Here is a 112378-nt window from a genome sequence, read left to right on the forward strand (position 1 = left end):
CTGCTTGGCTTCATCGGGGCCCCAGCTCATGACGGTCGGGATGCACATGCCGAGACCGATGGCGAAGATGCCGCCGGGCACCGCATATTTCGATTCCTCCTGGCCGTAGATCACATTGTTGATGGTGGTGCCGCCGCCGCCGCCCCATTCCTTCGGCCAGGTGATGCAGGCGTAGCCGGCATCGGCCTTTTTCGCCTGCCAGGCTTTCGACTGGGCGATCATTTCCTTCAGGTCTTTCGGCGGCGCGATGTCCCTGGCGTTTTCCTTGCGGGTGGCGTTTTTATCCAGCCAGGCGCGCACTTGCGCGCGGTAGGCGGCTTCTTCGGTTGTGTCGTTGAAATCCATCTTGGTTCTCCCGAATTGCTGTTTGCGTTTCACGTTCCGGCGGACGCGGGCTCAGGCCGCGTTCTTCGCCTCAAGGCGCGAAACGAGTTTTTCCTTCCACTGGATGGCGGCGCCGACGGCGAGTGCCAGCAGCTTGGCGCGGCGGTAGTGGAACTGGCAGTCGGATTCCCATGTGTAGCCGATGCCGCCATGGGTCTGGACGTTTTCCTGGGCGGCGAAGACATAGGCGTCGGTGCCGGCGATGCGCGAGGCGGCGGCGGCTTCGGTCAGCTCCGCGCCCTCGTCGTTCAGCATCATGGCGCCGAAATAGGCGTTGGATTTCGCCAGTTCCTTTTTGACATAGATGTCGGCCAGCTTGTGCTTGATCGCCTGGTAGGAGCCGATCTGGCGGCCGAAGGCGTAGCGCTCCAGCGCATAGCCGCGCGCCATTTCGAGCGCGGCTTCGGTGCCGCCGACCTGTTCGAAGGCAAAGAGCACGGCGGCGCCGTCGAGCACGCGCGACAGTTGCGACCAGCCCTCGCCGGCCTTGTCGCCGAGAATCTCCGCCGGTGCATCCTTGAAGCTCAGCGTCACATGCTGGCGCGAGGGGTCGAGCGTGCGGACGGGCTCGGCCGAGACGCCGGCCGCTTTCAGATCGACGATGGCGAGCGAGACGGCCTGTTCGCCCTCCTTTGATTTATTTGGGCCGCCGGTATTGACCGCGACGATGGCGACCGAGGCAGCGCCGCCATCGGCGACCGGCTGCTTGACGCCATTGAGCTTGCCGCCGGCGAGCTTGACCGCGATGTTGCGCGGATGGGCGGCATGGGTGCCTTCGGAGACGGCCAGCGTGCCGATGATCTCTCCGCTCGCCAGTTTCGGCAGCCAGGTTTCCTTCTGCTTCTTGGTGCCGAAAAGCTTGATCGCTTCGGCGGCGAGATAGATCGACGAAGAGAAGGGCACCGGTGCGGCGGCGCGGCCGAGTTCCTCGGCGATGACGCAGAGCTCAAGGGCGCCGAGGCCGAGGCCACCGAATTCTTCCGGGATCGCGGTGCCGGTCAGGCCCATCTCCACGAGGCCCTTCCAGACTTCGGCCGCATAGGGCTCTTCCTTTTCGAGGACGCGGCGCGTCACCGTCATCGGGCATTTGTCGGCGAGGAACTTGCGGACCTGCTCCTTCAGCAATTTCTGGTCGTCGGAAAAATCGAAATTCATGACGTCTCCCTTTTCGTCCTGGCCGCGTCTCGGCGGGCCGGCCGGTCTCTCATGACCGAAATCGGTTGAAATCCGCCGCCGGCAAGGGCGGCGGGCGTTCAATTGGGGCGCATTGTTCCTGCAATCGGGGCGGCTGAAAAGGGCCATGCATTTGACGCCGCGTCCGCTTGGGGCGGGCGGGCGCTTCAGTGGCGGCGGCGGGCGCGGCGGGCGCGAATGAGGCCGAAAGCGGCCAGAAAAAGGATGACGGCCCAGCCCGCCAGCAACGCGCGCAGCATGGCCGGTATCCGGCCGTCGATCTCGCGCACATCGACCTCGCCGGCATGCCAGTAGACCCATTCGCCGCCCAGCTGGGCTGGCAGGCCCGGATTGCCGGTCGCCAGCACGATGATGCCGTCGCCGGTTGCCGGGTCGAGGCGGGCGGTGGTTTCGATGGCGGGGAAGTTCATGCCCTCATGGCCGATGATGTAGCCGCCGGGCCTCCCGGTACCCGGCGCCTCGGCATAGAGAATGACGCCGAGGCCCCAGATCGGGACGCCATATTGCGTCGCATGGGGCGCCGACATGGCGGCGGCAAGAGCGGGCGGCAGCGCGGGATCGCGCGCGCCCTCCATCTGCGCTTCGAGGAAGCGGGCGAGATCGGCGGCACTTGCATGAAGTGCGGCGGCGGCGGGCGCGGCAAAGCTGTTGTAGGCGCAAGGCGCGCCGTCGGCGTCGAAACAGGGGGCCAGCCCCGCTTCCTCCGCCGCCGCCAGATCGAAGGTCGCCTGCGACATGCCGAGCGGAGCGAAGACCGCGCGCTTCATATAAGCGGCGAAGGGCTCGCCCGAAATTTCCTCGATCAGAAGCTGCAACAAGGCATAGCCGCCGCCCGAATAGCTCCAGCTGCTGCCTGGCGCTTGGCCGATACGGGTGCGGCCATCGGCGCCGGGCATCGGGTCGGCGGCTTGCGTCAACGATGCCTCGAGCGTCTGGACGGGCGTGCCCGGCGCGAAGCCCATGTAGCCGAGGCCGTCCGTCAGGCCGCCCATGTGCGAAAGGAGGCGCCGCGCGGTGACGCCGTCGGTGCCGAATTCGCTTTCAGGAAGCTGCCAGCGGGTCAGATAGCGCGACACCGGCGCATCGAGATCGAGCTTGCCATCGGCGGCGAGTTTCAGCACGCCGAGTGCGGTTGCCCATTTGCTCAGCGAGGCAAGCTGGAACAGCGTGTCGCGCGACACCCGCGCGCCGGCCGAAACATAATGTTCGCCGAAGACCTCGCCCTTTTCGATCAGCACGAAGGCGACGGCGCCCTGCTCCGCCGCGTCGATCGCCGCGACGGAGGTTTCGAAAAAGGCCCGCGCATCGCCCGATGGCGCGGCCGCCTGGCGCCCCCAGCCTTCCAGCGTCGCGACCAGCACCAGCAGCGCCCAAAGCGCCATCGCCAGCAGAGCGGCAAGAATCAAGAGGAAGAGGTTGCGCATGGATTATGGTCATCGACCTGCGGAGGGCAGTCAAGTCTCAGCGTGTGGCGGGGCGGCGGCGAATCCGGAGCCGACTCTCATGCAAGCGGTTGACTCGCCGGGACCGCCCGCACTCCGACATATCTCCGCTCTTCCCCGGTACCTTCTCCAAAGATGCGGAGCCAGCGGTCATCGGCGGCGTCGACCCATCTGACGATGACCGGGTCAAAGTGCCCGGTTGAAAACCAACCCTCTTTCAACGGCTCCCGCTTCCCGGTCTGCAAATCGTAGTAGTGCAGTTCATAGTCCAAGAAGCATTCGTAGATCGCCTTGTCGATTTCGATGGCCTTCTGCCACCTGGCTGCATCCTCCGTCGGGAACGAAGTGCTGACATTGAGGCTGGTCGTCAGGCAATCTTCGTCTTGACCCACCACGCGAAGCGCCCTCCCGAGATGCTTCTCCGCCATTTCAAAATCCTTGCCATACGGGCGCATGTGCGGAAAGCCATCCGCGGTCACGGTATAGACAAGCACGTCCGGACAGATATCCTCCAGCCAGCATTCATTGGAGAGCGTCGCGAGTTCGCTTTTTGGCGGGCGTTCGCCGACAACAACGAAAGAGCGGAAATATGTGATGTCGTCCGGCGTATCGAGAAGGACACCACCCGCCATCCGGTGCCGGTCGTCGATCACGGGCTGGACGATGCTGGAGAGAGGTGCCAAGCGGCAGATTTCCGCCACGACACGACAGACCGTTTCCCGGGTGCATCTGTTGCCACCGCCGTAAAATGTGGTCGCTCCGTTCAGATCACAAAAATGCTCACGTCGCATTTCCGCGCGATCGGGAAGCGGCGGACACTCTCCGTTGATGGTGATACCCGCGCGCCGGCAAAGCTGGCCCAGCGACAAGCCGCCATGGAAATCTGGTCCGACATTTTCGAGGAACACGCGGAAGTCTTCGTCATAGGCCTCTTTTCCCGGCGCGTCGGCAACGAATACCTGTAACCAGCCGCCGCGATAGCGGCAATAAACCTTCCGGCCGTCATGGGTTTCGCCTTCAAATTCCGCGGGCGCCCAACCGCCCCCGCCAAGCGAGGCAAGATCGAGGTTCAACGGCTCAAGAGGAGGAGGCGTAAGAAACCGGTTGTTCGGGAAACGCGGCAAATCTCTTCTCCCCAAAATGCGCGCCGAAAGCACCCGCAGCATAGCTTCCTACCCAACTGTCGCCACGAGAAGTGCCCCAGCGCCATGGGCCCCGGCTTGCGGTGGGGTGACACAGCAGATGCGTTCAAGCAATGCGCCCGCGGCGGCGCTCAGGCTTCAGGTTCCTCGGCTTCCTGCAGATTGGATTTGATGCGCTCGAGAAAGTCCATCAGCTGCGCATATTCGGCCGGGGTGAAGCCCTTGACCGCGGTGTCGAACATGCCGAAGGCGGCCTGCCAGAGATCGCCGGTCAGTTCCTCGATGCGCGGCGTGACGTGGACGCGGCGGACGCGGCGGTCGGCCGGGTCGTTGCGGCGTTCGACCAGGCGCTGCGCCTCCAGCGCGTCGAGCAGACGGCCCAAGGGCGCCTTTTCCATTTCGACGGCTTCGGCCAGTTCGGTCTGGGTCAGGCCGTCGCGGCGGCGCAGTTCGGCCAGGATGCGCGATTTTGCCGGATTGATGCCGGTGCCCGAGGCCTGCAGGCGGCGCGCCCAGGCCTTGCGGAAGAGGCGATAGACATCGTGATGCAGCCAGCCGAAGGCCTCGTCCGGACGGACGCCCTGCTGGCTTGCCTGCGATCCGGTCCTGCCGGCCATCGGCGCGGGTTCCCCTGCGATTTCGCTTTGCGGGTATCGTAACCAAAGATACGATAACCTTCTATACGTTTTTTGCGAGGGCCCCCCGATGTTCGTCCGGTTCGAGTTTTCCCGTTATGCGCGGCCGCTGGCGGCCGGACTGATGGCGCTGGCGCTGACGGCCTGCGGCGAAAACGCGGATGAAGAGGCGGCCGATCCGGATGCCGGCGCCATCGCCGTTTTCGCCGGCACGGTGACGACGCGGGAACTGGCCGAGCCGATCACCGGCACCGGCACCATCGCCGCACACAAGACGACGACGCTGGGGCCGCGGGTCGACGGCATCATCGAGGAGATCATGGTGCGCGTCGGCGACCGGGTCAGCGAGGGCCAGCCGCTCTTCCGCACCCGCGATGTCGAGCTCAAGCTCAAGGTCACCGAACTCGAAAACCAGGTGCGGCTGGCCAAGGCCGATCTGCGCAATACCAGCCTCGCCTTTTCGCGCGCCAGCGAGCTGCATGCCAAGGGCTTCGTCGCCGATGGCCGGCTCGACGATGCGCGGGCCGCGCGCGACGCCTCGCAGGCACGGCTCGGCATTGCCGAGGCGCAGCTTGCCGGCGCCAACCAGATGCTGACCGATTGCGTGGTGACCGCGCCCTTTGGCGGCGTCATCACGCGGCGCGATGTCGACGAAGGCAAGTTCATGGCGACGCGGATGGGCGGCATGGGCGGCATGGGCGATGCCGGCGGCGGCGGCGTGCTGCAGATCATGAAGATCGACATTGTGGCGGCGATCGTGACCGTGCCCGAAATGCAGCTGTCGAAAATCGCCGTCGGCACCAAGGGCCGCGTCTTTATCGACGGCATCGACCGCAGCTTCGACAGCTATGTGGCGATCCTCAACGACTATGTCGATCCGGTGACGCGCTCGGTCGAACTCCGGCTGCCGATCCTCAACGAGGACTATGCGGTCAAGCCGGGGCTCTTTGCCCGGGCCGAACTCTATCCCGAACCGCGCCGCGTTCTGTCGCTCGACCGGCGGATGCTGCAGGGCGGCGAGACTGACCGGCATGTCTTTCTCGCCGAAAATGGCGTGGCGCGGCGCGTCAGCGTGACGGTGCGCCAGATCGATGCGCAATCGGTGGAAGTGCTTTCCGGGCTCAAGGCCGGCGACACGGTGCTGGGCGGGCCCAATGCGCCGCTGCTGGCCGACGGCGTGCGGGTGCGGATCGAGGTGGAGCCCGGCCAGATCGCGGCCGGCGCCAGCGACAGCGTCGCCCAATAACACCAGCGGGAGGGGAAGCGCATGTGGATTTCAGACGTTTCGATTCGCCGTCCGGTTTTCGCGGTGATGGTGATCGGCGCGCTGGTGGTGCTGGGCTGGATTTCGCTCGGCCGCGTCGGCGTCGATCTTTTCCCCAAGGTCGAATTTCCGATCGTCTCTGTGACGACGGTTCTGGAAGGCGCCTCGCCCGAAGGCATCGAAAGCGACGTGACCGACCCGATCGAGGAACAGGTCAACACGATTTCGGGCATCGAGACGCTGTCCTCGACCAGCGCCGAGGGCTTGAGCCAAGTCGTCGTCGCCTTTGACCTCAACGAGAATGTCGACGTCAAGGCGCAGGATGTGCGCGACAAGGTTTCGCTGGCGCGCGCCAACATTCCGCCGGAAGCCGAACAGTCGATCGTGCAGAAGATCGACCCGGATGCGCAGGCGATCATGTCGATCATGATCGCCGGCGACATGCCGATCCGGGCGCTGACGCATTTTGCCGACAAGGTGGTCAAGGAACAGCTGCAGCGGATTTCCGGTGTCGGTTCGATCACGCTGGTCGGCGGGCGCGACCGCGAGGTGCGAATCTGGCTCGACGCGGTCAAGATGCGCGCCTATGGCGTGACGGCCGAGGACGTGACCGGGGCGCTTCGGCGCGAGCATGCGGAAATCCCTGGCGGGCGGCTCGAGACGCCGGGGATGGGCGCCGAATTCCCGGTCAAGACCAAGGGCGAGGTTACCAGCGTTCCCGAATTCAACAGCATCGTCGTCGCCTTCCGGCGCGACGGCGCGCCGACGACCATCGGCGATGTGGCGCGCGTCGAGGACGGGATGGCCGACGAGCGTTCCTATGCCGAGCTCAACGGCAAGCGCGGCGTCTCGCTCGACGTGCGCAAGCAGTCGGGACGCAACACGGTGGAGGTGGCGCGCGCCGTGCGCGAGGCGGTGGCCGAGATCGAGAAGTCGGCGCCGGCCGGCCTCGACATGCGGATCGCGCGCGACACAGCCGTCTTCATCGAGGGTTCGGCCGCCGACGTCTTCGTCGATATCCAGCTCGGCATCGTGCTGGTGGTGCTGGTGACGCTGGCCTTCCTGCTGTCGGTGCGCGCGACCGCAATCGTCGCCATCGCCATGCCGACGGCGCTGGTCTCGACCTTCTTCGCCTTCTACGTGATGGATTTCACCATCAACATGATGACGCTGATGGCGCTGTCGCTGGCGGTGGGGCTGCTGGTCGACGACGCGATCGTGGTGCTGGAAAGCATCTATCGCAAGCTCGAAAGCGGCTTGCCGCCGATGCAGGCGGCGGCCGAGGGCACGAAAGAAGTCGGGCTGGCGGTGCTGGCCGCGACCTTCTCGATCGTCGCCGTCTTCGTTCCCATCGCCTTCATGAGCGGCGTCGTCGGGCGCTTCTTCTTTCAGTACGGGCTGGCCATCACCTTTTCGGTGCTGGTGTCGCTGCTGGTTTCGCTGACGCTGACGCCGATGCTCAGTTCGCGGGTGCTGAAGCGCGAGGACACCGATCCGGCGACCTATGGCCGCGTGGCTCGCTTTTTCGACAATGGCTATGCGGGCCTCGACCGTTTTTACGGACGGCTGCTCGACCGGGCGTTCGGGGCGCGCTGGGTGGTGATGCTGGCCGCGGTATTTGCGGTCATTGCCGGGGTGATGGTGGCGCGGACGCTGCCGATGGCCTTCGACTCGCGCGCCGACCGCGCCGAGTTCCTCGCGACCGTCGAACTGCCCTTCGGCGCCGGTCTTGAAGAGACACGCGGGGCGGCCGCGCGCGTCGCCGCCGCGGTGCGCGGCGTCGACCAGGTCGAGAACGTCTTCTTCACCATTGGCTCCGATCCGCAGAAGAGCGTCAACAAGGCCTTTTTCCATGTCGGGCTGACGGCCAAGGATGCGCGGAACGAAAGCTTCATTCCGATCATGGATCGGGCACGCCTGGCGATGCTGGCCGCCGCGCCCGACGCCAAGCATATTTCGCTGTCCGACGTGCCGTGGATTTCGGGCGGCGGCTTTTCGGAATTCGCGATGATGTATGTGCTGCAGGGACCCGATCTCGCGGTGCTGGAGGCAAAGGCCAATGAAGTGGCCGCACGGATGCGGGCCAGTCCGCTCTTTGCCGACGTCAAGACCAGCTACGATTCCGGCAAGCCCGAAGTGCAAGTCGAGATCGACCGGCGGCGCGCCGCCGATCTCGGGGTTTCGGTGCGCACACTGGCCGAAACGCTCCGGGCGACGGTGGGTGGCGTCAAGGCCGGCTCGTTCGAGGAGTTCGGCCAGCGCTACGATGTGCGGGTGCGGCTGGCGGAAGAGCAGCGCGACGATATTTCAAAGCTTTCGATGATCCAGGTGCGCGCGACCAACGGGCAGCTGATCGACATGCCCAATGTGGCGCGTTTCAATATCGACACCGGACCGGCGCAGATCGAGCGGCAGAACCGGGCGCGGCGCATCGCACTGCTGGCCAACAATCCGGAAGGCGCGGCGCTGGGACCGGCCTCGGCCGAGATCGAGCGCTATCTCGACGAGCTGAAACTGCCGCAGGGCTACAGCTGGAGCGCCGAGGGGCGTTCGAAGCGGATGAAGGAGACGGGGGCGGCGATCGGCTTTGCGTTCATGCTGGCGCTGATCGCGCTCTACATGATCCTCGCCTCGCAGTTCAACAGCTTCGCGCAGCCGGCGATCATCATGCTGTCGGCGCCGCTGTCCTTTGTCGGCGCCTTCGTGGCGCTGAAAATTTCCGGCCAGGAAATGACCATGTTCAGCCAGATCAGCCTGCTGGCACTGATGGGGCTGGTGATGAAGAACGGCATTCTGCTGGTCGACTACACCAACCAGTTGCGGGCGGCCGGTGCCACGGCCTTCGAGGCAGCGCGCAAGGCCGGGCCGGTGCGGCTGCGGCCGGTGTTGATGACGCAGATCGCGACCATTTGCGGGCTCATTCCGGTGGCGCTGTCGACCAGCCAAGGAGCCGAATTCCGCAATGCGATGGGCATTCTGGTGATTGGCGGGCTGATTTCCTCGACGGCGCTGACGCTGGTCGTGGTGCCGGTCGCCTATACGTTGATGGAAGATGCGCGGGCCGGAATCGGCGGGCTTGGCGGCCGTTTCCGGCGGATGGCGGGCCGCATTCGGCCCGGCGGCGCGCCGGCGGAGTGAAATCCGCGGCATTTCCTTAATCGGACGCTAACCGGCGGCGGCGGATACTGGCGGCTCCCTATCAGCCAGAGGATCCTCGTCAGATGGCGAAAGCGCAGTTCCACAAAAACCAGCGGGTCTATGTGCGCCCGGTCGGCACATGGGCCGTGATCGAGCGGATCGTGCCGCAATGGGTCAAGGACATGGATGAGCCGCTGCGCATCCATTACGACGTCGGGCTCGGGCGCGATTTTGCCGCGAAGGAGCTCGAAACCGAGGAGGTTTCGGCGCTCTCTCATCTCGATCCCGAGATGGAGGATTGGCAGGTGGTGCGGGTGCCCAACAAGTGGCGCTCGGCCGAGGAATGCGCCGGCCACCCGGTGCCCGGCACACATCCCGTGGTCGTCACCGGCAGCCATGATGGCGGCGGCTGGCGCGTGCCCGGCGTCGAATACGATCTGACGCCCGACCGTGTCGAGCTGCAGGCGAAGGTGATCGCGGCGGCGCCCAAGTTCATGGTGCTGCTGCAGCGGCTCGCCAATTATGCGCGCAGCAATGGCGAGAACCTGCCCGACGATGTGATGGCGGTCGCCAGCGATGCCGACATGCTGATTTCCAGCATCATGGGACCGCAGGCCTAGAGCGCGATCCCGAACCAGATCGTCTGCCGCGGCGGCCTGGCGCTTTCCAGTTCCCGAAATCCATATGCCCGATAGAAGGCGATGCCGCGCGCATTGGCGGCGCCGACGCCGAGATGGGCGCCGGGCGCGCCACGCTCGCGCATGCGCGCAAGCCAGCGGTCGATCAACCGGCGACCGAGGCCCCTGCCCTGCAGGCGCGGCAGCAGATTGATGTGGAGATGCGCGGGGTATGGATCGACGATGCGGGCGGGCGCGCGGCCCGGATTGTGGATCGACCAGCTGCGCAACTCGTCGGCAGTCCATGTTTCGGGCGGCGTGACAGGCGCCGTGTAACGGGCGCGCAGGTCCGGCCACCATTCGGCCTCGAGCCGGGCCTCGAAGGCGCGCGTGTCGGCCGTGCCAACGATGTAACCGCCGACGCCTTCGCCATCCTCGACCACAAAGGCGCTTTCCGGTTCCAGCCACGCATAGGGTGCGGCGAAGATATGGCCGATCAGCTTCGGGTCGCGGTGAAGCGCGGTCGCGTCGGTCCCGTTGGCGCCGGTCTTCAGCGCGACATGATAGATGGCGTCAAGATCGGCGGGACGGACCGGCCGGATCGCCGCATCGTTCCGATCATTCATGCCATCCCCCATAATCGCGCTTGCCCCGATGCCCTATTTCCGCCATTCCCGTCGCGAATGCTAGAGTGACATTCGCGGCCCACACGCTTTTCGAGTGCCCCCATGCGAACCGAAGACCCCCGCCCGATCCGACTGAACGACTATACGCCGCCGGCCTTCAAGGTCGACACCGTCCGACTCGAGATCGAACTCGATCCGGCCGACACACGGGTGCGGTCGGCGCTGCGGATGCAGCGGAATTCCGGCACCGGGCCGCTGGTGCTCGACGGTGAAAAGCTGACGCTGCATGAAGTCAAGATCGACGGCGTCAAGCTCGGGCCCAATGCCTATCAGGTCGATGACGAACATCTGACGATCCTCGACGTGCCGGCGGGGCCGTTCACGCTGGAGACGCTGACATCCTGCGCGCCGGAAGAGAATACGGCGCTGACCGGGCTCTATCTTTCGGGTGGCATCTATTGCACGCAATGCGAGGCCGAAGGCTTTCGCCGCATCGCCTATTCGCTCGACCGGCCGGACGCGATGGCGGTGTTCACGACGCGGATCGTCGCCGACCGGAAGGCCCTGCCCGTGCTGCTGTCGAACGGCAATCCGGTGGCGCAAGGCAAGCTCGCCGACGGGCGGCATTTTGCCGAATGGCACGATCCCCATCCGAAGCCGACCTATCTCTTCGCGCTGGTGGCGGGCGATCTCGCTCATGTCGAAGACACGTTCGTCACCATGTCGGGCCGGAAAGTGACGCTGCGGATTTTCGTCGAGCGCGGCAATGAAGATCGCTGCGCCTATGCGATGGAAGCCCTCAAGCGATCGATGAAGTGGGACGAGGACGCCTTCGGGCGCGAATACGACCTCGACATTTTCATGATCGTGGCGGTCAGCGCCTTCAACATGGGGGCGATGGAGAACAAGGGGCTCAATGTCTTCAACGACAAATATATTCTGGCGCGGCCCGACACGGCGACCGATGCCGACTACGCCGCCATCGAGGCGATCATCGCGCATGAATATTTCCACAACTGGACCGGCAACCGCATCACCTGTCGCGACTGGTTCCAGCTCTGCCTGAAAGAAGGCCTGACGGTTTTCCGCGATCAGGAATTCACCAGCGATATGCGTTCGCGCCCCGTCAAACGGATTTCGGATGTGCGGCTGTTGCGCGCGCATCAATTTACCGAGGATGGCGGGCCGCTGGCGCATCCGGTGCGCCCCGACAGCTATATCGAGATCAACAATTTCTATACGGCGACCGTTTACGAAAAGGGCGCCGAGCTGTGCCGGATGATCCATACGCTGGCGGGACCGAAGCGGTTTCGCAAGGGCATGGATCTCTATTTCGAGCGGCATGACGGCGAAGCGGCGACGGTCGAAAACTTTCTCGACGCGCTGGCCGATGGCGCCGGGCTCGACCTGACGCAATTCAAACGCTGGTACAATCAGGCCGGCACACCGGAAGTTCTGGCGTCCGGACGCTACGATGCGGCGCGGCAGATCTATACGCTGAAGCTCAGCCAGATCTGCGCGCCGACGCCGGGACAGCCGCACAAGGCGCCTTATCATATTCCGATCGCCGTCGGTCTTGTCGGTCCGGACGGCAAGGACATCAAGCTACAGCTTGAGGGCGAGGACAAACCCGGCGCGAAGACGCGCGTGCTGAGCCTGACGGAACGCGAGGCGACCTGGCGCTTCCGCAACATCGCCGAACGGCCGGTGCCGTCGCTGCTGCGCGGTTTCACCGCGCCCGTCAAACTCAACGCCAATCTCAAGGAACGCGATCTTGTGTTCCTGATGGCGCATGACAGCGACAGCTTCAATCGCTGGGAAGCCGCGCAACGCTATGCGATGGGCCTGATGACGGCGACCGTCGAGGCGCGGAAGACCGGCGGCGGCGCGCGCAAGGGCACTGCATTCGCCGAGACGATCCGGCAATTGCTGGCCTCAAAGAAGACCGATCCCGACTTCGTGGCGCAAATGATCATGCTGCCGAGCGAACAAACGCTGGCGCAGGCGATCGGCAAGGATGTCGATGTCGATGCGATCCATGCGGCGCGGGAGGGCTTGCGCACCTCGATTGCAACGCAGCTCAAGGACGTGCTTGTCGGCGCATATCAGGCGTTGAAGATCGAAGGACCCTACAGCCCCGACGCCGCCCATGCCGGAAGGCGGGCGCTGCGCAATGCCTGTCTTGGCTATCTCGCGGCCGCGCCCGGCCGTGACGGCATCGATCTCGCGGCGGTGCAATTTGCCGAAGCCGACAACATGACCGACCAGATCGCGGCGCTCTCGGTGCTGGCCAATATCGATTGTCCGGAACGCGTGGCGGCGCTCGAAGCTTTCCGGGCGCGGTGGAAGGACGATCATCTCGTGATGGACAAATGGCTGTCGATCCAAGCGATGTCGGCGCTACCCGATACGCTGGACGAGGTGAAGTGGCTGACCACGCATCCCGTTTTCACCATGCGCAATCCCAACAAGGTGCGGGCATTGATCACCAGCTTTGCGACCATGAACCAGCTTCGCTTCCACAGCGCGAACGGCGCCGGCTATGCCTTCGTCGCCGACAAGGTTCTGGAACTCGACGCGCTCAACCCGCAAGTGGCGGCGCGACTGCTCGGCGCCTTCAAGAGCTGGCGGCAATTCGAGCCGAAGCGACGCAACCTGATGGCCAAGCAACTGAAACGGATCGCGGCCGGCGAAAGACTGTCGCGCGACGTCTATGAAATCGCCAACAAGACGCTCGCCTGAAGCGTAAATCGCGGCGGCCTCAGCGATAGCGGCCCGAAGCGGCACACCGATCCGGTTGGCATTTAACCCGGCATTAACCTCATTTGCCCATGAGTCGGGTGAGTCCTATTTGCATCGGTTAACAAAAAGTAAACGCCGCCTATGGACATCCAGACTCGCAAGCCGAATCATCGTCTCAAGCCGTTTGATTCGGACGGGAAGAAAAGCTCTGCCGATGCTAAGTTGAGTTCGGCCTCCAGACGTTTCATCGGGGCGAAGCGACGCATGTCCGACGCGACCACCACACGATCCGAAGCCCTGAAATGGGAAGACGCGGCACCGCCGCGCCGCCGCGTGCTGCCGGCCGGGCTGCTGCCGCGCATCGCGCTCGGCATTTCGGGCGTGGCGCTGGCCGGGCTCAATGGGGCGCTCTATTTCCAGGACGGTCCGTCGCGCGCATTGATCTTCTCGGCGCTGCTGTCGGGCGGCTACATGGCGCTCGCCTACATGCTGGTGCGGCTGCGCGAGAGCAAGATCGAGGCGGATGCGGCGCTGGTCGAAAACCAGCATCGCTTCGACATGGCCTTTGCCGGCGCGCGCTGCGGCATCTGGGACTGGGATCTGACCACCAATCGCATCTACTGGTCATCGGCGATGTTCGACATGGTGGGTCTGAAGCAGCCGTCGAAGCGCCTGACGCCGAACGAGGTCAAGGCGCTGACGCATCCCGACGATATCGACGCCATCGACGACATCATGGATGCGGCGGCGCGCCCCTCGCGCTCCTACGACACGACGTTCCGTCTGCGCCATGCCGAAGGCGGCTGGGTGTGGATGCATGCCAAGGGGCAGGTCTGGGGCGGCGGGCGCACGGGCAGCGAGCGTCTCGTCGGCATCACGGTCGATATCACCGATCAGAAAATCGCCGAAGCGCGCGTTTCGGAAGCGAATGAACGGCTGCGCGACGCGATCGAAAGCGTCGGCGAGGCTTTCGTGTTGTGGGACGCCAATAACAGGCTGGTGACGGCCAACAGCAAGTTTGCCGAATTCCTCAATCTCGACGATGCGAACCTGCGCGCCGGCGCTTCGCGCGCCGAGGTGATGGCGCGGGCCGGCCTTGCCGATGCCTGGCCGAGCGCCGGTGCGGCCGCCGACAGCGTCAGCGAAATCCGCCTGCCGACCGGGCGCTGGCTGCAGATGAGCGAGCGGCGCACCAAGAATGGCGGGCATGTGAACGTCGGCACCGACATCACGGCGATCAAAGGCCAGGAAGCGGCTCTGACCGACAACCAGCTGGCGCTCGAAAAAACCGTGCGCGACCTCGAGGCCTCACGGCGCAAGCTGCAGGAACAGGCGCGACAGCTGATCGATCTTGCCGAGAAATATGCGGCCGAGAAGACGCGGGCCGAAACGGCCAACCGGTCGAAGTCGGAATTCCTCGCCAATATGAGCCACGAGCTCAGGACGCCGCTCAACGCCATTATCGGTTTTTCGGAGATCATGGAGACGGGTCTTTTCGGCGAACTCGGCTCGCCGAAGTACAAGGAATACGCCACCGACATTCGCGCGAGCGGCGGGCATCTGCTGGAACTCATCAACGACATTCTGGATATGTCGAAGATCGAGGCCGGCCGCATGACGCTTGAAACGCAACGCCTGCCGCTCGACGAAGTGGCGACGGAATCGCTGCGGCTGGTGTCGGGCCGGGCGGAAGTCGCCAGCGTCAAGATCATCGACACGCTCAGGGACGACCTGCCGCCGGTCGAGGCCGACAAGCGCGCCGTCAAGCAGGTGCTGTTGAATCTGCTGTCCAATGCGATCAAGTTCACGCCGGCCGGCGGTTCGATCTATCTGCGCGCCAGCGCCGCCGACGGCATGGCGACCGTGACGGTGGAGGATACCGGCATCGGCATTCCGGCCAGCGCCTTGCCGAAGATCGGCCGCCCCTTCGAGCAGGTCGAGAGCCATCACGCCAAATCGCACAAGGGCACGGGACTGGGGCTTGCCCTGTCGCGTTCGCTGGTCGAAATGCATGGCGGGACGCTGACGATCGAGAGCACCGAAGGCGTCGGCACCAAGGTCAGCTTCACGCTGCCGCTGGCGCAGATTTAATCCGCTTACAGATCAATAAAGGGTCCGCCGGGGCCTTTTCGACAGCGAAAAAGGGTCAAAAACACCCCCTCTGTCACAAATCTGTCGTAAAACTGTCACAAATCGACTTATCCCCGGGGGATAAGTGCACTTATCCCCGGCCGACAGGCCGCGTTATCCCCGGTTGCGGGCGCATGCCGGCGCGGGCGGGACGACCGCGACCGTCGCCTACAGATACCAATCGTATTCCAGCGGCGAGATGGCGCGCTGGAATTTGTCGTATTCGAGCATCTTGGTTTCGGCATAGACATCGACATAGCGGTCGCCGAGATAGTTGCGCATCACCTGCGAATTGCGCAGGCGCTTCAGGGCGCTTGGCAGGAAGAAGGGGATGCCCTCATCCATGATCTCGCAGGCATTGCCCTCGGCCGGTTCGCCGGGTTCGATCTTGTTGACGATGCCGTGGTGGATGCCGGCGAGGATCGCGGCCAGCACCAGATAGGGGTTGGCGTCGGCGCCGGAGACACGGTGTTCGACGCGGCGCGATTCCGGCGAACCGTTGGGCACGCGGAAAGCGACCGAGCGGTTGTTGTAGCCCCAGGTGCGGTTGACCGGCACGAAGAGATTGGGGCCGAAACGCCGATAGGAATTGAGGTTCGGCGCGAAGAAGGCCATGGCATCGCCCAGCGTGTCCTGCAAGCCGCCGATCGCATGGCGCAGCATCGGCGAGCCGTCTTCGGTGCCGTCGTCGAATATGTTCTTGCCCTGCCTGTCAACGACCGAGCAATGCACATGCAGACCGTTGCCGGTCTGATCGACAAAGGGCTTGGCCATGAAGCTCGAGGTGAAGTTGTGGCGGCGCGCGATGGCGCCGACCAGATGCCGCAGCATGATGGCGTGATCGCCGGCGCGCAGAACGTCGTCCTCATGCTTGAGGTTGATCTCGTACTGACCGGGCGCAAATTCGGCAGTGGCACCGGAGGCCGGTACGCCCTGCGCGGCGGCGGCTTCGTCGATGTCTTTCAGCAGGCCCATGAAACCGTCGAGTTCGGTGATGCCGTAAACCTCGTTGGCGGTTTCGCGGTAGCCGGTGGCCGGATTGATCGGCGCCTGCGGGCGGCCCTTGCGATCGAGATCCTTGTCGAGAATGTAGAATTCGAATTCGCAGGCCGCGATGGCGCGCAGGCCGATTTCGTCGAGCTTCTTGACGACATTGGCGAGCACGTTGCGCGGCTCGAGCAGCAGCGGCGCGCCGTCCTCATCGACCATGGTCATCAACACCTGGGCCTGCTTCATCGAGGCCCAGGGCACCGGCACGATCGAGCCGGCGACGGGATGCGACTGGGCGTCCGGATCGCCGTCCGAGAAGCCCATGCCGAGCACGTCTTCGTTGACGCCCGTCACATCGAAGAAATAAAGCGATTGCGGCATCTGGACGCCATCGGTGAAGACCTTGTCCGCCTCTTCGGAGGGGAAGCGCTTGCCGCGCACGGTACCGCACATGTCGACGAAAATGGCGTCGAGATAGTCGATCTCGCCATATTCCGCGAGGAAGGTGTTGAATTCGCCCAAGGTCGCCCGCCCCAAGGGAGCGGGGTTTTGCCGGTCACTCATGATTTTCCAAGCTTATTTATCCTGGAGGCGATAGTAGCCGAGAGCACCCCGAAGATACCAGCGCCGCAGCGCCGGCACGGGAATGGGCGGCGGCGCGCCCCGCATCGGCGCCGGAATATCGGACAATTCCGCTTTGCCGCCAATGAGTTGCGCCAGAAGGCGGCCGCTCCAGGGGGCCGCCGAAACGCCGTCGCCATGATAAGCCAGCGCAAACCAGATGCTCCCGTCATCGTCCATGCGGCCGATCGACGGGGTCAGCCGGCGCGTCATGCAGACGAAGCCACGCCAGTTATGCGTGGTTTCGACGTGGCGCCAGCCCGGAAAGACCTCGCCGAGGCGGCGCTCCATGAAGCGGCGCATCTTTGCGCCGTCTTCGGGCCTGCCGGTCAGATCGCCGCGGGCGCCGAAGAGGAAGCGGTTGCCGGGGAGCATGCGGTAGTAAAAGAGAAGGCGGCGCGTGTTGGCGCAAGGGCGTTCGGTACGCCAGTTCTGCGCCGCCAGCTCGGCTTCGGTCAGCGGCCGGGTGACGACGATGTTGGACATGACCGGCATCAGGGAGCGCGCCAGACCAGGGTGAACATCGTCGCGGGTGAAGCCGTTGGTGGCGATGACGATGCGGCGGGCGCGCAGCGTGCCCGACGGCGTCGCCAGAAGATGCCAGCCATCCACTTTTTCGCGATGGGTAACGGGCGAAGACCCATGCAGTTTCGCGCCGGCACGGGCGGCGGCGGCGGCGAGGCCGCGGGCGAAACGCAGCGGCTGCAGGCCGAAGCCGACCGGGTTCAGCAGCGCGCCGAATTGTTCGGTTGAATCATACTCGGCTTCGGCGATCTCCGCGCGCGACATCAGGCGGGCCGGAATGCCGAACATGCCGTTCAGCAAATCGCGTTCATGTTCGAGCGCAGCGAACATCGCCGGGTGATGCGCGACATGCAGCGTGCCGTCGCCTTGCGGTTGCAGGTCGATATTTTCATCGCGCGCCAGATTGCGCACCAGATCGACGGCTTCGACCTGCGAGGCAATGAAGCGCTTCGTCTCGGCCTCGCCGTAGCGGGCGATCAGTTCGCCGGGGCCGAGACCCGACGGCGGATAGGTGCAGAAGCCGCCATTGCGGCCCGAGGCGCCCCAGCCAAGCGGACCGGCTTCGAGCAGGCGGACATCAATGTCGAAATCGCGCGCCAGATGCAGCGCGCAGGAAAGACCGGTATAGCCGCCGCCGATAATGGCGACATCGCAGGTGTCGTCGCCGACGGGCCCGAGATCGATGCCGGCGCCAAGCGGCGGCGCTTCGTCGTCCCAGAAACAACCGACGTCACGCGCCGGATCGTACATGCCCGGATGATACCAGCTCATTTCCGCCCTGCCCGTTCCGGAAGCCGGAACGGCCAGCCGGTTTTTCTCAATCCGCCGCTTCTTCGCGACGGTCGCGAAGACGCATCTTGTAGCGGCTGCCCTCGTCGCGCATCGCCTGCGCCACGCGCTGACGCTGTTCCGGCGTCAGTTTCGCAAACCCGGCCAGCATAGCGTCGCGGCCGATGGCCGTCATCTCGCGCATCGCCGCGTCCATGCCGTCGAAGGCGGCGCGGGCCGCCGTTTCGTCATAGGGATCGGCGGCCAGCGCCTCGGCAAGCACCGCACGCGCCGCGCCCATGTCGCGCAGATGTGGACGGATTGCCGGGAAGTGACCGCGCATCGTATCGCGGATCGCCTGGCGGTCTTCGCGCGGCAGTTCCTTGAGGCTGTGATACATGCCCGGCATTCCCAGATGGTGGCCGCGCCCTGCGCCGTCGGGCGGGCCGATGACGAAAGGCACCGCAATCAGCGCGAGCAGAAAAAGGTTCAGCGCCACGGAGGCCAGCAATGCCGGGCCAAGCCAAGGGCGGTGGCTTTTCGCGGCGGGCGTTTCAGGGCTTTCGCTCATTGCATCCACTCCTCGGGCCAATCGATGTCGGCCATTGCCAAGGCGATTATCTGATCATCCGCCGTTGCTTCCGACGCCATGATCGTCGTTTCGGCAAGCGGCGAGAAATCGCCGGCGCTGCCGACCAGTATGCCCAGCATGATGGAGGCCGCCAGCGTTCCGGCCGGAATGGCGGGCGAGCCATAGGGCCAGACGGCTTCAAGCAGGCCACGCCAGCGGTTGCGGGTTTCGGGCGCGCGTTGCGGCGCGGCGACGGGGCGCGGCCGGGCGGCCATCAATCGCGCCATCAGCGCGTCCGACGGCGCTTCAACCGGCGCGGCATCGAGCAGCAGATCGAGACGCAAGGCCTCGTCGACCAGCCGGCGCGCCTCGGCAGAGGCTGCGACCAGCGCCTCGGCGGCGGATCGCTCAGCCTCCGGCCAGCGGGACGGCGATGCGCCCCAGGCGTCGACGATCTCCTGCAGACGCCCGATCGAGATTTCGTTCTTCATCATTCCGGTTCCGTGTACCCCAAAGCGCCTCAGGCGCCCGTTCTGTTTATACGCAGGACCTCGTCCCTTTCCGTCGCCAGCGTTTCACGAAGCTGACGCCGGGCGCGGCCCAGTAGCGATTCCACCGCCTCGACGCTGACTTCGAGAATTTCGGCCGCCTCGATGTTCGAAAGACCCTGAAAGTGCGAAAGCACGATCGCCAGGCGCTGACGTTCGGGGAGCGCCTGCAGGGCCGCTTCCACCCGTTCGGCCAGTTCGCGGCGCTCCAGATTTTCGTCCGGACGCGGATCGCCGCTCACGGGCTCAGGGATATCGTCGATGTTTTCGGGCCGGCGCTTGCGCAGGCGGTCGAGACAGAGATTGGTGGCCACGCGGTGGAGCCAGGTGCCGAATTGCGCCCTGCCCGGCTGCCAGCGTTCGGCATGGGTCCAGACGCGCAGAAAGACTTCCTGCGCCACATCCTCGGCATCGGCCCGATTGCCCAGCATGCGACGGGCCAGCGCGACCATGCGCGGCAAGTGCCGCTCCATCAGCAGACGGCAAGCCTGCTCGTCGCCTCTGGCGACGGCAGCTACCAGATCATCGTCCGATGGCGCATCCAACCGGCACATTCCCCTCGATCGTCCGGCGGCATTGCCCGCCAAACAGGCGTGAAAGGATGCCGGTTTTCACCGGCATCCCTCGCCACTCCCAGTCCGGTTCCAAGCTTACTCGGATTTGGACTTCATGCCATGACCGCCGCGAATCTCGTCGCGCTCGATCTTGCCGTCGCTGTTCTTGTCCATGCGGGCGAACATCTTGTCGCTCGCGGCCAGGAATTCGGCTTTCGAAATCCGGCCATCGCTATCGGTGTCGAGACGGGCGAAGCGGTCGCCGCGATCCTTGCCGTCGTGCTTGCCGCCGGCTCGTTCGCCGTGCATCGGCCGATCCTTGGCCGCCGCCTGCATTTCGGCGAGCGTCACGGCGCCGTCACCATCGGCGTCCATCGCCTTGAAACGGCTTTCCAGACGTTCGGCATGGCGTTCGCCGTGCTTTTCCGCGCCGTCCTTCTTGCGGTCGGCCATGCGCTTTGCCATGGCATCCTTCATTTCCTGAAGCGTCAGCTTGCCGTCGCCGTCGGCGTCGGCGGCCGCGAAGCGCTCTTCGGCCGTGCCGGCGCGGTGGGACTGCCACTTTGCACGCATTGCTTCGTGCGCGGCAGTCATTTCCTCTTTCGTGAGGTGGCCGTCGCTATCGGCATCCATCTTCGCAAAGCGCGCCTCGGCGGCTGTGCGGAACTCGGCGGCGGTGACGGCACCGTCCTTGTCGGCGTCCAGCATCTCGAACATCTTGCCACCGTGATGGTCCTTGCCGCCCCAGGCGGAAGCGGTCATCGGCAGGGCGACGGCCATGGCAATGGCGGCGGCGCCGGCGAGAAGTCCATATTTCAACTTGCGCATCTCGTATTCCTTGTTCTGTCCAGGTTTGTACCCCTGGGTTTTCCGGGTTCCCGGCGCCGCATGAGGACGCCGGGAACCCGAGCGGCCGAGCGGGCTGCGCCGTTCGGGGGGACGACAAGGCGGGAAAGCCTGCCGGCCGCTCGTTCTTCCATTAACGGGCGGGGTGGCGCATTCCGTCGGTCGCAGAAGCGGGATTTTCAGGCGGTCAGCGGGGCCGGCACCGCATGGCGGCGGGCGGGCGCCCAGAACGGCTCGTCCACCAGACGGGCCGGCAGCACGACACGGCGGACCGCCAGTTCGTCGCGGATTTCGGCATCGACCGTCAGGCGGGCCGTCAGCGCGCCGGTGTCGAGCGTTGCCAGCGCCAGGTTGCAGCCCAGCGCCGGCGAGAAGCCCGTGGTCGTGACAATGCCGACCGGACGGCCGTCCGCCAGAACCGAGACGAAACGCGCCGGCTCCAGCCCGTCGACCACCAGGCGGGCCAGACGGCGCGGCGGCGCGGCGGCGGCAAGGCGGACGAGCGCGGCGCGGCCATTGAAATGCGGTTTGACGAGCGCGACCTGCCGTTCGGCGCCGAGTTCGAAGGGCGTGCGCGCATGGACGGGGTCGATGGCGGCGAAGGCACCGAGATAGTCCCGCCCGGCACGCGGCAGGCCGGCCTCGAGCCGCGCCAACTCGCGCAACCCGACGCCTGACGGGTACAGGCCGAAGCCCGCGCCTGCCTGCATCAGATGACGCCAGACATACAGCGCTTCCTCCGGATCGACCCAGATTTCATAGCCGAGATCGCCGCTCATGCCGGTGCGACTGACATAGACCGGTATGCCGGCCAGCGCCGCCCAGCAGCCGGCCATCGGCTGCAGGCGTTCGATACCGGCAAGACCGGCCCTGGAAAGATGGAAGGCCGCCAGCGGGCCTTGCAGGCTCATCGCCGCCAGCGTATCGCCGACATCCTCAACGCGGACACGGAAACCGATGGCGCTGTCCATCAACCATGCCAGATGCGTTTCCTCCGTAACGAGACGATATTCCTCGTCGCCGAGCCGGAACAGCAGGCCATCGCCCAGCACCAGCCCCTGTTCCTCGCAAAAGAGCACATGCATGGCGCGGTCGACGGCGAGCGGCGCCACTTCGCCGGTGACCAGCCGGTCGAGAAAGGCCAGCGCATCGCGCCCGGCGATCCGGTATTTGATCAGCGGCGAAATGTCGGCGAGCGTCGCCGCGCCGCGCAACGCCCGATATTCGTCACCCAGATCGGTCAGCCATGCTGCGACCGTGAAGCCGTTCCAGCGCGTCCAGCGATTGACCCGGCTCTCGGCGGCGACGGCGGCATGCAGCGATGTCGTCAGCACCGTGCGCTCAAAGGGCGGCGCACCGGCCGGCGGTTCGAACAGCGACGGATCGACGGCGGCCCGTTCGTCCTGCGGATCGATTTCCGGCCGGAGCGGACTTTCGGCGTCCTGTTCGCCCAATGGCGGCGGCAAGGTGTCCGGTGTCATCGGGCCCTCCTTTCCGCAACGATCGCCGCGGCGGCGCTGCAGCCGGCCAGACCGGTGGCGCCGTCGCCCGGATGGCTGCCGGGACCGCAGAGCCAGAGGCCGGGTACCGGTGTGGCCTGCCGCGCCGCGCCGGCATGGAGGCAGGGCCGCTCCGCCGGGCCGAGACCGCCGCCCGGAATGCCGGATTTGGCTTCGATGTCGGGCGGCGTCAGAAGATCGCCGGCGATCACGCGGTCGGCGAAATCAGGCGCATATTGCGCGATCGTCCGGATGACGGATTGCAGCACCGCCTCGCTGCGCGCCGGCCAGCCGCCCTCGATGTCGTGCGGCATAAAGGGCAGCAGCACCGACATCACATGATGTCCGGCCGGCGCCAGCGCCGGATCGGCGATGCTCGGGATGGTGATTTCCATTACCGGTTCGGCAGCGATGTCGCGTTGCGCGCAGAGTGTCGCCGCACGATCGACATCGTCGAGCGAGGGTGCGATCAGCAAGCGCGCGCCGCACAGGACCGACGACAGACCCCGAAAGTCCGGAAGACCGTCGAGCGCCAGATTGACCTTCGCGACGCTGCCGGCGGGTGCGGTCGCGGGCAGACGGCGCACTTGCGCGGTCTCGATATGCGCGGCACCCAGAAGATCGAGCATGGTGGCGCGCCGGCCGAGGCTCGACACGACCAGCGGCGCGATGATCGCGGTGCCGTCGGCGGTTTCAACGCCAGCAATGGCGCCGCCTTCGACCAGCAGGCGCGAGACGCGCGCGCCGGTGCGGATTTCGCCGCGTTGCGCGGCGACGGCGGCGGCCAGTGCATCGGTGACCGCGCCCAGACCGCCGGCGGGAATCGAATAACCCCGACCGAGGCCGCGCAAGGCCAAGCGGTGAAGATAACGCAGCATGGTTCCCGGTGCATAAGGCCCGTCGACACTGCCCAGAACCGCATCGAGCGCGAGCGCGCCCTTCAGCAGCGGATATTCGAATTCGGCGTCCAGCAAATCGCCGATGCTCTGAGGCAACAGATGCAGCAGATCGGCCAGCGTTCCGGCCGCGCGCCATTCGGCGCGCCAGACCAGCCGCCGCAGGGCCGGCTGGATCGATGCCGTGTCGTCGAACAGCAGCGGCGCGATCAGGGCGACATGCGCCTTCATGCGGGCGTCGAAGACACGCCAGGCGGCGGCGTCCGCCGGGCGGGTGCCGGCCAGCGCCGCGACGTCCTTGCGGTTGCGCGGCAGGACGAGATGCCCGCCGTCACGGTCGAGCGCAACCGTCGGCAGGTCGCGCGCCGCATGTCGTAGCCCGTGCTTCGACAGTTTCAGGTGCCGCTCGATGCGACGCGGCAAGGCCTCGACCAGGTGCGCCATGGTCGACGCTTCGTATTCCGGCAGGATTTCGGCGGTGACGGCCGCGCCGCCCAGCCTGTCGCCGGCCTCCAGCAGAAGCACACGCAGGCTTGCCCGCCCCAGACAGGCGGCGGCGGCAAGACCGTTATGATCCCCGCCGATCACGATCGCATCGAATTTGCGTCCGCCCCATGCCATGCGACTAGCCTCGCTTCCGGTGAAGCGCCAGAACGCGCGCGGCGGCGTTGGCACCGGCCTGACCGGGCATCAAGGGGCCCGGATGGGCGCTCGGCGAGCAGACGTAGAAATTCCGGACCGGGGTGTCGTAGCCGCCGGTTCCGGGCAAGGGGCGGTTGACGAACATCTGGTCGAGCGTCGCCTCGCCATGGGCAATGTCACCGGCGGTCAGACCGATCTCGTTTTCGAGATCGGCGGCGAGAACAACGTCCCGCGCCACAATGCGACCGGCGAGGCCGGGGCTTGCCGCCTCAAGCCGCGCGACCACGAGATCGCCCAGCGCATCGCGCCGCTCCGCGGTCCAGGCGCCGTCGTGCAATGTTTGCGGCACATATTGCACCAGTGCCGAGAGCACATGGCAGCCGGCCGGCGCGATGGTCGCATCGGACAAGGAGGGAATAAGGACTTCGATCAGCGGATCGCGCGGCGGCATATGCGCGCGCCAGTCGTCGAAGGCACGCTGCATGCCGTCCATCGAACCCGCCAGACGCAAACCGCCCGCGAGCGCCGGGCAGCCTTCCGGCAATGCCGGAAATTCGGGGGTGCCGTCGAGTGCGAGGTTGATCTTGGCCGTCGCGCCCTTCATCCGGAAACGGCCGACGCGGCCCACCAGACCTTGCGGCAAATCCTTCCATTGAAAGAGGCTGAGGAAGCTGCGCTTCAGATCGAGACCGGAGAGAACGGCACCGGCGGCGATTTCCTCGCCATTGGCCAATATCACGCCACGCGCCTTGCGATCCTTCATCGCCACGTCGGTGACTTCGGCTTCCATGCGCAGGCGGCCGCCATGCGCTTCGATGACGGCAACGAGTGTCGCTGTCAGCGCCGCCGAACCGCCATGGGGGAGCAGAATGTCGGGCGCGCCGCCAGCGGCATCGCCGCCGGTCGCGAGCCATGGCGTCAGCAGCCGGCCGGCGCTGCCGGGCGAGAGCGGACCCAGGGTGCCACCCATCATCGCGGCGGCGGCCAGATGCACTTTCACAATGTCGGATTCAAAATAGGTGTCGAGAAATTCGGCGGCCGACAGCGTCCACAAATCGAGCGTATCGCGCAGCCGGCCGGCCTCCATCGCGGCCAGCCCATCGGCCAGACCAAGCCGTGCCTTCAATGCCTTGAAACCGCGGGTCACCGGGAGTTCGGCCGCCGTTTCGAGGCGCGGCCTCAGCAGGCGGGCGGCGCGCAACATGTCGCGGCGATAGCGTGTCCAGGCATCGGCATCGCGGCGCGAGAAGCGCGCGATCTCGCGGCGATGAACGGCGCCGTCGCGATAGCCGGCGTGGTGGCGGCCATCGGGAAAAAGCGTGACGCCGCCTTCGGCGCGAACAAAGCGCAGGCCATGGCGCGCCAGATCGAGATCGGCGACAAGACGCGCCGGCAGACCGCCGGCGCCGAGCAGATAGCGCGGCAGACGGAAACCCGGTGCGATCTCATGCGATGCCGACAAGCCGCCCGGCGCCGCATTGCGATCGAGCACAAGAACGCCGAGACCGGCGCGGGCCAGAGTGGCCGCGGCGGTCAGACCGTTAAGGCCCGCGCCTATGACGATCGCATCGTGACGCTCCATGCGTCATTACTCCACACACGCTCCGTTCGCCTCAGGTTCTACCTACCCGAAACGTGCCGGATTGACACGCTCCCGAGACGAATGCTTCCCGGCGATCCGCTGCATCGCCGTGCGATTTACCATGCATGTCCGGGATTTCCTTGCCTTCAGCGCGCAAACACAAAGCATGGTTAACGCGCCGTTCGTCCCGGCCAGCATGTCCGCGCTGCAAATTGTCAGCCAGCCGGCGTGCCTGCGGCCGCAACGACGATAGCATCGAACGCCGCGCGCACATGAGCCTGACTTTCGAGCAGTTCGGCTTCGAGCGCGGCGAAGTCGGGCGCGTTGCCGGCGCGCGCCAGCAGCGCCTTCAGGCCGATCGTCGCTTCGGCCGGATTGAAGACGCCTTCGACGCAGATGCGGATGACCTGCGTCAGATTGTGATTGAGCTCGATGGCGGCGACCAGCATGTCGGCGGTATCGGGCGGCAGCAGACCGGCGGCGGCGATGCGCGACAGCGCGGTGCGCGTGTGCGGGTGCAGGATTTCGGGATGGCCGCTGCCGTGGATCAGTTGCAGGTACTGGCAGATGAATTCGATATCGACCAGTCCGCCGCGCACATGCTTCAACTCCCAGGGATCGGCGCTGACGCGCTCCCTGGCGATGCGGGCGCGCATGTCGGCGACATCGGCGGCGATTTGCGCCGTGTCGCGGGTGGCGCGCAAGGTTTTGCCGATCGCGCCGGCGACACGCGCGCGCAGATCTTCGGGGCCGGCAATCGGGCGCGCCCGCGTCAGCGCCATGTGTTCCCAGGTCCAGGCTTCGGTCTGCTGATAGGCGACGAAACTTTCGAAAGCGGTCGCGATGGGCCCGGCATTGCCGGAGGGGCGCAGACGCATGTCGACTTCGTAGAGCTTGCCTTCAGCGGTCGGCGCGGTCAGCGCACCGATCAATTGCTGGCAGACGCGCGCATAATATTGCGCGGCATAGAGCGGGCGTTCGCCATCCGACATCGCGTCGGGATCGTCGAGATCGTAGATCACAATCAGATCGAGATCGGAACTTGCGCTCATTTCCTCGCTGCCGAGCTTGCCCATGGCAACAACGCAGAAGCGGCCGCCGGGCATGCGTCCATGCTTCTCGGCCACGCGCGTTTCGGCGACGGGGGCAAGGACCGCCACGAGCTCGGCCGCGAGCGCCGCATAGGCCGGGCCCGCCTCCTCGGCATCGGCGCTGCCGGTCAACACACGCACGCCAAGACGGAAGCGGTATTCGCGCGCCCAGACGCGCACGAAATCGAGCGTGTCCTGATAGTCGCTGGCGTGAGCCAGCATATCGGCGAGGCTTCGATGCAGCTCGACCGGATCGGGCAAGCCCTTGAAGAAGTCGGGATCGACGACCGCTTCCAGCACACGCGGGTTCTGACTGAGGTAGCGCGCCAGACGCGGCGCGGTGCCGCAAATGCCGGCCAGCAGATCGAGCAGGCTCGGATTGGAATAGAGCATCGAGAAAAGCTGCACGCCCGCCGGCAGGCCGGTGAGGAATTTATCGAAACGGGAAAAGGCGGTGTCGGGGCTTGAGGTGCGCGAGAGCGCGCGCAGAAGCGCCGGCATCAGGCTGGTCAGCAATTCGCGCGAGCGGGGCGTGCGTGTGGCGGCGAAGCGGCCCGTGTGCCAACCGCGAATGGCCTCCGACATTTCCGAGACTTTCTCGAAACCGAGACCGCGCAGCGTGTCGAGCGTTTCGGGATCGTCCTCGGTGCCGGTGAAGACCAGACTGCCGCCGTCCTCGCCGAGCGGCGGCGCCGTCTCGAACAGCTTGGCGTAGTGACCCTGCACGCATTGCAGCCGCTTCGTCAGTTCTTCCGAAAACGACGCGCGGTTGTCGAAACCCATGAAGCAGGCGACGTGATCGAGCCCCTCGTCTGTCTTCGGCAGCGTGTGGGTCTGCTCGTCGTCGATCATCTGCAAGCGATGCTCGAGCTTGCGGAGAAAGCGATAGGCTTCCTTCAGTTCCGCCGCCGCTTCGGGCGCGATCCATTGCTTGCGCGCCAGCTCGTCGAGCATCGCGCAGGTTTGCTTGCCGCGCAGTTCATGATCGCGGCCGCCGGCGATCAATTGCTGCGTCTGAACGAAAAACTCGATCTCGCGGATGCCGCCGCGTCCGAGCTTGATGTTGTGACCGGCGACGGCGACGACGCCGTGGCCGCCGACGGCGTGGATCTGGCGCTTCATCGAATGAATGTCGTCGATGGCGGCGTAGTCGAGATTCTTGCGCCAGATATAGGGCGTCAGGATTTTCAGGAAGCGCTCGCCGGCCGCGATGTCGCCGGCGACGGCGCGGGCCTTGATGAAGGCCGCGCGCTCCCAGTTCTGGCCGCGGCTTTCGTAATAGCTTTCGGCCGCCGGCAGCGATACCGCGACCGGCGTGCCGCCCGGATCGGGGCGCAGGCGCAGATCGGTGCGGAAGACATAGCCGTCGCCGGTCCGTTCCTGCAGCAGCTTGACGAGGTCCTTGGTCAGGCGGACGAAAAAATCGCCGTCGTCGAGACCCTGTTTCAACGGCAGCTGGCCGGGCTCGTAGAAGACGACGAGATCGATGTCGCTCGAATAGTTCAGCTCCCGGGCGCCGTATTTGCCCATGCCGAGAATGGCCAGACCCGAGCCGCGCGCCGAAACCTCTTCCGGTGCGCGGGCGATCTGGCCGCGTCTGGCCGCATCGACGAGGAGCCAGTCGATGCCGGCACCGACCGCCGCATCGGCGAAGGCGCTCAATGCGCCGGTGACCGCTTCCAGGTCCCAGGCGCCGCAGATGTCCGCCATGGCGATCAGCAGCGCCGCTTCGGACTTGGCCATGCGCAGGGCGGCCATGATGTCGGCCTGCGTCGCGCAGGCGGCGGCCCCGTGCACGCGGCCGATCAGATCGTCCAGCGCCGTTTCAGGCGTGTGCAGGAGAAGGCGCGGCAGCCATTCCGGATGGCGGCGCAGGATGCGCGTCAGAAAGGGGGAGTTGCCCTGGATCGAGGCCAGAAGATGACGAACGGCCGCGTCGTCGAGCAGCGCGGCCAGCGCGTGGGCCGGTTCGTCCGTCGAGGCGGCGCGCGCTGCCTCGATATCGCCGGTCTCGCGCGCCACGCGCGCCTGATCGTAAGGTTGCGGCGCCAGGGACGCCCATTCGCGCAGCGTCTTCGCGCCGCTTACCCTTGTCACGTGCCTCGTCCTTCGTCCTTTGCGCGCCGGTCCGGCGCACAGGCTAGCAGATTCCCGTTCAGCGGCCGGCGATCGGAAGGTGCAGGCTGACCTTGAGTCCGGGATGATTGTCGTCCAGCCGGATCTTGCCGCCATGCAGCCGGGTCACGGCGGCAACGAGGCTGAGACCGAGACCACTGCCCGGCGTGTTGCGGCTCGCCTCCAGCCGCACGAAGCGCTCGAGAACATGTTGCCGCTCGTCCGCCGGGATGCCGACGCCGTGATCGGCAACGGCGAGGATGACGCCGCGGCCGGGCTGCTCCGGATCGGCCATGGCCGAGACCGTGATGCTGCGCTCGACATCGGGCGCCGGCGGCAGTCCGTGTTTGACCGCATTGTCGAGAAGATTGGCCGTCGCCTGAGAGAGCAGCTCGCGATTGCCGCGGATCTGCAGGCCCTCCTGCACATCGACATGCAATGTCATGCCGCTTTGTTCGGCAACGGGCTCGTAGAGCTCGGCAGCGTCGTTGACGATCACCGCGAGATCGACCCAGGTCATCGATTCGCGCAGCGAGCCCGCTTCGGCGCGCGCGATCATCAGCAGCGCGTTGAAGGTGCCCAGCAGGTTGTCGGCCTCGGCGATGGTGCGTTCGAGCGCGTGACGGTAGTCGGCCGGCGAGGCTTCCTGCATCAATGTGACTTCGAGGCGGTTGCGCAGGCGGTTGAGCGGGCTGCGCAGATCATGCGCGATATTGTCGGTGACCTGCCGCATGCCGGTCATCAGCGCCTCGATCTGGTCGAGCATGGCGTTGAGGTTGCGGCCCAGCTGATCGAGTTCGTCACCCGTGCCGGCAATGGGCAGGCGCTGCGAAAGATCGCCCTCCATGATGTCGCGGCTCGACTTGTTGATGTCGTCGACGCGCGCCAGCATGTTGCGGCTCATGAAGAGACCACCGGCCAGACCGAGCGCCACCGTCATGGCGATCGCCCAGATCAGCGCGTTGGTGATCAGGCTTTCGATCTCGCGCCGTTCCTGCACGTCGCGACCGACCAGCAGGAAATAGCCTTCCTGCAGGAAAAAGGCGCGGGCGCGGGCCGCCTTCACTTCCGTGCCGTCGAGCGTCTTGCGGTTGTAGTCGAAATCGAACCAGCCGTCGGGACCGACTGTCACCGAGGGACGCGCGTCCAGCGTGCCCGCCAGAACGCGGCCGGCAGGGTCGAGCACGAGATAGAGGCTCTGGCCGGGATCGCGCGAGCGCTGGATGACGGTGTGGACCAGAAGCGGCAGTCCGCCTTGCCGGTATTGCTCGGCAAGGCCGGCAATTTCGGCCTCCACCGCTTCGTCGGTCTGGCGGGCCAGAAAACCGGCGGTATTCCAATAGACATAGGCCAGAAGCGTGATCGCCGAAGCGGCAAACAACGCCAGATAGATGACCGCGAGCCGAAAGGTCGAGGTCTTGAGGAGATTAGTCAGCGGCACGTAGCGAGTATCCGGCTCCCCGAACGGTATGCAAGAGCGGCTGCTGGAAATTCTTGTCGATCTTGGCTCGCAGCCGCGAGATATGCACATCGATCACATTTGTCTGCGGGTCGAAATGATACTCCCAGACGTTCTCCAGCAACATGGTCCGTGTGACGACCTGGCCCGCATGCTTCATCAGATATTCGAGCAGCCGGAATTCGCGCGGCTGGAGGTCGATTTCCTGGCCTTCGCGGACGACTTTCCGAGCCAGCAGGTCGATTTCAAGATTGCCGACCTGAAGCCGGGTGCGGACCTGGTCGGGATTGGAGCGGCGCACCAGCACTTCGATTCGGGCCAGCAATTCGGCGAAGGCATATGGTTTGGTCAGATAATCGTCGCCGCCAGCCTTCAGGCCCTTGATGCGGTCGTCCACTTCGCCGAGGGCGGAGAGAAACAGCACCGGCGTCCTGACGGCCTCTTCCCGCAAGGTCTCGACGACGCTCAGGCCGTCGCGCTTCGGCAGCATCCGGTCGACGATCATCACGTCGAAGGTGCTGGAGAAAGCCAGCGTCAGGCCTTCCTCGCCATCTGCCGCGTGATCGACGATATGGCCACTTTCGCGCAGGCCCTTCACGACATAGGCGGCGGCTTCCAGGTCGTCCTCGATCACCAGAATGCGCATGTTCCAATCAAACTCCCAGCTCTCGATGGCGCCTGCGACGGCAGGCAAACGGGCGAACCGCGCCGCCGATGCTGCGGGGGGGTGGCATCGGACGGCGCGGTCCTGCAGCCCAAATCCGGTGGGGTCCGGGCTGCATCGTTACCATGCGTCCGCCCCTTCCGTTCCCCGGGGGGCGTGAGGCGCTTACGATTTGTTCAACGACAGCGCCACGAAGCGCTGCTGTTCTTCACTGCGCAAAAGCAGAAGCACCGAGCTCTTGTCGGCCTTGCTTGCCGCTTCCACGCCGGCCACGACGTCGCCGGGCTTCTTCACGTCCTTGCCGGAAACCTTCACGATCACATCGCCGGGACGCACACCCTTTTCGGCTGCGTCGCTGGCCGGATCGACACTCTGCACGACCACGCCATCGGGCGTTTCGGTCAACGCAAGCCCAAGGCTCATCGTTGCACCGGCAGCCGGCGTCTCGCTCGGTGTTGCGGCGGCCACATCGATCGTGTCGGGGAAGGTGCCGATATTGGCGGTCAGCGTGCGGCGCTTGCCGTCGCGCCAGACGACGATCTTCGAGCGTGTGTCGGGTTTGAGTTCGGCGACAGTGCGGCTGACCGCGCGGACATCTTCCATGTCCTTGCCATCGACATTGAGAATGACGTCGCCGGTCAGGACGCCGGCCTTCTTTGCCGGGCTGTCCTCGGCCACCTGCGCCACAAGTGCACCTTGCGGTTTGTCGAGCGCCAGCGAGGTTGCCATTTCCGGGTCGACCTGCTGGATCGTGACGCCGAGCCAGCCGCGCGTGACCCGGCCGCTTTCCTTGAGATCAGCGATCACCTTCGAGGCGATCGAAGACGGAATGGCAAAGCCGATGCCGACGCTGCCGCCGGTCGGCGAAAAGATCGCCGTATTGACGCCGATCACATTGCCATGCACGTCGAAGGTCGGACCGCCGGAATTGCCGCGATTGATCGAGGCGTCGATCTGAATGAAATCGTCATAAGGGCCGGCGCCGATTTCACGGCCGCGCGCCGATACGATGCCCGTCGTGACCGTGCCGCCGAGACCGAAAGGATTGCCGACCGCCAGCACCCAGTCGCCGACGCGAACCGTGTCGGAATTGCCGAAGGCCACATAGGGAAGATCGGTCTTGCTCTCGATCTTGACCAGCGCCAGATCGGTCTTCGGATCGCGGCCGATCAGCTTTGCGGCCATCTCGGTGCCGTCATTGCGGACGACGGTGATGTCCTTGCCCTCGCCGACGACATGGTTGTTGGTGACGACATACCCATCGGCCGAGATAATGAAGCCCGAGCCCAACGCCATCGCCTGACGTCCGCGCGGTGCACTACCCGGATCCTGCGGCTGCAGGTCGCGGAAGAAACGTTCGAACGGGCTGCCGGGCGGAAACGGCAGATCGGGAACGCCCGCCGGCGCGCGAACGGCACGTTCCTCGGCGACGCGAATGCTGACCACGGCGGGACTGACTTTTTCCACAAGGTCGGCAAAGCTCGGCAGGCGCTCAAGGGCACTGGCAGCGGGCGCGGCCGACCTGGTGTCGAGTGGCTGGGCCTGCACACCGGAGGCTGCGAGCGCCAAAGCCAGAGCGCCGAACGCCATGGAAACGACGTAGTTCTTTCCGCCCATCTTCATTGCAGTGATCTCCTGTCGATGCGGTCCAACCGCACTGCACACGTTACTTTGGGGATCAGCATCATGTCCTGATCCTTACCAATTCATGTCTGGAATATTACAAATCCGTAAGGCCAAAATATGGCGGTGCTTATTCGGATTTGTCCGCCGTTTCGGCGTTTGCCAGCGCCGCCAGACGCGCCTCTTCATCGGCGGTCAGCCGCTGGCCCTCATCTCCGGTCCGGGCCCGGCGCAGTATCAGCAGCGCAATGCCGCCGCCGACCACGAGCACGAGACCCGGCGCCAGCCAGAGCAGCCATGTCGCGGGCGTGAAAGGCGGCGTCATCAGAACGAAGTCGCCGTATCGCGCAACGACAAAGGCAAACACCTCGGCGTCGGTGTCACCAGCGCGGATGCGGTCGCGAACAAGGGCGCGAAGATCGTGCGCGAGTTCGGCATCGGAATCGTCGATCGACTGGTTCTGACAAACGAGGCAGCGCAGTTCCTTCGAAATTGCACGGGCGCGCGCTTCGGCGGCGGGTTCGTCGAGCATCTCCGATGGATTGAGCGCGGCGAAACCGGGTCCGACGAGCGCCAGAAGAAGCAGAATGGCTGCCAGCGCCGCGCGCATGGGGCTACTCCGCGGCTACGGGCCTTGCGCCCGCATGAGTCTTTGCGCTGACCGGCGCACCGACGCGCAAACGCCGGTCGGTCAGCGATATGGCGCCGCCGATTGCCATGATCATGCCGCCGATCCATATCCATGGCGCCAGCGCATTGCGATAGGCCCGCACGACCCATTTGCCCTCGCCGGCCACATCGCCCAATACGACATAGATGTCGCTCAACCAGTTGGTATGGATGCCGGCTTCGGTTTTTTCCTGCCGCTCAGCCGGAAAGCGCCGCTTCTCGGGCATCAAACGGGCGACAAAGCGGTCGCCGCGATCAATACGGACGACGCCGGTCGTTGCCTCGAAGTTCGGGCCATCGCGCATGCCGACCGCCTCGAGCGTCAGCGTGTATCCAGCCAGCTGCGTACTTTCGCCCGGTGCGAGCGCAACGATGGTCTCGGCGCGCCATGCCGTGACGCCGACAATGCCGGCCACCGCGATGCCGAGACCGCCATGCGCCAGCGCCATGCCCCAGGCAGCGCGCGGCGAACGGCGCGCACGGGCCATGCTCTCCGTGAGCGGAACCGAAAAGAGCTTGATGCGCCAGGCGATTTCCGATGCCGCGCCGGCAACCAGCCAGACCGCCAGCGCCATGCCGAGCGGTGCAAGCCATGGGCCCTCCCACATGAAGGCATAGGCCAGCAGCATCGCGACGAAAGCGAGACCGGCGGCCACCATCAGCCGTTCGGCGGCGCCCTGAATGTCAGCCCGCTTCCAGCCAAGAAAGGGGCCGAACGGCACCAGCAGCAACAGCACAACGAAAATCGGCACGAAAGTCAGATTGAAGAATGTCGGTCCCACCGTGATCTTGGGTCCGTTCACGGCATCAAGCAGCAATGGATAGAGCGTACCGAAAAACACCGCAGCGGTGGCCGCCGCCAGCAGCAGATTGTTGACCAGCAGCGCGCCTTCGCGGCTGGCCGGCGCAAAGATGCCGCCGGTCTTCAGCAAGGGCGCGCGCCACGCGTAAAGCGCAAGCGATCCGCCGACAAAGAAAATCAGTATGCCGAGAATGAAAATGCCGCGCTCGGGGTCGACCGCAAATGCGTGAACCGACGTCAGCACACCGGAGCGCACGAGAAAGGTTCCCAGCAGCGACAGTGAGAAAGCGATGATGGCAAGCAGCAACGTCCAGCTTTTCAGCGCACCGCGCTTCTCGGCGACAATCGCAGAATGCAAAAGTGCCGTGCCAACGATCCACGGCATCAGCGACGCATTTTCAACCGGATCCCAGAACCAGAAGCCGCCCCAACCCAGCGTGTAATAGGCCCACCACGAGCCCATGGCGATGCCGATGGTCAGCGACAGCCATGCGGCCAGCGCCCAGGGACGAACCCAACGCGCCCAGCTCGCGTCGACACGGCCTTCGATCAACGCGGCGACAGCAAATGAGAAGGTCATCGAGTAGCCGACATAGCCGGCATAGAGCCATGGCGGATGGAAAGCGAGTGCCCGATCCTGCAGCAGCGGGTTAAGGCCGGTTCCTTCGAACGGCGCCGGATCGAGCCGAATGAACGGATTGGAGGTCAAAACGATGAAGAGCAGGAAGGCAACCGCAATCGACGCCTGTACCGACAACACACGCGCGCGCAATGTGTCGGGCAGGTTGCGGCCGAAGAGTGCCACCATCGCACCGAACAGCGCGAGGATCAGCACCCAGAGAACCATCGAACCCTCGTGGTTGCCCCAAACGCCGGAAATCTTGAAGATCAGTGGCTTCGCCGAATGCGAATTGTCGTAGGCGAGCTTCAGCGAGAAATCGGAGACCAGGAAAGCCCAGGTCAGCGCGGCGAAGGCGAGCGACACCAGCGCGAGCTGCAATAACGCCGCCGGACCGGCAATCGCCATGAGCGCCGCATCGCGGCGATAGGCACCCAGCATCGGCACAGCCGTCTGCGCGATCGCAACGGCCAGCGCCAGCACCAGCGCGAAATGGCCAATCTCGACAATCATGACTCGACAATCATGGGTAACTGCCCTGCCCGTAAGTCTCGGCATGGGAGGCTTCGGCGCCTTCACCCTGCCAGTTGCCGCCGCGCTTCAGCGCGTCGACGACTTCGGGCGGCATGTAGGTTTCGTCATGCTTGGCGAGCACCGTGTCGGCGGCGAATGTTCCGTCTTCGAGCAACATGCCCTCGGCGATGACGCCCTGGTTCTCGCGGAAGAGATCGGGAAGGATGCCGCGGTAGGAAACGGTGATCGTCTCGACCATATCGGTGACGTTAAAGCGCGCGGCGCCGTCGGAGAGCGTTTCGACCGACCCGGTTTCCACGAGACCGCCGAGGCGAATGCGCTGACCCGGCGCCACCTCGCGTTCGACAACGTCGCTGGGGCTGTAGAAAAAGACGATGCTGTCGCGCATCGCATAAAGCACCAGCCCGACGGCCAGCGCCAGAATGGCAAGGCCGACGGCGATGAAGGCGGCGCGGCGCTGCTTGCGCGTCATGACTGTTCCTTTGTCCCTGTCACAAGGCTCCGGGATGGCAAGATATAGCGGGGGCCGCCGGGCCGATCAAACCGCTAAATGGTCGCGGCAAAAGGGGTTTTTGTTCCAAAATGAGGGTTAAAGCCCCAATATCATCCTTGTCGCCGGGCCCGCGATGCCATCGGCAACGAGGCCGTATTCCTTCTGGAAGGATTTCAGCGCGCCTTCGAGACCCGCATCGAACACACCATCGACATTGATCGCGTAGCCCTCCTTCACCAGCGCCTCTTCCAGGGCGCGAACATCGGCGCCGGTCATGCAGGGCGTCGTCAGACGCAGATTGCGCGTCGCGGCGTCGACGGCCGAGACGGGCACGGGCGGGCGATAGTCGAAAACGGTCTGGTCGATCCGGACGCCGCGCACCGTCATCGGCAGCGCGAGTTGCCAGTTCTTCGTCCCGATCAATGTCTCGAAGGTATCCATGCGGTAGACGGTTTTTCCGAGCAGCGTATTCGGATGGGTGGCGAGCCAGTTCCGCCGCTCCTTCACGTAAGCCGCAACCCAGGCGCGCTCGCCGGCTGCTGACGGCTGGCCCATTTTCGCCAGTGTCCGGTCGCGCATGGCACCCCATGAGCCATGGATCGTGCTGTCATAGACGACCGCAACGGAGAGCGGCTCGACGAGACCGAGCTTTGCGGCGGCTTCGGCCGATGGCCGCCAGAACACACGATCGAAGAAATTGTCCTGCGTTTCCCGCATGACAGGATCGGCGCCGGCGTCCTTCAAAAGGCCGCGAAACGTCATGTCATTGTCGAGGCGCAGATCGATATCGGCGAGACGCTGCAGATAGGGTTTCAGCGCGCCGGCATAGGCCGCGCCTTGTGCCGCGCAATAGGCCTTGATCAACAGGTAGAGATTGCCGCTGCCGAGCGTCGTCTGCGCCATGCCGTAGGTCAGGTGCCCGCTATCGCCGACCAGCAATGTCACGCGGCCATAGTCGCCCTGCGCGCGGCCGGTCTCGAAAATATTGACGACGGCCTTGGCCGTCTGCTTCTGAAGTTCAGTCAGCATGCTGCTCCTCCGCCCGAACGCGCCACCGGCGCGAGTCGGCGACCATGCTAACCCAGCGCACCCGATACCGGGGATTACTCTTTGGCCGTTTCGGCCTCAATGCCGGTAATCCGGGCCTGAACGGCGGGCGCCCAGAGGGCGTCGTCCGGCGCATCGGCCAGCATCGCTTTCCAGCGGGCGAGCGCGGCATCCCGGCGGCCGTCGTCGTAATCGGCGACCCCAAGAAAATACTGCGCACGCGGTTCGGATGGATCGAGCGCGGCGGCTTTCTCGAAGTCGGCCTTCGCGCCAGACGTCACACGGCCCTCCGCAGCAAACACGCGCGCCTCGCCGCGCGCCGCCAGCCGATCCGCCGTTGCGCCGTCGAGAATGATCGCCCGCGTCCACGCACCGGCCGCGTCGTCGTAGCGGCCGAGGCGCAGATAGGTCGGCGCAATCAGTTCCCATCCTTGCAGGTCGTCCGGTTCCGCCTTCAGACGCCGCTCGATGCGAACCACCAGTGCCTCGACGGGCAGACTGTCGGCCGAAACCGCCAGTCGCGGCGCGAGCGGGCGATCCGGCAGCCCGGGCGAGCCGGCCTGTAAATAGATGGCAAGCGCCAGGAACGGCACGCCCAGGGCGAGCGCGGCCGCCATGCCCTTGCGCCAACGCGGATTGGCAATCGTGGAGGTTCGCGCCAGCTTTTGCCGCGCCTCGTCGGCGGCCAACAGGCGGCGTGAAACTTCGACACGTGCCGCATCCGCCTCGGCCGCGCCGATCACGCCCCGATCCAGATCCCGGCCGATTTCGGCAAGCTGGTCGCGATAAAGTGCGACCTCGCTGTCGCCGGCACCAGCGCGCGCGCGGTCTGTCGTCCACAGGGGACGCAGCAGCAGCGTCACGACCACGCCGGCCATAAAGGCGAGCGCAACGAAAAGCGGAATGTCGCCAAAAAATGCCAAGGACGCGCCTTTCGCATGGGCTGTTGCGGGACGCCCCTTGTATAGAGGCTGACGGCGCGGCGCAAAAGCGGCGCAGGGACGCAGGCGGCAGACGCTGACGGCTTTGCGGATTGCAGCCCGGCGGCTAGTCTCCGGCGCAACGTGGAAATCAGGAGGTGCCGGTGCTGCGGATCGTCAAGACGGGTGGATTGGGTCTCATCGGCTGCGCGCTGGCGGTGCTGGCCATCATTCTGGTGCGGGGCGCCATCGAAGCCCCTGCCCCGCTCGACCCGGCAGCGCTGATCAAGCGCGCCACCGACTACGATGTGGTCATTCGCCGCGATGAGTGGGGCGTTCCGCATGTTCTCGGCAAGACGGATGCCGATGCCGCTTTCGGCGTCGGCTTTGCGCATGCAGAGGACGACTATGCGACGATCGAGGAGGTCGCCATCGCGACGCGCGGCCAGCTTGCCTCGATCAAGGGACAGCAGGCGGCCGTCAACGACTATCTCGTTCATCTGATGCGCGTGTGGGAAACCGTCGAGGCGCGTTACGACAGCGATCTCAGCCCGGAGGTCCGGCGTGTCATTGAGGCCTATGCGGACGGCGTCAACTACCATGCGGCCCTCCATCCGGATCGGGTGGTGCCGGGCTTCCTGCCCCTGACCGGCAAGGATGTCGCCGCCGGCTTCATGTTCAAGACGCCGTTCTTCTACGGCCTCGACAAAACGCTGACGGCAATTTTCGAAGGACGGATCGGCACGGCCGGCGGTCTTTCCAAGGAGGGGGTCGACGCTTTCCTTCCGACACAAGCGCCTCTGCCGGTCGGTTCCAATGCCGTCGCCCTGAGCCCGGTGCGCTCGGCCGACGGCACGACCCGGCTGCTCGTCAACTCGCACCAGCCTTTTACCGGTCCGGTTGCCTGGTGGGAAGCGGTTGTGCGCAGCGAGGAGGGCTGGCACGTGGCCGGCGGATTTTTTCCCGGCACGCCTTTCATGCTGCACGGACACAACCGGCATCTTGGATGGGCCAATACGGTCAACGAGCCGGATCTCATCGACGTCTATGCGCTGACCGTCAATCCCGACAATGCGGATCAGTATTGGCTCGACAATGAGTGGCGCAACTTCGAAAAACAGGTGGCGACAATTCGCGTCGATCTCTGGGGTCCGTTCTGGTGGACGGCCAAACGCGACGTTCTGTTTTCCGCACATGGGCCGGTGCTGAAAACCGAGGCCGGCGCCTATGCCGTCCGTTATGCGGGGATGGGTGAAATCCGCCAGGTCGAGCAATATTACGCGCTCAACAAGGCCACACAGCTCGGCGAATGGATCGAAGCCATGAAGCTGCAGGCGCTGCCCAGCATCAACTACATCTATGCCGACCGGCAGGGCAACATCGCCTATGTCTACAATGCGCAATTTCCGGCGCGCGCCGACGGACCCGATTGGTCGGGCGTCCTGCCCGGCGACGATTCAAGCCTGATCTGGCAGGGCTATCTGCCCTTCGATGCGGTGCCGAAGCTCTTCAATCCCAATTCAGGCTTTCTCTACAACGCCAACAACACGCCGTTCCGCGCGACGGCCGCGAACGACAATCTGAGGCCGGAAGATTTTCCGGCGACGATGGGTATCCAGACCGACATGACCAACCGGGCGTTGCGCGCCGAGGAGACATGGGGCGCCGACCGGTCGATCACGGCCGAGAAATTCCGTATCTACAAGTACGATCTCCAATACAGCGACAGCTCGCATATGGCGAAACTGATCGACCAGATATTGCAGGCCGACGCCGGTGACGATGCCGATTTGGCGGAGGCACAGCGCATTCTCGCCGGTTGGGACCGCGTGGCGAACCAAGAGAGCCGGGGCGCGGCTCTCGGCGTCTTGATGGCCGAACCGGTGGTCCGTGCCGGTCTTGCCGGCCGGCCGGCGCCCGCCGCGCTCGACACGCTGCGCGATGCGATCGGAACGCTCAAGACCCATCACGGCCGGCTCGATCCGGCATGGGGCGAGGTCAACCGGCTGAGACGCGGCAGCGTCGACCTGCCGGTGGACGGCGGGCCCGATACTTTGCGTGCGATCTACGGTGCGCTGCAGGACGACGGCACATTGACAGCGCGGGGCGGCGACACGTTGATCATGTTTGTGGAGTGGGACCGAGCCGGACGGCTGAGGTCGGAAAGCGTTCACCAATTCGGCACCGCGACGCGTGACGAAAGCTCGCCCCACTATGCCGATCAAGCGCCGCTTTTTGCGGCGATGCAGACAAAGCCCGTATATTTCGAGGAAGAAGACCTGACGGGCCACGTCGTGGAGAGCTACCGGCCCGGCGCGCGATGAGCTAGATCGCCGCTGTTTCTTTCGACGACGCGTCACGACCAACAATGCGTGAGAGCGGCAGATTGACAATGACGGTTGTGCCGACGCCCACCGCGCTTTCGATGGTGAGCGTGCCGCCATGCAGCTCTGTCAGGTGCTTGGCGAGCGGCAGTCCGAGCCCGGTGCCTTCATGCGCCCGCGACAACGAGCCGTCGACCTGGGTGAAAGGTGTCAAGGCCTTCGGAATGTCGTTCTCGGCGATGCCGATTCCCTTGTCGATAATGGCAATGCGCAGGCTTTCGGCACAAACCTGAGTCTCGATTCTGACGGCGCTCCCTTCGGGACTGAACTTCACCGCATTCGAAACCAGATTGATCAGCACCTGCTTCAGCGCCCGCTCGTCCGCGACGAGGAAGAGAGGGGGCGCGGGCAGATCGCATTCGATGGCGATGTTCGATTGCTGGGCGCGGTGACGAACGATGCGGGTTGCCGCCTGGACGAGGCGATCGAGTTCGGTTTCGTCTTCATGCAATTTGAAATGGCCGGCTTCGATCTTCGACAGATCGAGAATGTCGTTGATGAGACTCAGCAGATGAACGCCGCTGTCATGAATGTCCTCGGCATATTCGCGATACCGCGGATTTCCGACCGGACCGAAAAGCTCGCGCTCGAGCGCTTCCGAAAAGCCAATAATGGCGTTGAGCGGCGTTCGCAGTTCATGGCTCATATTGGCCAGGAATTCCGATTTCGAGCGGCTCGCCGCTGTCGCCAGGTCGCGCGCTTCGCGCAACGTCTCGGCCTCCTTGTGGCGCGCGGTCACGTCCTGAATGCCGATCAACAGTACCGTTCGGCCGCGAAACTGCACCGTCGCGGCCGACACCAGCGCCCAGATCAGCGAACCGTCGCGACGCTTCAACCGGAACTCGACTGGTACACCGGCGCGGCCGCTGACCAGCAGACGATCGAGACGTGCATCGAGATCTTCCTCGGCAAAGAAAGCCCGGACATCGAAGCCAATGGCGTCTTCTCCGGAAATGCCGAAGAGCTTCAGCGCGGCAATATTGGCCTGAACCAACCGATAGTCCGCCGGGTCGATCAGCGAGATGGGCAAGGGCGCGGCATAAAAGAGGCTCTGGAAACTCTCTTCGGTCGAACGCACGGCCTGCTCGGCCTCGCGCCGCACCTCGACTTCACGCTTCAGCTGATCATAGAGTTCCTGCTGGCGCATCAGCGTCAGAAAGCCGGTGCGTCGCAGGCGGTTTGCGGTTCGCACCAATTCAACACCAATGGCGTTGACGACAGCAAAAAGCGCTCCGATCTGCCCGAGTGCCGCCAGCGGCACATCCGCCAGCCACGGGCAGATCACCACAAAGGTAAAGCTCAAGGCTGCCGATATGGCCAGCGTCGACGCCAATCCGGTCGGCAGCGAGATATAGAACGCGAAGAGCACCACCACAATCGCAAGGAGGCTGGCGGAAAAATCCACATTGCCAAGCACCAGCGAGAGCGGCGCGACGATCGCGACAAGCGCTTGCGTCGCCATAGCGCAAAACATGAACTTCCTGTGATCGTCGTACCTGGCGAAACGCTTGAGTGCGATGAGAATGGCCGCGAGCGTCGCCAGACGACCCGCCGTCAGCGCGGCAAATGCCCAACCGGGCCCAATCAGCAGAAAATCGAAAACAGCCCAGCCGACATAGATGTAGACGGCGATCAGCACGACATGCAGCCGCGCGCGTGTCTCGGTCCAGCTCGCGCGCGCGTAAGCGTCCTCAAGCGACGGATCGGCGAACTCGCCGGTCCAGCGGAAGGCACGCTCGACCTCCGGCGCGTCCGCACCGGATTCGGGCAAAGCTTCTCCAGCCGTGTCCTCGGACCCCCTCACGCGGCTCCCTTTCCCACAAATATCGCTTTTCGACGCGTCTCCCCACCCGTCGCGTCCGGCTACAATACGGACCAAAGGCTAAATAAAACGCAAAATTTTCCCAGGCGGTCTTCCGCAAAACCGACGCGCCGCCTATCGTTTCCGCGTCTGTCCGGTGTACCAAAACGAGACAGGGCGAACGTTCAGGGAGAGGCAAACGATATGGCGGAACGGGACGGTGATGACAATTCGGCGCGCGGCATTCTGGCAGGCGTCCGCGTGCTTGATTTCGGTCGCTATATCGCTGGCCCTTATTGCGCCGCGCTTCTGGGCGATATTGGCGCCGAGGTCATCCGCATTGAAAAGCGCGAAGGCAGCGAGGATCGTTTCGTGCAGCCGATCGTACCGGGTGCCGGCCCCGGTGAAGGCGGCGAAGGCGCAATGTTCCTGCAAATGAACCGGAACAAGAGGGGCCTGACGCTCGATCCGATGACAGAAACCGGACGTGGCATTGTCCGCCGGCTGGTCGCGACGGCCGATGTCGTGGTCGCAAACCTGCCGCCCTCGACCCTGAAAGCAATGGGGCTCGACTATGAAAGCCTCACCGCGGTGAAGCCCGACATCATTCTGACCACCGTATCGGCATTCGGTCATGGCGGTCCCTATAGCGAGCGAACCGGCTTCGACGGCGTCGCGCAGTCGATGGTCGGCGCTGCCTATCTGACGGGCTACCCGGACGAGCCGGTCAAGAGTTATGCGCCCTGGGTCGATTTCGGTACCGCCTCGCTCTCCGCTTTCGGCACGATGGCGGCGCTGATGGAGCGGCAGAAATCCGGCCGGGGCCAGATCGTCGAAGGCGCGCTGCTATCGACGGCGCTGGCCTATTTCAACTTTCATCTGATCGAGCAGCAACTGCGTCATACCGATCGCGTTGCCATCGGCAATCGCTCCCCCTATGCGGGGCCGGCCGACATCGTGCGCACGAAAGACGGATGGATTCTGGTGCAGGCGATTGGTGCGCCACTGTTCAAACGCTGGGCGCGACTGATGGGCGAGGAGCACTGGCTCACCGATCCGCGCTTCAAGGATGATCTGTCGCGCGGCGACAATGGCAAGGTTCTGTCGGAGCGCACCGCGCGCTGGGCCGAAACGCGCACGACCGAGGAAGCGCTGGCCGAACTCGAAAAGGCACGCCTTCCCGCCGGGCCGGTCTATACGCCGCAGCAAGCACTCGACGACCGGCACATCCGCGAAATGAGCTATCTGAAACCGCTCGACTTTCCGGGTCTGCCGGCTCCCGCCCCGGTCATGGAAACGCCGATCCGGCTCTCCCGCACACCGGCGGCAATCCGGGAGCGCGCGCCGGTTCTCGGCGAGCATACCGACGTCATTCTGGGCGAGCTCGGCTATTCGGCCAGCGAGATCGCCGCGTTCCGTGCCGAAGGGGTTATTTGACCGTGGCGGACCCACTCGCCCGCTTTTCCCGCTTTCCGCTCGCTCATCTGCCAACGCCACTCACCGAAATGGCGCGCCTGCGGACGGCGCTGGCACAACGCATGAACACGATGCCGCCGCGCCTGTTCATCAAGCGCGACGATTGCACGGGGCTGGCTGGCGGCGGCAACAAGACACGCAAGCTCGAATTTCTGATCGGCGATGCGCTGGAGAAAGGTTGCGATACGATCGTGACGGCAGGGGCGCTGCAATCCAACCATGCGCGGCAGACGGCGGCGGCGGCAGCAGCGGCGGGACTTCGATGTGTGCTGGTCCTCTTCGACAGCGTGCCCTATGACGAGCACGCCTATCGCCGGTCGGGCAACTTGCTGCTTGACCGCATTCTTGGCGCAGACGTTCGCGTTGAGCCCGCCGATGCCGACGCGGGGGCTGTCTTTCGACGCATCATGGCCGAGATCGAAGCCGGCAGTGGCAAACCATATCTGGTGCCGGTCGGCGGTTCGAACGCCGTCGGGTCGCTTGGCTATGTCGCCGCCTATCTCGAAATCGCCGACGAAATCGCCGCGTGTGGCTTCGACGCGTCGCGGATCGTCCATGCTTCATCGAGTGGTGGCACACAGGCAGGTCTCGTCGCGGGCCGCATGTTGCGCGGCGCCGGTCCGTCGATCATGGGCATCAATGTCTATCGTTCCGACAACGGCGCAATGACCGACGACATTCAGGCGCTGGCCGCAAAGACGACGACACTGCTGGGGCTTTCCTCGCCCAATTCTGATGCAGTGGTGCTGGACGGTGCTCATCTTGGCACGCGATACGGCATGCCGACGCCGGAAATGATAGCGGCGGTCGAATGCGTTGCACGCGAGGAAGGTGTGTTGCTCGACCCTGTCTACACCGGCAAGGGCATGGCCGGCTTCATCGCGCAAATTGTGGCGGGCCGTCATGCCGATATCGAGGCGCTGGTGTTTCTGCACACCGGCGGCATGCCGGGTCTCTTTGCCTATGAGGCGGAGTTCTAGCTCGCTGCCTGCAGCGCCACACCGGCGCGGCGTCGCAACACATCGGCAAGTCGATCCTCGCCGAGTGCTTCGCGAAATCCGGCGGCGATCTCGATGAATGCTTCGGCATTCATGCGTGCCGATCCGCTTGCGGTCCTCATTTCGTCCAGCAACCGGTCTTCGTAGATGTTGAGATAGGTTGTGATCTGTCCGCGGATGCTGTTGCAGTGACTTTGCGCGCCAACTGCATCGCATATTGGCGCCAGCCCTCGAATGAAACGCAGGCAGGTGCCCATGCGGGCGGTGCGCGCCGGGTCGGGCGCGTTCGAAAGATCGGGACGCAGCGGGCCACCCCGTCCATATTGTCCAATCTGATGCAGCGGCAGGGCGCGTGGCAGGTCGGTTTCGAAGCGTGCCATTTCCTGCGAGAGCGCCGCCGAGAGGCGCGCACGGGCGCCGAGCAGGCGTTGCCCCCACTCGCCATGACGTCGCAAATCGATTTCAGCGGTGAATCCCTTCGACATACGCGCAAAACGCCGCACGTCTTCAAGCAGCTTGTCGAGGTCGGCATGTCCCGGTCGCTTGCCTTCAGCGCTGCGGGCGATCCGGTCCAGATCGGCGAGCAGCAATTCGCCAAGGACCGCGAGTTCGCTACGGCTGATCAGCATGTCGTTGCGATAGTGGGCGACCTTGCGCGCAAGCCGAAGGATCTGCCAGGACTCGGCAAGGCGCGCCATGGCGACAAAAGGTACATAGAGCGCCGCTTCGACCGAGCTCTCGCGGGCATCTTCGTAGAGCTCCTTGACGAGATTGACTTGCCCCTCATCGAAATCGGCAACGGCTTTCGGCAAGATCGACTGCAGCTTCAGCATGGCGGGTGCGATCGACAGCACAGCCGCAATGGCGCGCGCATCCTCGATGCCCGTTTCACCACCAAGCTGCGCTTCGATCTCCCGGCGTCGGGTTGCGTCACGGCGCGCTTCGTCGAGCGCCGCTTCGATGGCCCCGGCGGCTGAGGCATGCAAGACCGACACCGCCGCATCGAGCGCGATGCGGTCGTTTTTCAACGTGTGGTCGATGATACGCCCGGCCAGGTCGGGCAGCGCATCCGGCAGCAGTTCGGTTTCGAGCCACATCCACATCGGCTCGATAACGCGACGCGCGATCCGGCCCCGCTGGCGGTCGATGGTCTGTTCGTCGGAAAGGAGATCCTCGAATGGCTGACAGAAGCGGCGCACCGGATCGGCCATGCCCGGCCGCACGCCCCGAAAGGCGGCCAACAGAGGACGCAGGCCCGAAAGGATCGTTGCATAGGGCAGACCGGCCGTGCCGCGCAGCTTTTCGCGCTCGAGCCCCGATGCAAGCTTCACCACGGCAGGCGGCGGCAATTGCGCCAGGTAGGCAGCCAGGCGCTCTGACAGCGATGCGTTCGGTTCGTTGGCCATGACGTCCCGGCTGAACTCGGCGTGCCCCATGCCGCCCTTGGGCTCAAACCTAGGCACCCGTGCTTAAAATTTGGTTCCGTATCGACACAAATGACCGAAATTCGCCATTTCTGCCGATGAATTGGGAGAGGGCCGGCTCCGGCATTCGCCCTTTCCAGCAGCGGATTTTCGTTGGCCGGAGCCAATTTTCGATGGTAGCGTTTTTGGCTGGATGCCGTCTTTTACAGCGGTATCCGTTCGTTCTATCTCTTTACGAGGCATTCAACGCACAATGGCTAGCGGAGTCGTGAAGTGGTTTAACACCACGAAGGGTTACGGATTCATCGCACCTGCCGACGGGAGCAAGGACGTTTTCGTCCATATCTCGGCCGTCGAGCAGGCTGGTCAGAAGACCCTGCAGGAAGGACAGCAAGTCCAGTACGAACTGGTCGAGGGGCGCAACGGCCGCTCCTCTGCCGAAAATCTGGTACTCGGCTGATCGACACAGCATCGGCGCGGGCGACCTCGCCCGCCCCTGAAAAAGCCAAGGCCCTCCCCTCATGGCGGAGGGCCTTTCGATTGTCGGACGCCACGTCTACCATGGCGCCATGTTCGGCTCCGCTTCGCTCATCGAGCGCCTCCACGACCTCATCTGGGATCAGTCTCTCGACGACCAGAGTTTCTGGCGGCGCACCACGCTTCTGACCGCGCGGATCGGCTGGGCGGTCGTCCGCGAGCTTGTGGGCGGCGCGCTGAGCCTGCGGGCGATGAGCCTTGTCTACACGACACTGCTGGCACTGGTGCCGGCGCTCGCCATCGCCTTCGCCATCTTCCGTGCCTTTGGCTTCGACAGCTATATCGAAACCATCATGGCCGACTTTCTGTCGCCGCTTGGCGATCAGGGCGAGGAGATTACCGCGCGCATGATGGAGTTCGTGCAGCGCGTCAATGTCAATGTTCTCGGTACGGTGGGTTTTGCATTTCTGCTCTACACCGTCATTTCGCTGATCAACAAGGTCGAGTCGGCGTTCAACAGCATCTGGCATGTCGAGGCCAGCCGCTCCTTTGCGCGACAGTTCACCGAAATCGTCAGCATGGGCATTCTCGGGCCGCTGATCGTCTTGACGGTCATCGGTATCATGGCCGGTGCGATTTCCAACAGTTTCATCGGCGACATCGCCGAGTATTGGCTTGTCGTTTATCTGGTCGAGCAGTCGAGCAAGCTCTTGCCCTTCGCGGTGCTGATCGCTGCTTTCACCTTCATCTACATGATGATCCCCAACACGCGGGTCAGGTTCGATGCGGCGCTTGTCGGCGCTGTTGTGGCGGGTATCACCTGGGGCGCGGCCGGCTGGACGTTCGCCACCTTCGTCGTCAAGTCGGCACAATATGTTGCGATCTATTCGGCCTTTGCCAGTCTGGTCTTCTTCATGATCTGGCTTTATGCCGCCTGGCTGATCCTGCTCGGCGGTTGCGCGATCGCCTTCTACTACCAGAACCGCACCTACCTCTCGGCGCAATCGGGCATCAACCCGCTGACACTACGTCAACTCGACCGCATGGCGGTGCAGGCGCTCCTGTTGATCCATGATGCTTTCGACCGGGCATCGACGCCGTGGACGGAGGAGGCGCTGGCGCGGCGGCTGCATGTACCGATGGAAGCGATGGGCGAAATTGCCGGTGCCTTGTGCAATGCCGGGCTCGTGACCTTTTCATCCAGCAATCCGAGCCGCTTTGTGCCAACCCGTCCGGCCGACAAGACCCGCATCGCCGATGTCATGGCCGCCGTGCGGGCCCAACGCTACAAGCGCCAGATCGATGATGCGACGCTCGCGCACGAGCCGCGCGTGGACGCATTTTTCGGCACGCTGGCAGCGCGGGAGTCGGAACTGGCCGGGCCGACGACCATCGCGTCTCTGCTGGCTGCCGAGGAACCCGCTCCGGCCGCCGACGCCGCCGCAACACCCGGCCATTAACTTTTTGATTCGTTGTCGAAAATGTTCCGACTCCGCGACAGGCGGCCGTTCGAACGTTGTGACACGCACCGCTTCCGGCATCGGAAATGCCAGCAATGACGGCCATCCTGCACACTCGATCGTGTGTGTGCCAATTCTTCACACACATTCACTTGACGAGCGCGGCCGGGAGATTCAGGCTCTCACTACTGGGTTCAACAATTGAAAGGAGGTGATCCGATGTCTAACGGTCTGGTGACACCGTTTGCCATCGCCAAGTTTTCGATCTCGACAGAGGGTCGTATGGCGAGGCAGGTAAGGTCGGCAACTTCCGGGGGCCTTTCTGCCTGAGCCTTTATCCTTTATCGCCGTACCGGTGTCTGGCACGGCGACTCTGCAATCGAAATAGATGGACGCAAACGGGGCGGTCCAGAGAGAAGACAAACGGACTGCGTCGCTGCCGTTTCCGAACTGGCCGCCGCCTCCCTCAGGGAGAGCGGCGGCCTTTTCACATCCCGCATCATTCGAAGTCGATGTCTCACGAAGGCGGGAAGGTGGCGTCAGTTCACGATCTGCCAACTGCCGTCCGGCTGACGGCACGCCGTGCCGTAAGCCTGCTCGGCGCGGCCGCCGATATAGACGGTCTGGCTGTATTCGCGGCAATAGCCTGAATTCGACTGGTAGGAACGGCGCGGCTCGACATAACCGTAATTGCCGCTGTCCGGATTGCGCCACTGCGTCGGCTGACCGGTCTGGAACGCGTTGTAGGACGCATTCTGGAGATACGCCTGATCGGCGCGGTCGAGACTGCGGCCGATATTGTTGCCAACCAGCGCGCCCACCAAAACGCCGGCGCCGGTGGCCCAGAGCCGGCCCGAACCGCCGCCGATCTGCGAACCGGCAAGGCCGCCCGCGACGGCGCCGGCCAGTGTCCCGAAGCCTTCCTTCGGGCCCGTGCCGCCATATCCATAACCGGGGCCGCCCGTCTGGCAGCCCGCCAGGGCCAAGGCCAGAGTGCCCATGAGCAGAGTGCTTTTGATCGTCATAGCTGTACCCCATGTCCTGATTGGGTGATCCAACAGTCACGAGGATAGGAAACCGCCGTTGAGCGGACGCTGAATGCGCCGTTCATCCGGCATTCAGCTTGGCGCGGCCGTTTCAGTCGGCTGAAGCCGGCAGATAGAGTTCGGCTCGCAATCCGCCCATTTTCGACGTTTCGAGGCGCAATTCGCCGCCATAGAGTTCCGCGATCTCGGTCACGATAGAGAGGCCGAGGCCCGATCCCGGCTTGGTTTCATCGAGCCGTGCACCGCGTTTCAATACGGTCTTGCGCGCTTCTTCCGGCAAACCCGGCCCATCATCCTCCACCGCCAGCATGAAGAAGGCGCGGCCGTTTCGGGCCTCGCCGGCTGTCACCGTCAACACGACGCGCGAGGCGGCCCATTTGCAGGCATTGTCGACGAGGTTGCCGGCGACCTCCTCCAGATCCTGCGCCTCGCCGCGAAAGCCGGTCGTCTCGGGGCAATCGACGGAGAGAGCGAGCCCGCGATCGGCATGGATACGTTCAAGCGCGCGGCAGATTCGCGTCAGCACCGGGGCGACCGGCGTGTTGACGCCGAGCACATTGGCCGACGCCGCCATGCGCGCACGCGCCAGATGATGATCGATCTGCTCGCGCATTTGCCCCGCTACCCGGTCCACCGTTTCGCCGAACGGGTCGTCATGCGCGCGCGCTTCATTGGTCAGCACGCTCAAGGGCGTTTTCAGCGCATGCGCCAGATTTCCGACATGGGTGCGCGCCCGCTCCAGCACTTCGCGATTGCCGTCGAGCAGCCGGTTGAGTTCGTCGGCCAGCGGCTCGATTTCGGAGGGAAATTCGCCTTCAAGCTTCGTCGTCTGTCCCGAACGAATTTGCGCCAACGCCAGACGCACCCGTTCGAGCGGCCGCAGCCCGAAACGCACCTGGATCAGCAGCGCGACGATGAGACCTGCCCCCATGGCGGCCATGGCAGCAAAAAGCCAGGTATTGAAGCCTTGTATCTCGGCATCGATCTCGCTGCGGTCGCCGGCCACCGCGAAGGAAACCCGCACGTCGTAATCCGGAAGCGTAACGCGCCGCTCGGCGACGCGCAGCCGTTGATCTTCGGGGCCCAGAACGTCGAAGACCTTGAGGCCGAAATCGTTGCGGCCGGCGCCGCGCCCCGGCGCCAGATCGAGCGACTGGTCGAAGAGCGACCGCGAACGCAACGCCGGACGCGCGGTCAGTGGCGACACCTGCCAGTACCAGCCCGAATAGGCGAGATCGAAGCGCGTTTCGGAAAGTTCGCGGGCACGGACAAGCTGGCCGGCCGCGTCGACTTCAGTGGTCGCGATCAGGCTGTCGAGCAGCACGTCGAGCCGTCCGTCGAAGCTGCGCTCGACCGAATTGCGAAAAATGGCCGAGAGGATCAGGCCGCCGACAACGAGCGCGACGACGCTCCAAAGCGCGGCCCCCGCAACGAGGCGAAATGCGAGACTGTCAGACCGCATCTTCCGGCGCCGTCAGCCTGTAGCCGAGCCCGCGCACGGTCTCGATCACATCCTTGCCGAGCTTGCGGCGCAAGCGTCCCACAAACACTTCGATGGTGTTGGAGTCGCGATCGAAATCCTGGTCGTAAAGATGCTCGACGAGTTCGGTGCGCGAGATGACGCGGTCGCGATGATGCATCATATAGGCGAGCAACCGGTATTCGAGCGAGGTCAGTTTGATTGATCTTCCGTCGACCGTCACGCGGGAGCTGCGTGTGTCGACGCGGACCGATCCGCATTCGAGTTCGCTGGTCGCGTGACCCGTCGCGCGGCGCAGCAGCGCGCGCAAGCGCGCCAGCACTTCCTCCATGAAAAAGGGTTTGGCCACATAGTCGTCGGCGCCGGCGTCGAAACCGGCGACCTTGTCCGACCAGCGGTCGCGCGCGGTCAGGATCAGCACCGGCATGATCTTGCCGTCACGGCGCCACTTTTCCAGCACCGTCACACCGTCCATTTCCGGCAGGCCGAGATCCAGCACCACCGCATCATAGGGTTCGGTGTCGCCGAGGAAATGCCCTTCCTCGCCGTCGCGGGCGCTGTCCACCACATAGCCCGCTTCCTCCAGCGCGCCGACAAGCTGGCGGTTGAGGTCGGGATCGTCTTCGACAACCAGTAGCCGCATATCCCTTGCCTCCGCTCTCTGCCCGTTAACGGGCGCCCTCGACCCGGCCCGAAGAGGCGTCGACCGACACCACGACGACCCGGTTGTCCGGCGTTCTGATCTTCACATAGTAGGTCTGGCCCGCAAGGCTCATGTCGAGATAGCGGCCCGGATAACTCGACAGGGCCGCCTGTTTGGCCTGTCCCGGCGAGATCACCCGGCCCTGGCGCACGGCGTCGCGCGCATTGTCGTCGCGGTCCCAGTACTGGGCCTCGACCAGCAGCGCCGCCGCCGGTGCCTGCCCGATCACCTGATCGGCGCGCGCCGGCCCCGACCCCATCAGAAAGAGGGCCAAAGCGGCGGTCGTCAGGGCGACCCATGTGAATTTCTGTCCCATGCCCCCGGTCTTAAGCCATCCCGACTGAACCCGCGATGAACGGGCGTTGCGGCTTCCTGTCAGAATTCGCCGCTCAGAAACCGCTGAACGTCACGAATTCCTCGAGCGGTGCGCGATCCGTGCGCAATTGGTTAATGGGGGCTGCCTCATCCATGTAGCCGAGCCCCATGCCACAGAACAGCATAAGCTCTTCCGGTATCCCGACAAACTCGCCGACCGTCTTGTACCAGATCGCCCAGGCTTCCTGCGGCGCGGTGTGCAGCCCGTGCTCGCGGGCGGCCAGCATCACCGACTGGATGAACATGCCGAGATCGGACCACTGGCCGAGGCCCATCTGCCGGTCGATGGCGAAAAACAGCGCCACCGGCGCGTCGAAGAAACGGAAATTGCGGGCGAACTGCGCCTGCCGCCCGGCCTTGTCCTCGCGCGTCACGCCGATGGTCGCATACATGTCCTCGCCGCATTTGAAGCGCCGGCCCTTGTAGGGCTCGGTCAGGCCCTTCGGATAGATGTCGTATTCGAGACCATCGCCGAACGGCGTGTCTTTCTGCTTCTCGGCCACGATGGCCAGAAATTCCTTCAGCCGGTCGCCGGCCACCACATAAACATGCCAGGGCTGCAGATTGCCGCCCGAGGGCGCGTATTTCGCTTCTTCGAGAATCTGGCGCACGGTCGCCTCGGGCACCGGCTTGTCGAGAAAGGCGCGGCAGGTGATGCGGCTCTTCAAGGCTTCGGAGACTTTCATCGGCGGGGCTCTCTCTTCGGTTGCAAATTCTATCGCGCCGTCACATAGGGCCAGAGCGCGTCGGCGCCGCGCGCGATCGTCTCGCGGCCGAGGCTTTCGGCCCATTCGGCGCCGGCGCCGAACTCGGCGCGCCACGACCAGAGGCGGCGCGTCGCGAAGTGGAGGCCATGCTCATAGGTGAAACCGATCGCGCCATGCACCTGATGGGCAATCGAGGTTGCGATGCTCGAGGCATCGTCGGCGCGGATCTTGGCGACGGCAATCTCGAATGCCGCGTCATTCTTGCGCCGCGCGGCCTGCGCGCAGGCATGGTCGGCGGCAATGCCTGTCGCGGCGGCCTGCGTCGCCAGAACGGCGAGTTGCTGCTGGATCGCCTGAAACTTGCCGATGGGCTTGCCGAACTGCGTCCGTTCATTGGCATAGGCGACCGTCTGCGCCGCCAGATAGTCGAGCGCACCGGCCATCTGGCAGGCCCGCACCAGCGCGCCGTAAAGCCGCAACGCGTTCTCCGGCAGCGCGACGGGCGCGGATTGCGCCGCTACGGCTTTCAGCGTCAGCGTGTCGCGCGGCTCGCGCGCCACATTGATGTCGGGCGCGACCGATGCGCCGTCGAGCGACGCCAGTACCAGATTGCCGCCGACCAGCGCAACGCCATGCGCCGCCTGACGGCCCCAGGGCACGCGGCGCGCCGTGCCCGAAAGCCTGCCGGCCGAAAGCGTGAAATCGCCTTCCATCACCGTCAGCACGCCGTCGGGCGCCGCAATACCGGCTTCGGCCAGCAGCCAATGCGCGAGCACGGCTTCGGCGAGCGGCAGCGGCGCGACATGGCGGCCCGCCGCCTTCAACACGATGGCCGCGTCGGCCCATGTGCCGCCCGCGCCGCCTTGCGCCTCCGGCGCCAGCACGCGGGTCAGCCCGTTGGCTTCGAGTTCGCTCCACAAGGCTTCGGGCCAGACGCCGTCCTCGGCGCTCTGGATCAGGTTCTTCGTCACGCGCTCGGCCAGCAAGCCGTTGACGCTGTCGGCGAGGATCGTCTGCAATTCGTTCATGTTCCGCTCCTCACCGCAGCCCGAGCCCGCGGGCGATGATGCCACGCAGGATTTCGCGCGTGCCGCCGCGCAACGAGAAGGACGGCGTCGTCTGCGTCAGATAACCCAGCACCTGTTCATAGTCGCTGCCCGCGCCGACCGTCGGCTCGATGCCCAGCAATTCATGCGCGCGCACCGGCATGTCCTGCTCGAAGATCGCGCCGAGGTCTTTCACCACCGAGGCCTCGAGCGCCGGGTTCTCGCCCTTGTCGAGCATGCCGGCGACCGAGAGCGACATCTGCCGGAGCGTCACCAGATGCGCGACGAGACGGCCGATCTCGCGCGCGCCTTCCGCGCCGCCGCGCTTTTCGAGTTCGCGGATCATTTCGACCATCAGGATGAAGCTCGAGAGATAGCGTTCGGGGCCGGAGCGTTCGAAGGCGAGTTCCGCCGTCACCTGGTTCCAGCCGCCGCCTTCGGTGCCGACCAGCATGTCGTCGGGCACGAAAGCATCCTGAAACACCACCTCGTTGAAATGCGCCTTGCCAGCCAGATCCCGGATCGGGCGGATCGTGATGCCCCCGGTCGTTTTCAGATCGACCAGAAATTGCGTCAGCCCCGCATGTTTGTTCTGCGGATCGAGATGGGTGCGGAACAACCCGATCATGTAATGCGCGGTATGGGCGCCCGAGGTCCAGAGCTTGGTGCCGTTGACCTTGTAGCCGCCGTCGACCTTGTCGGCGCGGGTGCGCGTCGCGGCAAGGTCGGAGCCTGAATCCGGCTCCGACATGCCGATGCAGAAATAACATTCGCCTTTCGCAACGCGTGGCAGGATTTTCTGGCGCTGCTCCTCGGTACCGAAGCGCATCAAGAGCGGACCCGACTGCCGGTCGCCGATCCAGTGCGCGCCCACCGGCGCGCCGGCGGCCAGCAGTTCCTCCAGCACCACATAGCGGTCGAAGGCGCTCTTCTCATGGCCGCCATATTTCTTCGGCCAGGTCATTGCGATCCAGCCCTTCGCACCCATCTTGCGGCTGAATTCGGGATCCGATCCCGACCAGGTCTGCGCCCGCGTCACCGCCGGCACCTTTGCGAGCTCCTCGGCGAGGAAGGCGCGCACGTCGGCGCGCAGGCCTCTGGTTTCGTCCGGCAATTCGCAAAGATCGAAGCGGAAGGCCTGCATCATTCTGTCCTCACGTCACCAGGGCGGTCGTACCGCCGTCGATCCGGATATTCAGCGCGTTGATCGCGCCCGCGCGCGGACTGGCGACGAAAGCCACCAGATCGGCGATTTCCTCAGGCAGCGGAATCTTTCCCGTCAGATTGCCCATGAAATTCTTCAGCACATGCGGCTCGACCTCGTCCCATGTCGTGCCCCAGCCGCGCTCGCGGCCTTGCGCCAGAAACCGTTCTTCGACTTCCTTGGTGCGGATCAGGCCCGGTGAAACGAGATTGACGGTGATGCCGCTGCCCTTGAGTTCCTTCGCTAGCGAAATCGTCATCGTCGCCAGTGCGCCCTTCGACGCATAATATTGCGGCATGCGCGCGGCGGGCTCGGTCGAGCCGATGGTGCCGAGCATCACGATGCGGCCCCAGCCCTTGCGCTGCATCGCGCCCATGAAGGCGCGCGTCAGGCGCATCGCCGACAGCACGTTCTTTTCATAGGCCTCGATCCAGTCCGGCGTTTCGGACTTCGTCCACGAGCCTGCATCGGCCGTGCCGTAATTGTTGATCAGAATGTCGACATCGCCCGCAGCGGCGGCGACTTCGGCCGCACCGGCATCGTTCAGAATGTCGCCCGCGATACCGCGCGCCGAAAATCCGAGGCCGCGAATTTCGGCGGCGACCGCGTCGGCAGCATCTTGCGCAAAGCCATGCACCAGCACATCGGCGCCCTCGCGCGCCAACGCATGCGCGATGGCGCGACCGGTGCCGCGATGCGCGCCCGAGACGAGCGCCGTCTTGCCGGTGAGATGAAAATCCATAAACGCCGTTCCTGCCCGTCGCCCCTTATCGTTCGGAGGCGTTTCTAGCAGGATATGGTTCGCCTGTCCGCGTGGGAACAGGGGCGTTTCGGATTTGGAAGGAGATCGTGGGGGAAGAGCGCCGCGAAGGCTGGTGGCGGATCAGAATTCCGCTGCGGCAAGCGTCACCGGCGCAACATCGACGGCGACCTGCGCCGTGACCGGAAGTGACGCGACACTGAACAAGGCGGGATAGTTCTTGCCGGTATAGACGCCCGCCGAAAAGAGCATCGCGGCGCAGGCGCAAATGCCTGCCACCGCGGCCATGCGGCGGCGTGAGCGGCGATTGTAGAAGATCTTTCGGGCCATCGGAGTTGTCCCCCTGACGTCTCAAGTCCGTTCGGTTCGGGGTACGCTACAATGACGATTTTATGGTGAAATATTTAAGAGATTTCTAATCGAACCCGTCTGTTTCGATGCAATATTGAGCGAATATTTGTACCCCCGGCGCGGTTTTCCGGCGCCGGGGGTGGTTTTTCTCAGAAATACCGGCGATCGGCCTCTTCCTTGGCGTGCCCGATATTCAGTGCCACACAGTCAAGCACCCGGTAGAGCTTGCCGATCAGCGTGTCGTCCTTCGGCGTCGGCGTTGCGGCGGCAATGGCCGAGGCAGCGCCGACAATTGCCAGCGCGGCCTCGAGCCACACCAGCCAGCCGCCAGGCAATATCGATGCAAGAAATTCCAGCATGTTTCGGTCCTCCGGTTGAGCCCTTGGGGCGGGCGAAAGGTACAAAACGGTCAGACGGTCAAGGTCGCGCGTCGGCCCGCGCCGCGGCCGAAGCTGGCGCTCAATTGACAGACGGTGACCTCGAGCGCCGGAAATCCGGAGCTGCCGAAATCGGCAATCTGGTCGGCTGCGCTGTAGACCGCGCGCGGCTCTGTTGCCGCGATAACGCGCTTGACCGCCTCACCGTCGTGGATGTCGATTTCGTAAGCTTCGCTTTCCTCGCCGAGCGGCACGTCGAGACCGGTCCAGCTGTCGCCGCCAATGCGGGTGCGGCGGATCCAGCCGAGTTCAATATCGCCGCCTTCGCCGCGCCGCACGCGCAGATGCACCGGGCTCAGCGGACGCAGGCCGATACCGTCAAAAATGCGCTCGATGCTGACATAGGTTTCATCGTCGAGCGGCAGCGGCGCCGGCCCATAGGCCCAGAGCCGTGCGAGGCCGCGTTCGGTATCGCTCATGCCGAGTTCGCTCACCGCCTCGTCGAGCAGCACAAAGCGCGCACCGGGCGCGAGCGGCGCGCGCATGGCGCCCTCGCTTCCGCCCTGCCCGCGCAGCAAGCCGGACAGCAACACCTCATTGGGCGCGACCAGCAGTGCCGCGCGAAACTGGATGATCTCCCAGTCGCCTTCCGGCGTTTCAAGAGCGGCGGCATTGGCGCCTGCCAGCACTGACAGCATGTCGGCGCTGGCCAGCTCGCCGCTTGAAAGCGCGATCGTCAGCTCGTTCGCCTCGTCCCAGCGGCCAACCGGCCCCGGCATCAGCGGCGTCAGTGTGAAGCCGAGCGTCGCCGGCCGCGTGACCACGCGGTCAAAGGCGAAGCCCGCGCCGGCGCTTTTGAAAACGGCGATGCCGCCCGGCCATGGATCGGCGGCCACGGCAATACGCGGCGCATGCGGCGTCTCTTCGCCGGTCAGCAGCGGCAAATCCATGAAGACGGCGAGCGGCGTTCCATAGCTCGGTGCCGCCGCCGGCGAACTTGAGCGGACGGGTGCCGTGACCGGCCCGTAAAGGCTCTCTTCCGTCCCGACGCCACGGCAGCTCCGCATATGCGTGTCGGCGATCTCGGTCAGGCGAAAGCGTGCTTCACGATGCGGCAATTCGAGCGTCACCACATCGCCGGCATCGAGCGCGAGACGGCTCGGCGGCAATGCGAGTGCGGCACGCTCGCGTTCGCTCCAGGCTTTCTGCATCCAGATATCGGCAATCGCTTGCGCGGCCGGTTGCGTCAGCACCATCGGCAGCGTCGCCGTCGCCACGCGCGCGCTGCGGCCCGCCAGCCGCCGCGCCTCGACCGCCGCCTGCCGGTATTCGCCGCCGCCATCGATATAGACGATCTTCGCCGCATTCGGCAGTTCGGTCTCCTGCCCGCGCGTCAAGGCATAACCGGGTGCGGCGCTGTTGTCGTCAACCGCCAGTTCATCGGGCGTCAGGCGCGCGACCGGCACGTCGCCAAAATGACGGAAGCGAATGACACCCTGCGTTTCGGCGGCATCGAAGAAATGCGCCAGCATCAGCGGCTCCAGCGCCGCGCGCGGCGAGATGATCCGGTCGATGACGAAACCTTCGACCGTGCCGCCCAATTCGCCGACATCGAATTCCGCAAAGCCGGCCTCGCGCATGATCGCCGCGGCAAGGTCGGCAAGCGGCGCGGCGCCCATGCGGCCGTTGAGCCAGTGGCCGCGCTGCCAGTTCTCACCATCGGTCCAGATGTCGATCCGTTCCGGAAAGGTCGGGAAGGGGCGTGCGTCCCAGGTCCAGAGGAAGATCCGCGCCGGATCGACCATCGGCCCGCCATAAACCGCCGACACCGGATTGGCGCCGGCGACATGATCGGCATGCGCCGGGTTCCAGTAGCTCATCTGCGCTTCGATGAAACGGCGCTGGATGAAATCGTCGCGGGTGCCGCGCGAGAAATGCGGCAGCGCGCTTTCGGCCGATTTCGGATCGACGAAAACATTCGGCTGGTTGGTGCCCTTGTCGATGGCCGGGCAGCCGAGTTCGGTGAACCAGATGGGCTTCGATTGCGGCAGCCAGGCCGTCGGCGCTTCGGCCTCGATGCCGCCCGGCCGGTTGTGGTGAGCGTTCGACCACCAGGACTTGATGTCCTTGGCGCTCCAGACCCAGGGTTTGCCATAGGCGCCGTCGGCGATCGGCGTGCGCAGCTGGCTCGCGCGGTCAGCTTCGCTCGCATAATACCAGTCGAAATCCTCGCCGCCGGCGATGCGGCTGTGCAGGTAGTCGAGATCGTTGATCGAGCGCCAGCCTTCTTCGGCGTCGAGATGGATCTGTCCGTCGCGCCAGTCGCTCAGCGGTGCGTAATTGTCGATGCCGATGAAATCCACATTGGCGTCGGCCCAGAGCGGATCGAGATGAAAATGGAGATCGCCTGTACCGTCGTCCGGGGCGTGACCGGCATATTCCGACCAGTCGGCGGCATAGGAGACCTTCGTTCCGGGTCCGAGGATCGTCTTCACATCGGCGGCAAGCGACTGCAATGCCACAACGGCCGGATAGGCATCGGCGCCGCTCCGCACCTGTGTCAGTGCCTTCAGTTCCGAGCCGATCAGGAAAGCATCGACCCCGCCCGCCTGCACGCAGAGATCGGCATAGTGCAGCACCATGCGGCGATAGGACCATTCGCCGGCGCCGGGTGCGGCGCTACCGAAAAAGCTTTCGACCTGCGTCGCCGCGGCGCTCGTCTTGTCGGGCGTGCCGTCGCGGCCGGGCGCCGGATCGCAGGTGATCCGGCCGCGCCAGGGAAAGGACGGTTGGCTTGTCCCGCCCCAGGGATCGGGCTTGGTATTACCTGCCGGCACATCCATCAGCACGAAGGGATAGAAGACGGCGCTCATTCCGCGCGCCTTGATATCCTGCAACGCACGCACCACCGAGGCGTCCGAAGGCGTGCCGCCAAAGGCCGGGCGCCCCTCGATCTGGCTGACGGTCTGCGCGGCCGTGCGGCCGATCCCCGCCACGCTCCAGCTTCCGGGTTGCGTGATCTTGTGACCGATCTCGACCTTGGGACGCACCGTGCAATGGCCGCAGCGCAGATCGTCGCCGAACCAGGCGACGACCAGCGACACGGCACGCGCATTCGGGCAGGTCGCCTCCAGTTCGTCGAGCGCCACATGCCAGTCGGCGCGGCCGTCCGAGCTGTGCCGATTGAGCGCCCGGCTCGATGTCTCGCTGAGGATCTCGCGTTGCGGCTGCGTGTCATAGACGAACTCCCCGGCGCCGGGAATCATCGTCACCGCGCGCACAAGGCCCTCGATCTCGCTCAGCGAGCGGAAGACCTCGAAGCTCAATTGCGGGATGCGGTTGCCGAAAGGCGTTACATCCATGTTCTCGAAGACGATATAGGCCGTGCCACGATAGGTCGGCGCGGCATCCGCGCCTTCAACCGCCTCGATCAACGGATCGCGCTGCTGCGCCGCGTCGCCCTTGTGCAACCGCCATGTCAGGCCCGAAAGCGAGAGCGGCTTGCCGTCGGCCCAGATACGGCCGATGCGCGTCACCGCGCCCTCGCAAAGCGCCACCGCGAAGGAAACGCTGTAGCTGTATTCGGTGACCGTAACGCTCGACCCGCCGCCGCCCTTGCCGCCGCCGGAGGAGCGCTTGCGCACATGCTCCTTGTAGTGGGTGGCCCAGATCACCTGTCCGGCGAGCCGCGCCCGCCCGTAGAGACGCGGGATCGGCGCGCCCTCGGTCGAGGCCATCACATGCAGTTCGTTGAGACGCGGTCCCTGCGCGCTGGCCGATGAACCGAAAAGCTGTGCATCGACATAGGCGCCGAGCCCGGTGCCGATCGCGCTGCCCAGCGCCGCGCCGCTGATGCTCGCGCCGAAAAAGCTCAGGCCCGACGGCAGGAGCGTGTTGCCGAGCGCCGAGCCGACCGAGGAAAGAACCAGCGTTGCCATGCGTCAGTCGTCCGTTCCGGGAAAGCGAAAGGCAAAGGCCGCCCGTGCGCGCCACCAGCGGCCCATGCTGGTTTCGACAACGGCGCGGCCCGACCAGGCATGAATCATCCGCTCCGGCGCGCTCAGGATCGCGGCATGTTTGGCCGGGCCGCCGGGGCGCATGCGGAACAGCATCACCTCGCCGGCCTGCGCGTCGGCAACCGCGATTTCCGTCATGTGCCGCCGCGCGGCGTCCGCCATCGTCTCCTCGGTCGCGCTGCCCGGCGCCTCGGCCCAGTCGGGCGTATAGGGCGGCGGCGCTTCGGGCTCGGCGCCGATTGTCTCGCGCCAGACGCCGCGCACCAGACCGAGACAATCGGTGCCGGCGCCTTTCAGGCTCGCCTGATGGCGATAGGGCGTGCCGATCCAGCCGCGCGCGGCGGCGACGATGTCCGCGCGTGTCGTCATCTCAGGCCCGCCGGCTGCCGTCGTTCGGGCCATCGCCCGCGCGCGCCAGCACGAAATCGTTACCCGGCATATGCGGGAAGCCGCGAAAATTGACGCCGTTCGAAAATTTGGCGCGACAGGTCGCGAACTGCTTGTCGCAACCGGCCGTCACGACGAATGTGTCGTCGGGCGCAACGCCGCGCGCCATCGCCCGCCAGAGTTCGAGCCGTGTGCCTTCGGGCGTCAGGGCATGTGCCTTCACTTCCATCGCCGCACCGTCATTCGCGCCGCCGCTGAAGACAATCCTGCCGCGCTCGAACCAACCTTCGGCGAAAGCCTCGAGCCCGCTCGCCACGATGATGCGGTCGCCCTCGGCGCTGACGACGGTGCCCGCGCCGCGAAATTGATCCGCATCGAGCGCAATGCCGCAACGCGCGTCGCCGAGATCGGCGTCGCAGCCATACTGGAAGATGCGCCCCACCGGCTGATTGAGGCGATGGGCAAGGCCGCGCAGTTCGGCGCTGAAGGCCACACCCGACCGCGTCACCTCGCCGAGATTGCCCTTGCGCAGCAACATGCGCTCTTCCACCGCCTGCCAGTTGACGCGCCAGATTTCGAATTCGGCATCGTCATAGAGTCCGGCGGCGAGATCGCCCTCCTCGATCCGCGCCGATGAAAGCGCGCCGGCGACATCGAGATTGTCGACGGCGAGCCCCGAGGAATGCTCGAGCGCCGTTGCCGTGAAACCGCCCGCGGCTTCGTAGGTCAGGCCGTCGAAGCCGAGATCGCGGTCGTGATCGGTAAAGCCCATCGCCGTGCCATCGGCGCGGGTCAGCTTCCAGCAGGTCGCCAGCGTCGTTGCGCCGGACGCCAGATGCGCGGCAAGCGCGGGGGGCAGGGTTTTCATCGGTTCAGATCCGGATTTCGATGATCGGCACGTCGGGGACGCTGCCGGCGTCGAAGGCGCCGAGGTTGATGTCGAGAAAATCGGTGTCGAAGCGCACCGGCACGTCGAATTCGAAGCCCGCCGTAACCATTGCGCCCGCCTCGGGTGCGGCCGTGAAAGCGACAAGGCCGGCTGTCGGGTCGGCCGTGAAATCGGTACCCGCCGCCATCTCGATGCCGCCGACCGCGACGCGCACGCTGTCCGCCACCGGCTTGGCGATTGCGCGCGTGTAGCTCGCGCCGCCTGAACTGTAATGCTTGACCAGCGGGAAACTCAGCCGCGCGCCGTCGCCCGTGCCCAGCAGCTGGTCGGCTGGCGCGACGCTCGCGCCCGGCGCGCAACTCTTGCCGTCGACGCGGTCGTGCCAGCGGAAGCCGTGCAGCCGCCCGTGACGCGCCTCGAAAAATTCGATCAGCGTGTGAATGTCGTCGAGCGCGCGCAGGCCGAGGCCGGCATTCCAGCGCCGCCGCGACAGCGCCCAGGGGCTGTTGCGCTCCTCATGGCCCGAGCCCAGTGTCACGATCTCGGTGCGCCGCTCCGGCCCGCCCGAGGCGCCGAAGCCGATCGCCAGCGGAAAGCGGATTTCATGAAAGGCCATGTCAGAGGTTCCGGGCGCCGCGCGCCGCCGCGCGGGCCAGCATCGCGGCGATCTGGGATTCGGAACGGCGGAAGCTCTCGGCGTCGGTGGCGGTCACATTGAAGGTGACGTTGATGACGCCCGCGCCGGCTTCCGCCGCCACGCCGAGGCGGCCGTCGCGGCTGCGCTTCAGCGGTAAGATCGCTTCGGGCCCGGCCTCGCCGGCAAGCCCGGTTCCGCCGCGCAATGGAAACAGCAGCGGACTGTTGACGACGCCGCCTTTGGCGAAGGGCAGCACACGGCCATCGGCAAAGGTATTGCCCCGGGCGCTGCCGACCAGCGCACCGAACATGCCGCCGATCCCGCCCGCCACGGCGCCCGAGATCGAGCGCGTCAGGCTTTCCAGCGCCAGGCGCGAAATGTCGAGCGCCAGTTTGCGCAGCACATCGGAGAGCGAACGGCCCTTCAGCGCGACGCCTTCGAAGGCGGATGTCAGCGCGCGGCCGAAATCGCGCCCGCCCGCGCCGGCGCGGCGATAATCCTCAGTGACGCCGCGCAAGGTGCGTTGCGTTTCGAGGCCGAAGGCGCGCGTTGCCGCGGCCGCCGCCTCCATGGCGCGCGTCAGCGCCGCCGGATCGGTGTCGGGGGTCATGATGGTCCTGAAATGGCTTGGAGGTCGCGGTCTATCTGGCGTTCTGGATCGGCGTTGCCGACACGTCGATCGTGCCGCCATGCGAATAGGTCATCTGCGTCGTCGATTCCGAGCCGGTATAGACGGCGAACATCGCCGTGCCGGTCGAGATCATCTGCTGATGGGTCCGGCCGCTCAGCCGCGCGATGTCCTGGCCCACCAGCTGCGGATCGGAGGCGATGACCAGATAGCGTTCCTCGTCGCGGATGCGCAGCACCGCCGACAGGGCCTGACCGCGGAACAGCAGTGCTTCGCGGTCGATGCGGCGCGTCTCGGCGCCTTCTGCATCGAGCAGCGCCAGCTGCGGCGCGAAAATGCTGTTCTGCCCGGGCAGGCTGCGCAGCGTCACCATGTAGGGCTCGCCGGGCGCCGGCAGCGCCAGGATACGGTAGAGGCTTTTGGCGCCGTCCCGTTCGATGCAGGGACTGCCGGCGTCGATGGTCACGCGTTCGGGCTTCTTCTTGTCCTCGGCGTCGAAGGGCAGCGACTGCGCCCGCGCGAGGCTGGGGCTTTCGCTGCAGTTCGACGGTGCGATCTGCACGATCGGCGGCGGGCCGGGCTGCGTCGTCTCGCAACCTGCCAGCGCCAGCGCCGCCAGCGCCGGCAGTGCCTTCGACAAGGCTGTTCTCATCGCCGCACCCCTCCCCTTCCGCGTGTCAGCGCATCAGTGCCGCGATGGCTTCGGTCGATTTGACGAAAGCCGTGTCGAGGCCCGCTACGGCGTGTTCCGGACTGCCCGTCAGGGTGTCGAAGGAACCGAAGGAATATTCCGCATCCGGCGCAATGGTCACATGCCGGGCCTGGTCATAGGTGCCGATCGGGTTGTAATAGATGCTGTCCTCCATCAGCACGCTCGAATTGCGCGCGCTGACGAGACGCACGGTCGCCGCCAGTGTCGGGCGATAGGGCGTGCCCGCCGTGATGCCGGCAGCGATATAGCCATAGTGATTGAGCACGACATCGAGATAGGCATCGACTTTCGGCTCGCCGCTCGCGGGCGGATAGGTTTCGAGAAAGGCGGTGGTGCTGGTCCGTGTCGTCGGCACCGAGACCACCGTATAGCCTTGTGCCTCCAGCGAGGCCTTGATGCCGTCGGTCAGCCGATCGCGTGCGGAGAAATTTTGGCCACTCAGCAGCGACGACAGCTTGCTCTCACGATTGGCCTGGATGCCGGCATCGATCAGCGCGCCCACCAGGCCGAAACTCTGGCCAACGGTACTGGCCAGCACCGCGGAGGGCCCACTGGGCGTTGCCGGGCTCACCAGCCCGATGGTCTTCATCTCGCCCGAGGAACTGCGATCGAACGGCACGACAGGTTTTGTTGCACAAGCGGCCAGAAACGACAGCGCGGCGAATGCCAGCGCGACGCGAGTGAAAGCGATCATCGGTATGCCCCCGGAATTATGTCCCCCATGCAGGACCGGCAGCTTGTGCAGCGGCCCCGACACTAAAACGCTACTTTCGGAATGCGGCTTGCGCAATCGTCAAATGCCGGACGGGGCGATGTATATCGGCAACAGGCCCTCGATTTTTGTCAACATTTCGCGCGGAGCGCGCCTTTTCCGTCATCAGTCTGCGGATGAAGCGGGCGGTGCATCCGGAAACCGCGTCATCAATGCCGCAAGCTCGCCGCGCGCCATCGGTGCATCGGTCGCCGGCTGAAGCGCCCGCGCGGCGGCGGCGAGTTCGGGCAGGGTCAGCCGCCAGAAGCGATCGGGCGCGAGGCGCAGCCGCCCGAGGCCCAGCGTCATCGCTTCCGCCCAGGGAAAGCGCGGTGGGCTCACGATGCCGCCGCGCCGCCGAATGTCGCCGCCAGCAGATCGGCGACGATGGCGATGTAGCCCGCGGCACCGCCATCGGCCGTCAGCCGCGCCACTTCGGCGTCCGAAATCTCGGCGCCGGCACCACGCAACCCCGCGCCGATCACGCACACGGCGTCCATCGCCGAAATGCGTCCGGTCTCGAAGCGTGCGGCCAGCGCCAGCATGTCCTCGCCGCCAAAGGCCTGTTCGAGTTCGGCCAGCGCGCCCAGCGTCAGCACCAGCAGGCGCCGCTCGCCGCCCAGCATGGCCTCGATTTCGCCTCTGTGCCGGTTGGCCATGCTCACGCGCCGGCAAAGGAAATCTGGCCGGCGCTTTCCAGCGCCAGGTCGAATGTCACCTCGCCGTCATGTTCGCCGGAAAATTCCAGCGCCACGATCTGGAACGGGCCCTCGACGGTGCCGAAATCGGGGATCACCACCTGCCAGTCGCGGATCGCGCCGTCGAAGAAGATCTGCCGCACGCTCGCATCCGAGCCCGCATCCTTGAAGATGCCGCGCCCCGTGATCGCCGCCGTGCGGACGCCGGCGCCTTCCAGCAGCTCGCGCCAGCGCCCGGCCGATTCCGCATGGGTGATATCGACGGGCCGTGCATTGAAGGCCAGCGCGCGGGTGCGCAGTCCGGCCACGGTGGCGAAGCTGCCGCTGCCGGTCTCGTCGAGCTTCACCAGCAGGTCCTTGCCTTTCTGGGCGGTCATCTGTCGCTCCTTCCTGTCATGCTTCCTCGGTCACGGCGCGGAAGCGGATGGTGCCGCGCCAGGTCGTGCCGTCGGCCTCGCGCCGCGTCTCGCTGTCGCGCAGCCGCAGATTGACCAGCGCATGACCTTCCAGAGTCAGCGCCGCGTCATGCAGCCGGGCGCCGACCGCGGCGAGGATCTCTTTCGCTTCCGCCCGGCCGCCGCGCCGCGAAAAAGCGTGCAACGACAGAAGATGTTCGGCGCCGCGGCTCTCGCCGGTGCTCCAGTCGCGTGTCTCGCTTTCGCCCAGCGTCAGGTAGGGCAGCCCCACATCGTCGGGCGGATTGTCGTAAATGCGCGCGGCCACCAGCGCCGCCAGCGCGGCGTCGGCGGCGAGCGCCGCATAGACGGCCTTCTGCAACGCCAGATCCGCGCTCATGTGCCGCCCTCCTCGCAATCGATCAGCAGCGTGTGGCGCTTGCCGTCGATATCGCTGACGCTGCGAATGTCGAGCGCCCGCCCTTGCCACAAGAGCCGCATGTCGGCGCTCACGCCGCTGCGATAGCGGATCATCACCTGCAAGGCGCGCCGCGCCTCCATGCGCTCGCCGGCCGGACGCTCGCCGCCGCCCCGCGTCATCACATGCGCCCAGACGGTCGCGACATCGCTCCAGGTCACGACGGCACCGCCGGCGCCATCGGACGTCCGCAGCGGTGCCTGCAGCGTCACGCGTTCGCGCATCGCGCCCGCGCTCACAGCCGCAGCCGCCGGTAAGGCGCGACCAGCGCCGTGATCATGCGCGGCAGCTCGGTCCCGGCGCCGACCGGCTCGCGATGCTCGAACCAGTGCGCGACCAGCAGCAGCAACGCCTGTTTCAAGGGCGGCGGCACGTCGGCGGCGGCGCCATAGCCGGCGGTGAAATCGATCTCGATGCCGGCCAGCCTTGTTGCCGGTTGCGGCCAGGCCTTAGTCGGCGCGAGGCGCGGCGCGTCGCCGGCCAGCGCCGTTTCATAAAGCGCCGCATCGAGGGCCGCCATCGCGCCCGCCGCGTCCGCAACCGCCACCGACGTCACATCCTGCACCGGCGCCAGCGGCAACATCACCGCGCCATGCGGCCAGGCATCGAGCGTCAGCCGCCAGCTCTGCGTCACGAAGGCCCGCCGCGTCTCGGCCTCGAGCGCGGTGCGCGCCGCCGCGATCAGCGCCTCGACCAGCGGGTTCTCCTCCGTCCCGTCGAGACGCAGATGCGCGCGCGCTTCCGCCAGCGTCACCGGCTCGACGGCCGGAGCGGTTAGAAGGATCAGGGCCATGGGGATGGGTTCTCTCTGGGAGGTCAAAAACCTTGGTGTCATCCCGGCGAAAGCCGGGACATGGACCGCTGCGGCCCGTGGCAAGGTGAAGATTTTGCACGCGGAGACGCGGAGACACGGAGAAGGGAAGCAAGAAAATTTCAAGCAGTGGTACAGGGAACGTTTCCTGGCGCTTCGCGCCGAAGGCGCAACAATTTTTCTTCTCTCCGCGTCTCCGCGCCTCCGCGTGAACCCTTCTTCTTCCCTTCACCTCACCCTTTGAGGGTGGAAGAAGAGAGCGCGCGCCCTCACACCGGCTTCAGATGCGCATGGGCGAGCAGCGCCAGCGCGGCAATCGGCGTGCCCTCTTCATGCGTGCCGGTCAGCACCACCGCGACGCGGCTGTAGCGCGCCGGGCCGACATAGCCGATGCGGTAGTCGCGCTGGTCGCCGGCCACATCGTCGATGGTGGCGAAGACGCCGTTTTCGTCCGGCGTCCCGCCCAGCACCTCATGCGCCGCCGTCACCGGCTGCCAGTCGCCGCCATTTTCCGAAACCTCGATCGCGCAGGCGATCGAAAGCGCCGGCGACAGCGTCTCGCCCGTCGTGCCGATACAGACGATGTGTTCGACCGCCGCAAAGCCGCGGCGGTCGACCGGCGCGCCATAGCGCGAAATCGTGGTGACGGCCGGGTCGAGCGTCTGCACCGTGGCGATATTGTTGTGAATGTCGCGCATCGTTCCCTCCTCAAGCCGCGAACTTCAACAGCTTGATCGCCTCGAAATTCTGCACCCCGCCGCCGACGCGCTTGGTGGTGTAGAACAGCACATAGGGTTTGGCGCTGTAGGGATCGCGCAACACGCGCACGCCGAGCCGGTCGACGATCAGATAGCCGCGGCGGAAATCGCCAAAGGCGATTGCCGTTTCATCGGCGCCGATCGACGGCATCTCTTCGGCTTCCGTCACCGGATAATTGAGCAGCGTCGGCGGCTGGCCGGCCGCCAGCGCCGGCTGCCAGAGATAATTGCCGTCGCCATCCTTGAACTTGCGGATCACCGCCTGGGTCGTGCGGTTCATCACGAAGCGGCCGCCGGCGCGGTAGCCCGATTTCAGCGCATAGACGAGATCGATCAGCCTGTCGGCCGGGTTGGACGCCGGAAAGGCGCCGGCGCTCCCCGTCGTAATGAAGCCGAGCTTGCCCCATTCCCAGGCGCCGTCAGCGACCTGGTCGTAATCGAGAAAGCCGCGCGGCTTTTTGACGCCGTCGCCATGGATGAAGGCCGCGCCCTCCTGTTCGACAAAGGCCGTCTGCACTTCCTCGGCCAGCCACTGGTCGATATTGACCGCCGCGTCGTCCAAGAGCGTCGGCGTCGCCGCCGGCATCGCATAAAGCTCCATCGCCGGAAACTCGATTTCGCTGAGCGTCGGCGTCGCGGTCTGCGGCCGCGCTTCGGTTTCGCCGACCCAGCCCGTCTGCGCGCCGCCGGTCGCAAAGGGCTTCTTGAAGCTCGCCGCGCCGATCTTGCGGATGCCGGCAATGGCGCGGATCGGCGAGGCCTCCGACACCAGCCGCTCGATCGCGCGCTCGGTTTCGGCCGGCACCAGATAGCCGCCATCGGGATCGGACTGCGCCGAAAGCGCCTTCGCCTCGAGCCCGCGCAGCTGATGCGCCTCGCCCTTGCGGACGTAAGTCTCGAAGGCGGCCTTGTGTTCGCGCAAAGCGGCCGGCCCGGCGCGTTCGCCGCCGAGTTCGGGGCGTTGGGCCGCCAGCGCCAGCGCCTCGACCTTCTTGGTCTGCCGGTCGAGCGCGCTGTCGAGGCGGGCGAGCTTTTCTTCGGTCAGCGGATCGGCGGCGAGCTTGCGCTCGATATCGCCCAGGCGTTCGTCATTCGCTTCCTTGAAAGCCTCGAAGGACGACATCAGCTCGTCCATCGCCTCGCGCACTTCCGTGGCGGCGGGCGCCGCCGGTGCTTCGGCGCTTTTGCTTTCGGCTTCCTTCAGCGCCGCGCCGATGCGCGGCAGATCGTCGTTCCAGTGGGACATGGATCGTCTCCGTTCGGGGGGTGAAACGTCAGCTTCGGAAAATTCGCGCCGCCGCGCGCAGGGCGCGGACCAGCGCCGCGTCGGGCGGCGGCAGGCGCTTGACGGCGCTGATCCGCGCCGCCGGCAGCATCGGAAAAGTCACGACCGAGATTTCCCAGAGGTCGAGCTCGATCAGGCGGCGCGCGCCGCGTTTGCCGTCCTTCTCGGCCCGCACCACGTGATAGCCGATCGACAAGCCGTCGACGGCGCCCGCCCGCATCAGCGCCAGCACCTCGCGGGCCCGCGTCACATCGGCCAGCAGCCGCCCGCGCACGAAAAGCCCGCGCGCGTCCTCGCGGATCTCGCTCCAGACGCCGATCACCTCGCCCGCATCATGCTGGTAAAGGAGCTTGACGCCCTTCGGCCCGCGCCGCGCCAGCGAGGCCCGGAAGGCCCCCGGCATCACGATATCGCGGCCGAGATCCTCGGCGCCGAACACGCTCGCATAGCCCTCGAAACTCCCGTCGGGCCGGACATTCTTCGCCTCGAACCGCGCCGACTTCCGCTCGGCCGCACCTATACGTTCCGCCTCGCTCACGCGCTTCCTCCGTTGTCGGATGGTTTCGGGGGTTGTCGTTCAGGCAACAAAAAAGGCGCCTCGGGGAGGCGCCTTGGTTCATTCATCACTCAAAAACGTCATGGCCCGCTTTATGCGGGCCATCCACGTCTTTCTCTCAACGGGCTAGCGAATTCGATAGGTTATTGAACTCGGTGTTGCATCTATCACTTCGATAAGCTTTCCGCTGACAACAAACTCTCTTTCCTTCGATAGATCGACCAGGAAAACGACCTCTGCTTGCGGCATGACCTGCGCCGCAGGTGGATTCGCCGGAATGACGGTCGGTGGCCCATAGGTCGTTGAAGTCGCGGCAACGGGCGTCGTCCCGATGTACCCGCTCGTTGTCGTTGTTTGCGTATTGGGAATAACGATAGGCGAACTGTTCATCGTTGTTGCGCCGGTATTGATATCCACCGCGCGACGGACAAATTTCGCGTTCGTCCCGTCAGTTCCCAGATATTGTACCGTGATCAATCCCGTTGGGGTCGTGCGTCCAAACAGGTCAGCCCGCCCAAAAGCGTTCGGCAAACTCTTTTCAGAGTTGATCGTGACTATTGCGTCGCCAATTCCGGCTCTCAGAACTTGATCGACAGGCTGCGCAATTGTGTTTTTGTGCTCGACCTGCGCGCACGCCTGAATATGAATGGCGGCCAACACGATTACCAATCCAGAGCGATTCAGCATTGCGCTTCCCCCATTGCAGCAATCAGCCCGCAGCGAGGCTCCCGCTCCGACCCTACAAAGTCAAGCAGCCAACCCCCGAAAGACGTGGATGGCCCGAATAAATCGGGCCATGACGAACTGAGGGATGTGGGTAAGGACGCAACATCATCCACCCTCTACCTCTCCAACCGCGCCTCGATCCTTGCCAGCGACGCGGTCACGCCCTTCGCGCGCTCCTCGAGCCTGGCCGTGCGCTCGACCATTTCGTCGATCCGCGCCGCGCGCGTCTCCAGCGTCGTCAGGCGCTCGGCGGCCGAGCCGGCCCAGACCAGCGCCGCCGCCGATTGCAGCAGCAGCGTCACGATCACCGCGATCGGCACCCGCCGGTCGAGATGCCAGTGTTTTTCGTCGCCGTTCATGTATGCTGCCTCCATCGCCATCCCCGCCGGAGACAGACCCCCGCATGACCCCCGATGAATGGATGATCCTCGCCATGGGCATGGCGCTTGCCTGCGCGCCGATGCTGCTGATCTGGACCGAGAAGAAATCGCGCGCCCGTGGGCTCGCCGTACCGTCGCTCTTCACCATCAAGGGCTACAGTATTTCGCCCCATGCCGGCTTCGGCGCCGCCATCGCGGTGATGCTGCTCTACGTCTCCCATGCGATGCGCGGCACCGGCATCAGCTTCGTCTTCATGGTCTTCGGCGTCGTCGCGCTGGTCGTCGTCCTCAATCACGTGCAGAAGACGAAGGCCGGTTGAGGCGGCCTGACTATCGTACGCATCGTCGTTATCGTCCGCCAGGAGCACCTATCGGCATGCCCGGTTGATTCCACCATTGAGGAAATGGGGTGTTCGATAGATCGCCCACACAGTTAGGCGCTGTATTAAAAAATTGGGTCGGATCTTTCCACTCAAGAACATCCAAATCCCGATTGACGCCGACTCCTTTTTTCCCGCCCGTCGCAATCTGAAACGTCGTTCTTGGATTAGAAATTTCGGGCATACTGCAGTTATGGCTGAACGTTCGACGACCGTCCCCTAGAGATTCATACTCCCCGCCAACATCATGACACGCGGTGCAGTAACCCCTTTGGAACGCCGATATCTCTTTCGAGCATTTCTCAATGGCCGCCGTGTCCTGCGCCCACGCGATTCGACCTGAAGCGAACAACGACACCAATGCCAAAGCCACGATCCAGAAGATTTTCATCTGTCGCCTCCTGGTCAGCGAACGACGAGCGGGTGGATTGTTGGGCTAGCGGCGTCCAGAACTGTCATTCGGGTCAATTCTACCTTCGATAAACAGTGCTTGATCGGTCTGCGACACCTCGTGATGAACAATCATGCTCGCAACGAGCAATCCGGCACCAATGACGACTATAACCAATCCGGGCGAGGCCGAAGCCAGAGCGACATTTACCCCCCTCCCTTCGACGTGAGCTCGAAAATGCGGGGCCGACACTTGACCCAAAACAAATATTGCCCCGAGCGTTACCAACACGGCGCCAAACATCGAGGTCAGAAATTTCATCCATGTCCGGCTTTGCAGCGCAACGACTGTCCGGTTGTGCCGCATTTTGATCACTTCAAGGTCGAGATATGCAAGGACGGCTGCACACTTGCCGACAGGATCCAATTTCTCAAATGTTGCTGTCTGTTCTGTACCAACCCAAAGTTTGTCCACCTTGTCTTCGATACGATGCAGTTGCGCGTAGCTTTGCCAAATGAAGACGGCGCTAAGCGTCACCACGACCAACATCAGCAATCCGCCGACCACCGGGGCCGGCACGCCCCAAATTCGCTCCGGCGTCTCAGTCACCGTCCCCTCCACTTCAAAAAGCGGCGTCTGGTCAAATACCGGCACAATCCAGGCGGCGCGACGATTATGGTTACTCTATAGTGCCGCCTTCGCCGCCGACAAGCTGACTTTCTGTCAGCTTACGGATTTTCTGTCTCCCCCATACCCCACCGCCTCGCGTTTCTCCGCATCGCTGAGGAACCCGGCGCCGCCGACCCGCGCCCACAGCGCCTCGCGTTCCGACGACAGCGCCTCGATCGCATCGGCGTCGTACCAGAGGCGCAGCTTCGCGCCGCCTTCGTAATGCGGGGCGAGCCAGCGCGTCAGCGCGCGTGCCGTGCGGCCGATGAGCGGCAGCACCGTTCCCCGCCAGAAGGCGCGGTTGGCCTCGCGGTAATTGGCATAGGTGTTGTCGCCCGGAATGCCGAGCAGCATCGGCGGCACGCCGAAGGCAAGCGCGATGTCGCGCGCGGCGGCGTTCTTCGCCGCGATGAAATCCATGTCCTTAGGGCTAAGCCCCATCGGTTTCCAGTCCAGGCCGCCTTCGAGCAGCAGCGGCCGGCCGGCATTGGCGGGGCCTGCATAATTTTCGGCCAGCTCGCGCTTCAGCCGTTCGAACTGGTCCTCGCTCAGATTGGCGCCCGCCTCGCCGCCCTTGTAAACCAGCGCGCCCGAAGGCCGCGCGGCGTTGTCGAGCAGCGCCTTGTTCCAGCCGCCGGCGGCATTGTGGATGTCGATGGCGCAGGCCGCCGCTTCGAGCGGACTGAGCCCGTAATGATCGTCAAGCGGATGGAAGAGCCGCATATGCAGCACCGGGTTTTCGCCGGCGCCCGCATCGCAGGGGATCGTCACCACCCGTCCGTTGACGGAGTACTCATAAGCCTCCGGCCAGCCCGACGCCCCCGGCACCACTTTCATGCGGTCGGGCCGCAGCACATGCAGCTCGCGGGGCGTGCCGTCCACCGCCACCTGTTCGAGATAGGCATTGCCCGAAACCTGCAGGAAGCCGAACCAGCTCTCGAAGAGGTCGGGTCCCGCCTGCGCCGCATTCGGGCGCTCCAGCAGCGTCAGCAACGGATGCGCGTCGAGCTCGCGCGCGCCCTCGTAGAGCAGCCAGGGCACACTCGCAGCCGCCTCGGCGATTGCCCGCACGCAGCGATAGGCGACCGCATTGCGCTGAAACCCCTCATCGGCCAGCGCCGCATAATCCCGCGGCGTCCAGACCGGCCGCCCCAGCGTGTGAAAGGCAATCGCCGGCGCCACGCGCGACCGCTTCGCTTCACGCGCGTCCGCGCGCGGCCGCATCAGCCGCGCAAGTTTTTGCAGCAGGTCGGCCATGAATTTGCTCCTGATGTGCCGCAACGGAAATCAAAAACTCTTCGTCATTGCGAGGTGAGGGGTGCTTTGCGCAAGCAAACGAAAAGGTCCGGTGGACCTTTTCGAACCCCGAACGCGAAGCAACCCAGAAGCGGCAAACGCGGTGCTCGTCGCTTCTGGGTTGCTTCGTCGCTTGCGCTCCTCGCAATGACGATCTTGTTGATTTAGGACGGCGAAGAAAGATTTGGCACGCAGAGGCGCAGAGGGGACGGTGTGTGCGGCCGGTTCACGTTTCCTTTCGCCTGATTTCCTTTGCCGGGCGAAGCCCGGCAAGAAAAAGCGACGGAGGCGATGATCTGATGCACAAGCGCCGCATCATGACCCCTCTGCGTCTCTGCGCCTCTGCGTGAACAATTCTTCCTTCACTTCTTCGCGTCTTCGCGCCTTCGCGTGAACTTTTCTTTCTTCCTTCTCCGCGTCTCCGCGTGAGTCCTTCTTCTTCCTTCCCTTCCACAACCGCTGAGCGCTGAGCGCTGAACGAAGGTCACGCTGGCTTTGGTCAGCGCGTGAAGCGGGTCTTTACGCCAAGTCTTCGTTCGATGCTCTCGATCATAGGGATGGTCACACGTTCATCCATAGGGATGTTCGGCAACGTGCAGTGGCCGCCGGTCGCGGGGTTCTTTACGTATCTGACTTTTATTGGACCGCGCGGCCCATACATCGCCTCGGAGAGGTCGATGATGGAACAACCCAGGGTCTCCAGCTCGTCTATGAGTTCCGCTAGCGTCGGGCGGACGCCAAATGGCTCAGCCAACGTCCCCCCTTTGACGGTGCACAGGCTTGCTCAGGCATACGCGGATACGTTGCCGTTCTCCGTCGAGTTTTCAAACAACCGAAGAACCGGAATGAATGGCCGAGCCTCTCCCTGCTGAGATAGAGGAAGACACGTCGGCTCCAGTTGCGTCGCAGTCATACTCATGGAAGCGTGCTCGAACATGCGCCGGTATTTCTCCGGGGCGGGGGCTATGTCGTCAAGCGGCGAGACGCCTTGGGCCAAGCCAATCATCGCGTTCGCACAAACGGCCTCTTCAAACGCCTGACACGCGTCTTTAATCGTGCGTCCTTGCGCGCAGATATCGTGCTCGATGCCCTGCACAACCCAATAGTCACCGTCGGGAAACACGACCGCGCTTATCGTCACAGAGAATTCGTCAGACATTTTGCTACCCTGGGAAGCATTAAAACCAAGCCCCCCAGTTCCCCATCCATAGCCTGTAGTGCAAAGATTTAGGCCGAATTCCCTGCAGATTCAATAACTTATTGATACGCGAGGAAAATCAAGCAGTTACAAGGTCAATTTTTGGTTCCGTTTCGAGTTCTGCGCGCCTCCGCGTGCCACCTTCCTCACAACCGCCGCAGCTTCGGCTCGCCGGCCTCGCCCGACAGCATCAGCTCGGTCAGCGCCCAGACCAGCGCGTCGAGGCGGTCGGGGCTCTTTGCGCCCGGCGTCCAGTCGCACATCTGGTCTTCGAGTTTCGCAAAGGCGCCGACATGATGCACCAGCCCGCGTTCATACAACGCCGCCACCGGCTCGGCGCGCAGGCGTTTGCCGCGCGTTGCATGCACAAGGCGGATCGGCGCCTCGGGCATTTCCTGGCGCATCACCTGGGCGACCATCTCGCCGCCATTATTGGCTTCGGCCACAATCCGGTCGGCCTCATGCGCGCGGAAGCACCCCGCCACGCGCTTGGCCCAGGCGAGCGGCGAGAGCCTTCCCATCGAGCGGTCGTCGATGACATAGGCCCTTCCATCGGGCCCGAGGCCGACGCAGACAATGCCGCATTCATCGGCGCCGGCGCCGCTCGAGGCCGGCGGATCGACCGCCACCACGACGCGGATGAAATCGCGCGCGCCGCGCAAGCGGCTCCGCTCGATCGTCTCGCGCGTCCACAGCGCGTCCGGATTGTCCTCGATCAGTTCGGCGTCGAGTTCCTGCCGCCCGAGCCGCGTGCCGGCATAGCGCGCCATCACATTGCGCAGGAAACCGTCGGCGAGATTGATGCCGTTCGCCGCCGTCGTGGCCCGCGTCACCGCCGTTGACGGATCGGCGATCAGGCGCTTGACCAGCGGCACCGGCCTTGGCGTCGTCGTCATCACCTGGAGCGGGCGCGCGCCGAGCCGCAGCCCGAATTGCAGCATGTCCCAGGCCGCTTCGGCGTGGCGCCATTTCGCCAGCTCGTCGCCCCATGCCGCATCGAATTGCGGCCCGCGCAGGCTTTCGGGCTCGCCGGCCGAAAACACATAAGCCACCGCGCCGTTCGGCCACAAAAGCCGCTTGCGCGACACTTCATAGCGCGGCCGCATGCCGGGCTTCGCCACCGCGCGCAGGCCGGACGGCCCGTCGATCATCACTTCGCGCACATCCGAAAGCGTCTCGCCGACCAGCGCGATGCGGCCGGCGCGGCGGCGGCGGACTTCCTCCGTCACCCATTCGGCGCCGGCCCGCGTCTTGCCGGCGCCGCGTCCGCCCAGCATCAGCCAGGTCGTCCAGTCGCCATCGGGGGCAAGCTGGTCTTCGCGGGCCCAGAAGCGCCAGAGGCTATTGAGTATCCATGTCTCCTGCTTCGCTAGCGTCCGGGCGAAGTCGCTTCTGATCCACAAAGGCGAAATAGCGAGCGAATCGAGATTGAAGCTCGGCGTAAACACGGTCTTCCTCCGCGATCTGTCTTTCTCGGTCGCTTTCAGGGTCATTCTTTTTCGCCTGCCGTGCCGCCTGTTCGATTTCATGGAGCTTGTCGGCCGAACGCACCAGCGAGGCCAGCCGCCGCGCCTGCCGCTCGCCCAGCGCCTCGTCGCGCGTCACCTTGCGCTGCGCCTCGACATCGGCGATCTCGCGCGCGATCAGCTTGATCAGCCTTCCGGCCAGCGCCTCGGCATCGACCGGCAGCGCGCCGCCCGTGCGCGGCCGGCGCTCCGTCCTCACCTCGGCCCGCTTCGGCCAGCCGTCGCGTGTCGCGCGGGTCGTGATCTTCTGCCAGTTGATGCCGTGTTCCTGCGCGATGACCTTCAACGCCTTCGCCCCGATCTCGTAATCGGCGCGGATGCGGTCCCAGTCGATGCCCGCATCGTCCGGCTTGCACAGCGGCGCCTCGGGCGCAGCCTCCTTCTTCGCCGTCTTTTTCGGCGCGGCTACCTTCTTCGCCGCGGGTTTCTTCGGCGCGGGCTTCTTCACCGCGCGCGGTTTCGCCGCCGCCGGCGCTTCCTTGCGCTTCGTCGCCATGCTCTGTCCGGATGCAATTCTGGAGATAGAACCTAAGTGGGGATCGAGCGGGCCGCTGACAACTGGGGATATCTTTTGAGACGCAATTTTTTGTCTCCCTCAAAAAAAATCGTCATGGCCCGCTTTATGCGGGCCATCCACGTCTTCGTTCCACAGGAAAAGAAAGACGTGGACGGCCCGGACAAGCCGGGCCGTGACGCAACTGGGAAGTCGGCACAAATAACGCTGCTTTCGCGCCACCCGCGGCACCTCTGCGTCTCTGCGTGCAAACCCCTTCCCTTCGAGAAACCGCCCCAACCGCCCCCGACTCGGCTATGCTCGCCCCGCCTCAACCCGGAGTTCCCATGCTGCGCCGCTATATCATCGCTCTTCGCTACACGTTGCGCCGCCACACGCGCAGCGCGCCGCAGCGCCAGGTCGGCGCGATCCCCTATGCGGTGATCGACGGCAAGGTGGCGGTGCTGCTGGTCACCTCGCGGCGCACCGGGCGCTGGATTTTTCCGAAGGGCGGTCTGATCGAGGGGCTGACGCCGGCCGAAGCCGCGGCGCGCGAGGCCTTCGAGGAAGCCGGCGTCGAGGGCGAGATATCGCCGGCGCCGCTCGGCAGCTATGGCAGCTTCAAGCGGCGCGGCTTGCGCCCGCTCCAGATCGAGGTCGACCTCTACCCCTTGCGCGTCATGCAGCAGCATGACGACTGGCCCGAAAAGCGTCAGCGCCGTCGTCACTGGGCCTCGCTGACCGAAGCGAAGAAGCTGCTCTCCGAACCGCGGCTTGCCGAGCTGGCGCTGATGCTGCGCGGGCAGCCGTAGCGGCCGCGCCTCAGGCCATCGTGAGCTTCAGCACCACATAGATACCGCCCGCGAGCAGGCCCGCCGCCGGCACGGTAATGACCCAGGCAGCGGCGATCGTCAGCACATGCCGCCGCCGCACCAGTCTTCGCGTCTCGCGTTTGATCTGCCTGCGGATCGCTTCTTCGGGCGTCTTGTTCAGCGTGTCGGGGTCGCCGGGATGCACTTTCTTCTTCGGCGCATCGGCGTTCAAACCGATATTGGCCAGGTACTCGCGCAGGAAGCCGACGCCGAAAACGCCGCCGATCGCGATATGGGTCGAGGACACCGGCAGTCCCATCGCCGAGGCGATCAGCACGGTGATGGCGGCGGCCAGCGCGACGCAGAAGGCGCGCACCGCGTCCATCTTGGTGATTTTCTCGCCCACCGTGCGGATCAGGCGCGGGCCGAACAGCGCCAGGCCGAGCGCGATGCCCATGGCACCGATCAGCAGCACCCAGAGCGGCAGCACCACCTTGTCGGGCGCGGCCGCGCCGGATTCGGCAGCCGCCACGATGGCCGCCAGCGGGCCGACGGCATTGGCCACGTCGTTGGCGCCATGCGCAAATGAAAGCAGCGCGGCGGCGAAGATCAGTGGCAGCGTGAAAAGTTTCGCCACATGCTTGCGGCGGTTTTCGATCAGCATCGCGCGGCGCGCGACCCAGGGGCGGGTCAGCCACCAGCCGGCCGCAAAACCCGCCGCACCCAGCATCCAGACCGTCAGCGCATCGGGCTTCCAGACGCGCGAGAAACCTTTCAGCGCCAGATACATCGCGAAGGTGCCGGCCATCAGACCGATCATCACCGGCACCCAGCGCTTGGCCGCCTCGATCCTGTCGTCGTCGCGAAACAGCACCGTCCATTTGATGAAGCCGAGCAGGGCCGCCGCGATGATGCCGCCCATCAGCGGCGAGATCACCCAGCTCGCCGCGATGGCGCCCATCATCGACCAGTTGATCGCCGCCATGCCGGCCGCCGCGATGCCGGCGCCGACCACGCCGCCGACGATCGAATGCGTCGTCGAGACGGGTGCGTTGAGGAAGGTCGCCAGATGCAGCCACATACCGGCGGCAAGGAGAGACGCCACCATCAGCATCACGAAGTCGAGCACATCGAGCGCTTCGGCGGGCCTGACGATATTGCGCGAGATCGTGTTGACGACATCGCCGCCCGCCAGGATCGCACCCGCCGCCTCGCAGATCGCGGCGATGACCAGCGCGGCCGCCAGAGGCAGCGCGCGGCTGCCGACCGCCGGTCCCATATTGTTGGCGACGTCGTTGGCGCCGATATTGAGCGCCATGTAGCCGGCGATGACGCCACCGGCGATCACGAAGATGCTGAGCGGTCCGACCGGCGCCAGACCGGCCATGAAAAGAAAGACCGCCAGCAGGAAAATCAGGGCAAGGCCCGGCGCCGCGATCGAGCGCGACAGCGCATAGGTCGCCTCTTCGAGGCTGACGACCTTTTTCAGGTCCTTGTCGAGTGCGCTCTTCGCCAAATCCGGCTCCCCCGATTCGCCCGCCGCATCCGGGCGGATCGGCCGGGGAGAGCCTTTAGCATTTCGGGCGATCTGCGCCTAGGGTTTGTGACAGTTTTTTGACAGTTTTGTGACAGAGGGGGGGGGTCCGCTGCCATTTCCGCTGTCACTCGGGTGGCATCAGGGGCCAGTCGACGATGCGGTCCTCGAGGTCTTCCAGGTCGACCTCGTCCTCGTAGAGGAACCGTCCGTGGACGGACATTCCGGCCAGCCGCACCGCCTCGTATTCGCCCGAAACCAGCGGGTGCCACCAGGGCAGATCCTTGCCTTCCTTCAACAGCTTGTAGGCGCAGGAAGGCGGCATCCAGTCGATATCTTCGAGGTTTTTCGGCGTCAGCGTCACACAGTCCGGCACGCGCACCGAGCGGTTCGGATAGTCCGAGCAGCGGCAGGTCTCCGCGTCGAGCAGCCGGCAGGCGATGTCGGTATATTCGATCGCGCCGGTGTCCTCGTCCTCGAGCTTGGTCAGGCAGCACTTCGCGCAACCGTCGCAAAGGCTCTCCCACTCCTCGCGGTTCATTTCGTCAAGGCGCTTCACGCGCCAGAAGGGTTCGCCGGTGCCGCTCATTCCGGGACAGAAGCGCGCGCCGCGTCCGCCGTCAAGCGGTTCCGCAAAGTCGTGGTTTTCCTGCCCTCGCATCGCCGCGATACCGCCCTATTCCCTGCACAAAGTTGATCCAGTCTCGTTTCGGTGCAGTCGGGGCTGGCACAAGGCTCGCATGAAACCCCTGTCCGGTTCACGCCGGACGTGTAGCTATCGAGGCAGTTAACCGTGTCGCAGGACGACCACGATCCCTATCCGATGCGCGCGCAGCAACAGCGCGCGCCGCTGCACGACCTGCCGGAGCCGCCGGACGGGAATGACGACGACCGCCCGCGTGCCAAACGGCGCTGGCGTCCTGGTATCCTTGCCACCTCATCCTTCGTTCTGACGGCGCTGTTTGTCGGCGCCTTTCTTCTTGTTTCGCGAACGCTGCCCGACCTGCAACGCGTGATTGATGCCGGGCCCGATGAAACGCTGATGCTGACGGTGCTCGATGCCAATGGCGACGAGATCGGAAGCCGCGGCCGGCGCACCGCGCCCACGGTGCCGCTCGGCGAATTGCCGCCCTATCTGATCATGGCGGTGCTCGCGACCGAGGATCGCCGATTCTACGAACACAACGGTTTTGATCCGCGCGGCATCGCGCGCGCTATGTGGTCCAACCTCAAAGCACTCGACTTCGTCGAAGGCGGGTCGACCATCACACAACAGGTGGCGAAGAACCTCTATCTCGACAACAGACGTACGGTGATGCGCAAGGCACAAGAAGCGCTGATCACGCTCTGGCTCGAGAACAATCTGACCAAGGCCGAAATCCTGACGCTCTATCTCAATCGCATCTATATGGGTGCCGGCAATTACGGCATGGATGCAGCGGCGCGCTACTACTATGGCAAATCGGTGCGCGAAGTTTCGCTGGCCGAAGCCGCGATCCTCGCCGGCCTGCCGAAAGCACCGAGCCGCTTTGCACCCACCAACGATCTCGAACGGGCCCGCGCCCGCGCCGGACAGGTGCTCGACCGGCTTGTCAGTTCAGGCACGCTGACTTCCCAGGAGGTCGCCGGTGCGCGCGCCAATCCAGCCGATGTCGTTATCCGCGGGCAGGCCGAAGGTCAGGAATATTTCGTCGACTGGGTCGCCGGTCAGGCAACGGCCATGATACCGGATACGACCGGGCGTTACACCATTCGCACAACGCTCGATCCCCGCCGGCAGAAAGCGGCCGATGCGGCGATCAAGCAAACGCTCGCGGGCGCCGGGACCGAACGCCACGTGTCGCAAGGGGCGCTTGTCGCTCTCGGACCCGACGGCGCGGTGCTCGCAATGGTCGGCGGCCAGTCCTATCTCGAAAGCCAGTTCAACCGCGCGACACAGGCGCTGCGGCAACCGGGTTCGGCGTTCAAACCCATCGTCTATCTGGCGGCGCTCGAAGCCGGCTATACGCCGGACAGTCCGATTACGGACGAAGCCGTGTCGATGGGCGGCTGGATGCCGCGCAATGTAGCGGCGCGTGACTGGGGGACGGTCAGCCTTGCCACCGCACTGGCGCAATCGATCAACACAATCGCCGTGCAGGTTGGCGACAAGGTCGGCATGGACCGGATCGGCGATGCGGCGCGACGACTCGGTCTCGAACGGCCGCTGCCGCGCAACCTGTCCGTCGTGCTCGGCAGTTCCGAAGTGACGGTGCTGGAGCTGACATCGGCCTATTCGGTATTCGGGAACGAGGGCCGGAGAGCCGCTCCCTACGGCATTTTCGAAATCGTCGCCGAGAATGGCGACGTGGTCTACACGCATACACCCGAGGTCACGCAGGCGACCAAGCCGGAGCATGCGCATGACATGACGTACATGCTCTACAACGTGATGACGGACGGTACGGGCCGCGGCGCGCAGATCGGCGGCCGGCTCGCTGCCGGAAAAACCGGCACCAGCCAGGATAACCGCGACGCCTGGTTCATCGGCTACACCGGTAACGAAACGGCCGGCGTCTGGTTCGGCAATGACGACAATTCGCCGACAGACGGCGCGGCCGGCGGCAATGTTGCCGCGAGCGCCTGGAAGGCCTACATGACCGCCGCACAACAAGGACAGCTGGCGGCGCCCCTGCCCGGCGCCGTGCGCTTCCGCGACACCACGATCAGGACCGCCACCAGCGCGCCGAGCGGATTTTTCGTCGAACTTGGCGACCTCTTCGCGGCCGCACCGAAACTCGAAGGCGGCTCGACCGATTGGGGCCGGGGCTTCCGCCGCGGCGGCGAAACGCTGGGCGGCAAGCGCTAGAACCGCATTTGCTTCGGATCGCCCGATGCGCCATACAGGCCCATTGTCACCAACACGCAGAGATTTCCAGATTGGCTCCGCCACTTCTTGCCCTTCGCGATATTCGCGTCGCCTTCGCCGATCAGGTGTTGATCGCAGGCGCCAGCTTTGCGCTGGCTGCGGGCGACCGTCTGTGCCTGGTCGGACGGAACGGCTCCGGCAAGTCGACCTTGTTGCGGATCGCGGCCGGCCTTGTCGAGCCCGACGGCGGTGAGATTTTCCGGCAGCCTGGTACGCGCATTGCCTATCTCGAACAGATGCCGGACTTTGGCGGCGCGCCGAGTGTGCTCGACTATGCAACAGCCGGCGGCGCCGAACCGCACAAAGCACTGGCCGCACTTGATGAGCTGAAGCTCTCGCCCGCCGCCGTTCCATCGACCCTTTCGGGCGGTGAGGGACGCAAGGCCGCGCTGGCGCGCGTGCTTGCCGAGGAGCCCGATATTCTGCTTCTCGACGAACCGACCAACCATCTCGATTTGCCTTCAATCGAATGGCTCGAAGAGACGCTGTCGCAATTTCGTGGCGCCTTCGTCCTGATCAGCCATGACCGTGCCTTTCTCCGTCGTCTCACGGCAGGTTGTCTCTGGCTCGATCGTGGCGCCATCCGCCGGCTCGACAAGGGCTTCTCCGCCTTCGATGTCTGGTCGGACCAGATTCTCGCCGAGGAGGAAACGGTCGCACACAAGCTCGACCGTTTGATCGAACAGGAAACGCAATGGTCGCGCGAAGGCATTTCAGCGCGGCGTACACGCAATCAAGGACGGCTGCGCCGTCTCCACTCGATGCGCGCCGATCGCGCGCGGCGGGTCGGCCAGACCGGTCGCGTGGAACTGGTGGCAGATAGCGGGGCGGCCTCCGGTTCACTGGTTGTCGAGGCGACCGCTATTTCAAAGAGCTGGCCGCAGACCAACGGCAGCGAGCGTGTCACTGTCCGCGATTTTTCGACACGCATCATGCGAGGCGACAAAGTCGGCCTGATCGGACCCAACGGCGCGGGCAAGACAACGCTTCTGAAGATTTTGACCGGCGCGCTCAAGCCCGATAGCGGCACCATACGCCTCGGCACGAACCTCACGCCCGTTTATGTCGACCAGACACGCGCGGCGCTCGATCCGGATGCAACCCTCTGGCAGACGCTTTGCGAGGGCGGTGGCGACCAGGTGCTGGTGCGCGGACGGCCGCGCCACGTCGTTTCCTATCTCAAGGATTTTCTGTTTCGCGAGTCGCAAGCGCGCCAGCCCGTGAAAGCACTCTCCGGCGGTGAGCAATGCCGGTTGTTGCTGGCGCAGGCGCTCGCGAAGCCGTCGAACCTTCTCATTCTCGACGAACCGACCAACGATCTCGACATGGAAACGCTCGATCTGCTGCAGGAGATGTTGGCCGATTACGACGGAACGGTTTTGCTGGTCAGTCACGATCGTGACTTTCTCGACCGCGTCGTCACCTCCGTCGTCGCCCTGGACGGCAGCGGCAGCGCTGTGGAGTATCCCGGCGGCTATTCGGACTACCTGTCCCAGTCCCGGCATGAAAAGAACGCGGCGGTCAAAGCAGCATCTGGCCGCCCGGTCCAGGCGTCCCGGTCCGACCGCTCGCGGCCAACTTCCAAGCTCAGCTACAAGGACGCACGCGCGCTGGAGGGGTTGCAGGAAAAAATGCCGCAATTGGCGCAAGAGATTGCCGAACTTGAGAAAAAGCTCGCAGATGCAAGCCTTTACACGCGCAATGCCGATGAATTTCACAAGACGACGGCGCGCCATGACGCCCTCAAGGCTGAACTCGCCGAGGCCGAGGAACGCTGGCTGGAACTCGAATTGAAGCGCGAAGCGCTGGCGGGCACCTGACGGTTAACCAGCTATCCACAATCCCTTTGACTGTTGCGCCGGCACAAGTTTGGATAGCTGGCGTCTCGATTCGCGGGGGGGGTACGGCGAAGCGATACGCCTGTCGGTTTCGGGTCCAGGAGGATCCGGGTGGGGGATCATTGAAGCTCGTCCTGAAGCTTCTGGCATCTTTTGTCGTCGCGCTCGTTCTGGGCGTCGGCTCGGCGCTGCTGCTCCTGCGCGGCGGTGCCGGACTTGGCGGAGCGATCGCCGTCGGCCCGTGGACAACGAGTGCGGAAACAGGCTCGGCCGATGCCGATCCCTACACGCGTGCCCGTATAGCCATCGGTGGACTTCTGGCGCTCAGCCGCAGCGAAACCATCTATTTCACCGCCGCGACCGACGATGCGGGTGCGCCGCTGCGGACCCGATGTGCCTACAGGATCATCGGTACCGATCCGCCAGCGCGCTGGTGGAGCATCACGGCCTATGGCGCCGACCACTTCCTGATACCCAATCCGCAGGACCGCTATTCCTTTGGCGGCAACACATTGGCGCGCGAGGATGACGGAAGTTTCGTCATTTTCGTCGGTCCGGCGGCCGCCGATGGCAACTGGATACCGACGGGCGAGAAGGAAGGGACGTTCACGCTGACGCTTAGACTTTACAATCCGAATGAGGACGCAGCGCGCGATCCGTCGAGGATCGAGCTGCCGCGCATCGCCGGGGAGGCATGCCCATCATGAAGACATGGCCCATATGGATCGCCGGCACTATCGTGCTTGCCGCGGTCTTGCATATCCTGACCATATTTGCCTTGCCCTACGGCATCATGGACCGTGCCATGGCCGGTATCGCCGCGCAGGCTGGCGGCGTCAACAAGGCAGTCTACCCCGATCCGGTGACGGCGGCTTCGCGCGGCATTGTCCGTCCAAGCCCCGATCTCCTCTATACGGCCTGCGTCTACGACATCGGTGCCCGGCCGCTGCGTATCACGTCGCCTGTGCCCGACACCTATTGGTCGCTGTCGATGTTTGCTTCCAACACCGACAATTTCTTCGTCGTCAACGACCGTCAAACGAAGGCCGGCAGGATAGAGATCATACTGGCAACCGACGATACGGCGAAGAGCGGCAATGACACGCCGGTCGTCATCGCGCCGTCGAGCCGCGGCATCATTCTTTTCCGGTCGCTGATCGCTTCCGACGCGGCACGGCCCGAGGTCGATGCCCTGCGCCGGCAATCCCGTTGCGAGCCGCTCTGACCCGACCTGACCCCCATTTCGCGCGGTAGCCCTCCGAGTTTCCCGCTGATACCATCGCCCCGTTCACGCGCGCTGCCGCGCGTCCCACGGGGAGGCCTCCATGAACCGGAATCTGATTTTGATCGCTGGTGCGGCAGCGGTTGCGGTTGCCCTTGTCATCGTGCTGGCGATCGGATCCGGCAGCCGGCCGGACAATGGGCTCACCCGCATCACCTTCGCGACCGACTGGAAAGCCCAGGCCGAACATGGCGGCTTCTATCAGGCGCAGGCCAACGGCTATTACGCCGAGGCCGGGCTCGACATAACGCTGGTACAGGGCGGCCCGGGTATCAACGTCCCGCAATTGCTGGCCGCGCATTCGGTTGATTTCGGCATCGGCTCCAACAATTTCATTCCGCTCAACATCGTCGCGGCTGGTGCCGGCGCCAAGGCCGTGATGGCCACCTTTCAGAAGGACCCGCAGGTCTTCATTGCCCATCCCCGCGACGACGTGAACTCGATCGCCGACATGAAGGGCATGCCGATCATGGTGTCCGATGCGACCGTCAGTGCGTTCTGGCAGTGGCTGAAAGCAAAGTACAATTTCGACGACAGTCAGATCCGCAAATACACATTCAACCTCGCACCGTTCCTGACCGACCCACAGGCGATCCAACAAGGTTATCTGTCGTCGGAGCCCTATATGATCCGAAAGGAAACCGGCATCGAACCGCAGGTATTTCTGCTGTCGGACTATGGTTATCCGGGCTACGCCGCCGTCGTTCTCGCCGCCGACCGGATGATCGCCGAACGGCCGGAGGTTGTGCAGGCATTTGTAGACGCCAGCATCCGCGGATGGGTAAGTTACCTCTATGGCGATCCGGCGCCCGGCAATGCGCTGATCAAACGCGACAATCCCGAGATGACGGACGATGTCATCGCCAATGCGATTTCGATGATGAAGCAATACGGCATCGTCGATTCCGGCGACACGCTGACGCTCGGCGTCGGCGCCATGACCGAGGCGCGCTGGAAGGAATTTTATCTCACGATGGTGAGGGCCGGTGTCTATTCGGCGGAACTCGACGTTCACAGCGCCTATACGCTCGAATTCGTCAATCAGGGCGAGGGGGCGGATCTCAAAAGGCAACTGACCGGCGAATGAGAAAGGCGGCCGCCTGCGCATGACCGAAGCCGACGCGCCAACACGGCCTCCTCTCGTCACGCTCACCGGTGTTGCCAAGACCTATGGCAACGGCACAGTAGCGCTGGCAGGTGTCGATGCCACAATCAAGCAGGGCGATTTCGTTTCTCTGGTCGGGCCTTCGGGCTGCGGCAAGAGCACGCTGCTCAGGATCGTCGCTGGATTGATCGGCCCGAGCGCGGGCGACGTTCGCTGGCACACAACCGACGGCGCGCGACCTGCCGATGTCGGATTCGTCTTTCAGGACGCAACGCTGATGCCCTGGGCCTCCGTTCTCGACAATGTGTTCCTGCCGCTGAAACTCCGCGGCATCGCACGCGACAAGGCGCGGCCGCAACTGATGGAGGCGCTTGCGCGTGTCGGGCTTGCCGACTTTGCCGGCGCCTTTCCACGCGAGCTTTCGGGCGGCATGAAGATGCGGGTGTCGCTGGCGCGCGCGCTGGTGACCCAGCCGCCGGTGCTGCTGATGGACGAACCGTTTGCGGCACTCGACGAATTCACCCGCGAAAAGCTCGACGACGATCTGCTGGAACTCTGGCGCAGCCAGCGCTGGACCGTGATCTTCGTGACGCACAGCATTTACGAATCCGTCTATCTCTCCGAGCGCGTGCTGGTGATGGGCGCGCGGCCGGGACGCATTCTCGGCGAAGTCGTGATCGATGCACCACACCCGCGCGGGCCAGCGTTCCGCCGCTCACATGACTATGTCGATCACTGCGCCGCTGTCAGCGCCGCGTTGCGCGAGGGGGTTGCGACATGAATGGCGAGGACAAGGCTCTGCCGCGCGCGATGCGTGTCGTCGTGCCGGTGCTTGTCGGCGTTGTCTTTATCGCAATCTGGGAGGCCTTGGTGCGGCTCGGCAATGTGCCGCCATTCGTGCTGCCGGCGCCGAGTGCCATATGGACCAGCCTCGTTCTCAATTTCGGCTCACTGATGGCGTCGCTCTGGGTGACGTTGCGCGTGACGCTGGCGGCGTTTCTGCTCGCCATTGTCGGGGGCATCGGCCTTGCCATCCTGTTTTCGCAGAGCCGTCGCATCGAGATGGCGCTCTTTCCCTACGCGGTCATACTGCAGGTGACGCCCGTCGTTGCCATCGCGCCGCTCATTCTGATCTGGGTCGGCTATGACCGCATCGAACTGGCGCTGCTGATCCTTGCCTGGATTGTCGCCTTCTTTCCGATCCTCTCCAACACGACGCTGGGCCTGCGCTCCGCCGATCACAATCTGCGCGATCTCTTCCGGCTCTATGGGGCCGGCCGCTGGCAGGTTCTGACCGAGCTGCAATTGCCCTCGGCACTGCCCTACATTCTGGCCGGCATGAAGATTTCAGGCGGCCTGGCGCTGATCGGCGCCGTGGTGGCCGAATTCGTCGCCGGCTCGGGTACCGGTACCGGCCTTGCCTGGCGCATCGTCGAGGCCGGATACCGGCTCGACATCCCGCGCATGTTTGCCGCGCTTTTCCTGCTTTCGGGGCTCGGCATCGCCATTTTCTTCAGTCTGACCTGGGCCGAACATCTGTTGCTCCGGCGCTGGCATGAGAGCGCTGTCCGCCGCGAGTTCTGAGAGACGCAGCGAAACGTCGGAAATCCGCCAGTTATTCATATTTACCTTTTTTTATTGTGAATAATAACGTTCTACACTTCTATTGACGATCTTTAGCAAAAATCCCATGTTACCGGGTAGTTAGGAACGGCTTCGCGCAGCCGGTGCTGCCTGCCCGCGATCGGGCGAAGGCAACGCCGAGGCAGCGCGCCAGAAGCCTCAAGGAGCGTCCGACATGGCCCAGCACAGCCGCAAGGGAGCGCAGTTTCAGGCGCTCACGGCCAACCGCCTCGCCGATGGCATCGTCGTCTATCTGACAGCCGACAACCGCTGGTCGGAGTCGTTGCAAGACGCCGATGTGACCGAAGGCAAGGAGGCCGGCGAGGCGTTGCTCGGCCGCGCGCAAGCCACGGTCGACGGTAATATCGTGGTCGAGCCGTATCTCTTCGAAGTGACGCACAACGAAAACGGCATTCGCGCCGCCAGCGTGCGCGAAACCATCCGTCAGGCGGGCCCGACCGTGCGCCTCGATCTCGGCAAGCAGGCGGAGCTGCCGGGCGTTCATCGCTGAGCGCACGAACCCGCGAGAGGCAAAGGTTTACAGATGTATCGCTACGATGAATTCGACCACCAGCTCGTCAACGAGCGTGTCGCGCAGTTTCGCGGGCAAGTTGCGCGGCGGCTCTCGGGCGAGCTGACGGAGGACGAGTTCAAGCCGCTGCGGCTGATGAACGGCGTCTACCTGCAGCTTCACGCCTATATGCTGCGTGTTGCCATCCCCTATGGCACATTGTCGTCGAAGCAACTGCGCATGCTCGCCCATATCGGCCGCAAATATGACCGCGGCTACGGGCATTTCACGACGCGACAGAACCTCCAATACAACTGGCCGGCCCTGAAGGACATGCCCGATGTCCTGCACGACCTCGCAACCGTCGAGATGCATGCGATCCAGACCTCGGGCAACTGCATCCGCAACGTGACGTCGGATCAATATGCGGGCGCGGCGAAAGACGAGATCGAGGATCCGCGCATCGTTTCGGAAATCATCCGCCAGTGGTCGACATTTCACCCGGAATTCTCGTTCCTGCCGCGCAAGTTCAAGATTGCCGTTTCCGGCACGCCGGACGACCGCGCCGCGATCCGCGTGCACGATATCGGCATCCAGATCGTGCGGAATGGCAAGGGCAAAATCGGCTACGAGGTCTATGTCGGCGGCGGGCTCGGCCGGACGCCGATGATCGGCAAGAAGATCGCCGACTTTGTTCCCAAAGAGGATTTGCTGGCCTATCTCGAGGCGGTCATGCGCGTCTACAACATGTATGGACGGCGCGACAATATCTACAAGGCGCGCATCAAGATCCTGGTGCATGAGATCGGCGCGGAGGAAATGAAGCGGCAGGTGGATGCCGAATTCGCCGAAATCCGCAAGACCGGCGCTTTGCATCTGCCGGCCGAGGAAGTGGCGCGCATCCAAGCTTATTTTGCATCGCCCGCTTATGAAACGCTGCCCGACGAAAGCACCGAACTCAACAAGGCCGTCCTCGCCGATCCGGATTTTGCCAACTGGGTGAAATCCAATATCGCCGCGCACAGGGTGCCCGGCTATGCGATCGTCAATATCTCGCTGAAGCCCATCGGCGGCACGCCGGGCGACTGCTCGTCGGACCAGATGGACGCGGTTGCCGACATCGCCGAGAAATACAGTTTCGACGAGTTGCGCGTCACACATGAGCAGAACCTGACGCTGGCCGATGTACGCAAGAAAGATCTGCCCGCCGTCCATGCGGCGCTGAAGGCTGCCGGTCTCGCAACTGCCAATATCAATCTCATTACCGACCAGATCGCTTGCCCCGGCCTCGACTATTGCGCGCTCGCCAATGCGCGTTCGATCCCGCTGGCGCAGCAGATCTCGGAGCGCTTCAGCGACCTCAATCGCCAACATGATATCGGCGAGTTGAAGATCAACACGTCGGGCTGCATCAATGCCTGCGGCCACCATCATGTCGGCCATATCGGCATTCTCGGCGTCGACAAGAAGGGCGTCGAATATTATCAGGTGACGCTGGGCGGCGCGGCCGACGAGAAGACCGCCATCGGCGACATTGTCGGCCCGGCCTTCACCGAGGAGCAGATCGTCGATGCGATCGAGACGATCGTCACGACCTATCTCGGCCTGCGGCAACCCGGCGAACGCTTCATCGACACTTATCGCCGCACCGGAATCGAACCGTTCAAGGAGAGCCTCTATGCAACTCATTAGGAACGGGAAGTTTGTTGCGGACGACTTCGCTGCTGTCGGCGACGAGGATATCCTGCCGGAAGGGGCCGTCATTGTCAGCCTTGAGCGGTGGCAGAAGGACCGCGACGCGCTGACCGCGCGCAACACGCCGCTCGGCGTGCGCCTGAAGAGCGGTCAGGAGCCTTCCGCCATCGCGGACGATCTCGACAAGCTCGCAGTGGTCGCGCTCGAATTTCCGGTGTATCGCAATGGCCGCGCCTATTCCTATGCGCGCCTCCTGCGCGAACGCCATGGCTACAAGGGCGAGGTTCGCGCGGTCGGCAATGTGCTGCGCGATCAGTTTCATTTCATGGTTCGCTGCGGCTTCGATGCGCTTGAGGTCGCTGACAATATCACGCCGGAAATATGGGCTGAAAGCGTCGGCGTCTTTTCTCATTCCTATCAACCGGCAACCGACGGCCGCGAGCCGGTTTTGTCGCTGCGCCAGCGCCTCGCCGCACGCGCGGCCACGCGCGAAGCGGTGTAGGCGCGACACACCCTTTCCCCAACAAACAAGAAGCCCGGCACCCTTTTCAGGGGCCGGGCTTTTGCTTACGCAACGATACTCAACAGACTCGGTCGCATGGAGCTTCGCGCGGAAATTACGCGGCGCGGAGCTTCTCGAAAGCTTCGGTGAACTTCGCGGCGTAGGGGCTCACGGCCTCGCGCACGGCCGTCACGGTCAGCTCATTAAGCTCGCGCGCGGCATCGATGTTCCGCTTGATGGTGGCGCGAACGAGTTCGTTCTGGAGTTCCACTGCGGTCTTGATGCTGCCGGCCTTCATTGTGGCGCGGGCGGCCTCGACCGACTCTTCGAAGTTGGTGCGGGCCAGCGTCACGATAATGCCGGACGCCACTTCAATCGGGTTCTTCGCCGCGGCCTTGGGGGCGGCCTTGGCGGTCTTCACCGATGCCTTCGCGGCGCGCGGCTTCGCGGTCGTTTTGGCCTTTTTCGCCTTGGGGGTCGTTTCGGTCATTTGATTTCCATCTCCTGTATCGCGTGGTCGCTCGCCTCGCTGCGAGCGTTTCCCCGCACATACCGGCGCGCCGGATTTGTGCGCTGCAACATGAGATAATTAACCTCCGCCTCTGCGTCAAGTTATTTTTGTGCATTGCACCAAAATCACGGTTGCAACGCGCAAAACCCGTCAAAATCTCTTTATAGAGAAAGGACTTAGGGATAGTTGCGGCGCGCTGTCGCAGATCAGGTCGGCCAGCGCCGCGCCGCTGCCGGCCCCCAGCGTCCAGCCCAGCGTGCCGTGGCCGCTGTTGATGAAAAGATTCGAAAAAGGCTCAAGACGGCCGATCACCGGGCTGCCGTCCGGGGTCATCGGCCGCAGGCCGCACCAGAATTCGGCCGCATCGGCAGCCACGCCCGCCTGCGGCAGGAGGCTCGTCAGCGCACTGAGCACCGATGCGGCGCGCGCGGGCTCCAGCGTCAGGTCGTAGCCGCCGACTTCGGCCTGGCCCGCGGCACGCAGGCGATTGCCGAGGCGGCTGATGACAATCTTGCGCGCTTCGTCGGTGATGCTGACCTCCGGCGCATTGCCTTCCGGCGCCGGCAGCGTCACCGAATAACCCTTCACCGGATAGATCCAGCTGCGCAGGCCGAGCGGTTTCAGCAGCGCCGCCGTGCCGGTGCCGGCCGCGACGACCACCGCATCCGCGTCGACCGGACCGTGCGACGTCGTGACACCGCAGGCGCGGCCGGCGCGAATGATGATGTCCGCGACCGTCGCGCCTGTCAGCAAGACAACGCCCCGCTCCGCTGCGGCCGCGGCCAGACCTTTCGAAAAAAGATGCGCATCGCCGCTGGCATCGGTCGGCGAATGGAGCCCGCCAGTGATCTCGCCGCGCTGCAGCGCCGATACCAGGGCCGGCTCGAGCTCGACACATTGGGCCGGCGTCAGCAGCTGCTGTTCGACACCCAGCCGCGCCATGGTTTCGCTCTCGGCGGCTGCCTCGCGCAGGCCATGCGCCGTACTGAAGACGCGCAGGATTCCCTTGTCCCGCCGGTCGAACGCGAAGCTCTTGGCGGCGTCCCGAAAATCGGCCTCATAGGCGGCCATGCGCGCGCGCGTCAGCAAGGCCAGTTCGAGATTGGGCGGGATGCGTTCGCGCCGCGCCGACGCCCGGCACCGCATCAGGAAACGCAGCAGCCAGTACCATTGTTCGGGATCCATTTTCGGCCGCAGGCGAAACGGCGCGTCGTCGCGGCCGAGCCAGCGCACGATCAGGCCCGGTATTTCCGGTCCCGCCCAGGGCGCTACCTCGCAAGCCGACATCTGCCCGCCATTGGCGAAGCTGGTGCCGAGGCCCGCTCCCTCGCGTTCCTCGATCAGCGTCACCTCGGCGCCGCGCAGCGCGAGTTCATAGGCGGTGGCGACGCCAACAATGCCGGCGCCGATGACGGCGACTTTCACGACGGACCTGCCTTGCACATGCGGGTGTTCGATTGCGCCTACCGGTATCAAAGCCGCGCCGCTTTGGCGACGGCAAAGAAGACGGGGGGACTTCTTCCCGGCGGCGTTGCCCGCCATACTCGACGCCCGACCGACCGCGATCTGTCAACCCGGAACCCGCCCGACCATGACCTCTCCAAGCCCGCTCTGGCCCTTTGTGCCCACCGCCCGTGCCATCGACGTGACGCATGCGCAAGGCTGCACCCTCTACACGCGCGACGGCGGCCAAATTCTCGATGCCGCGGGCGGCGCCATCGTCTCGAATATCGGGCACGGGCGGCCGGAAGTCGGCGCGGCAACCGGCCAGGCCATGACAAGCATGTCCTATGCGGTGCCGCCATTCCTGACGCCGGAGCGGACGCGGCTGATGGAACGGCTGCGTCGCGCCTGGCTGCCGCCGCATCTGACGCGCACCTGGCTTGCCAGCGGCGGCTCCGAAGCGGTCGACGCCGCCTGCCGCCTCGCCATTCAGCATTTTCGCGCCGCCGGCAACACATCGCGCTGGAAAATCGTCGGCCGCGACATTTCCTATCACGGCACGACGCTGTTCACGCTCGGCATCGCCGGCCACGCGGCGCGCCGGCGCGGCTTCGAGCGCGTCATTCCCGACATGCCGCTGGCGCCGACGCCCTATGCGCTCCGTTCGCCGCTCGGCCGCCACCATCCCGATTTCGACATCGCCGCCGCCGACGCCTTCGAGGCGCTGGTGCTGCGCGAGGGGCCGGAGACCATCGCCGCCTTCATCGCCGAGCCGATCAACGGCTCATCGGGCGGCGCGCTGATGCCGGGCCCGCGTTACTGGCCGCGCGTGCAGGAGATCTGCAGGCGCCACGGCATTCTTCTCATCGTCGACGAGGTGATGACGGGCTTCGGCCGCACCGGCAAGGCTTTCGCCTGCGGACACTTCAACATCGCGCCCGACATTCTGGTATCGGGCAAGGGGCTTGCCGGCGGCTACGCGCCGATCGTCGGCTTGTTCGCTTCGGAAGATGTCGTCGCGCCGCTCGCCGCGCACGGCCAGTCATTGATGTTCTATACTTATGGCGGGCATCCCGGCGCCTGCGCGGCGGCCGACCGGGTGCTCGAAATCATGGAGGACGAAAATCTCGTCGCTCGCGCCGCCGAGCGCGGGCGCGCGCTCGCCGCCCGCCTCGAAGCGGCGCTCGGCCAGCATCCGAACGTCGCCGAAATCCGTGGCGAAGGTCTCTTGCGCGGCATCGAGATCGTCCGGGATCGCGAAACGCTCGAACGCTTCGATGAGCGCGCCGCCGTCACCCAGCGCGTCATCGGCGCCGGCCTCAAGCGCGGCGTCATCTTTTATGCCGGCGGCACCGGCGCGATCCGCGACATCGTCTGTCTCGGCCCCGCCTTCATCGTTTCCGATGCCGAACTCGACCGCATGGTCGAGGCCCTCAAGGCCGCCATCGACGAGGCCGTCGCCCCCGCCTGATCCCTTAAATCCAGGTCGTCTTGACGACGGCTGCGCCGTGCCGTATATGTCACCGAATGGTGACAACAACATCAACGCGACCCAAGCCCCGTCCGCGCGACCGCGCCGGCACAGAAGGCACGATTCTCGATGCCGTGTCGCGGCTGATCCTGCGCGACGGACTTTCCGGCGTCGGCATCAATGCGCTGGCGCGCGAGGCCGGCGTCGACAAGGTTTTGATCTATCGCTATTTCGGCGATCTCGATGGTCTCTACCGCGCCTATGCCGAGCATGGCGACTTCTGGTGGACGGTCGAGGAGATGCTGGCCGCAACCGATGGCGCGACGGATGCCGCCGACGCGTTGAAGCGCGGCTTGCGGCACCATGCCGCCGCCATGCGCCAACGTCCGGTGACGCTCGCCGTCATCGCCGCCGAACCGACCAACCGCACCGCGCTCGTCGTCGCGCTGGAAGAGGTGCGCGAGAAGCGTTCGATCGAATTGATGGAAAAGGAAGCGGCGCGTCATGGCGGTTGGGGCGATGTCGATATTGCCGCCGTCACCGCGCTACTTGCCGCCGCTATCGACTATCTCGCCGCTCGCGCGTTGAGGATCCGTGTCTATGGCGGCGTCGAAATCAAGACCAACAAGGACTGGGAGCGCGTCCTCGCCACTGTCGACGCCATGATCGACGGTGTTTTCATGGCCGCATTTCCGTCGAACCCGAAAGAAAAATCATGACACAGGCTCCGAAAGTCACGCGTCGCCGCTTTCTCGAAATCGGATCCGGCATCACGCTGGTCGCCGCTGCCGGCCTTCTCTGGCGCGCCAACGAGCGCGGCGTCTTCGCCGAACCGACTGGCGAGGCCTATGAACCCTGGTCGATGTGGCAGGCGCCTGGATATGCGAACACGCCGCTGGCGCTGGTCGCGGCCGGCATTCTTGCCTCCAATCCGCACAATACGCAGCCCTGGATTTTCCGCGTCAGCGCGACGCGGATCGACATTCTCGCCGACACGCGCCGCCATCTCGGCACGTTCGACCCTTATCTGCGCGAAATGCATGTCGGCCTCGGTTGCGCCGTCGAGAACATGGTGCTGGCCGCCGCCGCCAACGGGTTTTCCGCCGAGGTCGCCTTTGCGCCTGGGTCGCTTCTCGATATTGCCGGGCGCGACGGTCAAGTGCTTGCGGCGACGCTTCGGCTGTCGCCTTCATCCGCGGCGGCCGACCCGCTTTACGATGCGATCCCCCGCCGTCACACCGACCGAAATCCCTACGATCATTCGCGGCCGCTTGCCGCCGATGCGTTTGCCGGCGTCGCAGATGAAGATGGTGTCAGGATGTGGCTCTTCGACGGCAGCGCGGCGCGCGATCGTCTCGGCGCGGCGATTATCGAGGCGACAGAAGAAATCGTCGCCGACGAGCAAATGATCGAGGACAGCCATGACTGGTTCCGCGATGGACCGGACGAAATCGCGCGCGAGAAGAGCGGCCTCGCGCTCGACACGGCGGGCCTGTCGCCGGCTCTGTTGGCGGCGGCGAAGTTCCTGCCGGCGCTGCCCGCCGAACAAAGCCACGGCGCATGGCTCAACCAGACGCGCGACACCCATGTGCCGACGGCGGCGCTGCTGGGCCTGATCGCCACGCGCGACCGTTACGATCGACCCCAGGCGCTCGCGGCCGGGCGGCTCTGGCAAAGGCTGCACTTGACCGGCGCGGCGGTGGGAATTTCGATGCATCCGCTCAACCAGCCGGTCGAGACCATCGATCGCGAGTTGCAGCTGGAACGCGAAGCGAAATCGGAAGTGCGCCTTGCAAGCATCACCGGCGATGAAAGCTGGCAGCCGACTTTCGTTTTCCGTGCCGGTTATCCGACGCGGCAGGTCCGCCTCAGCGCACGGCGTGGTGTCAAGGAAGTCACGGTCTGACCGGTCACGCGGCCGCGGTCCGCTCGCGCGTGGCCGAGAAGGTTACCTTCGGCCATTTCTCCAGCGTGTAACCGATTTCCCAATTGCTTTTCGCCATGAAGACCGGCGCGCCGTCGCGATCGGTCGCCATGTTGCCCCGATGCGCCTCGACGAAACGCTTCAGCTCGGCGGCGTCCGTGGCTTGGACCCAGCGTGCGGTCTCGAAGGGTGCCGGCTCGAACTGAACCTTGATGTCGTATTCGGCGGCGATGCGGGAGGCCAGCACTTCGAGCTGCAACTGGCCGACCACGCCGACAATCCAGTTGGCGCCGATCTCGGGCTTGAAGACCTGCGTCACGCCCTCTTCCGCCAGGCTTTCCAGCGCGCGGCGCATATGCTTGGCCTTCATCGGATCGTCAAGGCGGACGCGGCGCAGGATTTCGGGCGCGAAGTTCGGAATGCCGGTGAAAATCAGATCTTCGCCCTCGCTCAACGTATCGCCGACGCGGATCGTGCCGTGATTGGGAATGCCGATAATGTCGCCCGCACAAGCGTCGTCGAGCAATTCGCGGTCCTGTGCGAAAAAGAGGATCGCATTGTTGACACCGATGGTCTTGCCGCTACCGGAGATCTTCAGCCGCATGCCGCGCTTGAATTTGCCGGAGCAGATGCGCATGAAGGCGATGCGGTCGCGGTGGTTGGCGTCCATGTTCGCCTGCACCTTGAAGACGAAGCCTGTCACCTTCGGCTCCGCCGGCTCGACAACGCGGCTTGCAGTCGGCTGCGCGCGCGGCGGCGGCGCATAGGCGACGACTGCATCGAGCAGTTCGCGCACACCGAGCTTCCGGAGCGCGCTGCCAAAATAGACCGGCGTCATATGCCCGGCACGATATTGCTCGATATCGAAAGTCGGATTGCCTTCGCGGGCAAGCTCCATCTCCTCGCGAAAATGCTTCAGCTCGTCCGCGCCGAGATATTCCGCGATCCGGTCGCCCGTCAGGCTTTCGGGCTCGCTGTCCGGGCCGCCTTTTTCGGTGCCCGGCTTTTCGTAGGGAATGAAGCGATCGTTTTCGGGATCGAAGATGCCGCGCAGCAGGCCGCCCATGCCGGCCGGCCAGACCATCGGCGCGGTGTCGAGCGCCAGCTTCGAGGCGATCTCGTCCATCAGCTCGAACGGACTCACGCCCTCACGATCGATCTTGTTGATGAAGGTGATGATCGGCACGTCGCGCAAGCGGCAGACTTCGAAAAGTTTCAGCGTCTGCGCCTCGATGCCCTTGGCCGCGTCAATCACCATGATGGCGCTGTCGGCGGCCGTCAGCGTACGGTAGGTATCCTCGCTGAAATCTTCATGGCCCGGCGTGTCGAGCAGATTGCAGACGATGCCCTTGTATTCGAACGTCATCACCGCCGATGTCACCGAGATACCGCGGTCCTGCTCGATCTTCATCCAGTCGGAGCGCGCGCGCCTGTTGTCGCCGCGAGCCTTCACCTGGCCGGCCATGCGGATCGCGCCGCCTTTCAGCAGCAGGTTTTCGGTCAGCGTCGTCTTGCCGGCGTCGGGATGGGAGATGATGGCAAAGGTCCGCCGGTTGCGGATTTCGTTTGCCAATCCCTGATCCTGACGGCTTGCGGTCTCGGAAATGCTCAACGTCCGTTCTCCGGGGGGTTCCGTCTCCGGAATGAATTTGCGGCGGAACCTAGCTGAAAGCGCCGGCGCCCGCCACCCCGCGACAAACTGGCCCCTCGGCGGCAATTGCGCGCCGTGCCAGCATGGCGGCATCATGTTATTGGATCGCAGGAGACACCCATGACCAGCGCCCGCGAAGTTGTCGAGCCGCATATCGAAGCCCTGCTCAAGGAAGCAGAAACGGCGCGGCTGTCGACCGATGCCGTTGCCCGCATCCTGTTCGAGCGAGCAATCCGGATCTGGCGCGACATCCGCAAGCCCGAGGACATTCGCGCCGAACTTCTTGAAGCCGCCGAACACCTCGACCCGGACGAAGACTTTATGTTCATGCGCCCTTAGATGGCGCGGTATGTCCGTGCTCGCCAACGACGAACATTCCGGGCTTGGGTGGTTCGACATTGCGGTGGCGCGGTCGCTACCGGATCCTGCAAGTCCGGACTATGCGGACCTCTTCGGGAAGATCGGCCTCTAGCCCACCCCTCAGCGCACCGGTTCGGTCAGGAAGTGCCGACCCTCGCGATCCTCGATCTCGACCACCCAGAGGTCGGGGTCACGGTCGCGCTGTTTCTCGATATAGGCGTCGGCATCCAGCTCCGGGGCGGGATCGGCGGAGGGCCGTGCCATCCAGACGAGCGCGCCCTCGCCGTCGCGGGCCGGCGCATAGACGGTCGCCCGTCCGTCGAGCCGGTTGACCTTGACAAGCACAACGCCCGCGGTCGCGTCGCCGCGTCGGACGACCATTGCGGCTCCGCCGGCCGTTTCGCAGCGGCGGATCAGCGCCTTTACCCAGATTTCGGCCTTCAGCCGCGGCGCCGTTTCCATTTATTTCCCCGTATTCTCGACCTGAACCGACCGCCGACCCTTTCGGCCACCGACGTTCATCCTTAACGTGTTTCCCGTTTGCCGTCGCGTCGCTGCCAGACTAGACTTAACACGACTTTAATGAGAGGCGCCGCTCAGCAAAGGGACCGATCCACCAGATCAGTCTTTGCGATGGTTGGCTTCACTGTTTTGCGGGCGTTCGGGGGATACCGTCATGTCGAGGGGTCGCAACTTGTCTTTGTCCTTCCTGAAACACGTGCATCGCGCCGCGCTGCCCATTGCAGCGGCATTTCTGCTGGGTGGCTGTCTCACATCGGGCAGCGACAGCAAGCCTGCCGCGGCCGCGCCCGAACCAGCGCCGGCACCGGTCGCAATGGCTGCGGACCAGGCCCATCTTGCCACCAACTTGTCGGGCATTCCCATTCCCCTGCCCTCACCGCTCCATCGCGCTCCGGTGCAAGTCGCCTCGATCGATCCCTCGGCCGGCATCGCGGCGCTGACATCGGCGCGGCGCCTTGGCGATCTCACGGGCGTCTACGTCAGTTATGGCTCGGCGCTGGCGACCGCCGCCGAGGCGCGCCTCAACACGCCCGCCGATGTCCGCCGGGCGCTGGCGCTGCTGCGCATTGCGGAGCCGGACGGACTGGCCGAAGGCTGGTATGCCGCGCGTGCAATGATCGCCGCGCAGGATCCGGTCTTTGCTCAGGGCGTGCGCGATGAGGCGCGCACCGTCGGCAAGACGGTGCTGCTCGAGCAGCTGGTGGCCGACGACAACTACGTCCTGCAGATTCGTGGTGCCAGTTCGGCCAGTGCCGCCGTCGCCATCGCCATTCGCGACGAAACCGGGCGCATAACACAGCTTTCGACCCGCTTCATCGACACCGCCTATCAGTTCCAGAAGCAGAGATGGGGCATGATCGCGCCGCAGCCGAGCCAACCGGAGGCTGCCGTCAAGGCCGCTGCGGCGAGCCCGCTTGAACAGGCGCGTGCGGTGCTGGCAGCGCTGTCGCCGATCGGAACGGCCCATGCCTATACGCCATCCGTGATGAACCGCATCCTCACGCTCGCCGCGCATCAAGTGCTGGACGGCTCAATGGACGCGGTGCAGGTATCGGCGCCACGCAATCCAACCGGGCGCTGCCTCAACTGGGCCCGCCTCAACCTCAACCAGTGCATTGCCGCCTCGCGCTTCCCGTCCGAAGAGGCATGGTGCGCGGGCAAGCATGCGCTTCAAGACGTCAGCAACTGCTTTGCGGAAGCGGTTCCGGCCGCGCCGGCCGCCCCCTGACAGGGGCCCCGGCGTTCGGCCAGGTCCGGCCGCTTCGCACAATTTGAATCGAATCTCGATCTTTTTTGACGTGCATTTTTCGAGAATGCGCGTCAAATTTTTTGTGTATTTTATTCTGTTTTTCGAATAATTAGATTATATTTTCAAGTATAGTTGAATGGTGAAATAAACTATCACTGTCGTTTCCATGCATAAGGTGCGATCTATATTGTATTTTATCTATCCATTTAACCGCGTGACAGCAGATCGCGCCCTAGCCTTCGCCCATGACATGTGCCGGTCCCTAGGAACGACCGGCCTTTGAAAGGGTGAAAACGATGTCTTTTATTCTGAGAGCTGCATTCTGGCTGACGGTGCTCGCATTCCTGCTGCCCGCCGCCAACGACGACGCCACCGCCCGGATCGCCGGCGGCTACACGGCCGCCTCGCTGGGGACGCCACCTGAACCCGCGGCCCCCGAAATGGGCGCCGGTGAAGCGCTGACAATGGCGGCACGCTCCGCCCAGGACGTTATGGGCTTTTGCAGCCGCAATCCGGACATATGCGCACGCAGCCACGACATTCTGGGCCATGTCATGCGCCAGACCACACATTACGGCGGCATGGCCCTTGTCTGGCTGACCGACAAGGCGAAGGAACATCAGCAAGACAACGGCGCCCCTGCGCCGCTCGCCCCCCTCGGCCGCCAGGCCCTTGGTCCCGTACACCCGGCAGGCGCCTGACCTCACCCACAGGTCGTCTGCACCCTCTGCCGGCTGCGGGGCCCTAGACCCGCAGCCGGTCCACTTCACGCCCCGCCACTTGCCTCCCGAGTGGCGGGGCGCTTGTTCTTTGGGGGCCGGCCCGCTATGTCCTGACCGAAACTGGTCGGAGCGCCATGAGCATTCAGGATCTCATTGATGATTTTGCCTTCCTCGACGATTGGGAGGAGCGCTATCGCTATGTCATCGAGCTTGGCCGCACGCTTGAACCGCTGAGCGAGGCCGAACATGCGCCGGCCAACAAGGTCGAGGGCTGCGTCAGCCAGGTGTGGCTCATCGCCGAGCCGCGCAAGGGCGCAGATGGCACACTCCGCCTCCATTTCCGGGGCGACAGCGATGCCCATATCGTCCGTGGCCTGATCGCCATTCTGATGCGCCTTTATTCCGATCGCACGCCGGTCGAGATTCTGGCGATCGACGCCCGCGCCGTTTTCGGCAAGCTCGGCCTCGATGAACATCTGACGCCCCAGCGTTCCAACGGTCTCTATTCGATGGTCGGGCGTATCCAGGCGGATGCCAAAGCGCATCCGGTACCTGCCGCTTCCTGACCGCGGCCTTTCCGGGTGGGCACAAGCCCGTAATGCGCCGCCAGCCGGTCGAGCGCGATGGCGAGCACGATCTTTCCCGCGCGTTGCGGCCAGCCGAAGCGCCGCTCAGCCGCCTCCATGCCCTCGAGATGGCAGCATACAGCGATCAGCAGGTCCGACAGGCCGGGCCCCGCTGCCGTCAGCGCCTGCGCGACGCGCTGGCGGGCGGCCTGTGCGTGATCGGCGATTCCGGCCGAATCGCGTGGATGCCGCTTCTTCGGCCGGCCGCCGCCAACGGCCGACCAGTCCACCGTGACGCGCGGCGTCAACTGTCCGATCGTGAAGTCGCGCCGCAACCGTTCGCCCGCCTCGAATTGGGTTTCGTCGATCAGCGGCCTGCCGGCCGGGCCCTTGCGGCGACGCAGCCAGCCAAGCGGCGATTCCCCCTCATTGACGCAGACGTCGGTTTCGGCGCCGTCGAGCAATATCTGTCGGCGGCCGGGCAAACGATGCGCGGCGGCGAAACGGTCCGGATCGGCGGATTTGGGCGCGGTATGGCGTTTCCCTCCGAGCGTCATGGGTGGACCTCCAGCTCTCCGCAGCTTTCGAGCGCGCGCGCCAGAACATCGAGCAGCCGGTCGAAATCCGGATCGTCGCGCCGGTCCTCGATTGTCCGGCAGGCATGGGCCGCCGTCGTGCGATCGCGGCCGAAGAGACGGCCGACCTCGGAAAGACTGACGCCGAAAATGACGTGGGTCAGATACATCGCCACCTGACGGGCCAGCGCAACCGGCGCGCGGCGGCGTGTCGGCGCCTTGAGGTCCTGCAGCGGCAACCGCCAGGCGCGGGCCACCACGGCCAGCGTCAGCGTCGCCTCGACACGGCCGAGGCGCGGCGGGACCGCCCGGCGTCGGCGCCGCCTGCGGCGTGCGGGGCCGGGCCGCGGCAGCCCGGCCGGAACCGGCTCCCGGCATTCTTGCGCGCCGCGCGGAATGTGAAAAAAATCCTGTTCCATTGATCCTCGCTCGGGCGAACGGCTCCGCCCTCTCGATAGAATAGAGGAATAAATTCCTCTTCAATGGTAAAATTGGCATGTCGCCCGCGTACCGGGGATAAGTTCCGGCAAGTCGTTGCTGTGGCAGGGGGAATCGGCCGCCTTGTCGCGGATGGGCCATTTCAGGCGGGATTGCGGCCTTGCGGGCTTCAGTCCGCGGCGTCGCGGCAGGTCACGGTAACGCTTGTCGCGCCATCGCCGGCACCGTCGCAGGCCATGCCCGGAAAGCACATGGCGGCTGCCGCGCCGGTGAAATTGAAGGCGATATAGCCGCCCGCCGCCGCATCGGCGACGCCGGCCAGGCGGTATTCGCGCGTCTCGCCGCGCCGGAGCGTGATCGTCTCGCCGACGGCGAGGTCCGACATCGCGATATAGTGCTCGCCGTCGAACATGAGACTGGCGCTGCCGGCGATATCCGAAAGCGTGCAGTCGGCGCGCAGATCGCTCGGCACGGCGCTGCCCACGATCGCAAACTTCGCCTGCTCGCCGCGCTTGATGGTGATGCTGCCGCCTTCAAGCGTCGCGGCGCGCGCCGTCCCGGCGAGAAGAATGGCGGTCAGCATGGCTGCAACTGCCCTTGAAATCGTCACACGCATCTCCCTCGTCCTGCCCGGCAAGTCTGCCCTGTTCGGGCAGCACCCTTCAAGCAATACGGAGATTGGCACGTTCGGCCAGCGCATGGGCCTTTTCCGATTGCAGGAAGGCGTCATGGCCGAGCACCATCACAATGCGGCCCTCGTCGTTGACGAGCGGCAGGCGCAACCAGAACTGGAAAACATTGGGCTGTTTCCAGGCGTCGAGCGCGATGACGCCCTGTGCCGGACGGCCGACGCCGATCACCTCGCGATAGGCCGCGTTCCAGTATTCGGTCTGATCGCCGAGATCGTATTCATCGAGAAAATGGCCCGTCGTCTCGACGCCGAAGTAGTCGCGCAGTCGCGTGCCGGCAAGGCGCACCCGCAGGCGCACCGTGTCTTCGCTTTCGGCGATCACATCGAGCAGGCTGAGCGAAGGCAACATAGCGCGCAGCTCGCCGGGCTGGATGTCGGCGCGCATCGGATAGGCGCCGTCGATGGATTTGGAGCGCCAATAGTCGAAAAGCTCGCGCTGCTCGGGCACGATCAACTGGGCGCGAATGGCTTGGTCGGCGCGGGTCAGAAGCGCCTCCTCGAATAACCGGGCCGGGGCCCATTGACGAATCATCCGCCGGAATCTTGGGCGGAGGGCGCCATCAATGCAAGCCGGCCTTATTTCACGCGGCGGCGGCCCTGGCCCAGCCCCATTTTCTTGGCCAGCTTGGAGCGCGTCTGGGCGTAGTTCGGCGCCACCATCGGATAGTCGCGCGGCAGGCCCCATTTTTCGCGATATTGCTCGGGGCTGAGATTGTACTGCGTGCGCAGATGCCGCTTCAGCGACTTGAAATGCTTGCCGTCTTCAAGGCAAACCAAATAGTCCGGCGTCATCGACTTGCGGATCGGCACCGCTGGCTGCGGTGCCGGGCCAGCCGCACCGGCATCGCCGCCAACTGAGATTCGCACCAGCGTACCGAAGACGTTGTGGATGAGGCTGGCCAGGTCTTCCGGAGCTACCTTGTTGTGACCTGCATAGGCCGACACGATGTCCGCCGTCATTTCGATCAGTTCGACCTTCTCCGCCACCATTGCCTCATGATTTGCCCAACCTGCCGCCCGTCGTCAAATAAGCAACACTCTTCGGGGTAATTAACCCGAATATTACAGATCATTCTATAACTCTTTTAGCGATTAGCAATCAAGGGGCCGACTGCCGCGCGCGGGGCAAATCACCGTGGCGCTGTTAACCGTGATTTAGAGCGCAATTACACTTTTGCGACGCTGCGTTTTTCCTGACCGGCGGCGTCCTGGCGCCGGACCAGCCAGCTGCCGATGCGCTCGATCGCCCGCTCACCCTCCGGCAGCATCTGATAGAAGGCCTGCCAGACATGGATCATGCCGTCCCAGACTTCGAGATCGGCGGCAACGCCGGCGGCGCGGGCGCGCCTGTCGAGGTCGCGCGCATCGTCGAGTAGCACCTCGTCGCTGCCGACCTGGATCAGCAGCGGCGGCAGGCCGGTCAGATCGCCAAAATTGGGCGAGGCCAGCGGGTCGCGCGGATCGGCACTGCCAAGATACATCGCCGCCAGTTCCCTGATGCCGGCCTGCGTGATCATCGGATCGGCGTCGGCGCAGGAAACATAGGTGCCGGTGGCGCAGGTCAGATCGGTCCAGGGGCTGAGCAGCGCGGCGGCGGCCGGCATCGGCAAGCCGTCGCGTTTGGCGGCCAGCAGCACCGCCATGGCAAGGCCGCCGCCGGCCGAATCGCCGGCCAGCGCGATCGTCTCAGGCGCATGGCCGCGCGCCAGCAGCCAGCGATAGGCCTTCAGCCCGTCCTCGACCGCCGCCGGAAACACATGCTCGGGCGCAAGGCGATAATCGACGCTCAGCACCGAGGCTTGCGCCGCCAGCGCCAGACGCGCGGTCAGATGGCGATGCGACTGCGAGGAGCCCAGCACATAGCCGCCGCCGTGAAAATAGAGCACCACTGGCGCAGCCGCCGAATCGCCGTGCAGATGCGCCCATTCGGCGTGGAGACCGTCGAGATCGGCCGCGGCGATGGCGACCCCCTGGGGCACCGGATAGATTTCGGCATTGCCGTCCATGACCTTGCGCCGTTCGGCCAGCGGCAATGCGGCGCGTTTGCTGCGTTCGCGCACCAGCTCCTTCAGCCGAGCAATGCTCAACCCCTCCCGCTCATTGGACATTCCTGCCTCCCTATGGTTCGATTCATGGAGATTCGCGGCCCGCGAGGCGCGCCCTCCCGGCGATGCTAGCAGGCGGCGAACAAGGCCGGCTTCAAAATTCGATGAGGCCACCCGGTTTCGGTTTGGGTTCATGCAACATCTGTCGATCGATCGGTCTCGGGGCGAGCGGCGCGAGCTGCGCTATGCGCGCACGGCGTGGCGCGCCTTCCTGCGTCTGGGCGAAGACGATCGCGCGCGGGTTCGCGCTTTCGCCGAAGCCGTGCCGCCGCGCGCCGAGGCGCGCGAACTGGCGCCCGGTCTCCTGTCGTGCCGGACCGGCAGCACCTTGCGCATCGTCTATGCGGAACGCGTTGGCCTGACGACCATTCTTGCGCTGACCGGCGGGGAGAACGCGCCATGAGCCGCACCGCGTCGGAGACCTTGCAGAAGATTGCCGGGCCCGATGGCGAACCGCTTTTCGTCGTTGTGCCGGTTGCCGACTACGAACGCCTGAAGCGCGCCGCGGACGATGCCGAAGACCTGCGCGCCGGCCGCGCCGCTCTCCATCATGACGGACCGGAGCCGGTGCCCGGCACGGTCGCCCACCGGATCGCCGACGGCGAAAATCCGGTGCGGGTCTGGCGCGAGCATCGCGGCCTCAAGGCCATCGAGGTGGCGCGCGCCACCGGCATGAGCGCGCCCTATCTGTCCGAAATCGAAACCGGCAAGAAGGACGGCACGTTCCGCACCATGGCGGCGATTGCCGAGGTGCTCGGCGTGTCGCTCGACGATCTCGCGCCGCCCGCCGACGAGGAACGCCGCCGCGAACGCGAGCGCCGCGCCCTGATTGACGGCGTCAGCGCGCAGATTCGCAAGCTCGCCGTGCTCGTGACCGGGCCGGTCGATTTCAACACCGCCGCCGTGCGCCGGGCGGTCACGCGGCTGGCCGCCGATGCGGTAGCACTGAAGGCACAGGGCGGCACGCTCGATGCGTGGCTCGATGACGTGCTCGACGGGATCAGGGCGGTGCTCGATCTGGTCGATCGCGCCGAAGGCGACATCATCGGCACGGCGCGGGCGGCCCGCATGGAACTTGAGGAGATCGTGTCGGGGCCGCGTTTTGCACGGGCGGCCGCGGTGGCGCTGGAAGCGGAAGACGAGACGCCGGCCTATACGACGCCGAGCGCGGCCGACTGAGCTTCAGTCGTCGCCGTCCGGGGCGCGGGTTTCGTTTGCCAGACCGATATCCCAGCAATGCAGCGCCAGATCGGCGCGATCGGTCGAGATCGTGTCGAACAGCTCGCCCATGCGTTCGAGGTCGCCCTTGCCGGGCAGGCCGCTCTGGCGCAGATCGACGGCGGCGACGATCAGATCGCCGAATTCCTTGCGGTTGAGGCCCGCCGCCTTGGCAAAGACCGACAGCGGCTCGCCGGTCGCATCGTTCAGGATACAGAACATCGTCCCGGCGCGCAGACGCGCCATTACCGCCAGTCCATCCGTCAGGACGCCGATGCCATCGGCCGCCGCATTGGCCAGAAGCTGGTGAAGGCGCCCCTTGTCGATGGGGACCGGGCGGCGCACCACCGACAGCGCGCTGGCCAACAGCGGATCGAAAGCGAAATCGCTGGTCGGGATTTCATCCAGTACATTGTGTATATGGCGGCGTTCGGCCGTGAAACGGCTCAGGATTTCGAGCCGCAGCGGCGACGGCGCCCACCAGAAAATCTGGTGCGCGAGGCGCAGGGTCAGCTCCGGGCGCGTCAGCAGCGGCGCCAGCAGTTCCGGTTCCGCGGCGCTGCGCCTAGCCAGCGTTTCGATGGCGCGCAATGACAATTCGGCCGTGCCGTTCTCAAGCAGGCGGCAAATCAGCGCCGTGTCGCTCTCTTCGATCAAGGCATCGGCGATGTCGCTGGTCAGGTCCTTGCGCGCGGCCAGCGCCAGCCGGTGTGCGGGCCCGCCCTCGCGTACCACATGAACGAGGTCGCCGGCCTTCAGTATCTGACCTTCGCACAGCAGCGGCCGCGCGATGTCGATGTCGTCGAGCGCCAGTACCAGCGCCAGTTCGCGCGGCGCGTCGCTATGCGGCGCAAGGCGCTCGGCGAGGCGCTGACGCATGACCGGATCGAAGCGTGTGACAAGCGAGGCCAGCAGCGAGTCGAGGATGCTGCGTTCCTGCGGCGAGACCAGCGCGGCGGGAAGAAGGGCCAGATCGGCAAGGCGCCGCAACATCGCATCCGGATCGGCGGCGACGGGCGGCGGCGCGATGTCATCCTTGTCCCAGGCTGTGCCTTGAAGGGCCATGATCCTGCATTCCGGTTGGCGCGCTTGTGCGCGTTTTGCGCGATGTCGGCCCTCATCAGACCATCGCCGCGTTAACGTGCCGTAAAGCATCGGCTGGCGGGATTTGCGGCCCGGCCAGAAGGCGCCTATCGTCGGCTGCCGGGTTCAAAAGCAGGACACTTCGAGATGACACACAGATGGCCTGCGGGCTTCATCCTCGCCGCGGCGCTGGCGCTTTCGGCCTGCGGTCTCGGCGTCAGCGAACATGCCGACGACCCGAACTACAAGGCCGGCCACTCGGCCGGCTGCTGGACCGCCACCTCGCGGGTACCGGGCGACCCCTCCACCATCACCCGCGACGAGGAAGCCTACCGGACGATCGAGGCCTACCGGGCGGGCTGGAATGCCGGCTACAACGCCTGCCGCATTCGCGACGACAGCGGCGGCGCGGGCATGGGCGGCATGCCGGATTCATCGAGCCGCGGCACCGGCGTGCGCTGAGGCGAAAACACGTCGTTCCCCCGCCCTCCCTCAGGCAGGGTGGAAAACGGCGACACTTCTTCCTCAGGCGTTTCTGGCGTCGACGGCCAGCGGGTGATCGATCTCGAGGGCGAGATTGTCGGCCGGATCGGCCAGCTCGCGCCAGGCGACGCCCGGAATTTCCTCGACCAGCGCCGCGCCGCCAATGGCCGACGGCAATTGGTAACCGGCGCGCGCGGCGCCGCCCAGCGCGCGGCGGGCCAGAACGACCGCGGCTTCAGCCGAATAGAGATGCGCGTCCGGCGTTTCGAGCCGGGCCCGGCGCACCGTGCCGTCGGGCGCGCGCGCCTCGCCCCAGACAACCGCGCTGCCGCGCGTCAATTGCAACTCGGTCAGCTTGGTGCGGCGGCGGCCCAGTTTTTTTGCCAGCCGTTTCAAGCCCCAGCCGCGGCGGAACAGGCGGGTCTTGAGACCGCCTGCCGTCAGCACGCGTTCCAGCGCTTCGGGCAGAACCTCGAAACAGTCGATGGTCGAATAGGCGCTGCGATGGCGCGCCGCGGCGACATAGCCGTTCCATGGCGCAAGCCAGGCCGCTTCGGGCCCGGTGTCGAAATCCACGTCAAGCGCGCGCTCGGCGGCTTTCGATGCCACCAGCTGGCCGTTCTTGAGCATCTCGCCGGGGGTACGGACGGCGGCGATCAGCGCATGCGCTTCCGCATCCAGCAACAGCCCGCGCTTGACCGCCAGCGCGATCGCGCGGGCGCCGGGCAGGATATAGGCGAGCCGAGCCGCCAGCGCATCGACCGCCGCGAAATCGAAGCCGGCGCCCGCCATCAGCATCACGCCGGCCTGCTTGGCCGCCTCGTCGCGCGCCGCCAGCGCCGCGACCGTCGTCCTGTCGGCGCCCAGATCGATGAAATGTGTGCCGGTCGCCAGGCAGGCGATCAGCAGCGATGAAAAATCCGCCTCGGCGAGCGGCGCCGCGTTGACGAGGACGGCGACATCGTCGAGCTGGCCCGCAATGCGATGTGCATCGCCCGGCGTGAAGATGCGCGGTTCGACCGGGCCGCCGGCCACCAACGGACCGGCCATCGCCGTCGCGTGCTGGGCCACCGGCGCAATATCCCGGCCGGCGCCGATATGGTTGACGCCGCGCGCCACGGCCACACGCGAGGCCAGCGCGCCCAGAAAATGGTCGACGCCGTAAATGAGTATGCGCGACTTCATTGCCTCACCCGGTTGCAGCCTGTCTGGCACGCCTTGTCCGCGCGAAAAGAAACGGCCCCCGCGCAAACCCGTTGCGGCGGCGGTCAATCTCGGCTCCATTGTCGCGTGAGGAAGGAAATGCCGCAATGCGAAGCACGAAAATGAGCCCCGAACGGCCGGTTTTTAAGTCGGCAGCGTTAATTTTCGGGCTTTGTATGCTCGCGCCGCCGGTTCTGCTGGCGGCGGCGGGGGAAAGCCAGGCCCGCGTCCGGATCGAAACCGGTCGCGACCTTCAGGCCGCCTGCGCGGCGCTTGCCCGCCATCACCTGGCGCCGCAGACGCCGACGCCGCGCGATGCCCTGTTCTGCCGGCAATTTCTGATGGGCTATTTCGGTTCGCTGCGCTACCTGCATGACGATGAGCGCCTGAAGCGCACCTTCGATGCGCCCATGCGCGATCCGCTGACCTGCATCAATATCGACGGTCCCCGCTCTTACGACCAGCTCGCGCAACAGGTCGTCCGCACCGGTGAATGGAACCCGCAGCTGATGGACGAGCCGGCCGTCAAACTCGCCCAGAAAACCTTTTCCGACCGCCCACCCTGTTGAGCGGCAGCGGGATGCGCCCACGCGACAGTAAAATCCTTAATTCAGTGTTCGGAAGATTTCGACCGTCGCCGCGATGATGTGTCATATTCCGGGACGCTCTGGAGTCATCGACTATCCGGCGCGTGGAACGCCCATTGCCGGACATGATGATGTTGAACGAACTGAAACAGCGCGAAGCGACCGGCAACCCGATCCATGTCGGCCTGGTCGGCGCAGGCCTGATGGGCCGGGGGATCGCACATCAGATCGGCCGCACGCCCGGCATGCGCCTCTCATTCATCGCCAGCCGGTCGGAAGCGCCCGCCCGCGAAGCGGCCCGCCTCTATGGCAAGCCGGTCCGCGTCACGACGGACGCCGTCGCCGCGCTGCGCGATCCGTCGCTCCCCTGCGACGTGCTGGTCGAGGCGACCAATTCGATCGTTGCGGCTTACGACTACTGCATGGCCGCCATTGAGCGGCGCGCGCATTGCGTGCTGATGAACGCCGAGGTCGACCTGATGCTCGGTCATCTGCTGCGCGATGCGGCCGCGCCGCAGGGCGTCGTCGTCACCAGCGACGCCGGCGACCAGCACGGCGTACTGGCGCGGATGATGGAAGAAATCGAAATGTGGGGCTTCGAGATCGTCCAGGCCGGCAACATGAAGGGCTTTCTCGACCGCTATCGGACGATGGAGGGTTCGGTCGAGATCGCGCGCGGCCTCAATCTGTCCACCGGGCAATGCCTCGCCTATACCGATGGCTCGAAACTCAATATCGAGATGTCGCTGATCGCCAACGAGCACGGTCTGACGCCCTTCGTGCCGGGCATGCAGGGCCCGAGCGCCGAGCGCATGGAAGACGTGCTCGATCTTTTCGACTTCGACCTCTATGAGGGCAAGGGGCGGGTCGACTACATTCTCGGCGCCCGCCAGCATGGCGGCGGCGTCTATGTCGTCGGCCGCTGCGACGATGCGTTCATGCGTTCCTATCTGGGTTACTACAAGATCACCGGCCGGCATCCCTATTACGCCTTCCTGCGTCCCTACCACCTCTGCCATCTCGAAACGACCCGCGCCGTCGCCATGGCGGCGCTCTACGGCAAGTCCGTGCTCGGCCTGCGCAAGGGACGGGTGACCGACTGCTATGCCCATGCCAAGAAGGCGCTGAAGCCGGGCGATGTCATCGGCCATGCAATCGGCAGCGACGAGGTCTACGGCCTGATCATGACGGCGGCGGATGCCGACGCCGCCGGGCGGGTGCCGCAGGGCCTGCTCGATGTCGAGGAAGGCCCGGCGCGGCCGATCGTCAGGCGCGCGCTTGAAAGGGACGAACCGCTGACCTTCGATCACCTCGATATGCCCGCGACCCGTCTGATGGATCTCTGGACACGACAGCAGGCCATGCTGGAACGGGCGATGCCGGCGCAAGCGACGTTGAAGCAACCGGTGCTGGCCTGATACCGCGCCGGACGCCACGGGATGGAAACCAATCATGATCGCGGAAACCGCCGCCGACATTTCTGCCGCTCCGATCCACCTGATACCCGGGAAAAGCGACGTGGGTTCGGTGCAGCACTTCTGGCACTACATGTTCGGCTACCTGCTGCCGGTCGTCGACTATCACCTTGCACATGCCTCCCCCGCCCGCCGTTATGTTCTCGAATCCTGCGGGCCCGTCATGGACGCCGTCACGCAGGAATGCCTGTCCTGTCTCGGCGTCGATTTCGTGATTGCCGAACGGGACGACATCGCGGCGCAATATGCGGGCATCGATGAAGCCGTGCTGGAGCACTGGGACCGCTTCACGCAGGACCCGAAATGCGGGCAGGAGTTGAGAAAGCGGCTAGACCGTGTCGTGCCGGCCCTGAAGGCGGCGATCCCCAATCGCTGCGGCTGCGGCGCCGATGCCGCGCTGGCGGGCCGGATCCTGCTGCTGGAGCGTTCGGCGATGCCCAATTTCTATGCACCGGGCGGGCCGGCCGAAATTCCCGGCTATGGCCGGGGGCGGCGCTACATTTCCAATCTCGACGAGGTCTGTGCGCAGATGCAGGCCCGCGGCTATCCGGTCGCGATCTACGAGCCCGGCGGCCACAGCGTCGGCTGCCAGATCGCGGTCTTCTCGAAAGTGCGCGGTGTCGTCGGCATCGAAGGTGCCGAATTCGCCAACCTGATCTGGGCCGCCGAAGGCACGCGGGTCTATCTCCTCCGGCCGGCCGGATTCGTCATTCCCTTCCAGCAATGCCTGTCGGAATGCATGAACATGTCCTACCGGCAGGACAGCTGTCCGGGCATGATCGAGCCGCTCAGCCGCCACGCGCTGCAGGACTACTTCGCCGGTATGGGAAAGCCGACGCTTGCGGACCGCCTCGTCGCTCCCTTCCGTCGCTGGACCGGACGCGCCTGACCGCCGCGCATGCCGCCTCGGGACGCGCCGCCACGCTCGCCCCGTCTGCGTGTTTTCCGAGCCTGCCCTCGCCGGACCGCGCTGCCTAGCCTTCTGACATCGGACTTGTGCGATTGCGTGCTGATACATGGCGGCGTGGAGCCGTCTGAATGATATTCGGCCGAAACGCGCCCCGAACCGGAGCGCACAGGTTTTCGGGGGACATCGCAAAAACACTTCCCATCGCCACCCTTGGCCTTGCGATCGCATTCGGCCCGTCACCGGCTGTTGCGCGCGAAAGAAAAAATTAACCAACCGCAACCTAGACTCTTGCGGGGCACTTCGAAGGAGTTTGCGCATGTATCCGGAACCCGGCCGACCCGATCGACGCAATCGTCTGCGCAACATGCTTGCGGTCGCGCTGCTCGCCATCCCGGCAGGTCCGGCACTTGCCGACACCGCCACCACGACCTTCAGCGTCACAGCAACCGTCAATCATGCCTGCCTCGTATCGGCCAGCGACCTGAACTTCGGCGTCTACGACCCGTTTTCCGAAACGGCGCATGACGGTGCCACGACGCTTGGCGTCACCTGCACGATCGGGACGGCCTATGATGTCGGCCTGAGCGCGGGCCTGGGTGCCGGTGCAACGGTTGCGGCACGCAAGATGACTGCAGGCGAGAATACCCTGACCTATTCGCTCTATCGGAATGCTTCGCGCTCGCAGGTCTGGGGCGTAACCGTCGACACCGACACCGTGCCGGGAACCGGAACGGGAGCGTCCCAGACGCTCGACGTCTACGGGCGCATACCGGCACTTCAGTCCGTACCGCCGGCGACCTATGTCGACACGATCACCGTAACCGTCTGGTACTGAGGATGGAGGGTCCGGACACCCTTGCCGCAGGCCTGATCCGGACAGATCGCCGCCATCCGAATGGCAGACCATTGACCGGGAAACATCAAATGCGACAATCGTCTTTTATGCGGGCATCCTTGGTACTCGCCATTGCGGCCGCCACCGCGGTCATGGCAACGCTGCCGGCCCGCGCATCTTCCATGCTCGAAGTCAGTCCCATCCGCATCGCCCTTCCGGTCGAACGCCCGATGGCAACGCTTCACCTTCACAATCACGGCGAGCGGGAAACGACGGTTCATCTGGACGCCATGCGCTGGCGGCAGGAGAATGGCGAAGATATCTACGAACCGGACGACACATTGCTGGTGACGCCGCCGATCGTTCACCTCCCCGCGGGGGAGGAGCAACTTGTTCGTATCGGGCTTTCCGAGCCGAAGACCGGCGCAACGACGGGGGCTGCCTATCGCGTGTTCATCCGCGAGGTGCCGAGAGAGGAATCTTTTGACGCGGCAACGGTTCGGGTCGTTCTCCAGATCGGCGTACCGGTCTTCGTCCTTCCGGCACATCACGCACACGCAAAGGTCGACTGGCGTATCGTCCGGCGGTCGGGCGGGCTCTTCAGCATCGAAGCGCAGAATGTCGGCGACGTGCATGTCCAGATCACCAATATCGGCGTGCGAAAGGTCGGCGGCACCACGGCTGCAGCCGATCTGAATACCATGCGCTATGTCCTTCCGGGATCGACCGTATCCTGGCCGCTTGATGCGGCGGACAGCCGCGCCATCGCGAATTTGCCGGAACGTATTGCGATTACCGCGGTCACGGATCAGGGCGTGATGAATGCCGAGATAACGCGTGAATGAATGTTCAGGCAAGCCACCGCCGCGATCGTTCTCTTTTGTCTTCTGCGAAGTGTAACGGTTCTTGCCCATCATGCTCCCAGCGAACATGCATTGTCGGCCGATATAAACGGCGTCGAAAGTCCGCATATCGTCATCGTCATTTTCAGGAACGCCGACATCCATCTCTGGAGCGAGGAATTC

113 protein-coding genes (2 of these 113 running past the window's edge) are annotated in these 112378 nt (G+C 64.9%); 39 read left to right on the forward strand and 74 right to left on the reverse strand.

The features are described 5' to 3' along the window. The 5 genes from Q7V31_RS05955 to Q7V31_RS05975 form a co-directional block, all read right to left on the reverse strand. Window positions 1–345, reverse strand: the beginning of a protein-coding gene (locus Q7V31_RS05955; protein ID WP_304733066.1) for an acyl-CoA dehydrogenase family protein. 885 nt of this gene lie to the left of the window's left edge; the window shows 345 of its 1230 coding nt (coding positions 1–345); its start codon is at window positions 343–345; its stop codon lies off the left edge, out of view. A 51-nt stretch (window positions 346–396) separates the two neighbouring features. Beyond that, window positions 397–1539, reverse strand: coding sequence for an acyl-CoA dehydrogenase family protein (locus Q7V31_RS05960; RefSeq protein ID WP_304733068.1), 1143 nt, complete (start codon window positions 1537–1539; stop codon window positions 397–399). Between the two features lie 185 nt (window positions 1540–1724). Further along, a complete protein-coding gene (locus tag Q7V31_RS05965) occupies window positions 1725–3002 on the reverse strand; it encodes a serine hydrolase (RefSeq protein ID WP_304733070.1) in 1278 nt (425 codons plus the stop codon). Window positions 3003–3079: 77 nt separating this feature from the next. Beyond that, window positions 3080–4186: a hypothetical protein gene (locus Q7V31_RS05970; RefSeq protein WP_304733072.1), complete on the reverse strand. Its 1107-nt coding sequence runs from the start codon at window positions 4184–4186 to the stop codon at window positions 3080–3082. 107 nt (window positions 4187–4293) lie between these two features. After that, window positions 4294–4779: a MarR family winged helix-turn-helix transcriptional regulator gene (locus tag Q7V31_RS05975; RefSeq protein WP_304733074.1), complete on the reverse strand. Its 486-nt coding sequence runs from the start codon at window positions 4777–4779 to the stop codon at window positions 4294–4296. An 88-nt stretch (window positions 4780–4867) separates the two neighbouring features. Between Q7V31_RS05975 and Q7V31_RS05980 the strand changes: the two genes are divergently transcribed. The 3 genes from Q7V31_RS05980 to Q7V31_RS05990 all read left to right on the forward strand — a co-directional run bounded on the left by Q7V31_RS05980 (window position 4868) and on the right by Q7V31_RS05990 (window position 9819). Continuing rightward, complete coding sequence (locus tag Q7V31_RS05980; protein WP_304733076.1) at window positions 4868–6043, forward strand: efflux RND transporter periplasmic adaptor subunit; 1176 nt, start codon at window positions 4868–4870, stop codon at window positions 6041–6043. Window positions 6044–6064: 21 nt separating this feature from the next. Beyond that, window positions 6065–9199, forward strand: coding sequence for an efflux RND transporter permease subunit (locus Q7V31_RS05985; protein WP_304733078.1), 3135 nt, complete (start codon window positions 6065–6067; stop codon window positions 9197–9199). 83 nt (window positions 9200–9282) lie between these two features. After that, on the forward strand, window positions 9283–9819 hold the full coding sequence (locus tag Q7V31_RS05990; protein ID WP_304733079.1) for a hypothetical protein: 537 nt from the start codon (window positions 9283–9285) through the stop codon (window positions 9817–9819). Here the strand turns inward: Q7V31_RS05990 and Q7V31_RS05995 are convergent. Next, the gene (locus tag Q7V31_RS05995) at window positions 9816–10442 is read right to left on the reverse strand and encodes a GNAT family N-acetyltransferase (protein WP_304733081.1); all 627 of its coding nucleotides are present in this window, start codon (window positions 10440–10442) and stop codon (window positions 9816–9818) included. The two genes, Q7V31_RS05990 and Q7V31_RS05995, sit on opposite strands and share 4 nt — an antisense overlap. 102 nt (window positions 10443–10544) lie before the next feature. Here Q7V31_RS05995 and pepN point away from each other — a divergent pair, with 102 nt between their 5' ends. Together pepN and Q7V31_RS06005 are read left to right on the forward strand one after the other, a co-directional pair. Beyond that, entirely contained in the window at window positions 10545–13184 is a 2640-nt protein-coding gene (pepN, locus tag Q7V31_RS06000; protein ID WP_304733083.1) for an aminopeptidase N, read from the forward strand. 264 nt (window positions 13185–13448) lie between these two features. Continuing rightward, window positions 13449–15275: a PAS domain-containing sensor histidine kinase gene (locus Q7V31_RS06005; RefSeq protein WP_304733085.1), complete on the forward strand. Its 1827-nt coding sequence runs from the start codon at window positions 13449–13451 to the stop codon at window positions 15273–15275. Between the two features lie 207 nt (window positions 15276–15482). Here Q7V31_RS06005 and Q7V31_RS06010 read toward each other — a convergent pair whose 3' ends face one another. The 18 genes from Q7V31_RS06010 to ccmI all read right to left on the reverse strand — a co-directional run bounded on the left by Q7V31_RS06010 (window position 15483) and on the right by ccmI (window position 37395). Further along, window positions 15483–16868 carry a glutamine synthetase family protein gene (locus Q7V31_RS06010; protein WP_304733087.1) on the reverse strand — a complete coding sequence of 462 codons (1386 nt, stop codon included), beginning with the start codon at window positions 16866–16868 and terminating at the stop codon, window positions 15483–15485. A gap of 12 nt (window positions 16869–16880) precedes the next feature. Further along, window positions 16881–18221, reverse strand: a complete 1341-nt coding sequence (locus Q7V31_RS06015) for an FAD-binding oxidoreductase (RefSeq protein ID WP_304733089.1) — start codon at window positions 18219–18221, stop codon at window positions 16881–16883. Between the two features lie 46 nt (window positions 18222–18267). Then, window positions 18268–18789: a Spy/CpxP family protein refolding chaperone gene (locus Q7V31_RS06020; RefSeq protein ID WP_304733090.1), complete on the reverse strand. Its 522-nt coding sequence runs from the start codon at window positions 18787–18789 to the stop codon at window positions 18268–18270. Further along, window positions 18786–19283, reverse strand: a complete 498-nt coding sequence (locus Q7V31_RS06025) for a hypothetical protein (RefSeq protein WP_304733092.1) — start codon at window positions 19281–19283, stop codon at window positions 18786–18788. Before Q7V31_RS06025 ends, Q7V31_RS06020 begins: the two co-directional genes overlap by 4 nt. Window positions 19284–19309: 26 nt before the next feature. Further along, window positions 19310–19924 carry an RNA polymerase sigma factor gene (locus Q7V31_RS06030; RefSeq protein WP_304733094.1) on the reverse strand — a complete coding sequence of 205 codons (615 nt, stop codon included), beginning with the start codon at window positions 19922–19924 and terminating at the stop codon, window positions 19310–19312. A gap of 63 nt (window positions 19925–19987) precedes the next feature. Next, window positions 19988–20719: an EF-hand domain-containing protein gene (locus tag Q7V31_RS06035; protein ID WP_304733096.1), complete on the reverse strand. Its 732-nt coding sequence runs from the start codon at window positions 20717–20719 to the stop codon at window positions 19988–19990. Between the two features lie 197 nt (window positions 20720–20916). Further along, window positions 20917–22218, reverse strand: coding sequence for an aminomethyltransferase family protein (locus Q7V31_RS06040; protein WP_304733098.1), 1302 nt, complete (start codon window positions 22216–22218; stop codon window positions 20917–20919). After that, a complete protein-coding gene (locus Q7V31_RS06045; RefSeq protein ID WP_304733100.1) occupies window positions 22215–23753 on the reverse strand; it encodes an NAD(P)/FAD-dependent oxidoreductase in 1539 nt (512 codons plus the stop codon). Before Q7V31_RS06045 ends, Q7V31_RS06040 begins: the two co-directional genes overlap by 4 nt. A gap of 4 nt (window positions 23754–23757) precedes the next feature. After that, window positions 23758–25356: an NAD(P)/FAD-dependent oxidoreductase gene (locus Q7V31_RS06050; RefSeq protein ID WP_304733102.1), complete on the reverse strand. Its 1599-nt coding sequence runs from the start codon at window positions 25354–25356 to the stop codon at window positions 23758–23760. A 215-nt stretch (window positions 25357–25571) separates the two neighbouring features. Next, on the reverse strand, window positions 25572–28544 hold the full coding sequence (locus Q7V31_RS06055) for a bifunctional [glutamine synthetase] adenylyltransferase/[glutamine synthetase]-adenylyl-L-tyrosine phosphorylase (protein WP_304733104.1): 2973 nt from the start codon (window positions 28542–28544) through the stop codon (window positions 25572–25574). 58 nt (window positions 28545–28602) lie between these two features. Continuing rightward, window positions 28603–30003, reverse strand: a complete 1401-nt coding sequence (locus Q7V31_RS06060) for a HAMP domain-containing sensor histidine kinase (protein ID WP_304733106.1) — start codon at window positions 30001–30003, stop codon at window positions 28603–28605. Beyond that, on the reverse strand, window positions 29990–30667 hold the full coding sequence (locus Q7V31_RS06065) for a response regulator transcription factor (RefSeq protein WP_304733108.1): 678 nt from the start codon (window positions 30665–30667) through the stop codon (window positions 29990–29992). Before Q7V31_RS06065 ends, Q7V31_RS06060 begins: the two co-directional genes overlap by 14 nt. A gap of 183 nt (window positions 30668–30850) precedes the next feature. Further along, window positions 30851–32308 (reverse strand): Do family serine endopeptidase, encoded by a 1458-nt coding sequence (locus Q7V31_RS06070; RefSeq protein WP_304733110.1) that lies wholly within the window; start codon window positions 32306–32308, stop codon window positions 30851–30853. A gap of 130 nt (window positions 32309–32438) precedes the next feature. Beyond that, window positions 32439–32918, reverse strand: a complete 480-nt coding sequence (locus tag Q7V31_RS06075; protein ID WP_304733112.1) for a cytochrome c-type biogenesis protein — start codon at window positions 32916–32918, stop codon at window positions 32439–32441. Between the two features lie 4 nt (window positions 32919–32922). Next, window positions 32923–34911, reverse strand: coding sequence for a heme lyase CcmF/NrfE family subunit (locus Q7V31_RS06080; RefSeq protein WP_304733114.1), 1989 nt, complete (start codon window positions 34909–34911; stop codon window positions 32923–32925). A gap of 10 nt (window positions 34912–34921) precedes the next feature. Then, the gene (gene ccmE / locus Q7V31_RS06085) at window positions 34922–35404 is read right to left on the reverse strand and encodes a cytochrome c maturation protein CcmE (protein ID WP_304733117.1); all 483 of its coding nucleotides are present in this window, start codon (window positions 35402–35404) and stop codon (window positions 34922–34924) included. 117 nt (window positions 35405–35521) lie between these two features. Beyond that, window positions 35522–36454: a peptidoglycan-binding protein gene (locus Q7V31_RS06090; RefSeq protein WP_304733119.1), complete on the reverse strand. Its 933-nt coding sequence runs from the start codon at window positions 36452–36454 to the stop codon at window positions 35522–35524. Window positions 36455–36528: 74 nt separating this feature from the next. Then, on the reverse strand, window positions 36529–37395 hold the full coding sequence (gene ccmI, locus Q7V31_RS06095) for a c-type cytochrome biogenesis protein CcmI (RefSeq protein ID WP_304733121.1): 867 nt from the start codon (window positions 37393–37395) through the stop codon (window positions 36529–36531). 161 nt (window positions 37396–37556) lie between these two features. On the opposite strand from ccmI, the gene Q7V31_RS06100 reads away from it, so the two are divergent. Further along, window positions 37557–39716 carry an acylase gene (locus Q7V31_RS06100; protein WP_304733123.1) on the forward strand — a complete coding sequence of 720 codons (2160 nt, stop codon included), beginning with the start codon at window positions 37557–37559 and terminating at the stop codon, window positions 39714–39716. Between the two features lies 1 nt (window position 39717). Here the strand turns inward: Q7V31_RS06100 and Q7V31_RS06105 are convergent, their stop codons facing one another. Then, the gene (locus tag Q7V31_RS06105) at window positions 39718–41547 is read right to left on the reverse strand and encodes a cell wall metabolism sensor histidine kinase WalK (RefSeq protein WP_304733125.1); all 1830 of its coding nucleotides are present in this window, start codon (window positions 41545–41547) and stop codon (window positions 39718–39720) included. Between the two features lie 234 nt (window positions 41548–41781). Here Q7V31_RS06105 and Q7V31_RS06110 point away from each other — a divergent pair, with 234 nt between their 5' ends. Both Q7V31_RS06110 and Q7V31_RS06115 read left to right on the forward strand, forming a co-directional pair. After that, window positions 41782–43014 carry a CaiB/BaiF CoA-transferase family protein gene (locus Q7V31_RS06110; protein WP_304733127.1) on the forward strand — a complete coding sequence of 411 codons (1233 nt, stop codon included), beginning with the start codon at window positions 41782–41784 and terminating at the stop codon, window positions 43012–43014. Window positions 43015–43016: 2 nt separating this feature from the next. Further along, window positions 43017–44033, forward strand: a complete 1017-nt coding sequence (locus Q7V31_RS06115; RefSeq protein WP_304733129.1) for a D-cysteine desulfhydrase family protein — start codon at window positions 43017–43019, stop codon at window positions 44031–44033. Here the strand turns inward: Q7V31_RS06115 and Q7V31_RS06120 are convergent. Further along, window positions 44030–45487 carry a hypothetical protein gene (locus Q7V31_RS06120; RefSeq protein WP_304733131.1) on the reverse strand — a complete coding sequence of 486 codons (1458 nt, stop codon included), beginning with the start codon at window positions 45485–45487 and terminating at the stop codon, window positions 44030–44032. The two genes, Q7V31_RS06115 and Q7V31_RS06120, sit on opposite strands and share 4 nt — an antisense overlap. 241 nt (window positions 45488–45728) lie before the next feature. On the opposite strand from Q7V31_RS06120, the gene Q7V31_RS06125 reads away from it, so the two are divergent. Beyond that, entirely contained in the window at window positions 45729–45935 is a 207-nt protein-coding gene (locus Q7V31_RS06125) for a cold-shock protein (RefSeq protein ID WP_304733133.1), read from the forward strand. A gap of 61 nt (window positions 45936–45996) precedes the next feature. Beyond that, window positions 45997–47412 carry a YihY/virulence factor BrkB family protein gene (locus Q7V31_RS06130; RefSeq protein ID WP_304733134.1) on the forward strand — a complete coding sequence of 472 codons (1416 nt, stop codon included), beginning with the start codon at window positions 45997–45999 and terminating at the stop codon, window positions 47410–47412. 539 nt (window positions 47413–47951) lie between these two features. On the opposite strand, the gene Q7V31_RS06135 is transcribed toward Q7V31_RS06130, so the two are convergent. The 28 genes from Q7V31_RS06135 to Q7V31_RS06270 form a co-directional block, all read right to left on the reverse strand. Next, window positions 47952–48437 (reverse strand): RT0821/Lpp0805 family surface protein, encoded by a 486-nt coding sequence (locus Q7V31_RS06135; protein WP_304733135.1) that lies wholly within the window; start codon window positions 48435–48437, stop codon window positions 47952–47954. A 112-nt stretch (window positions 48438–48549) separates the two neighbouring features. Then, the gene (locus Q7V31_RS06140) at window positions 48550–49920 is read right to left on the reverse strand and encodes an ATP-binding protein (RefSeq protein ID WP_304733136.1); all 1371 of its coding nucleotides are present in this window, start codon (window positions 49918–49920) and stop codon (window positions 48550–48552) included. Further along, window positions 49910–50581 carry a response regulator transcription factor gene (locus Q7V31_RS06145; protein WP_304733137.1) on the reverse strand — a complete coding sequence of 224 codons (672 nt, stop codon included), beginning with the start codon at window positions 50579–50581 and terminating at the stop codon, window positions 49910–49912. The genes Q7V31_RS06140 and Q7V31_RS06145 overlap by 11 nt, the downstream gene beginning before the upstream one ends. 25 nt (window positions 50582–50606) lie before the next feature. Beyond that, window positions 50607–50957, reverse strand: a complete 351-nt coding sequence (locus Q7V31_RS06150; RefSeq protein ID WP_304733138.1) for a PepSY domain-containing protein — start codon at window positions 50955–50957, stop codon at window positions 50607–50609. Window positions 50958–51030: 73 nt separating this feature from the next. Next, the gene (locus Q7V31_RS06155) at window positions 51031–51702 is read right to left on the reverse strand and encodes a nitroreductase family protein (protein ID WP_304733139.1); all 672 of its coding nucleotides are present in this window, start codon (window positions 51700–51702) and stop codon (window positions 51031–51033) included. A gap of 29 nt (window positions 51703–51731) precedes the next feature. Continuing rightward, the gene (locus Q7V31_RS06160; protein WP_304733140.1) at window positions 51732–52751 is read right to left on the reverse strand and encodes an acyl-CoA dehydrogenase; all 1020 of its coding nucleotides are present in this window, start codon (window positions 52749–52751) and stop codon (window positions 51732–51734) included. A gap of 10 nt (window positions 52752–52761) precedes the next feature. Then, the gene (locus Q7V31_RS06165) at window positions 52762–53916 is read right to left on the reverse strand and encodes an acyl-CoA dehydrogenase family protein (protein ID WP_304733141.1); all 1155 of its coding nucleotides are present in this window, start codon (window positions 53914–53916) and stop codon (window positions 52762–52764) included. 7 nt (window positions 53917–53923) lie between these two features. After that, the gene (locus tag Q7V31_RS06170; protein WP_304733142.1) at window positions 53924–54715 is read right to left on the reverse strand and encodes an SDR family NAD(P)-dependent oxidoreductase; all 792 of its coding nucleotides are present in this window, start codon (window positions 54713–54715) and stop codon (window positions 53924–53926) included. 141 nt (window positions 54716–54856) lie between these two features. Next, complete coding sequence (locus Q7V31_RS06175; RefSeq protein WP_304733143.1) at window positions 54857–55063, reverse strand: hypothetical protein; 207 nt, start codon at window positions 55061–55063, stop codon at window positions 54857–54859. A gap of 170 nt (window positions 55064–55233) precedes the next feature. Further along, window positions 55234–55443 (reverse strand): hypothetical protein, encoded by a 210-nt coding sequence (locus Q7V31_RS06180; RefSeq protein WP_304733144.1) that lies wholly within the window; start codon window positions 55441–55443, stop codon window positions 55234–55236. 50 nt (window positions 55444–55493) lie between these two features. Continuing rightward, a complete protein-coding gene (locus tag Q7V31_RS06185) occupies window positions 55494–59399 on the reverse strand; it encodes a glycoside hydrolase/phage tail family protein (RefSeq protein ID WP_304733145.1) in 3906 nt (1301 codons plus the stop codon). Between the two features lie 3 nt (window positions 59400–59402). After that, window positions 59403–59846, reverse strand: coding sequence for an NlpC/P60 family protein (locus Q7V31_RS06190; protein ID WP_304733146.1), 444 nt, complete (start codon window positions 59844–59846; stop codon window positions 59403–59405). Between the two features lies 1 nt (window position 59847). Next, the gene (locus tag Q7V31_RS06195) at window positions 59848–60732 is read right to left on the reverse strand and encodes a DUF2163 domain-containing protein (RefSeq protein WP_304733147.1); all 885 of its coding nucleotides are present in this window, start codon (window positions 60730–60732) and stop codon (window positions 59848–59850) included. Between the two features lie 4 nt (window positions 60733–60736). Next, window positions 60737–61369: a DUF2460 domain-containing protein gene (locus tag Q7V31_RS06200; protein WP_304733148.1), complete on the reverse strand. Its 633-nt coding sequence runs from the start codon at window positions 61367–61369 to the stop codon at window positions 60737–60739. Window position 61370: 1 nt separating this feature from the next. Further along, window positions 61371–62000 carry a phage tail tape measure protein gene (locus Q7V31_RS06205; RefSeq protein WP_304733149.1) on the reverse strand — a complete coding sequence of 210 codons (630 nt, stop codon included), beginning with the start codon at window positions 61998–62000 and terminating at the stop codon, window positions 61371–61373. Between the two features lie 31 nt (window positions 62001–62031). After that, a complete protein-coding gene (locus tag Q7V31_RS06210) occupies window positions 62032–62670 on the reverse strand; it encodes a MalM family protein (protein WP_304733151.1) in 639 nt (212 codons plus the stop codon). A 25-nt stretch (window positions 62671–62695) separates the two neighbouring features. After that, window positions 62696–63424 (reverse strand): hypothetical protein, encoded by a 729-nt coding sequence (locus Q7V31_RS06215; protein WP_304733152.1) that lies wholly within the window; start codon window positions 63422–63424, stop codon window positions 62696–62698. A 183-nt stretch (window positions 63425–63607) separates the two neighbouring features. Further along, window positions 63608–63823, reverse strand: a complete 216-nt coding sequence (locus Q7V31_RS06220) for a rcc01693 family protein (protein ID WP_304733154.1) — start codon at window positions 63821–63823, stop codon at window positions 63608–63610. Further along, window positions 63820–64140 (reverse strand): gene transfer agent family protein, encoded by a 321-nt coding sequence (locus Q7V31_RS06225; protein ID WP_304733156.1) that lies wholly within the window; start codon window positions 64138–64140, stop codon window positions 63820–63822. Before Q7V31_RS06225 ends, Q7V31_RS06220 begins: the two co-directional genes overlap by 4 nt. Before the next feature lie 2 nt (window positions 64141–64142). Beyond that, window positions 64143–64556 (reverse strand): phage major tail protein, TP901-1 family, encoded by a 414-nt coding sequence (locus Q7V31_RS06230; protein WP_304733158.1) that lies wholly within the window; start codon window positions 64554–64556, stop codon window positions 64143–64145. Window positions 64557–64572: 16 nt separating this feature from the next. After that, window positions 64573–64974, reverse strand: coding sequence for a DUF3168 domain-containing protein (locus tag Q7V31_RS06235; RefSeq protein ID WP_304733160.1), 402 nt, complete (start codon window positions 64972–64974; stop codon window positions 64573–64575). After that, window positions 64971–65291 carry a phage head closure protein gene (locus Q7V31_RS06240; protein ID WP_304733162.1) on the reverse strand — a complete coding sequence of 107 codons (321 nt, stop codon included), beginning with the start codon at window positions 65289–65291 and terminating at the stop codon, window positions 64971–64973. Before Q7V31_RS06240 ends, Q7V31_RS06235 begins: the two co-directional genes overlap by 4 nt. After that, window positions 65288–65845, reverse strand: a complete 558-nt coding sequence (locus tag Q7V31_RS06245; RefSeq protein WP_304733164.1) for a head-tail connector protein — start codon at window positions 65843–65845, stop codon at window positions 65288–65290. The genes Q7V31_RS06240 and Q7V31_RS06245 overlap by 4 nt, the downstream gene beginning before the upstream one ends. Window positions 65846–66132: 287 nt before the next feature. Next, window positions 66133–66561, reverse strand: coding sequence for a hypothetical protein (locus tag Q7V31_RS06250; protein ID WP_304733166.1), 429 nt, complete (start codon window positions 66559–66561; stop codon window positions 66133–66135). A gap of 10 nt (window positions 66562–66571) precedes the next feature. Beyond that, the gene (locus Q7V31_RS06255; protein ID WP_304733168.1) at window positions 66572–67867 is read right to left on the reverse strand and encodes a phage major capsid protein; all 1296 of its coding nucleotides are present in this window, start codon (window positions 67865–67867) and stop codon (window positions 66572–66574) included. Window positions 67868–67895: 28 nt separating this feature from the next. Further along, on the reverse strand, window positions 67896–68444 hold the full coding sequence (locus Q7V31_RS06260) for an HK97 family phage prohead protease (RefSeq protein WP_370690633.1): 549 nt from the start codon (window positions 68442–68444) through the stop codon (window positions 67896–67898). Window positions 68445–68588: 144 nt separating this feature from the next. Beyond that, window positions 68589–69149: a hypothetical protein gene (locus Q7V31_RS06265; RefSeq protein WP_304733169.1), complete on the reverse strand. Its 561-nt coding sequence runs from the start codon at window positions 69147–69149 to the stop codon at window positions 68589–68591. Window positions 69150–69304: 155 nt separating this feature from the next. Then, complete coding sequence (locus tag Q7V31_RS06270) at window positions 69305–69547, reverse strand: hypothetical protein (protein WP_304733170.1); 243 nt, start codon at window positions 69545–69547, stop codon at window positions 69305–69307. Between the two features lie 44 nt (window positions 69548–69591). Between Q7V31_RS06270 and Q7V31_RS06275 the strand changes: the two genes are divergently transcribed. Next, window positions 69592–69888: a hypothetical protein gene (locus Q7V31_RS06275; RefSeq protein ID WP_304733171.1), complete on the forward strand. Its 297-nt coding sequence runs from the start codon at window positions 69592–69594 to the stop codon at window positions 69886–69888. A 28-nt stretch (window positions 69889–69916) separates the two neighbouring features. Here Q7V31_RS06275 and Q7V31_RS06280 read toward each other — a convergent pair whose 3' ends face one another. From Q7V31_RS06280 to Q7V31_RS06305, 6 genes are all read right to left on the reverse strand, one after another. Next, window positions 69917–70339, reverse strand: coding sequence for a hypothetical protein (locus Q7V31_RS06280; protein WP_304733172.1), 423 nt, complete (start codon window positions 70337–70339; stop codon window positions 69917–69919). Between the two features lie 45 nt (window positions 70340–70384). Then, on the reverse strand, window positions 70385–70948 hold the full coding sequence (locus Q7V31_RS06285) for a hypothetical protein (protein ID WP_304733173.1): 564 nt from the start codon (window positions 70946–70948) through the stop codon (window positions 70385–70387). A 114-nt stretch (window positions 70949–71062) separates the two neighbouring features. Then, a complete protein-coding gene (locus Q7V31_RS06290) occupies window positions 71063–72265 on the reverse strand; it encodes a phage portal protein (protein ID WP_304733174.1) in 1203 nt (400 codons plus the stop codon). An 823-nt stretch (window positions 72266–73088) separates the two neighbouring features. Beyond that, a complete protein-coding gene (locus Q7V31_RS06295; RefSeq protein WP_304733175.1) occupies window positions 73089–73463 on the reverse strand; it encodes a hypothetical protein in 375 nt (124 codons plus the stop codon). Window positions 73464–73648: 185 nt separating this feature from the next. Beyond that, on the reverse strand, window positions 73649–74950 hold the full coding sequence (locus Q7V31_RS06300) for a DNA-packaging protein (protein ID WP_304733176.1): 1302 nt from the start codon (window positions 74948–74950) through the stop codon (window positions 73649–73651). Then, on the reverse strand, window positions 74844–75524 hold the full coding sequence (locus Q7V31_RS06305; protein ID WP_304733177.1) for a hypothetical protein: 681 nt from the start codon (window positions 75522–75524) through the stop codon (window positions 74844–74846). Before Q7V31_RS06305 ends, Q7V31_RS06300 begins: the two co-directional genes overlap by 107 nt. A gap of 344 nt (window positions 75525–75868) precedes the next feature. Between Q7V31_RS06305 and Q7V31_RS06310 the strand changes: the two genes are divergently transcribed. Then, window positions 75869–76333, forward strand: coding sequence for an NUDIX hydrolase (locus Q7V31_RS06310; RefSeq protein WP_304733178.1), 465 nt, complete (start codon window positions 75869–75871; stop codon window positions 76331–76333). Between the two features lie 10 nt (window positions 76334–76343). Here Q7V31_RS06310 and Q7V31_RS06315 read toward each other — a convergent pair whose 3' ends face one another. Both Q7V31_RS06315 and Q7V31_RS06320 read right to left on the reverse strand, forming a co-directional pair. Next, window positions 76344–77849, reverse strand: a complete 1506-nt coding sequence (locus Q7V31_RS06315) for an inorganic phosphate transporter (protein WP_304733179.1) — start codon at window positions 77847–77849, stop codon at window positions 76344–76346. Window positions 77850–77994: 145 nt separating this feature from the next. After that, entirely contained in the window at window positions 77995–78456 is a 462-nt protein-coding gene (locus Q7V31_RS06320) for a YcgN family cysteine cluster protein (protein ID WP_304733951.1), read from the reverse strand. 204 nt (window positions 78457–78660) lie between these two features. On the opposite strand from Q7V31_RS06320, the gene Q7V31_RS06325 reads away from it, so the two are divergent. The 10 genes from Q7V31_RS06325 (at window position 78661) to Q7V31_RS06370 (ending at window position 89331) form a co-directional block, all read left to right on the forward strand. Beyond that, window positions 78661–80715 (forward strand): transglycosylase domain-containing protein, encoded by a 2055-nt coding sequence (locus Q7V31_RS06325; protein ID WP_304733180.1) that lies wholly within the window; start codon window positions 78661–78663, stop codon window positions 80713–80715. A gap of 71 nt (window positions 80716–80786) precedes the next feature. Continuing rightward, complete coding sequence (locus Q7V31_RS06330; protein WP_304733181.1) at window positions 80787–82595, forward strand: ABC-F family ATP-binding cassette domain-containing protein; 1809 nt, start codon at window positions 80787–80789, stop codon at window positions 82593–82595. A gap of 140 nt (window positions 82596–82735) precedes the next feature. Beyond that, window positions 82736–83320, forward strand: a complete 585-nt coding sequence (locus tag Q7V31_RS06335; protein WP_304733182.1) for a DUF1214 domain-containing protein — start codon at window positions 82736–82738, stop codon at window positions 83318–83320. After that, on the forward strand, window positions 83308–83838 hold the full coding sequence (locus Q7V31_RS06340; protein WP_304733183.1) for a DUF1254 domain-containing protein: 531 nt from the start codon (window positions 83308–83310) through the stop codon (window positions 83836–83838). The genes Q7V31_RS06335 and Q7V31_RS06340 overlap by 13 nt, the downstream gene beginning before the upstream one ends. A gap of 100 nt (window positions 83839–83938) precedes the next feature. Beyond that, entirely contained in the window at window positions 83939–84982 is a 1044-nt protein-coding gene (locus tag Q7V31_RS06345) for an ABC transporter substrate-binding protein (RefSeq protein ID WP_304733184.1), read from the forward strand. A 19-nt stretch (window positions 84983–85001) separates the two neighbouring features. Beyond that, entirely contained in the window at window positions 85002–85781 is a 780-nt protein-coding gene (locus Q7V31_RS06350; protein ID WP_304733185.1) for an ABC transporter ATP-binding protein, read from the forward strand. Further along, window positions 85778–86584 carry an ABC transporter permease gene (locus tag Q7V31_RS06355; RefSeq protein ID WP_304733186.1) on the forward strand — a complete coding sequence of 269 codons (807 nt, stop codon included), beginning with the start codon at window positions 85778–85780 and terminating at the stop codon, window positions 86582–86584. The genes Q7V31_RS06350 and Q7V31_RS06355 overlap by 4 nt, the downstream gene beginning before the upstream one ends. A gap of 214 nt (window positions 86585–86798) precedes the next feature. Continuing rightward, entirely contained in the window at window positions 86799–87134 is a 336-nt protein-coding gene (locus Q7V31_RS06360; RefSeq protein WP_304733187.1) for a DUF2849 domain-containing protein, read from the forward strand. A 33-nt stretch (window positions 87135–87167) separates the two neighbouring features. Continuing rightward, on the forward strand, window positions 87168–88826 hold the full coding sequence (locus Q7V31_RS06365; RefSeq protein ID WP_304733188.1) for a nitrite/sulfite reductase: 1659 nt from the start codon (window positions 87168–87170) through the stop codon (window positions 88824–88826). Next, window positions 88813–89331 (forward strand): DUF934 domain-containing protein, encoded by a 519-nt coding sequence (locus Q7V31_RS06370; RefSeq protein WP_304733189.1) that lies wholly within the window; start codon window positions 88813–88815, stop codon window positions 89329–89331. Before Q7V31_RS06365 ends, Q7V31_RS06370 begins: the two co-directional genes overlap by 14 nt. 115 nt (window positions 89332–89446) lie before the next feature. On the opposite strand, the gene Q7V31_RS06375 is transcribed toward Q7V31_RS06370, so the two are convergent. After that, window positions 89447–89821, reverse strand: coding sequence for a phasin family protein (locus Q7V31_RS06375; protein WP_304733190.1), 375 nt, complete (start codon window positions 89819–89821; stop codon window positions 89447–89449). Between the two features lie 171 nt (window positions 89822–89992). Next, window positions 89993–91267: a D-amino acid dehydrogenase gene (locus Q7V31_RS06380; RefSeq protein ID WP_304733191.1), complete on the reverse strand. Its 1275-nt coding sequence runs from the start codon at window positions 91265–91267 to the stop codon at window positions 89993–89995. Between the two features lie 166 nt (window positions 91268–91433). On the opposite strand from Q7V31_RS06380, the gene Q7V31_RS06385 reads away from it, so the two are divergent. Genes Q7V31_RS06385 through Q7V31_RS06395 form a run of 3 tightly spaced genes read left to right on the forward strand, consistent with a single transcriptional unit; the run spans window position 91434 to window position 94662 of the window. Next, complete coding sequence (locus Q7V31_RS06385) at window positions 91434–92756, forward strand: aspartate aminotransferase family protein (RefSeq protein ID WP_304733192.1); 1323 nt, start codon at window positions 91434–91436, stop codon at window positions 92754–92756. 56 nt (window positions 92757–92812) lie between these two features. Next, window positions 92813–93475, forward strand: a complete 663-nt coding sequence (locus tag Q7V31_RS06390) for a TetR/AcrR family transcriptional regulator (protein WP_304733193.1) — start codon at window positions 92813–92815, stop codon at window positions 93473–93475. After that, on the forward strand, window positions 93472–94662 hold the full coding sequence (locus tag Q7V31_RS06395; RefSeq protein WP_304733194.1) for a hypothetical protein: 1191 nt from the start codon (window positions 93472–93474) through the stop codon (window positions 94660–94662). Before Q7V31_RS06390 ends, Q7V31_RS06395 begins: the two co-directional genes overlap by 4 nt. Window positions 94663–94666: 4 nt before the next feature. On the opposite strand, the gene Q7V31_RS06400 is transcribed toward Q7V31_RS06395, so the two are convergent. Continuing rightward, a complete protein-coding gene (locus tag Q7V31_RS06400; protein ID WP_370690634.1) occupies window positions 94667–96292 on the reverse strand; it encodes a peptide chain release factor 3 in 1626 nt (541 codons plus the stop codon). A 159-nt stretch (window positions 96293–96451) separates the two neighbouring features. On the opposite strand from Q7V31_RS06400, the gene Q7V31_RS06405 reads away from it, so the two are divergent. Further along, entirely contained in the window at window positions 96452–96670 is a 219-nt protein-coding gene (locus tag Q7V31_RS06405) for a hypothetical protein (RefSeq protein WP_304733195.1), read from the forward strand. A gap of 10 nt (window positions 96671–96680) precedes the next feature. Then, window positions 96681–96803, forward strand: coding sequence for a hypothetical protein (locus Q7V31_RS06410; protein WP_304733196.1), 123 nt, complete (start codon window positions 96681–96683; stop codon window positions 96801–96803). Between the two features lie 8 nt (window positions 96804–96811). Here Q7V31_RS06410 and Q7V31_RS06415 read toward each other — a convergent pair whose 3' ends face one another. Then, window positions 96812–97153, reverse strand: coding sequence for a DUF1491 family protein (locus tag Q7V31_RS06415; RefSeq protein WP_304733197.1), 342 nt, complete (start codon window positions 97151–97153; stop codon window positions 96812–96814). Between the two features lie 232 nt (window positions 97154–97385). Here Q7V31_RS06415 and Q7V31_RS06420 point away from each other — a divergent pair, with 232 nt between their 5' ends. The 3 genes from Q7V31_RS06420 to Q7V31_RS06430 all read left to right on the forward strand — a co-directional run bounded on the left by Q7V31_RS06420 (window position 97386) and on the right by Q7V31_RS06430 (window position 99750). Further along, the gene (locus Q7V31_RS06420) at window positions 97386–98441 is read left to right on the forward strand and encodes a hypothetical protein (protein WP_304733198.1); all 1056 of its coding nucleotides are present in this window, start codon (window positions 97386–97388) and stop codon (window positions 98439–98441) included. 317 nt (window positions 98442–98758) lie between these two features. Beyond that, the gene (locus Q7V31_RS06425) at window positions 98759–99163 is read left to right on the forward strand and encodes a DUF5330 domain-containing protein (protein WP_304733199.1); all 405 of its coding nucleotides are present in this window, start codon (window positions 98759–98761) and stop codon (window positions 99161–99163) included. Window positions 99164–99318: 155 nt separating this feature from the next. Continuing rightward, complete coding sequence (locus Q7V31_RS06430; RefSeq protein ID WP_304733200.1) at window positions 99319–99750, forward strand: SufE family protein; 432 nt, start codon at window positions 99319–99321, stop codon at window positions 99748–99750. Here Q7V31_RS06430 and Q7V31_RS06435 read toward each other — a convergent pair. From Q7V31_RS06435 to Q7V31_RS06460, 6 genes are all read right to left on the reverse strand, one after another. Next, the gene (locus tag Q7V31_RS06435; RefSeq protein ID WP_304733201.1) at window positions 99687–100307 is read right to left on the reverse strand and encodes a DUF6456 domain-containing protein; all 621 of its coding nucleotides are present in this window, start codon (window positions 100305–100307) and stop codon (window positions 99687–99689) included. The two genes, Q7V31_RS06430 and Q7V31_RS06435, sit on opposite strands and share 64 nt — an antisense overlap. After that, a complete protein-coding gene (locus tag Q7V31_RS06440; RefSeq protein WP_304733202.1) occupies window positions 100304–100744 on the reverse strand; it encodes a helix-turn-helix domain-containing protein in 441 nt (146 codons plus the stop codon). Before Q7V31_RS06440 ends, Q7V31_RS06435 begins: the two co-directional genes overlap by 4 nt. A 188-nt stretch (window positions 100745–100932) precedes the next feature. Beyond that, entirely contained in the window at window positions 100933–101373 is a 441-nt protein-coding gene (locus tag Q7V31_RS06445) for a hypothetical protein (RefSeq protein WP_304733203.1), read from the reverse strand. Between the two features lie 52 nt (window positions 101374–101425). Further along, window positions 101426–101986 carry a PAS domain-containing protein gene (locus tag Q7V31_RS06450; protein WP_304733204.1) on the reverse strand — a complete coding sequence of 187 codons (561 nt, stop codon included), beginning with the start codon at window positions 101984–101986 and terminating at the stop codon, window positions 101426–101428. 44 nt (window positions 101987–102030) lie between these two features. Then, on the reverse strand, window positions 102031–102444 hold the full coding sequence (locus Q7V31_RS06455; protein WP_304733205.1) for a MucR family transcriptional regulator: 414 nt from the start codon (window positions 102442–102444) through the stop codon (window positions 102031–102033). Window positions 102445–102620: 176 nt separating this feature from the next. Beyond that, window positions 102621–103562, reverse strand: a complete 942-nt coding sequence (locus tag Q7V31_RS06460) for an alpha/beta hydrolase (protein WP_304733206.1) — start codon at window positions 103560–103562, stop codon at window positions 102621–102623. 130 nt (window positions 103563–103692) lie between these two features. On the opposite strand from Q7V31_RS06460, the gene Q7V31_RS06465 reads away from it, so the two are divergent. Continuing rightward, window positions 103693–103962 (forward strand): hypothetical protein, encoded by a 270-nt coding sequence (locus tag Q7V31_RS06465; protein ID WP_304733207.1) that lies wholly within the window; start codon window positions 103693–103695, stop codon window positions 103960–103962. After that, window positions 103959–104738, forward strand: a complete 780-nt coding sequence (locus tag Q7V31_RS06470) for a helix-turn-helix domain-containing protein (RefSeq protein WP_304733208.1) — start codon at window positions 103959–103961, stop codon at window positions 104736–104738. Before Q7V31_RS06465 ends, Q7V31_RS06470 begins: the two co-directional genes overlap by 4 nt. A 3-nt stretch (window positions 104739–104741) precedes the next feature. On the opposite strand, the gene Q7V31_RS06475 is transcribed toward Q7V31_RS06470, so the two are convergent. Beyond that, entirely contained in the window at window positions 104742–105842 is a 1101-nt protein-coding gene (locus Q7V31_RS06475; protein ID WP_304733209.1) for a DUF2336 domain-containing protein, read from the reverse strand. Window positions 105843–106007: 165 nt separating this feature from the next. Here Q7V31_RS06475 and Q7V31_RS06480 point away from each other — a divergent pair, with 165 nt between their 5' ends. Continuing rightward, on the forward strand, window positions 106008–106322 hold the full coding sequence (locus Q7V31_RS06480; protein WP_304733210.1) for a hypothetical protein: 315 nt from the start codon (window positions 106008–106010) through the stop codon (window positions 106320–106322). A gap of 63 nt (window positions 106323–106385) precedes the next feature. Here the strand turns inward: Q7V31_RS06480 and Q7V31_RS06485 are convergent, their stop codons facing one another. Further along, the gene (locus tag Q7V31_RS06485) at window positions 106386–107528 is read right to left on the reverse strand and encodes a hypothetical protein (RefSeq protein WP_304733211.1); all 1143 of its coding nucleotides are present in this window, start codon (window positions 107526–107528) and stop codon (window positions 106386–106388) included. 125 nt (window positions 107529–107653) lie between these two features. Here Q7V31_RS06485 and Q7V31_RS06490 point away from each other — a divergent pair, with 125 nt between their 5' ends. From Q7V31_RS06490 to Q7V31_RS06515, 6 genes are all read left to right on the forward strand, one after another. After that, entirely contained in the window at window positions 107654–108115 is a 462-nt protein-coding gene (locus Q7V31_RS06490) for a hypothetical protein (RefSeq protein WP_304733212.1), read from the forward strand. Between the two features lie 143 nt (window positions 108116–108258). Next, on the forward strand, window positions 108259–109551 hold the full coding sequence (locus Q7V31_RS06495; RefSeq protein ID WP_304733953.1) for a hypothetical protein: 1293 nt from the start codon (window positions 108259–108261) through the stop codon (window positions 109549–109551). A gap of 34 nt (window positions 109552–109585) precedes the next feature. Then, window positions 109586–110497, forward strand: a complete 912-nt coding sequence (locus Q7V31_RS06500; protein WP_304733213.1) for a glycosyltransferase 61 family protein — start codon at window positions 109586–109588, stop codon at window positions 110495–110497. A gap of 337 nt (window positions 110498–110834) precedes the next feature. Then, a complete protein-coding gene (locus Q7V31_RS06505; protein ID WP_304733214.1) occupies window positions 110835–111353 on the forward strand; it encodes a spore coat U domain-containing protein in 519 nt (172 codons plus the stop codon). 89 nt (window positions 111354–111442) lie between these two features. Then, on the forward strand, window positions 111443–112198 hold the full coding sequence (locus Q7V31_RS06510) for a molecular chaperone (protein WP_304733215.1): 756 nt from the start codon (window positions 111443–111445) through the stop codon (window positions 112196–112198). Between the two features lie 90 nt (window positions 112199–112288). Further along, window positions 112289–112378, forward strand: the beginning of a protein-coding gene (locus Q7V31_RS06515) for a fimbria/pilus outer membrane usher protein (RefSeq protein WP_304733216.1). The gene runs 2112 nt beyond the window's last position; the window shows 90 of its 2202 coding nt (coding positions 1–90); the start codon lies at window positions 112289–112291; the stop codon falls past the right edge of the window.

The sequence above is a fragment of the Parvibaculum sp. genome (assembly GCF_030651915.1).
Classification (GTDB): domain Bacteria; phylum Pseudomonadota; class Alphaproteobacteria; order Parvibaculales; family Parvibaculaceae; genus Parvibaculum.

Excerpts from the sequence above, each read along its gene's own strand:
- Q7V31_RS06415 (WP_304733197.1), bottom strand. The coding sequence starts at position 97,153 with ATGGAAACGGCGCCGCGGCTGAAGGCCGAAATCTGGGTAAAGGCGCTG.
- Q7V31_RS06455 (WP_304733205.1), bottom strand. The coding sequence starts at position 102,444 with ATGGTGGCGGAGAAGGTCGAACTGATCGAAATGACGGCGGACATCGTG.
- Q7V31_RS06350 (WP_304733185.1), top strand. The coding sequence starts at position 85,002 with ATGACCGAAGCCGACGCGCCAACACGGCCTCCTCTCGTCACGCTCACC.
- Q7V31_RS06225 (WP_304733156.1), bottom strand. The coding sequence starts at position 64,140 with ATGGCCAACCGGCACAGAGGCGAAATCGAGGCCATGCTGGGCGGCGAG.
- Q7V31_RS06195 (WP_304733147.1), bottom strand. The coding sequence starts at position 60,732 with ATGAAAACCCTGCCCCCCGCGCTTGCCGCGCATCTGGCGTCCGGCGCA.
- Q7V31_RS06200 (WP_304733148.1), bottom strand. The coding sequence starts at position 61,369 with ATGGCCTTTCATGAAATCCGCTTTCCGCTGGCGATCGGCTTCGGCGCC.
- Q7V31_RS06150 (WP_304733138.1), bottom strand. The coding sequence starts at position 50,957 with ATGGGACAGAAATTCACATGGGTCGCCCTGACGACCGCCGCTTTGGCC.
- Q7V31_RS06045 (WP_304733100.1), bottom strand. The coding sequence starts at position 23,753 with ATGGCATGGGGCGGACGCAAATTCGATGCGATCGTGATCGGCGGGGAT.
- Q7V31_RS06480 (WP_304733210.1), top strand. The coding sequence starts at position 106,008 with ATGACACACAGATGGCCTGCGGGCTTCATCCTCGCCGCGGCGCTGGCG.
- Q7V31_RS06310 (WP_304733178.1), top strand. The coding sequence starts at position 75,869 with ATGCTGCGCCGCTATATCATCGCTCTTCGCTACACGTTGCGCCGCCAC.
- Q7V31_RS06125 (WP_304733133.1), top strand. The coding sequence starts at position 45,729 with ATGGCTAGCGGAGTCGTGAAGTGGTTTAACACCACGAAGGGTTACGGA.
- Q7V31_RS06385 (WP_304733192.1), top strand. The coding sequence starts at position 91,434 with ATGACCTCTCCAAGCCCGCTCTGGCCCTTTGTGCCCACCGCCCGTGCC.
- Q7V31_RS06180 (WP_304733144.1), bottom strand. The coding sequence starts at position 55,443 with ATGCTGGAATTTCTTGCATCGATATTGCCTGGCGGCTGGCTGGTGTGG.
- Q7V31_RS06130 (WP_304733134.1), top strand. The coding sequence starts at position 45,997 with ATGGCGGAGGGCCTTTCGATTGTCGGACGCCACGTCTACCATGGCGCC.
- Q7V31_RS06435 (WP_304733201.1), bottom strand. The coding sequence starts at position 100,307 with ATGACGCTCGGAGGGAAACGCCATACCGCGCCCAAATCCGCCGATCCG.
- Q7V31_RS06265 (WP_304733169.1), bottom strand. The coding sequence starts at position 69,149 with ATGCTGAATCGCTCTGGATTGGTAATCGTGTTGGCCGCCATTCATATT.
- Q7V31_RS06460 (WP_304733206.1), bottom strand. The coding sequence starts at position 103,562 with ATGTCCAATGAGCGGGAGGGGTTGAGCATTGCTCGGCTGAAGGAGCTG.
- Q7V31_RS06230 (WP_304733158.1), bottom strand. The coding sequence starts at position 64,556 with ATGACCGCCCAGAAAGGCAAGGACCTGCTGGTGAAGCTCGACGAGACC.
- Q7V31_RS06405 (WP_304733195.1), top strand. The coding sequence starts at position 96,452 with ATGACCAGCGCCCGCGAAGTTGTCGAGCCGCATATCGAAGCCCTGCTC.
- Q7V31_RS06490 (WP_304733212.1), top strand. The coding sequence starts at position 107,654 with ATGCGAAGCACGAAAATGAGCCCCGAACGGCCGGTTTTTAAGTCGGCA.
- Q7V31_RS06160 (WP_304733140.1), bottom strand. The coding sequence starts at position 52,751 with ATGAACGAATTGCAGACGATCCTCGCCGACAGCGTCAACGGCTTGCTG.
- Q7V31_RS06070 (WP_304733110.1), bottom strand. The coding sequence starts at position 32,308 with ATGAAGATGGGCGGAAAGAACTACGTCGTTTCCATGGCGTTCGGCGCT.
- Q7V31_RS06390 (WP_304733193.1), top strand. The coding sequence starts at position 92,813 with ATGGTGACAACAACATCAACGCGACCCAAGCCCCGTCCGCGCGACCGC.
- Q7V31_RS06485 (WP_304733211.1), bottom strand. The coding sequence starts at position 107,528 with ATGAAGTCGCGCATACTCATTTACGGCGTCGACCATTTTCTGGGCGCG.
- Q7V31_RS06320 (WP_304733951.1), bottom strand. The coding sequence starts at position 78,456 with ATGAGCGGCACCGGCGAACCCTTCTGGCGCGTGAAGCGCCTTGACGAA.
- Q7V31_RS06135 (WP_304733135.1), bottom strand. The coding sequence starts at position 48,437 with ATGACGATCAAAAGCACTCTGCTCATGGGCACTCTGGCCTTGGCCCTG.
- Q7V31_RS06395 (WP_304733194.1), top strand. The coding sequence starts at position 93,472 with ATGACACAGGCTCCGAAAGTCACGCGTCGCCGCTTTCTCGAAATCGGA.
- Q7V31_RS06110 (WP_304733127.1), top strand. The coding sequence starts at position 41,782 with ATGGCGGAACGGGACGGTGATGACAATTCGGCGCGCGGCATTCTGGCA.
- Q7V31_RS06495 (WP_304733953.1), top strand. The coding sequence starts at position 108,259 with ATGATGATGTTGAACGAACTGAAACAGCGCGAAGCGACCGGCAACCCG.
- Q7V31_RS06510 (WP_304733215.1), top strand. The coding sequence starts at position 111,443 with ATGCGACAATCGTCTTTTATGCGGGCATCCTTGGTACTCGCCATTGCG.
- Q7V31_RS06235 (WP_304733160.1), bottom strand. The coding sequence starts at position 64,974 with ATGAGCGCGGATCTGGCGTTGCAGAAGGCCGTCTATGCGGCGCTCGCC.
- Q7V31_RS06255 (WP_304733168.1), bottom strand. The coding sequence starts at position 67,867 with ATGTCCCACTGGAACGACGATCTGCCGCGCATCGGCGCGGCGCTGAAG.
- Q7V31_RS06205 (WP_304733149.1), bottom strand. The coding sequence starts at position 62,000 with ATGACCCCCGACACCGATCCGGCGGCGCTGACGCGCGCCATGGAGGCG.
- Q7V31_RS06470 (WP_304733208.1), top strand. The coding sequence starts at position 103,959 with ATGAGCCGCACCGCGTCGGAGACCTTGCAGAAGATTGCCGGGCCCGAT.
- Q7V31_RS05960 (WP_304733068.1), bottom strand. The coding sequence starts at position 1,539 with ATGAATTTCGATTTTTCCGACGACCAGAAATTGCTGAAGGAGCAGGTC.
- Q7V31_RS06450 (WP_304733204.1), bottom strand. The coding sequence starts at position 101,986 with ATGATTCGTCAATGGGCCCCGGCCCGGTTATTCGAGGAGGCGCTTCTG.
- Q7V31_RS06430 (WP_304733200.1), top strand. The coding sequence starts at position 99,319 with ATGAGCATTCAGGATCTCATTGATGATTTTGCCTTCCTCGACGATTGG.
- Q7V31_RS06345 (WP_304733184.1), top strand. The coding sequence starts at position 83,939 with ATGAACCGGAATCTGATTTTGATCGCTGGTGCGGCAGCGGTTGCGGTT.
- Q7V31_RS06190 (WP_304733146.1), bottom strand. The coding sequence starts at position 59,846 with ATGACGACACGCGCGGACATCGTCGCCGCCGCGCGCGGCTGGATCGGC.
- Q7V31_RS06245 (WP_304733164.1), bottom strand. The coding sequence starts at position 65,845 with ATGGCCCTGATCCTTCTAACCGCTCCGGCCGTCGAGCCGGTGACGCTG.
- Q7V31_RS06185 (WP_304733145.1), bottom strand. The coding sequence starts at position 59,399 with ATGGCAACGCTGGTTCTTTCCTCGGTCGGCTCGGCGCTCGGCAACACG.
- Q7V31_RS06280 (WP_304733172.1), bottom strand. The coding sequence starts at position 70,339 with ATGAAAATCTTCTGGATCGTGGCTTTGGCATTGGTGTCGTTGTTCGCT.
- Q7V31_RS06090 (WP_304733119.1), bottom strand. The coding sequence starts at position 36,454 with ATGCTGACTGAACTTCAGAAGCAGACGGCCAAGGCCGTCGTCAATATT.
- pepN (WP_304733083.1), top strand. The coding sequence starts at position 10,545 with ATGCGAACCGAAGACCCCCGCCCGATCCGACTGAACGACTATACGCCG.
- Q7V31_RS06040 (WP_304733098.1), bottom strand. The coding sequence starts at position 22,218 with ATGACACCGGACACCTTGCCGCCGCCATTGGGCGAACAGGACGCCGAA.
- Q7V31_RS05985 (WP_304733078.1), top strand. The coding sequence starts at position 6,065 with ATGTGGATTTCAGACGTTTCGATTCGCCGTCCGGTTTTCGCGGTGATG.
- Q7V31_RS05990 (WP_304733079.1), top strand. The coding sequence starts at position 9,283 with ATGGCGAAAGCGCAGTTCCACAAAAACCAGCGGGTCTATGTGCGCCCG.
- Q7V31_RS06050 (WP_304733102.1), bottom strand. The coding sequence starts at position 25,356 with ATGGAGCGTCACGATGCGATCGTCATAGGCGCGGGCCTTAACGGTCTG.
- Q7V31_RS06500 (WP_304733213.1), top strand. The coding sequence starts at position 109,586 with ATGATCGCGGAAACCGCCGCCGACATTTCTGCCGCTCCGATCCACCTG.
- Q7V31_RS05995 (WP_304733081.1), bottom strand. The coding sequence starts at position 10,442 with ATGAATGATCGGAACGATGCGGCGATCCGGCCGGTCCGTCCCGCCGAT.
- Q7V31_RS05970 (WP_304733072.1), bottom strand. The coding sequence starts at position 4,186 with ATGCTGCGGGTGCTTTCGGCGCGCATTTTGGGGAGAAGAGATTTGCCG.
- Q7V31_RS06005 (WP_304733085.1), top strand. The coding sequence starts at position 13,449 with ATGTCCGACGCGACCACCACACGATCCGAAGCCCTGAAATGGGAAGAC.
- Q7V31_RS06010 (WP_304733087.1), bottom strand. The coding sequence starts at position 16,868 with ATGAGTGACCGGCAAAACCCCGCTCCCTTGGGGCGGGCGACCTTGGGC.
- Q7V31_RS06290 (WP_304733174.1), bottom strand. The coding sequence starts at position 72,265 with ATGGCCGACCTGCTGCAAAAACTTGCGCGGCTGATGCGGCCGCGCGCG.
- Q7V31_RS06270 (WP_304733170.1), bottom strand. The coding sequence starts at position 69,547 with ATGAACGGCGACGAAAAACACTGGCATCTCGACCGGCGGGTGCCGATC.
- Q7V31_RS06165 (WP_304733141.1), bottom strand. The coding sequence starts at position 53,916 with ATGATGCAGGCCTTCCGCTTCGATCTTTGCGAATTGCCGGACGAAACC.
- Q7V31_RS06505 (WP_304733214.1), top strand. The coding sequence starts at position 110,835 with ATGTATCCGGAACCCGGCCGACCCGATCGACGCAATCGTCTGCGCAAC.
- Q7V31_RS06145 (WP_304733137.1), bottom strand. The coding sequence starts at position 50,581 with ATGCGGCTACTGGTTGTCGAAGACGATCCCGACCTCAACCGCCAGCTT.
- Q7V31_RS06440 (WP_304733202.1), bottom strand. The coding sequence starts at position 100,744 with ATGGAACAGGATTTTTTTCACATTCCGCGCGGCGCGCAAGAATGCCGG.
- Q7V31_RS06355 (WP_304733186.1), top strand. The coding sequence starts at position 85,778 with ATGAATGGCGAGGACAAGGCTCTGCCGCGCGCGATGCGTGTCGTCGTG.
- Q7V31_RS05980 (WP_304733076.1), top strand. The coding sequence starts at position 4,868 with ATGTTCGTCCGGTTCGAGTTTTCCCGTTATGCGCGGCCGCTGGCGGCC.
- Q7V31_RS06120 (WP_304733131.1), bottom strand. The coding sequence starts at position 45,487 with ATGGGGCACGCCGAGTTCAGCCGGGACGTCATGGCCAACGAACCGAAC.
- ccmE (WP_304733117.1), bottom strand. The coding sequence starts at position 35,404 with ATGACGCGCAAGCAGCGCCGCGCCGCCTTCATCGCCGTCGGCCTTGCC.
- Q7V31_RS06210 (WP_304733151.1), bottom strand. The coding sequence starts at position 62,670 with ATGAGAACAGCCTTGTCGAAGGCACTGCCGGCGCTGGCGGCGCTGGCG.
- Q7V31_RS06140 (WP_304733136.1), bottom strand. The coding sequence starts at position 49,920 with ATGCGGTCTGACAGTCTCGCATTTCGCCTCGTTGCGGGGGCCGCGCTT.
- Q7V31_RS06065 (WP_304733108.1), bottom strand. The coding sequence starts at position 30,667 with ATGCGCATTCTGGTGATCGAGGACGACCTGGAAGCCGCCGCCTATGTC.
- Q7V31_RS06025 (WP_304733092.1), bottom strand. The coding sequence starts at position 19,283 with ATGATGAAGAACGAAATCTCGATCGGGCGTCTGCAGGAGATCGTCGAC.
- Q7V31_RS06215 (WP_304733152.1), bottom strand. The coding sequence starts at position 63,424 with ATGATCGCTTTCACTCGCGTCGCGCTGGCATTCGCCGCGCTGTCGTTT.
- Q7V31_RS06375 (WP_304733190.1), bottom strand. The coding sequence starts at position 89,821 with ATGACCGAAACGACCCCCAAGGCGAAAAAGGCCAAAACGACCGCGAAG.
- Q7V31_RS06155 (WP_304733139.1), bottom strand. The coding sequence starts at position 51,702 with ATGAAAGTCTCCGAAGCCTTGAAGAGCCGCATCACCTGCCGCGCCTTT.
- Q7V31_RS06340 (WP_304733183.1), top strand. The coding sequence starts at position 83,308 with ATGCCCATCATGAAGACATGGCCCATATGGATCGCCGGCACTATCGTG.
- Q7V31_RS06080 (WP_304733114.1), bottom strand. The coding sequence starts at position 34,911 with ATGATTGTCGAGATTGGCCATTTCGCGCTGGTGCTGGCGCTGGCCGTT.
- Q7V31_RS05975 (WP_304733074.1), bottom strand. The coding sequence starts at position 4,779 with ATGGCCGGCAGGACCGGATCGCAGGCAAGCCAGCAGGGCGTCCGTCCG.
- Q7V31_RS06020 (WP_304733090.1), bottom strand. The coding sequence starts at position 18,789 with ATGAGCGAAAGCCCTGAAACGCCCGCCGCGAAAAGCCACCGCCCTTGG.
- Q7V31_RS06305 (WP_304733177.1), bottom strand. The coding sequence starts at position 75,524 with ATGGCGACGAAGCGCAAGGAAGCGCCGGCGGCGGCGAAACCGCGCGCG.
- Q7V31_RS06475 (WP_304733209.1), bottom strand. The coding sequence starts at position 105,842 with ATGGCCCTTCAAGGCACAGCCTGGGACAAGGATGACATCGCGCCGCCG.
- Q7V31_RS06175 (WP_304733143.1), bottom strand. The coding sequence starts at position 55,063 with ATGGCCCGAAAGATCTTCTACAATCGCCGCTCACGCCGCCGCATGGCC.
- Q7V31_RS06170 (WP_304733142.1), bottom strand. The coding sequence starts at position 54,715 with ATGGATTTTCATCTCACCGGCAAGACGGCGCTCGTCTCGGGCGCGCAT.
- Q7V31_RS06275 (WP_304733171.1), top strand. The coding sequence starts at position 69,592 with ATGACCCCCGATGAATGGATGATCCTCGCCATGGGCATGGCGCTTGCC.
- Q7V31_RS06425 (WP_304733199.1), top strand. The coding sequence starts at position 98,759 with ATGTCTTTTATTCTGAGAGCTGCATTCTGGCTGACGGTGCTCGCATTC.
- Q7V31_RS06295 (WP_304733175.1), bottom strand. The coding sequence starts at position 73,463 with ATGTCTGACGAATTCTCTGTGACGATAAGCGCGGTCGTGTTTCCCGAC.
- Q7V31_RS06015 (WP_304733089.1), bottom strand. The coding sequence starts at position 18,221 with ATGAGCTGGTATCATCCGGGCATGTACGATCCGGCGCGTGACGTCGGT.
- Q7V31_RS06370 (WP_304733189.1), top strand. The coding sequence starts at position 88,813 with ATGCAACTCATTAGGAACGGGAAGTTTGTTGCGGACGACTTCGCTGCT.
- Q7V31_RS06465 (WP_304733207.1), top strand. The coding sequence starts at position 103,693 with ATGCAACATCTGTCGATCGATCGGTCTCGGGGCGAGCGGCGCGAGCTG.
- Q7V31_RS05965 (WP_304733070.1), bottom strand. The coding sequence starts at position 3,002 with ATGCGCAACCTCTTCCTCTTGATTCTTGCCGCTCTGCTGGCGATGGCG.
- Q7V31_RS06365 (WP_304733188.1), top strand. The coding sequence starts at position 87,168 with ATGTATCGCTACGATGAATTCGACCACCAGCTCGTCAACGAGCGTGTC.
- Q7V31_RS06035 (WP_304733096.1), bottom strand. The coding sequence starts at position 20,719 with ATGCGCAAGTTGAAATATGGACTTCTCGCCGGCGCCGCCGCCATTGCC.
- Q7V31_RS06410 (WP_304733196.1), top strand. The coding sequence starts at position 96,681 with ATGTCCGTGCTCGCCAACGACGAACATTCCGGGCTTGGGTGGTTCGAC.
- Q7V31_RS06360 (WP_304733187.1), top strand. The coding sequence starts at position 86,799 with ATGGCCCAGCACAGCCGCAAGGGAGCGCAGTTTCAGGCGCTCACGGCC.
- Q7V31_RS06250 (WP_304733166.1), bottom strand. The coding sequence starts at position 66,561 with ATGCGCGACATTCACAACAATATCGCCACGGTGCAGACGCTCGACCCG.
- Q7V31_RS06075 (WP_304733112.1), bottom strand. The coding sequence starts at position 32,918 with ATGCGCGCGGCGCTGGCAGCCATTCTGCTTCTTCTGGCGCTCGTCGGA.